The sequence below is a fragment of the Jeotgalicoccus aerolatus genome (assembly GCF_014635205.1).
In the GTDB taxonomy this organism is placed as follows: domain Bacteria; phylum Bacillota; class Bacilli; order Staphylococcales; family Salinicoccaceae; genus Jeotgalicoccus; species Jeotgalicoccus aerolatus.
Window position 1 is genome coordinate 1 of record NZ_BMCN01000003.1, and the last position, 115,343, is coordinate 115,343.

The 115,343-nt window shown below is 42.1% G+C and carries 119 protein-coding genes, 3 tRNA genes, 1 pseudogene and 1 other annotated feature (1 of these 124 running past the window's edge); of the genes and pseudogenes, 105 read left to right on the forward strand and 18 right to left on the reverse strand.

The genetic code is table 11. The features are described 5' to 3' along the window. Window positions 1-173 precede the first annotated feature (173 nt). From IEU81_RS08435 to rsmI, 9 genes are read left to right on the forward strand one after another with little or no spacing between them, the layout of a single operon-like run. On the forward strand, window positions 174-1,418 hold the full coding sequence (locus IEU81_RS08435; RefSeq protein ID WP_186089341.1) for an aminotransferase class I/II-fold pyridoxal phosphate-dependent enzyme: 1,245 nt from the start codon (window positions 174-176) through the stop codon (window positions 1,416-1,418). Then, window positions 1,415-2,044: a dTMP kinase gene (tmk, locus tag IEU81_RS08440; protein WP_092598189.1), complete on the forward strand. Its 630-nt coding sequence runs from the start codon at window positions 1,415-1,417 to the stop codon at window positions 2,042-2,044. Before IEU81_RS08435 ends, tmk begins: the two co-directional genes overlap by 4 nt. After that, window positions 2,044-2,373 carry a cyclic di-AMP receptor DarA gene (gene darA / locus IEU81_RS08445; RefSeq protein ID WP_092598186.1) on the forward strand — a complete coding sequence of 110 codons (330 nt, stop codon included), beginning with the start codon at window positions 2,044-2,046 and terminating at the stop codon, window positions 2,371-2,373. Before tmk ends, darA begins: the two co-directional genes overlap by 1 nt. Window position 2,374: 1 nt before the next feature. After that, window positions 2,375-3,280: a DNA polymerase III delta subunit-related protein gene (locus IEU81_RS08450; RefSeq protein WP_186089339.1), complete on the forward strand. Its 906-nt coding sequence runs from the start codon at window positions 2,375-2,377 to the stop codon at window positions 3,278-3,280. A gap of 9 nt (window positions 3,281-3,289) precedes the next feature. Then, window positions 3,290-4,099 (forward strand): PSP1 domain-containing protein, encoded by an 810-nt coding sequence (locus tag IEU81_RS08455; RefSeq protein ID WP_186089337.1) that lies wholly within the window; start codon window positions 3,290-3,292, stop codon window positions 4,097-4,099. Next, window positions 4,099-4,410 carry an initiation-control protein YabA gene (locus tag IEU81_RS08460; protein WP_186089335.1) on the forward strand — a complete coding sequence of 104 codons (312 nt, stop codon included), beginning with the start codon at window positions 4,099-4,101 and terminating at the stop codon, window positions 4,408-4,410. The genes IEU81_RS08455 and IEU81_RS08460 overlap by 1 nt, the downstream gene beginning before the upstream one ends. A gap of 38 nt (window positions 4,411-4,448) precedes the next feature. After that, a complete protein-coding gene (locus tag IEU81_RS08465) occupies window positions 4,449-5,189 on the forward strand; it encodes a tRNA1(Val) (adenine(37)-N6)-methyltransferase (RefSeq protein ID WP_092598174.1) in 741 nt (246 codons plus the stop codon). Continuing rightward, complete coding sequence (locus IEU81_RS08470; protein ID WP_092598171.1) at window positions 5,176-5,430, forward strand: GIY-YIG nuclease family protein; 255 nt, start codon at window positions 5,176-5,178, stop codon at window positions 5,428-5,430. The genes IEU81_RS08465 and IEU81_RS08470 overlap by 14 nt, the downstream gene beginning before the upstream one ends. Window positions 5,431-5,432: 2 nt before the next feature. Further along, a complete protein-coding gene (gene rsmI, locus IEU81_RS08475) occupies window positions 5,433-6,245 on the forward strand; it encodes a 16S rRNA (cytidine(1402)-2'-O)-methyltransferase (protein ID WP_245203002.1) in 813 nt (270 codons plus the stop codon). A 37-nt stretch (window positions 6,246-6,282) separates the two neighbouring features. Here rsmI and abrB read toward each other — a convergent pair whose 3' ends face one another. Beyond that, window positions 6,283-6,561, reverse strand: coding sequence for a transition state genes transcriptional regulator AbrB (gene abrB / locus IEU81_RS08480; RefSeq protein ID WP_092598165.1), 279 nt, complete (start codon window positions 6,559-6,561; stop codon window positions 6,283-6,285). 224 nt (window positions 6,562-6,785) lie between these two features. Between abrB and metG the strand changes: the two genes are divergently transcribed. The 7 genes from metG to IEU81_RS08515 all read left to right on the forward strand — a co-directional run bounded on the left by metG (window position 6,786) and on the right by IEU81_RS08515 (window position 13,196). After that, the gene (gene metG, locus IEU81_RS08485) at window positions 6,786-8,750 is read left to right on the forward strand and encodes a methionine--tRNA ligase (protein ID WP_186089333.1); all 1,965 of its coding nucleotides are present in this window, start codon (window positions 6,786-6,788) and stop codon (window positions 8,748-8,750) included. A gap of 16 nt (window positions 8,751-8,766) precedes the next feature. Continuing rightward, window positions 8,767-9,531 (forward strand): TatD family hydrolase, encoded by a 765-nt coding sequence (locus IEU81_RS08490; RefSeq protein WP_092598159.1) that lies wholly within the window; start codon window positions 8,767-8,769, stop codon window positions 9,529-9,531. 116 nt (window positions 9,532-9,647) lie between these two features. Then, window positions 9,648-10,205, forward strand: a complete 558-nt coding sequence (gene rnmV / locus IEU81_RS08495) for a ribonuclease M5 (protein ID WP_092598156.1) — start codon at window positions 9,648-9,650, stop codon at window positions 10,203-10,205. After that, window positions 10,202-11,086, forward strand: coding sequence for a 16S rRNA (adenine(1518)-N(6)/adenine(1519)-N(6))-dimethyltransferase RsmA (rsmA, locus tag IEU81_RS08500; protein WP_092598153.1), 885 nt, complete (start codon window positions 10,202-10,204; stop codon window positions 11,084-11,086). The genes rnmV and rsmA overlap by 4 nt, the downstream gene beginning before the upstream one ends. Window positions 11,087-11,161: 75 nt before the next feature. Continuing rightward, a complete protein-coding gene (locus IEU81_RS08505; RefSeq protein WP_092598150.1) occupies window positions 11,162-11,428 on the forward strand; it encodes a Veg family protein in 267 nt (88 codons plus the stop codon). A gap of 113 nt (window positions 11,429-11,541) precedes the next feature. Further along, on the forward strand, window positions 11,542-12,633 hold the full coding sequence (locus tag IEU81_RS08510; RefSeq protein WP_373867778.1) for an LLM class flavin-dependent oxidoreductase: 1,092 nt from the start codon (window positions 11,542-11,544) through the stop codon (window positions 12,631-12,633). After that, complete coding sequence (locus IEU81_RS08515) at window positions 12,633-13,196, forward strand: NADPH-dependent FMN reductase (protein WP_092598147.1); 564 nt, start codon at window positions 12,633-12,635, stop codon at window positions 13,194-13,196. Before IEU81_RS08510 ends, IEU81_RS08515 begins: the two co-directional genes overlap by 1 nt. Window positions 13,197-13,444: 248 nt before the next feature. Here IEU81_RS08515 and IEU81_RS08520 read toward each other — a convergent pair whose 3' ends face one another. Then, complete coding sequence (locus tag IEU81_RS08520; RefSeq protein WP_092598144.1) at window positions 13,445-14,008, reverse strand: NADPH-dependent FMN reductase; 564 nt, start codon at window positions 14,006-14,008, stop codon at window positions 13,445-13,447. Window positions 14,009-14,181: 173 nt separating this feature from the next. Between IEU81_RS08520 and IEU81_RS08525 the strand changes: the two genes are divergently transcribed. From IEU81_RS08525 to IEU81_RS08665, 29 genes and pseudogenes are all read left to right on the forward strand, one after another. Then, window positions 14,182-15,087: a LytTR family DNA-binding domain-containing protein gene (locus IEU81_RS08525; RefSeq protein ID WP_176760629.1), complete on the forward strand. Its 906-nt coding sequence runs from the start codon at window positions 14,182-14,184 to the stop codon at window positions 15,085-15,087. Window positions 15,088-15,099: 12 nt separating this feature from the next. Next, window positions 15,100-15,801 (forward strand): hypothetical protein, encoded by a 702-nt coding sequence (locus IEU81_RS08530; RefSeq protein WP_092598138.1) that lies wholly within the window; start codon window positions 15,100-15,102, stop codon window positions 15,799-15,801. A 174-nt stretch (window positions 15,802-15,975) separates the two neighbouring features. Next, window positions 15,976-16,821 (forward strand): ABC transporter ATP-binding protein, encoded by an 846-nt coding sequence (locus IEU81_RS08535; RefSeq protein WP_186089331.1) that lies wholly within the window; start codon window positions 15,976-15,978, stop codon window positions 16,819-16,821. Next, window positions 16,822-17,523: an ABC transporter permease gene (locus tag IEU81_RS08540; protein ID WP_186089329.1), complete on the forward strand. Its 702-nt coding sequence runs from the start codon at window positions 16,822-16,824 to the stop codon at window positions 17,521-17,523. A gap of 182 nt (window positions 17,524-17,705) precedes the next feature. Beyond that, window positions 17,706-18,551, forward strand: coding sequence for a 4-(cytidine 5'-diphospho)-2-C-methyl-D-erythritol kinase (gene ispE / locus IEU81_RS08545; RefSeq protein WP_092598131.1), 846 nt, complete (start codon window positions 17,706-17,708; stop codon window positions 18,549-18,551). A gap of 62 nt (window positions 18,552-18,613) precedes the next feature. Beyond that, on the forward strand, window positions 18,614-19,444 hold the full coding sequence (gene purR, locus IEU81_RS08550; protein ID WP_092598128.1) for a pur operon repressor: 831 nt from the start codon (window positions 18,614-18,616) through the stop codon (window positions 19,442-19,444). A gap of 30 nt (window positions 19,445-19,474) precedes the next feature. Next, complete coding sequence (locus tag IEU81_RS08555) at window positions 19,475-19,849, forward strand: RidA family protein (protein WP_092598125.1); 375 nt, start codon at window positions 19,475-19,477, stop codon at window positions 19,847-19,849. A gap of 80 nt (window positions 19,850-19,929) precedes the next feature. Then, window positions 19,930-20,244, forward strand: a pseudogene (gene spoVG / locus IEU81_RS10995) (septation regulator SpoVG); the annotation flags it as partial. 233 nt (window positions 20,245-20,477) lie between these two features. Continuing rightward, window positions 20,478-21,833: a bifunctional UDP-N-acetylglucosamine diphosphorylase/glucosamine-1-phosphate N-acetyltransferase GlmU gene (glmU, locus tag IEU81_RS08565; protein ID WP_186089327.1), complete on the forward strand. Its 1,356-nt coding sequence runs from the start codon at window positions 20,478-20,480 to the stop codon at window positions 21,831-21,833. A gap of 16 nt (window positions 21,834-21,849) precedes the next feature. Continuing rightward, window positions 21,850-22,827: a ribose-phosphate diphosphokinase gene (locus tag IEU81_RS08570; RefSeq protein WP_186089325.1), complete on the forward strand. Its 978-nt coding sequence runs from the start codon at window positions 21,850-21,852 to the stop codon at window positions 22,825-22,827. Between the two features lie 115 nt (window positions 22,828-22,942). Then, entirely contained in the window at window positions 22,943-23,596 is a 654-nt protein-coding gene (locus tag IEU81_RS08575; protein ID WP_186089323.1) for a 50S ribosomal protein L25/general stress protein Ctc, read from the forward strand. 66 nt (window positions 23,597-23,662) lie between these two features. Beyond that, window positions 23,663-24,235, forward strand: a complete 573-nt coding sequence (gene pth / locus IEU81_RS08580) for an aminoacyl-tRNA hydrolase (protein ID WP_092598110.1) — start codon at window positions 23,663-23,665, stop codon at window positions 24,233-24,235. Next, a complete protein-coding gene (gene mfd / locus IEU81_RS08585; protein WP_092598107.1) occupies window positions 24,228-27,698 on the forward strand; it encodes a transcription-repair coupling factor in 3,471 nt (1,156 codons plus the stop codon). The genes pth and mfd overlap by 8 nt, the downstream gene beginning before the upstream one ends. Continuing rightward, on the forward strand, window positions 27,695-28,873 hold the full coding sequence (locus tag IEU81_RS08590) for a MazG nucleotide pyrophosphohydrolase domain-containing protein (RefSeq protein WP_186089322.1): 1,179 nt from the start codon (window positions 27,695-27,697) through the stop codon (window positions 28,871-28,873). The genes mfd and IEU81_RS08590 overlap by 4 nt, the downstream gene beginning before the upstream one ends. Beyond that, a complete protein-coding gene (locus IEU81_RS08595; protein ID WP_092598101.1) occupies window positions 28,860-29,132 on the forward strand; it encodes an RNA-binding S4 domain-containing protein in 273 nt (90 codons plus the stop codon). The genes IEU81_RS08590 and IEU81_RS08595 overlap by 14 nt, the downstream gene beginning before the upstream one ends. A gap of 77 nt (window positions 29,133-29,209) precedes the next feature. Beyond that, a complete protein-coding gene (locus tag IEU81_RS08600) occupies window positions 29,210-29,599 on the forward strand; it encodes an FtsB family cell division protein (RefSeq protein ID WP_231957215.1) in 390 nt (129 codons plus the stop codon). 81 nt (window positions 29,600-29,680) lie between these two features. Beyond that, entirely contained in the window at window positions 29,681-30,061 is a 381-nt protein-coding gene (locus IEU81_RS08605; RefSeq protein WP_092598094.1) for a S1 domain-containing RNA-binding protein, read from the forward strand. A 67-nt stretch (window positions 30,062-30,128) separates the two neighbouring features. Then, window positions 30,129-31,385, forward strand: a complete 1,257-nt coding sequence (gene tilS, locus IEU81_RS08610) for a tRNA lysidine(34) synthetase TilS (RefSeq protein WP_092598091.1) — start codon at window positions 30,129-30,131, stop codon at window positions 31,383-31,385. Continuing rightward, window positions 31,369-31,911: a hypoxanthine phosphoribosyltransferase gene (gene hpt / locus IEU81_RS08615; protein WP_245203008.1), complete on the forward strand. Its 543-nt coding sequence runs from the start codon at window positions 31,369-31,371 to the stop codon at window positions 31,909-31,911. The genes tilS and hpt overlap by 17 nt, the downstream gene beginning before the upstream one ends. Window positions 31,912-31,983: 72 nt before the next feature. Continuing rightward, the gene (gene ftsH / locus IEU81_RS08620; RefSeq protein WP_092598088.1) at window positions 31,984-34,062 is read left to right on the forward strand and encodes an ATP-dependent zinc metalloprotease FtsH; all 2,079 of its coding nucleotides are present in this window, start codon (window positions 31,984-31,986) and stop codon (window positions 34,060-34,062) included. Between the two features lie 137 nt (window positions 34,063-34,199). Continuing rightward, window positions 34,200-35,072, forward strand: coding sequence for an Hsp33 family molecular chaperone HslO (gene hslO / locus IEU81_RS08625; RefSeq protein WP_092598085.1), 873 nt, complete (start codon window positions 34,200-34,202; stop codon window positions 35,070-35,072). A gap of 70 nt (window positions 35,073-35,142) precedes the next feature. Continuing rightward, window positions 35,143-36,078, forward strand: a complete 936-nt coding sequence (gene cysK / locus IEU81_RS08630; protein WP_092598082.1) for a cysteine synthase A — start codon at window positions 35,143-35,145, stop codon at window positions 36,076-36,078. 143 nt (window positions 36,079-36,221) lie between these two features. After that, complete coding sequence (gene folP, locus IEU81_RS08635; RefSeq protein WP_092598079.1) at window positions 36,222-37,019, forward strand: dihydropteroate synthase; 798 nt, start codon at window positions 36,222-36,224, stop codon at window positions 37,017-37,019. Next, on the forward strand, window positions 37,012-37,386 hold the full coding sequence (folB, locus tag IEU81_RS08640) for a dihydroneopterin aldolase (protein WP_092598076.1): 375 nt from the start codon (window positions 37,012-37,014) through the stop codon (window positions 37,384-37,386). Before folP ends, folB begins: the two co-directional genes overlap by 8 nt. After that, a complete protein-coding gene (gene folK / locus IEU81_RS08645) occupies window positions 37,377-37,853 on the forward strand; it encodes a 2-amino-4-hydroxy-6-hydroxymethyldihydropteridine diphosphokinase (RefSeq protein ID WP_092598073.1) in 477 nt (158 codons plus the stop codon). Before folB ends, folK begins: the two co-directional genes overlap by 10 nt. A gap of 47 nt (window positions 37,854-37,900) precedes the next feature. Next, window positions 37,901-39,388, forward strand: coding sequence for a lysine--tRNA ligase (lysS, locus tag IEU81_RS08650; RefSeq protein ID WP_186089320.1), 1,488 nt, complete (start codon window positions 37,901-37,903; stop codon window positions 39,386-39,388). Between the two features lie 122 nt (window positions 39,389-39,510). Further along, window positions 39,511-39,586 (forward strand) — tRNA-Val (locus IEU81_RS08655). A 20-nt stretch (window positions 39,587-39,606) separates the two neighbouring features. After that, a tRNA-Gly gene (locus IEU81_RS08660) sits at window positions 39,607-39,681 on the forward strand. A gap of 21 nt (window positions 39,682-39,702) precedes the next feature. Beyond that, a tRNA-Ile gene (locus IEU81_RS08665) sits at window positions 39,703-39,776 on the forward strand. Window positions 39,777-39,874: 98 nt separating this feature from the next. Here the strand turns inward: IEU81_RS08665 and IEU81_RS08670 are convergent. Beyond that, entirely contained in the window at window positions 39,875-41,197 is a 1,323-nt protein-coding gene (locus tag IEU81_RS08670) for a MurT ligase domain-containing protein (protein ID WP_186089318.1), read from the reverse strand. Window positions 41,198-41,320: 123 nt separating this feature from the next. On the opposite strand from IEU81_RS08670, the gene IEU81_RS08675 reads away from it, so the two are divergent. Then, complete coding sequence (locus IEU81_RS08675; RefSeq protein ID WP_092598064.1) at window positions 41,321-42,130, forward strand: ZIP family metal transporter; 810 nt, start codon at window positions 41,321-41,323, stop codon at window positions 42,128-42,130. A gap of 48 nt (window positions 42,131-42,178) precedes the next feature. Here the strand turns inward: IEU81_RS08675 and IEU81_RS08680 are convergent, their stop codons facing one another. Then, on the reverse strand, window positions 42,179-43,390 hold the full coding sequence (locus tag IEU81_RS08680) for a NupC/NupG family nucleoside CNT transporter (protein WP_092598061.1): 1,212 nt from the start codon (window positions 43,388-43,390) through the stop codon (window positions 42,179-42,181). A gap of 218 nt (window positions 43,391-43,608) precedes the next feature. Here IEU81_RS08680 and IEU81_RS08685 point away from each other — a divergent pair, with 218 nt between their 5' ends. From IEU81_RS08685 to IEU81_RS08700, 4 genes are read left to right on the forward strand one after another with little or no spacing between them, the layout of a single operon-like run. Further along, window positions 43,609-44,076 carry a CtsR family transcriptional regulator gene (locus IEU81_RS08685; RefSeq protein ID WP_092598058.1) on the forward strand — a complete coding sequence of 156 codons (468 nt, stop codon included), beginning with the start codon at window positions 43,609-43,611 and terminating at the stop codon, window positions 44,074-44,076. Between the two features lie 4 nt (window positions 44,077-44,080). Continuing rightward, complete coding sequence (locus IEU81_RS08690; protein WP_186089316.1) at window positions 44,081-44,593, forward strand: UvrB/UvrC motif-containing protein; 513 nt, start codon at window positions 44,081-44,083, stop codon at window positions 44,591-44,593. Then, on the forward strand, window positions 44,586-45,599 hold the full coding sequence (locus IEU81_RS08695) for a protein arginine kinase (RefSeq protein ID WP_092598052.1): 1,014 nt from the start codon (window positions 44,586-44,588) through the stop codon (window positions 45,597-45,599). Before IEU81_RS08690 ends, IEU81_RS08695 begins: the two co-directional genes overlap by 8 nt. 2 nt (window positions 45,600-45,601) lie before the next feature. Then, window positions 45,602-48,046, forward strand: coding sequence for an ATP-dependent Clp protease ATP-binding subunit (locus IEU81_RS08700; protein ID WP_092598049.1), 2,445 nt, complete (start codon window positions 45,602-45,604; stop codon window positions 48,044-48,046). A gap of 49 nt (window positions 48,047-48,095) precedes the next feature. Here the strand turns inward: IEU81_RS08700 and IEU81_RS08705 are convergent, their stop codons facing one another. Beyond that, complete coding sequence (locus IEU81_RS08705; RefSeq protein ID WP_186089314.1) at window positions 48,096-49,574, reverse strand: anthranilate synthase component I family protein; 1,479 nt, start codon at window positions 49,572-49,574, stop codon at window positions 48,096-48,098. A 212-nt stretch (window positions 49,575-49,786) separates the two neighbouring features. On the opposite strand from IEU81_RS08705, the gene radA reads away from it, so the two are divergent. From radA to tuf, 25 genes are all read left to right on the forward strand, one after another. Then, window positions 49,787-51,166: a DNA repair protein RadA gene (radA, locus tag IEU81_RS08710; RefSeq protein ID WP_186089312.1), complete on the forward strand. Its 1,380-nt coding sequence runs from the start codon at window positions 49,787-49,789 to the stop codon at window positions 51,164-51,166. A gap of 15 nt (window positions 51,167-51,181) precedes the next feature. Then, on the forward strand, window positions 51,182-52,234 hold the full coding sequence (locus tag IEU81_RS08715) for a PIN/TRAM domain-containing protein (protein ID WP_092598040.1): 1,053 nt from the start codon (window positions 51,182-51,184) through the stop codon (window positions 52,232-52,234). Continuing rightward, a complete protein-coding gene (ispD, locus tag IEU81_RS08720; protein ID WP_092598037.1) occupies window positions 52,231-52,902 on the forward strand; it encodes a 2-C-methyl-D-erythritol 4-phosphate cytidylyltransferase in 672 nt (223 codons plus the stop codon). The genes IEU81_RS08715 and ispD overlap by 4 nt, the downstream gene beginning before the upstream one ends. Window positions 52,903-52,909: 7 nt before the next feature. After that, the gene (gene ispF / locus IEU81_RS08725) at window positions 52,910-53,392 is read left to right on the forward strand and encodes a 2-C-methyl-D-erythritol 2,4-cyclodiphosphate synthase (protein ID WP_092598034.1); all 483 of its coding nucleotides are present in this window, start codon (window positions 52,910-52,912) and stop codon (window positions 53,390-53,392) included. Then, window positions 53,389-54,843, forward strand: a complete 1,455-nt coding sequence (gene gltX / locus IEU81_RS08730) for a glutamate--tRNA ligase (RefSeq protein WP_143016423.1) — start codon at window positions 53,389-53,391, stop codon at window positions 54,841-54,843. Before ispF ends, gltX begins: the two co-directional genes overlap by 4 nt. A 246-nt stretch (window positions 54,844-55,089) precedes the next feature. Beyond that, window positions 55,090-55,746, forward strand: a complete 657-nt coding sequence (gene cysE / locus IEU81_RS08735; protein ID WP_092598028.1) for a serine O-acetyltransferase — start codon at window positions 55,090-55,092, stop codon at window positions 55,744-55,746. Further along, entirely contained in the window at window positions 55,730-57,124 is a 1,395-nt protein-coding gene (gene cysS, locus IEU81_RS08740) for a cysteine--tRNA ligase (protein ID WP_092598025.1), read from the forward strand. Before cysE ends, cysS begins: the two co-directional genes overlap by 17 nt. Continuing rightward, window positions 57,117-57,518 carry a Mini-ribonuclease 3 gene (locus tag IEU81_RS08745; protein WP_092598021.1) on the forward strand — a complete coding sequence of 134 codons (402 nt, stop codon included), beginning with the start codon at window positions 57,117-57,119 and terminating at the stop codon, window positions 57,516-57,518. The genes cysS and IEU81_RS08745 overlap by 8 nt, the downstream gene beginning before the upstream one ends. Continuing rightward, window positions 57,515-58,258, forward strand: coding sequence for a 23S rRNA (guanosine(2251)-2'-O)-methyltransferase RlmB (gene rlmB / locus IEU81_RS08750; RefSeq protein WP_092598018.1), 744 nt, complete (start codon window positions 57,515-57,517; stop codon window positions 58,256-58,258). The genes IEU81_RS08745 and rlmB overlap by 4 nt, the downstream gene beginning before the upstream one ends. A 2-nt stretch (window positions 58,259-58,260) precedes the next feature. Next, window positions 58,261-58,785 (forward strand): NYN domain-containing protein, encoded by a 525-nt coding sequence (locus IEU81_RS08755; protein WP_092598015.1) that lies wholly within the window; start codon window positions 58,261-58,263, stop codon window positions 58,783-58,785. Between the two features lie 60 nt (window positions 58,786-58,845). Beyond that, window positions 58,846-59,499, forward strand: a complete 654-nt coding sequence (locus tag IEU81_RS08760; protein WP_092598012.1) for a sigma-70 family RNA polymerase sigma factor — start codon at window positions 58,846-58,848, stop codon at window positions 59,497-59,499. A 10-nt stretch (window positions 59,500-59,509) separates the two neighbouring features. After that, window positions 59,510-59,647, forward strand: coding sequence for a 50S ribosomal protein L33 (rpmG, locus tag IEU81_RS08765; protein WP_186089310.1), 138 nt, complete (start codon window positions 59,510-59,512; stop codon window positions 59,645-59,647). Window positions 59,648-59,664: 17 nt separating this feature from the next. Continuing rightward, complete coding sequence (gene secE, locus IEU81_RS08770) at window positions 59,665-59,841, forward strand: preprotein translocase subunit SecE (RefSeq protein ID WP_092598006.1); 177 nt, start codon at window positions 59,665-59,667, stop codon at window positions 59,839-59,841. Between the two features lie 18 nt (window positions 59,842-59,859). Beyond that, complete coding sequence (gene nusG, locus IEU81_RS08775) at window positions 59,860-60,399, forward strand: transcription termination/antitermination protein NusG (RefSeq protein ID WP_092598003.1); 540 nt, start codon at window positions 59,860-59,862, stop codon at window positions 60,397-60,399. Between the two features lie 149 nt (window positions 60,400-60,548). Further along, window positions 60,549-60,974: a 50S ribosomal protein L11 gene (gene rplK / locus IEU81_RS08780; protein ID WP_092598000.1), complete on the forward strand. Its 426-nt coding sequence runs from the start codon at window positions 60,549-60,551 to the stop codon at window positions 60,972-60,974. A 62-nt stretch (window positions 60,975-61,036) separates the two neighbouring features. After that, a complete protein-coding gene (gene rplA, locus IEU81_RS08785) occupies window positions 61,037-61,735 on the forward strand; it encodes a 50S ribosomal protein L1 (protein WP_092597997.1) in 699 nt (232 codons plus the stop codon). 44 nt (window positions 61,736-61,779) lie between these two features. Next, window positions 61,780-61,929 (forward strand) — a sequence feature (ribosomal protein L10 leader region). Window positions 61,930-61,953: 24 nt separating this feature from the next. After that, the gene (gene rplJ / locus IEU81_RS08790; RefSeq protein WP_092597994.1) at window positions 61,954-62,460 is read left to right on the forward strand and encodes a 50S ribosomal protein L10; all 507 of its coding nucleotides are present in this window, start codon (window positions 61,954-61,956) and stop codon (window positions 62,458-62,460) included. Window positions 62,461-62,505: 45 nt separating this feature from the next. Then, window positions 62,506-62,871, forward strand: a complete 366-nt coding sequence (rplL, locus tag IEU81_RS08795) for a 50S ribosomal protein L7/L12 (RefSeq protein WP_092597990.1) — start codon at window positions 62,506-62,508, stop codon at window positions 62,869-62,871. Between the two features lie 90 nt (window positions 62,872-62,961). Then, a complete protein-coding gene (locus IEU81_RS08800) occupies window positions 62,962-63,549 on the forward strand; it encodes a class I SAM-dependent methyltransferase (RefSeq protein ID WP_092597987.1) in 588 nt (195 codons plus the stop codon). Window positions 63,550-63,785: 236 nt separating this feature from the next. Beyond that, window positions 63,786-67,328 carry a DNA-directed RNA polymerase subunit beta gene (gene rpoB / locus IEU81_RS08805; RefSeq protein WP_186089308.1) on the forward strand — a complete coding sequence of 1,181 codons (3,543 nt, stop codon included), beginning with the start codon at window positions 63,786-63,788 and terminating at the stop codon, window positions 67,326-67,328. Between the two features lie 39 nt (window positions 67,329-67,367). After that, window positions 67,368-70,988: a DNA-directed RNA polymerase subunit beta' gene (gene rpoC / locus IEU81_RS08810; RefSeq protein WP_186089306.1), complete on the forward strand. Its 3,621-nt coding sequence runs from the start codon at window positions 67,368-67,370 to the stop codon at window positions 70,986-70,988. Between the two features lie 309 nt (window positions 70,989-71,297). Beyond that, a complete protein-coding gene (gene rpsL / locus IEU81_RS08815; protein WP_186089304.1) occupies window positions 71,298-71,717 on the forward strand; it encodes a 30S ribosomal protein S12 in 420 nt (139 codons plus the stop codon). Window positions 71,718-71,786: 69 nt separating this feature from the next. Continuing rightward, the gene (gene rpsG / locus IEU81_RS08820) at window positions 71,787-72,257 is read left to right on the forward strand and encodes a 30S ribosomal protein S7 (protein WP_026860143.1); all 471 of its coding nucleotides are present in this window, start codon (window positions 71,787-71,789) and stop codon (window positions 72,255-72,257) included. A gap of 59 nt (window positions 72,258-72,316) precedes the next feature. Further along, window positions 72,317-74,398, forward strand: a complete 2,082-nt coding sequence (gene fusA, locus IEU81_RS08825; protein ID WP_092597975.1) for an elongation factor G — start codon at window positions 72,317-72,319, stop codon at window positions 74,396-74,398. A 126-nt stretch (window positions 74,399-74,524) separates the two neighbouring features. Then, the gene (gene tuf, locus IEU81_RS08830) at window positions 74,525-75,709 is read left to right on the forward strand and encodes an elongation factor Tu (RefSeq protein ID WP_092597972.1); all 1,185 of its coding nucleotides are present in this window, start codon (window positions 74,525-74,527) and stop codon (window positions 75,707-75,709) included. Window positions 75,710-75,775: 66 nt separating this feature from the next. Here tuf and IEU81_RS08835 read toward each other — a convergent pair whose 3' ends face one another. The 3 genes from IEU81_RS08835 to IEU81_RS08845 are packed head-to-tail and all read right to left on the reverse strand — an operon-like array spanning window position 75,776 to window position 79,316. Continuing rightward, window positions 75,776-76,951 (reverse strand): M20 metallopeptidase family protein, encoded by a 1,176-nt coding sequence (locus tag IEU81_RS08835; protein ID WP_231957216.1) that lies wholly within the window; start codon window positions 76,949-76,951, stop codon window positions 75,776-75,778. Next, complete coding sequence (locus IEU81_RS08840) at window positions 76,951-78,138, reverse strand: amidohydrolase (protein ID WP_092597966.1); 1,188 nt, start codon at window positions 78,136-78,138, stop codon at window positions 76,951-76,953. Before IEU81_RS08840 ends, IEU81_RS08835 begins: the two co-directional genes overlap by 1 nt. Then, on the reverse strand, window positions 78,129-79,316 hold the full coding sequence (locus IEU81_RS08845) for an amidohydrolase (protein WP_186089302.1): 1,188 nt from the start codon (window positions 79,314-79,316) through the stop codon (window positions 78,129-78,131). The genes IEU81_RS08840 and IEU81_RS08845 overlap by 10 nt, the downstream gene beginning before the upstream one ends. A 163-nt stretch (window positions 79,317-79,479) precedes the next feature. On the opposite strand from IEU81_RS08845, the gene IEU81_RS08850 reads away from it, so the two are divergent. Genes IEU81_RS08850 through tadA form a run of 4 tightly spaced genes read left to right on the forward strand, consistent with a single transcriptional unit; the run spans window position 79,480 to window position 82,856 of the window. Further along, window positions 79,480-80,670, forward strand: a complete 1,191-nt coding sequence (locus IEU81_RS08850) for a glycine C-acetyltransferase (RefSeq protein ID WP_092597960.1) — start codon at window positions 79,480-79,482, stop codon at window positions 80,668-80,670. A 31-nt stretch (window positions 80,671-80,701) separates the two neighbouring features. After that, a complete protein-coding gene (locus tag IEU81_RS08855) occupies window positions 80,702-81,655 on the forward strand; it encodes an NAD-dependent epimerase/dehydratase family protein (protein WP_092597957.1) in 954 nt (317 codons plus the stop codon). Between the two features lie 33 nt (window positions 81,656-81,688). Beyond that, the gene (locus IEU81_RS08860) at window positions 81,689-82,390 is read left to right on the forward strand and encodes an HAD family hydrolase (protein WP_092597954.1); all 702 of its coding nucleotides are present in this window, start codon (window positions 81,689-81,691) and stop codon (window positions 82,388-82,390) included. Then, complete coding sequence (gene tadA, locus IEU81_RS08865) at window positions 82,383-82,856, forward strand: tRNA adenosine(34) deaminase TadA (protein ID WP_092597951.1); 474 nt, start codon at window positions 82,383-82,385, stop codon at window positions 82,854-82,856. Before IEU81_RS08860 ends, tadA begins: the two co-directional genes overlap by 8 nt. Window positions 82,857-82,893: 37 nt before the next feature. Here the strand turns inward: tadA and folE2 are convergent, their stop codons facing one another. From folE2 to thiD, 4 genes are all read right to left on the reverse strand, one after another. Then, on the reverse strand, window positions 82,894-83,772 hold the full coding sequence (gene folE2, locus IEU81_RS08870; RefSeq protein WP_092597948.1) for a GTP cyclohydrolase FolE2: 879 nt from the start codon (window positions 83,770-83,772) through the stop codon (window positions 82,894-82,896). 11 nt (window positions 83,773-83,783) lie between these two features. After that, window positions 83,784-84,458, reverse strand: a complete 675-nt coding sequence (gene bshB2 / locus IEU81_RS08875) for a bacillithiol biosynthesis deacetylase BshB2 (protein WP_092597945.1) — start codon at window positions 84,456-84,458, stop codon at window positions 83,784-83,786. 11 nt (window positions 84,459-84,469) lie between these two features. Further along, the gene (locus IEU81_RS08880) at window positions 84,470-84,832 is read right to left on the reverse strand and encodes a DUF1806 family protein (protein ID WP_092598198.1); all 363 of its coding nucleotides are present in this window, start codon (window positions 84,830-84,832) and stop codon (window positions 84,470-84,472) included. A gap of 69 nt (window positions 84,833-84,901) precedes the next feature. Continuing rightward, window positions 84,902-85,735, reverse strand: coding sequence for a bifunctional hydroxymethylpyrimidine kinase/phosphomethylpyrimidine kinase (gene thiD / locus IEU81_RS08885; RefSeq protein WP_092597942.1), 834 nt, complete (start codon window positions 85,733-85,735; stop codon window positions 84,902-84,904). Window positions 85,736-85,837: 102 nt separating this feature from the next. Here thiD and IEU81_RS08890 point away from each other — a divergent pair, with 102 nt between their 5' ends. From IEU81_RS08890 to IEU81_RS08920, 7 genes are all read left to right on the forward strand, one after another. Further along, a complete protein-coding gene (locus IEU81_RS08890; protein WP_231957217.1) occupies window positions 85,838-86,521 on the forward strand; it encodes a uracil-DNA glycosylase in 684 nt (227 codons plus the stop codon). Then, complete coding sequence (locus IEU81_RS08895) at window positions 86,514-86,756, forward strand: hypothetical protein (RefSeq protein WP_092597936.1); 243 nt, start codon at window positions 86,514-86,516, stop codon at window positions 86,754-86,756. The genes IEU81_RS08890 and IEU81_RS08895 overlap by 8 nt, the downstream gene beginning before the upstream one ends. 14 nt (window positions 86,757-86,770) lie before the next feature. Continuing rightward, window positions 86,771-87,043, forward strand: a complete 273-nt coding sequence (locus tag IEU81_RS08900) for a DUF423 domain-containing protein (protein WP_092597933.1) — start codon at window positions 86,771-86,773, stop codon at window positions 87,041-87,043. 20 nt (window positions 87,044-87,063) lie between these two features. Continuing rightward, window positions 87,064-87,429 carry a DUF423 domain-containing protein gene (locus IEU81_RS08905; protein ID WP_092597930.1) on the forward strand — a complete coding sequence of 122 codons (366 nt, stop codon included), beginning with the start codon at window positions 87,064-87,066 and terminating at the stop codon, window positions 87,427-87,429. Between the two features lie 165 nt (window positions 87,430-87,594). After that, window positions 87,595-87,969, forward strand: a complete 375-nt coding sequence (locus IEU81_RS08910) for a GntR family transcriptional regulator (RefSeq protein ID WP_092597927.1) — start codon at window positions 87,595-87,597, stop codon at window positions 87,967-87,969. Beyond that, window positions 87,966-88,844, forward strand: a complete 879-nt coding sequence (locus IEU81_RS08915; RefSeq protein WP_186089300.1) for an ATP-binding cassette domain-containing protein — start codon at window positions 87,966-87,968, stop codon at window positions 88,842-88,844. Before IEU81_RS08910 ends, IEU81_RS08915 begins: the two co-directional genes overlap by 4 nt. A gap of 3 nt (window positions 88,845-88,847) precedes the next feature. Further along, a complete protein-coding gene (locus tag IEU81_RS08920) occupies window positions 88,848-89,516 on the forward strand; it encodes a hypothetical protein (RefSeq protein ID WP_092597920.1) in 669 nt (222 codons plus the stop codon). Window positions 89,517-89,585: 69 nt separating this feature from the next. Here IEU81_RS08920 and IEU81_RS08925 read toward each other — a convergent pair whose 3' ends face one another. Next, window positions 89,586-90,071 (reverse strand): LysR family transcriptional regulator substrate-binding protein, encoded by a 486-nt coding sequence (locus IEU81_RS08925; RefSeq protein WP_092597917.1) that lies wholly within the window; start codon window positions 90,069-90,071, stop codon window positions 89,586-89,588. A 270-nt stretch (window positions 90,072-90,341) separates the two neighbouring features. On the opposite strand from IEU81_RS08925, the gene IEU81_RS08930 reads away from it, so the two are divergent. Further along, complete coding sequence (locus tag IEU81_RS08930; RefSeq protein WP_186089298.1) at window positions 90,342-91,322, forward strand: acyltransferase family protein; 981 nt, start codon at window positions 90,342-90,344, stop codon at window positions 91,320-91,322. 129 nt (window positions 91,323-91,451) lie between these two features. Further along, window positions 91,452-91,649 (forward strand): PLDc N-terminal domain-containing protein, encoded by a 198-nt coding sequence (locus IEU81_RS08935; protein ID WP_092597911.1) that lies wholly within the window; start codon window positions 91,452-91,454, stop codon window positions 91,647-91,649. Window position 91,650: 1 nt separating this feature from the next. On the opposite strand, the gene IEU81_RS08940 is transcribed toward IEU81_RS08935, so the two are convergent. Further along, a complete protein-coding gene (locus tag IEU81_RS08940) occupies window positions 91,651-92,373 on the reverse strand; it encodes an MBL fold metallo-hydrolase (protein WP_092597908.1) in 723 nt (240 codons plus the stop codon). 421 nt (window positions 92,374-92,794) lie between these two features. On the opposite strand from IEU81_RS08940, the gene IEU81_RS08945 reads away from it, so the two are divergent. Then, entirely contained in the window at window positions 92,795-93,781 is a 987-nt protein-coding gene (locus tag IEU81_RS08945) for a nuclease-related domain-containing protein (RefSeq protein WP_186089296.1), read from the forward strand. A 432-nt stretch (window positions 93,782-94,213) separates the two neighbouring features. Here the strand turns inward: IEU81_RS08945 and hemQ are convergent, their stop codons facing one another. Further along, window positions 94,214-94,963, reverse strand: a complete 750-nt coding sequence (gene hemQ / locus IEU81_RS08950; protein WP_092597902.1) for a hydrogen peroxide-dependent heme synthase — start codon at window positions 94,961-94,963, stop codon at window positions 94,214-94,216. A gap of 131 nt (window positions 94,964-95,094) precedes the next feature. On the opposite strand from hemQ, the gene pta reads away from it, so the two are divergent. From pta to aspA, 12 genes are all read left to right on the forward strand, one after another. Next, window positions 95,095-96,084, forward strand: a complete 990-nt coding sequence (gene pta, locus IEU81_RS08955; protein ID WP_092597899.1) for a phosphate acetyltransferase — start codon at window positions 95,095-95,097, stop codon at window positions 96,082-96,084. Next, entirely contained in the window at window positions 96,074-96,889 is an 816-nt protein-coding gene (locus tag IEU81_RS08960; protein ID WP_092597896.1) for a lipoate--protein ligase family protein, read from the forward strand. The genes pta and IEU81_RS08960 overlap by 11 nt, the downstream gene beginning before the upstream one ends. Continuing rightward, a complete protein-coding gene (locus IEU81_RS08965; protein ID WP_231957218.1) occupies window positions 96,852-98,117 on the forward strand; it encodes an MFS transporter in 1,266 nt (421 codons plus the stop codon). Before IEU81_RS08960 ends, IEU81_RS08965 begins: the two co-directional genes overlap by 38 nt. A gap of 71 nt (window positions 98,118-98,188) precedes the next feature. After that, the gene (locus IEU81_RS08970) at window positions 98,189-99,490 is read left to right on the forward strand and encodes an HD domain-containing protein (protein ID WP_092597893.1); all 1,302 of its coding nucleotides are present in this window, start codon (window positions 98,189-98,191) and stop codon (window positions 99,488-99,490) included. 11 nt (window positions 99,491-99,501) lie between these two features. Beyond that, window positions 99,502-100,011 (forward strand): YwhD family protein, encoded by a 510-nt coding sequence (locus IEU81_RS08975; protein WP_092597890.1) that lies wholly within the window; start codon window positions 99,502-99,504, stop codon window positions 100,009-100,011. A 195-nt stretch (window positions 100,012-100,206) separates the two neighbouring features. Then, entirely contained in the window at window positions 100,207-100,605 is a 399-nt protein-coding gene (locus tag IEU81_RS08980) for a DUF1934 family protein (protein ID WP_092597887.1), read from the forward strand. A gap of 2 nt (window positions 100,606-100,607) precedes the next feature. Next, window positions 100,608-102,260, forward strand: coding sequence for an arginine--tRNA ligase (argS, locus tag IEU81_RS08985; protein ID WP_092597884.1), 1,653 nt, complete (start codon window positions 100,608-100,610; stop codon window positions 102,258-102,260). 171 nt (window positions 102,261-102,431) lie between these two features. Further along, on the forward strand, window positions 102,432-103,304 hold the full coding sequence (locus tag IEU81_RS08990) for an ABC transporter substrate-binding protein (protein WP_186089294.1): 873 nt from the start codon (window positions 102,432-102,434) through the stop codon (window positions 103,302-103,304). Then, on the forward strand, window positions 103,297-104,250 hold the full coding sequence (locus tag IEU81_RS08995) for a FecCD family ABC transporter permease (RefSeq protein WP_092597878.1): 954 nt from the start codon (window positions 103,297-103,299) through the stop codon (window positions 104,248-104,250). The genes IEU81_RS08990 and IEU81_RS08995 overlap by 8 nt, the downstream gene beginning before the upstream one ends. 34 nt (window positions 104,251-104,284) lie before the next feature. Continuing rightward, window positions 104,285-106,243, forward strand: a complete 1,959-nt coding sequence (locus IEU81_RS09000; RefSeq protein WP_186089292.1) for a S9 family peptidase — start codon at window positions 104,285-104,287, stop codon at window positions 106,241-106,243. An 18-nt stretch (window positions 106,244-106,261) separates the two neighbouring features. Then, window positions 106,262-107,350 (forward strand): aminopeptidase P family protein, encoded by a 1,089-nt coding sequence (locus tag IEU81_RS09005; RefSeq protein ID WP_186089291.1) that lies wholly within the window; start codon window positions 106,262-106,264, stop codon window positions 107,348-107,350. A 21-nt stretch (window positions 107,351-107,371) separates the two neighbouring features. Next, window positions 107,372-108,781, forward strand: a complete 1,410-nt coding sequence (aspA, locus tag IEU81_RS09010; RefSeq protein ID WP_186089289.1) for an aspartate ammonia-lyase — start codon at window positions 107,372-107,374, stop codon at window positions 108,779-108,781. A gap of 107 nt (window positions 108,782-108,888) precedes the next feature. Here the strand turns inward: aspA and IEU81_RS09015 are convergent, their stop codons facing one another. Then, complete coding sequence (locus tag IEU81_RS09015) at window positions 108,889-109,347, reverse strand: hypothetical protein (protein WP_092597865.1); 459 nt, start codon at window positions 109,345-109,347, stop codon at window positions 108,889-108,891. A 154-nt stretch (window positions 109,348-109,501) separates the two neighbouring features. On the opposite strand from IEU81_RS09015, the gene IEU81_RS09020 reads away from it, so the two are divergent. The 3 genes from IEU81_RS09020 to IEU81_RS09030 are packed head-to-tail and all read left to right on the forward strand — an operon-like array spanning window position 109,502 to window position 112,857. Further along, complete coding sequence (locus IEU81_RS09020; RefSeq protein ID WP_092597862.1) at window positions 109,502-110,851, forward strand: IS1096 element passenger TnpR family protein; 1,350 nt, start codon at window positions 109,502-109,504, stop codon at window positions 110,849-110,851. A gap of 11 nt (window positions 110,852-110,862) precedes the next feature. Continuing rightward, complete coding sequence (locus IEU81_RS09025) at window positions 110,863-111,645, forward strand: hypothetical protein (protein WP_186089287.1); 783 nt, start codon at window positions 110,863-110,865, stop codon at window positions 111,643-111,645. 21 nt (window positions 111,646-111,666) lie between these two features. Further along, window positions 111,667-112,857 carry an amidohydrolase gene (locus IEU81_RS09030; RefSeq protein WP_186089285.1) on the forward strand — a complete coding sequence of 397 codons (1,191 nt, stop codon included), beginning with the start codon at window positions 111,667-111,669 and terminating at the stop codon, window positions 112,855-112,857. A gap of 121 nt (window positions 112,858-112,978) precedes the next feature. Here the strand turns inward: IEU81_RS09030 and IEU81_RS09035 are convergent, their stop codons facing one another. Both IEU81_RS09035 and IEU81_RS09040 read right to left on the reverse strand, forming a co-directional pair. Next, complete coding sequence (locus tag IEU81_RS09035) at window positions 112,979-113,815, reverse strand: PPK2 family polyphosphate kinase (RefSeq protein WP_186089283.1); 837 nt, start codon at window positions 113,813-113,815, stop codon at window positions 112,979-112,981. 166 nt (window positions 113,816-113,981) lie between these two features. Continuing rightward, window positions 113,982-115,004 carry a tellurite resistance/C4-dicarboxylate transporter family protein gene (locus tag IEU81_RS09040; protein WP_186089281.1) on the reverse strand — a complete coding sequence of 341 codons (1,023 nt, stop codon included), beginning with the start codon at window positions 115,002-115,004 and terminating at the stop codon, window positions 113,982-113,984. 211 nt (window positions 115,005-115,215) lie between these two features. Here IEU81_RS09040 and IEU81_RS11000 point away from each other — a divergent pair, with 211 nt between their 5' ends. Beyond that, window positions 115,216-115,343, forward strand: partial view of a nucleoside hydrolase gene (locus IEU81_RS11000; protein ID WP_245203013.1) — the 5' portion only. Its footprint extends 130 nt past the window's final position; the window shows 128 of its 258 coding nt (coding positions 1-128); the start codon lies at window positions 115,216-115,218; the stop codon falls past the right edge of the window.

Sequence of the window (115,343 nt, forward strand, 5' to 3'; positions counted from 1 at the left end):
AGCTCTCCAGCGCCGATGGTAGTTGGACTGACGTCCCGCAAGAGTAGGACGCTGCCAGGCTAACATATTCAATATATGGATGCGATGAGCCGCATTGAGACCTTTTTCAGGTCTCTTTTTTTTGTTCTTTTTTATATAGTATAATAACGGTAAAGACTCATACGGAGGTACATATGTCTCTCATTATAAAGCTTAAAGATCTTGAACATAAGAAAGCAATCTCTATGCATGTTCCCGGTCATAAAAATAATACAATCGGTAATCTCTCCGATGTGATTTCTCCTGATTACGATTTAACTGAAATACCTGGTCTGGATGATCTCCATGACCCTTTTGAAGTATTAAATGATTTAAATATTTATCTGGGAAAAAAGAAGGGCAGTTATTATGCCCAGGCAATGGTGAATGGGACAACTAACGGTATTATATGCAGTATTTACGCTTTCAGTGAGACGGTGTCACACTTTTATATTGTCGGTGAAGCACACAAATCTGTTTATCACGCTGTCTCTTTAGTGAATGGTACAAGTACTTTAATATCTGCAGATGAATTGTCTGAAGTGAGTCTCGAAAACAGCTGTGTCATTTTTACATCACCATCATACAGCGGTACTTTGATTAAAAATATAGAAGAAAAAATTGAGTTTATAAGGCAGCATAATGGTTTTACTATCGTTGATGCGGCACATGGTGCGCATTTATCGATTACTAAGAATTTTCCTGATTCACTTTTACTGTCAAATGCAGATGTTGTCATTGAGTCGTATCATAAAATGCTGCCGGCCTTAACCATGGCATCAGTTTTATTTACTAGAAATGAAGATTTCCATCATCGTATTATGCATTACATTAACCAATTTGAGACTTCCAGTCCTTCCTATTTGGTTCTTGCTTCAATCGAATACGCTCAGGAGTTCTATAATACATACGATGACCGGTTATTTTTTGGAAATAGAAGGATTCTTATGAATCATCTTAAAGTATGCGGTATCAGTGTACAGAAACAGGATGATCCGGCCAAGTTCATATTAAATGGAAGTAATGGTCCCTATGCACTTGAGAGAAGTTTTCGTGAGGCAGAGATATATTCGGAAATGGTAACAGACGAGGGTGTACTTTGGTGCCTGCCGTTATGGCATGTTGGTGACCGTTATTTATTCGATGAATTACTAGAACGGCTGTCGAATTTAAAAGAAAGTTCGATTGAAGATAAAGGAAATATAGATGTTGGAATTCTAGAGGGCAAAGTGTGTATTGAAAATATTGTACCCTATCCGCCCGGAGTGCCGCTGGTACTGAAAGGCGATGTGATTAGCACGTCACATCTTAAAAGGATACAGCACTATCAAGTTAATCATGTTAAAATAGAGGGTATAGATTATAACATCAACTACTATATGAAGAGGGCAGAATTATGAGTTGCTTCATTACATTTGAGGGTCCGGAAGGATCTGGTAAAACAACGGTGATTGAACATATTAAAAACGTGTTATCCGAGACGCATGACATTGTAAAAACACGGGAACCCGGCGGCATACCTATCAGTGAAAAAATTCGCGAGGTACTGCTGGATAAAGAACACAGTATGGATGGCAGAACAGAGGCCCTGCTTTTTGCAGCATCTCGACGTCAGCATCTGGTTGAACGTGTTATACCGGCACTGGATGCAGGTAAAATAGTGCTGTGCGACCGTTTTATTGACAGTTCTCTTGCTTATCAGGGCATTGCCCGAGGCATTGGATTTGATGATATAATGGCGATAAATAAATTTGCGATTGATACTTATATGCCTGACCTGACAATTTACTTAAAACTTGATCCGGCGGAAGGGCTTCAGCGAATTAAAGATAACCAGCGTGAAAATAACCGGCTCGATGAAGAAACTATAGACTTTCATAAAAAAGTAGTCTTGGGTTATAATAAGTTATCGGAGTTATATCCGAATAGAATTAAAGTGGTTGATGCAGCCCAGCCAATCGATAAGGTAGTAAGCGACGCAGCAAATATTATAAATAACTATATACAATCTAGAGGTGAAGAATAATGAAAATGGTAATAGCTATTGTACAGGACCATGACAGCCAAAGATTAAATGATAAATTAACAAAAAATGATTTTAGAAATACGAAACTCGCTTCAACAGGCGGTTTCCTTCGCGCAGGTAACACGACGTTCTTATGCGGTGTTGAAGATGAGCGTGTTGATGAACTGCTTAAACTGATCGATGATACTTGCGGTAACCGCGAGCAGACTGTAGCACCGGTAACGCCGATGGGCGGGAATGCAGATTCTTACATTCCTTACCCTGTAGAAGTTGAAGTAGGCGGCGCAACTGTATTCGTTTTACCGATCGAACAATTCGAAAGATTTTAAGATGAATAACAGCATTGTCCAAACACAATTACTAAAAATCATCGAGAACAATAAGCTGAGTCATACTTATATGTTCGAAGGTGATGCAATAGAAACATTGCGGAAATACAGCATGTTTTTTGCACTGAACATTTTAGGGCACAGTACACGAAATGAGATGCTGCTGGAGTCCGGAAACCATCCGGACCTGTATCATTTGTCGACGGACGAGAATACGATTAAGAAAGAAGATATCGAACAGCTTGTCCGCCGGATGAACCAGAAACCGGTTGAATCTGACTACAAAGTGTATATAATCGAACAGTTTGAAAAACTGACTCCTCAAGCGGAGAACAGTATATTGAAATTTTTAGAAGAACCGCCTGAAAAAACGATAGCGATTCTATTGACGATTAATAAAAGCGGCATTTTGCCGACGATTCACTCCAGAAGCCAGCATATTCAAATCGCAGGTGAAGATGGAGACCGTGCGGCTTCGCTGTCTAATTTAAGCGAAGCTGAAACAGCAACTGTCAATGCACTGGCACTGAATGCACATTACGTGAATGAAATGGCAGATAAATTCAGCGAAATGCGCAGAGAGGTAATGACTTTCTCTGCACGCTGGATACATAATCATCCGCTCGTCCTGATCGATGCTAAAAAGCTAGTAGACGTTTGTGATGACCGTAAAGATTATGAATTGGTATTGCAGCTGCTGTCCGGATTCATCCGTCAGGTGCTGCACAAAACTATCGGTCTGGATGATTTTAAACCGTATGAAACAGTGATGCCGGAAGGTAATGATGTCAATGCAGTTAAGCTGACTCGCATGCTTGAAGAAATTCAAAAGGCGAACCGGTTTTTATCGTTTAATGTGAATCCGATGCTTGTTTTTGAAGGTATGGTCATAGGTGCGAAAGGTTGATGAATAAATATGCTTAAAATCATCAAGGTCACGCAACTTGATTATTATGATAACTTGTACATCACTTGCAGTGATGATTCTATAGAACGCAGCGATTACGTTGTTGGAGAAACAAAAAGAGGTCTTGAACTGCTGAATGTAGTGAAAGGGACTTATGAAATTCCAAAAGATAATATCGTTGAACCTGATGGTAAATTCCTTCGTCTGGCAACAGAAGAGGATTTAATGAAGTTTAAAGCGAATGAAGAAAAAGCTGAAACAGCAATGGATTTTTGTAAAAAATCCATTAAAGAAGAAAAGCTTGAAATGAATTTAGTCAATGCTAAATATACGCTGGATATGAAAAAGCTTATATTTAACTTTACTGCTGATGACAGAGTCGATTTTAGATCTTTAGTCAGAGTGCTGGCGACACGATTTAAAACACGTATTGAACTGCGTCAAATCGGCGTGAGAGACGAAGCGAAGTACTTAGGCGGAATTGGTCCTTGCGGCCGTGCGCACTGCTGTTCGACATTTTTAGGCGATTTCGTACCTGTCAGTATTCAAATGGCGAAAAATCAGGATTTATCGTTATCTCCGAGTAAAATTTCCGGAGCATGCGGCCGTCTGATGTGCTGTTTAAATTACGAAGATGAGTACTACGAAGAAGCACGCACAAAACTGCCGGATGTCGGTATGAAAGTCAAAACGCCTGCTGGTATCGGTAAAGTAATCGGTGTAAATATTTTAGACCTGGCGATCAGAGTAAAAGGTGCCGATGATTACATTGAAGAATACGGCGAAGAAGACATCGACAAATTAGAGGTTGTGAATTAATGGACCGGGAAAAACTTTTTCTCCATATTCAGCAGCTCGAACGCAATATTAAGATGATGGATAGCGAAGTGCAGACGCTGAAAGAACTTACCGTTAAGCTGGTCGAGGAAAACGTCAGCCTGGAACTTGAGAAAGAAAACTATGAGCAGCTTTTAAATGATAAAGAGACGACAGATTCTCCATTTAAAGAGAACTCGTTGAAAAGTTTATACGATGAGGGCTTTCATGTATGCAGTATTCATTTTGGCACACACAGGCACGGTGACGACTGTCTGTTCTGCCAGGCATTTTTTAATGAAAGGCAAAGTTAAAGCAGCGCTCAGCTGCTTTTCTTTTTGGAGTGAAATCAATGTTAGAACCCCATGAAAGAATAGATGAATTATTCAGGGAAAATATGAGGATTATACAAAGCAGCGAAACTTTTTCATTTTCAGTCGATGCACTTCTGCTGGCTGATTTCGTTAAAGTTAATAAAAGGGATAAAAGAATTATGGATCTATGCAGCGGCAACGGTATTATTCCATTGCTGCTTTCACATCGTGTGACTCAGCCGATCGATGCGGTTGAACTTCAAGAAAGACTCGTCGATATGGCAGAGCGGAGTATTCAAATGAACAATAAGTCAGAGCAGATTACGATGTTCAATATGGATATCAAATCTTTAAAAGAATCTATGCAGCATTCTTCTTATGATGTGATTACTGTTAATCCGCCGTATTTTACAAATAACCAGCCTATAAAAGATAAAGGACCGATGAGTATCGCACGGCATGAACTGCATATCGATTTAAAAGGTATTATTGAAGCGTGCCGTTATCTGATTACTAATAAGGGCAGACTGTATATGGTTCACCGTGCCGAGCGGAGCAGTGAAGTATTTACTGAACTGCACAATCACGGTTTTAGAGTCAGAAGAGCCCAGTATGTGTATAATGACAGCAGCAGTAAGACGGCGATGTTTATCGTTTTAGAAGCGATTTTTAATTCGAATGCCTATGTCGATATTTTGCCGCCATTTTATATATATAATACCGATCAGACGTATTCAGAAGGCATGCTTGAGGTGTATTTTGGCAATGACAGAAAATAAAAAGCATTACGTTTACATACTTGAGTGCAATGATGATACTTTGTATACAGGCTATACGAACGATATCGACAGCCGTGTGACGACGCATAACAAAGGTGCAGGTGCGAAATATACCCGCGGCAGATTGCCTGTCACTTTGCGCTATGTTGAAGTGTTTGAATCAAAAGGTGATGCTTTAAAACGCGAATATGCAATAAAGCAGCTGACTAAACAACAGAAATTATCGTTAATAGGAGGATAATCATGTTATATATTACCGGCACACCAATCGGAAATCTGGAAGATATGTCATATCGTGCAGTCAGAATTTTGCAGGAGGCTGATTCGATTCTTTGTGAAGATACACGGGTAACCCGTAAATTAATGACGCATTTTGAAATTGATACGCCGCTTAAAAGCTATCATGATTTTAACAAAGAAGAAGTCACCGAATCGCTTATAGAAGATATGAAACATGGTAAAACATATGCCCTGGTAACGGACGCAGGCATGCCGGTAATTTCCGATCCGGGCTTTGAACTTGTCAGCCGCATGCAGGATGAAGGGCTGCCATACAGCGTTATCCCGGCAGCATCTGCCTTTACTATGGCGCTTGTAGCGAGCGGTATTGCCAGTTATGAGTTTACCTATTTTGGATTTTTACCGAAAAGTTCATCTAAGCGCAGTGAAAAACTGTCTGAAATTATGCACCATCAATTCACATCAGTATTATATGAATCTCCGCACAGAATTAAAAACCTGCTGACGGAAATAAATAAAATCGACAGCGGCAGAATTGTCAGTATTTCAAGAGAAATTACAAAGAAATTTGAACAGCATGTCAGAGGTGCCGCTGCAGAATTATTATCTAAACTGGATGATGAAATTCCGCTTAAAGGGGAATTTGTCGTAGTGATAGATAAGTATGAAGAGAGTGAAACAGAATTTACAGGCCAGCCGAAAGATCATGTCACCAGTCTGGTTGAAGAGGGAATGCGTCCAAAAGACGCGATAAAACTCGTTGCAGAACTGAGAGGTTTGAAGAAGCAGGAAGTGTACGACGAATTTCATAAATAAAAAGCCGTGAATAATATTCACGGCTTGCTCTATCATCTTATTTATTTAATTTTTTCTGGATTTCCTCAATAAGCTGATCTGCGCCTTCTTTACTCAGCACAATTTTGCCGTCAGCAAGAGTCATGTTGTCATCAGACACATCGCCTGTTACAGCACAAGTCATACGCGGCTGGTATTTTTTCAAAATAATTTTATCATCATCTGTAAAAATTTCTAGTGCATCTTTGACTTCAATATCGAGTACGCGACGCAGTTCAATTGGAATAACAACGCGTCCAAGCTCATCGACTTTACGCACAATTCCAGTAGATTTCATTAGTAATTCCTCCTACATAGTTAAGCAAAATATAATAGTTTGTATCCAAAACATATGATATATTTCAGCCGAATATAAGACAATGTTCCTCCAGAAAGACTGTGGAAATTGGATATTCATGACTATAGCACAAAAATAATGGGAAAACTATTAAAAACTGTTCGGAATTGAAAATGACACATAAATTAGATATATTAGATAAGTATATTATAGGAGGATGTTCCATGACTAAACCAACATTTTATATCACTACGCCAATATATTATCCGAGTGGCAAACTCCATATCGGTAATGCTTACACGACGATTGCATGTGATGTAATGGCACGTTATAAACGCTTGAGAGGGTATGACGTATACTACTTAACAGGCACAGATGAGCACGGTCAGAAAATTGAACAAAAAGCAGATGGGATGGGAATTACGCCCCAGGTATATGTAGACGATATGGCTCAAAACATAAAAGAATTATGGAAATCCCTGGATATTACCTATGATCAGTTTATCCGTACAACAAGTGATAAACATAAAAAAGCAGTTCAGTATATTTTTGATCGTCTGCTTGAACAGGGTGATATATATTTAGGTGAATACGAAGGCTGGTACTCTGTACAGGATGAAGAGTTCTTTACGGAAACACAGCTTGAAGAAGTGTACCGTGATGAAGAAGGCAATATGATTGGCGGAAGAGCGCCGAGCGGTCATGATGTAGAACTGGTTCAAGAAGAAAGCTACTTCTTCAGAATGAGCAAATACGCAGACAGACTCGTTCAGTATTATGAAGATAATCCGGACTTCATTCAGCCGGAAGCACGTAAAAATGAAATGCTGAATAATTTCATTAAACCTGGGCTTGAAGACCTTGCAGTTTCAAGAACGACATTTAAATGGGGGATCCCGGTTAAATCTGACCCTAAACACGTAGTGTACGTATGGATCGATGCTCTGGCAAACTATATTACAGCACTTGGTTATGCATCGGACGAAGATGAGCTGTTTAAAAAATACTGGCCGGCTGATGTTCATATGATCGGTAAAGAGATTGTGAGATTCCATGCAATTTACTGGCCGATTATGCTGATGGCGCTGGATCTTCCCCTGCCAAAAAAACTGCTCGGCCACGGCTGGCTGCTAATGAAAGACGGTAAGATGTCTAAATCTAAAGGGAATGTCATATACCCGGATCAAATCGTTGAGCGCTACGGTCTCGATTCACTCCGCTATTACTTAATGCGTGAAGTACCGTTTGGTTCAGATGGTGTGTTTACACCTGAGTCGTTTATCGAGCGGACAAACTTTGACCTGGCCAATGATCTAGGCAACCTGGTTAACCGTACGATTTCCATGATTAACAAATATTTCGATGGTGAAGTGCCGGCCTATACAGGTGCGCATACTGATGTCGATAAAAGTCTTGAAGCTGCAGTTAAAGACAGCATTGCAGAATATGAAGATGCGATGGAAGATATGAAGTTCAGCTATGCATTAAGAGCGGTCTGGACAATTATTGGCCGTTCAAATAAATATATAGATGAAACAGCGCCTTGGGTACTGGCAAAAGATGAAGCCAATAAAGATGCGCTTGGCAATGTCATGGTTCATTTAGCAGAGAATATTCGTATCGCAGCGGTATTGTTAACGCCTTATCTGCCTCACGGTCCGAAAGAAATCTTCAAACAGCTGAATATTACTGACGAAGAACAGCAAACTTATGAGTCAGTATTAAATTACGGTGCTGTAAAACCTGCAGGTGCATTGACTAAACCAACGCCAATTTATCCAAGACTGGATGTTGAAGAGGAAGTGACGCATATTAAAAATCAAATGCGTCCGCCGGCAGCAGAAGAGACAGAGGAAGCAGCAGCGGAAACAATTACAATTGATGACTTTAATAAAGTAGAAATTAAAGCAGCGACAGTTATTGCAGCAGAAGCAGTTAAAAAAGCGAATAAGCTGTTAAAAATACAAGTGGATCTCGGTAACGAGGAACGCCAGATTGTATCGGGGATTCATGAACATTATGAACCAGGCGATATCATCGGTAAAAAAGTACTTGTTGTGACGAATCTTCAGCCTGTAAATCTGCGCGGTGAAAAATCAGAAGGTATGATTTTAACGGCAGAAAAAGGCAGCCGTATTACATTAATCGACGTTCCAGACGGTATTGAAAACGGCAGTGTCGTAAAATAAAACGAGGAGTGATTATATGCTGATCGATACGCATGTTCATTTGAACGCACACCAATATGATGAAGATCTTGAAGAAGTTATCAGCCGTGCGCGTGACAACGGAATTGAGAAAATGGTGGTCATCGGCTGTGATCGTCCTTCGATTGAACGCACGATGGAACTCATCGAAGAATACGATGATATATACGGTGTTATCGGCTGGCATCCTGTCGATGCAATCGACTGCACCGATGCAGATCTTGACTGGATCGAAGATTTATCCAAGCATGAAAAAATTGTAGGCATTGGTGAAACAGGTCTGGATTATCATTGGGACAAGTCGCCTAAGGATATTCAAAAAGAGCTCTTTCGTAAACAATTAGCTTTGGCTAAGCGGGTAAACCTGCCTATTATTATTCATAACCGTGAATCAACGGCGGATTGTGTAGAAATCTTAAAAGAAGAAAATGCGCAGGATATCGGCGGAATTATGCATGCCTTCAGTGCAGATGAGCAAACAGCGGATGATATTATTGCGATGAACTTTTATGTGTCGCTTGGAGGGCCTGTGACTTTTAAAAATGCACAGCTGCCAAAAGACATCGCCGTTCATGTACCGCTCGACCGTCTGCTTGTAGAAACGGATGCGCCTTATTTAACACCGCATCCATATCGCGGTAAACGCAATGAACCTGCACATGTGAAGCTCGTTGCAGAGAAAATTGCTGAACTGCGCGGTATGACATACGAAGACCTTGCCCAGGCAACGACAGAGAACGCTAAAAGATTATATAGCATCTAAAATGAAAGTGTTTCACTTTGACTTTGGTTGAAGTGGAACACTTTTTTGTTTTGCAGGAAGCGGTACAAGATAAAAATATGGTATGATACTAAGCGAAGTATAAGAGGTGAGCACGAATGGAAAAACCCGTTATAAAAGAAGTGGTAATCGTTGAAGGCAGAGATGATACACGCCGTTTAAAAGAAGCGGTCATCTGCGAAACGATTGAAACAAACGGTTCAGCAATTAATGAGCGGACACTGTCAGAAATTGAAGTGGCGCTAAAGACGCGCGGCGCAATAATTTTTACAGATCCAGATTTTCCGGGTCATAAAATAAGAAATACAATTATCGAACGGTTTCCAAATATAAAAGAAGCATTTTTGCCAAAGTCAAAAGCACTTGGCCATAATAGTGTCGGTATAGAACATGCACGGCTAGATGATATCAGAGAAGCACTAAAAAATTGTCAGATCAGCAGGGTGCATGAAGAGGAATTGATCACAATTCAGGATATGCAGTATTTAGGTTTATCTGGCAATACTGAGGCAAAAGAACGACGTGAGTATTTAACTGAACGTCTGAATATCGGATATGCCAATGCAACGCAGCTGCGTAAAAAATTAAACCGTTACAGTATCTCACCGATAGAAATTAAAGAAATATTAAATGAGCTGGATGTGAAAAAGCAATGAAACATATCTCTACAGTAGGCCGTACTAAAGAAATATTGGAATCTCATAAGTTTACCTTTAAAAAGAGCCTGGGGCAGAACTTTTTAATCGACTCGAACGTCATTAAAGAAGTCATTAATAAAGCGAATATTGATCAGACAACAGGTGTCATTGAGGTGGGTCCCGGTATTGGATCTTTGACCGAACATCTTGCAATTCATGCTAAAAAAGTGGTTGCATTTGAAATTGATCAGCGGCTGATTCCTGTACTTGACGATACGCTCAGTCCTTATGACAACGTTACTGTGATTAACGAAGACATTCTCGAAGCGGATGTACCAGCTTATATAGAAGAATTGTTAGGTGATTGCGATGACATCGTTGTCGTCGCTAATTTACCTTATTATATTACGACGCCGATACTGATGAATTTCCTCACTGCGCGCTTGCCAATATCAAGATATTACGTCATGATGCAAAAAGAAGTGGGAGAGCGTATCAGTGCATCGCCGAATTCAAAAGCATACGGGTCTTTATCGATTGCAATTGATTATTACACAGAAGCGAAAACGGTTCAGCAGGTGCCTAAAACGGTATTCATGCCGCCGCCGAATGTCGATTCAATCATTGTAGAGTTGAAAACCCGCGCGGAGAAGAAAGTTGATATCGATGATGAAGATACCTTCTTCAAATTAACGAGAGGTGCCTTTTTACATCGCAGGAAAACTATTTTAAATAATTACCAGACGCTGTTTGAGAATGGTAAAAAACGAAAAGATGAAATTAGAGCTCTATTTGATGATGCCGGCATTGATCCTGTACGCCGCGGTGAAAGTTTAGCGCTTGAAGACTATAAGAAAATTTACGATGCTTTCAAGAAAAGTGACTTAGATTTCGCTTAAATTTTTTCTGAAATTGGCGGATTTTTGACAGAATTATGTAAACTTGCTATAATAGACTTAGTGAGGTGGGGTATAATGCCAAAAACATTAATCGACATCAAAAAGATTCTTGATTGTCAGTTAGGAAATCCATGTGTACTTCGTGCAAACGGAGGCCGCAAGAAGTTGATTGAAAGAAAAGGTATTTTAAGAGAAACTTATCCATCGATTTTCGTAGTTGAACTAGATCAAGACGAACATAGTTTTGAGCGTGTATCTTATACATACACAGACGTGCTGACATCAAATGTAGAAGTTACTTTCTATAACGACGATTTTACAGAAGAATTTTTAATTCAATAACATATTCATAAAACCATCCGAAAGGATGGTTTTTTTATTTTGTGAGCGGATGTTGGGCAAGCACATTTAAAACCATATATTATTAGAAATATATATAATATGGAGTGTGAATAATGGATAATAATAACCCTCACATTATGCCGAAAATTGATAAGAGCAAAGGTCTCGAGTTCGGGCTCTATACGCTGGGAGATCATTTGCCAAACCCGCACACAGGAGAAAGAATTCCTGCCAGTCAGCGGGTTAAAGAAATTATTGAAACGGCAAAATATGCTGAACAGGCAGGCATTGATACTTTTCAAGTCGGAGAATCGCATCAGGACCATTTTGTTTCTCAAGCACACCTCGTCATACTGTCAGCAATCGCAGAGGCAACGGAACGTATCAAGATTGCTTCCGGTTCGACAATTATCAGCACGTCGGATCCCGTTCGAGTATTTGAAGATGCCTCGACGATTGATTTAATATCAGACGGACGTATGGAAGTTATCGCCGGACGGGCATCCCGTGTCGGCTTATACGAACTGCTCGGTTACAGTTTAAATGACTACGAAGCGCTGTTCGAAGAGAAGTTTCAGCTGCTGCTAGATATTAATGAAAATGAATATGTAAACTGGAATGGTGAATTCAGGGCGCCGCTAAGAAATGCGCACGTAATTCCGCGTCCTGAAAACAATGAAAATGGTCTGCCGATATGGCGGGCTGTCGGCGGAACGATGGCATCTGCACATAAGGCAGGACTGGCAGGGGTGCCGATGTATCAAGCGCATCTCGGCGGACCGGCAGATGCTTTCAAGAGCCGCATTGATTTATATAGACAAACAGCAGCAGAAGCAGGCTATGACGTATCCAAGCTGCCAGTTGCAACTGCAGGCTTTTTCTTCACGGATGAAGATAAAATGGAAGCCTACAGAAAGTACTACCCTCATATAAATGAAGGTATGAAAAAAACAAATGGCCAGGGCTTCCCTAAACAGGGCTTTGCCCAAGGACAGGATTACCGCAGTGTAATCAATGTCGGAGACCCGGAATTGATTATAGAAAAGATTCTTTATCAGCATGAATTGTTTAATCACGACCGCTATATTGCACAACTTGATTTTGGCGGCGTGACATTGGAGGATATTAAACGTAACATAGATATTATTGGGGAGAAAATACTGCCCGCAGTTAAAAAATATACAAAATCACAGGGGGAACAGTAATGAAAGCAGTAATCATCAGCGGGTCAGTCGTTGGAAGTAAAACACGCAAGGCGACGACGGCACTCAGAGAAATTATTGAATCATTAAATACACACGAAGTTGAATATATCGATTTAAAAGATTATGATATGCCATTTAGTGATGGGCGGAATTATTTAGATTACGGCGGTGCGACAACAGAAGCGCTGACTAAAATTATGGAAGCGGATGTTGTCGTAATCGGCACGCCAATCTTCCAGGCATCAATACCGGGACCTTTAAAAAACTTATTTGATTTGCTCCCGCCAGATGCATTTCGTAATAAGACAGTGAGTATGATTGTGACAGCTGGATCTTTAAGACACTATCTTGTGCCTGAACAGCAGCTGAAACCGATTCTGTCATATATGAAGGCCAATATTGTGCCGGGATACGTTTATATTCTGGACCAGGACTTTGGACCCGAAGGTATTGAAAATGATGATATTATACTGCGTCTGAATGCACTTGTTGATAATACATTTAATAATGCACAAGCACAGCAGGCGGTACTGGAAAAATTTAATGAATCACTTGGATTTTAAAAAATTTCTTTAAAAATGAACTTGCCAACTTAGTGCCAATTTGCAGCCTAAAGCTGAATGCTAATATTCAGTTTTAGGCTGTTTTTCTATTGAGCATCTGTATTTTGTTAGTGTCAGAAAGGTTTTTGTACATGGAGTGCATTATACTGAAATGTAAAAAAGAAACAAAAAACCCGGATCACAGCGGCTTTTTTACAAGCTTTTGTAATCCGGGTATATTTCATAATTCCTAATTTACTTAGAAACTATTATCTGATTGATTTAAGGCCGTTAGCCCAGTTAACTGTAGTAGTGACTACAGCTTCGATCGTGCCATTGTGAATTTCAGCTGGTGTAAATTTAGACATTTCTTCAAAGTCAGTGAACAGGCTGAATGCACCGAATGGTCCAACTGTTGCCACATTGAAGTTAGAAAGGATTTGGCGAAGTGAAAGTGTTGCTGCAACGCCTAAAGTTGAACCGTAACCAACGATACCTGCTGCTTTGTTAGCAAATTCAGGTCCGATGTAGTCCAGCTGGTTTTTAAGTGATGGAGAGATTGCTTTGTTGTATTCTGGAGTAACAAAGATATATCCATCAAGTGAATCTATTTTAGCAGACCAGTTGTTTATTACGTCTGTAGAGTATTGTTTGTTAGCCATTGCAGGCGGTACATCTTCGTTAAATAATGGTACTTCGTAGTCTTTAAGATCTACGATTTCAAATTCTGCACCTGTATTTAAGTTTTCAGCAAAGTCTTTAAGCCACTCTGCAACTTGCATGTTAACACGTGAGTTACGTGTACTTCCTGTTACGATACCAATTTTAGTCATTCAAAAATTCCTCCGAAGTGTGTATTTATTATCTAATTACATTTTGTAACTATTTATAATATACATCATTTAGAAATAGAAATAAAGACTTTTGTTTAATATTTTGAGGAAATTGTCATGATTACGTTTACATGGTAAATTTAAATAGATTTTACACATTGGGAGTAATAATTATGGATATAGAAATTCAGAATATAACAGGACAGCCGTCTGACAATAAAATAAATATAACCTCTGCTGAGTGTCTCTCAGTTCAAATGCCGTATGAACGTCTCGAAGCTTTTTCTGCAGCTTTTGAAAGTGCGGGCGGGCATGTGTTTACAGGTGCGCCGATATATTATAAGCGTTTGAATTTAAAAGTCCATATTGAGTATTTAAGGAAATGGTATAATAGCCCTTTAAAAACTGGTGATTTAATCCAGCAGTTTAAACTTGAAGATGTGATTTCAAGGATGTCTAAACTGAATGAAAAAGAAACCCAAAAACTGAATTACATCCATGCACTGCTCAGCGATAGTCAGCATATTGCATTTATCGATCCATTTTTAAATACAGTTAATGATAACATTCATCTCTTTCATAAAATGAAAGCGCAGCTGCTTAATCAGGGGAAGTCTTTGTTTGTTGCTGCATCCAGACTGGAAGATGCGCTAATTGTTCAGCCGGGTGTAATGAGGCTGAACGGTCAGTCTCTGGAGCTCGTTGAAACCGCAGATAATGCTGATGACGATTCATCCTTGAATATTAGCAAGATTAAAGTGAAAGCACACGATAAAACAATCTTCGTTACGATAGAGGATATCGAATACTTAGAAAGCATGGACGGCAAGGTATACATTAACCTCGGATCACAAAAACTGGTGATGGAAACAACGCTGCAGGGGGCTGTTGATCAGCTCGCACCGCATGGTTTCTACCGCTGCCACCGCTCTTATATAGTCAATCTTCACAAAGTAAAAGAAATCATTACATGGTCAAAAAATACTTATTCTGTCATTGTCGACAATCCGGAAAAATCCAGAATTCCATTGTCCCGTGCCAAATTCAACGAAATACAGGATAAATTACTAAAACTATAAAAAGGTGACTTTATGAATTTATTTAAAATACGAGCGACGATATATAGAGACATCAGAGAGTATTTTACAAACTATGCAGTCATAACTATACTGCTCATGCCGCCGATTATGGCTTTGATGTACAGTACGCCTGCACGTAATATAGAGGTAAACCTGCCTGAGGAAATGTTATTCATACTGCTCGGTACAGTGCTTGCTTCCGTCGCCACTAATATTCCTTTAATGTTATACGCAGAAGAGAATGAGCATGGTTTGTTAAGGATGGTCACACATACAGTGCCTGATTTAATAAGCAGTATATCAGGCAGAAGTATTCTCGTCCTATTGATGACTGCCGTAAATACTATTGTCTCGCTGCTGATTGCAGGACAATTGGCCGTGCTCAACTGGCCGCTTATAGTCGGATTAAGTATCGCGGCTTTGATATTTTTAAATTTAGGATTGATTGCCGGTCTGCTTGCTAAACTGCAGTCAACTTCTACTGTATACGGTGTTGTTATTTTGTTTTTACTTGGAATGACACCTATTATTGAAACGTTTTTTCTGGATCAGGGCCACCCGCTAATGCAATTAGCAAAGTGGACACCCGTGTATCAATTAATGGCGATACATAATAACGCTGGTATAATGCCATACGTTATTATGCTGATATGGTTGGCTTTGTCTGTCTTTGCAGTCTATTTGTCAGTGCTGAAACGTGGTAAAACACTGTAGTACAGTTCGGCGTCTCTTTGTACATTTCGGGAAGTTACCAGAACGTATGATAGAAATTGTATACATTTCAATGTTTATTTACTACAACTCACCGTGATGACATCGCGGTGTTTTTATTTTGCCTCTAAACTTTAGTTAAGGCATCAGCAGATACAAAATTTGGAGGGAATAAAAATGAGTATGATTCAAGTTAATGAACTTAAAAAGTCTTTTGGCAGCGAAGCAGCGCTCCGCGGTATTTCATTTGAAGTAGGAAAAGGAGAAATATTCGGCTTGCTGGGACCAAGCGGGTCGGGGAAAACGACGACTATTAAAATTATGACAGGAGAATTTAAACCGACAAACGGTGATGTGAATGTTAATCAATTCAATTTCCGGCAGTTTGGCAAAAATGAGTATGTAGGCTCTCTCGGTATTTTATCGGATAAAAGTTCCTTATATGACAGATTGACAGTGAAAGATAATTTAGAATTATTCCGTAAACTGTACAACGCTCCGAAAGGGTCAGTGGAGAAAGTATTGAAAGCGGTCGGTCTCGAAGATGAAATGAATAAAACGGTGTCGAAGTTATCAAAAGGGATGAAACAAAGAATTCTACTATGTAAGGCGGTTATTCACAGACCGGCAATCCTTTTTCTCGATGAACCTACATCGGCCCTCGATCCGACAACAACTGAAAGAATCCACGACATGCTAGAGGAATTACGGGATGACGGAACAACGATACTGCTCACAACACATAATATGGATGAAGCAACCCGTCTGTGTGATAACGTTGCATTTTTATATCAGGGAGTTATCCAGGATTCAGGTTCGCCAAGTGCACTGAGACATAAATATAAACGCAATGAAGTACATCTTACGTATAGAGACGGTACGGTGAAAACAACAGACAGAACAGAGGATAACAAGGCAGCACTCGAGAACGTGCTGTTTAACGAAGATATCGTCGACGTTAGAACGGATTTCCCGACACTCGGCGAAGTGTTTAAAAAAGTAACTGGTAAGGAGCTGGTTTAAATGAATATCACTAGAGTAATGGCGATTTTTGAAAAAGATTTAAAAGAATTTATGAAGAATATGATGCTTTTTACATCTGTGATGATTCCGATAATCATGGCATTATTTTTTACGAGAATAGGCGGAGGGCAGGCAGAACTGCCGCCGGAGATGCTGGTCATTGTTGTTGGTGTTGTCTTTACCGCAGTCAGTTTTAGTGCAGTAATGACGATGATTGCTGAAGAAAATGAAAAAGATACTTTAAGAGGTCTACTTCAGTCTCCCGCGACAATTATCGATATTATTTTAGGTAAAAGCATGGTGGTCGGTCTGATGACAATCATATCACTTGTTGCATCTATTTTAATTATCTCACCGGATAATTATTGGACGCTGGAAAATATCATCAGTCTAATCTTGATGGGATTCTTCTTCTTATGCATGGGAATCGGTATTGGACTCATTGTTAATTCAGTCGCAACGACGTCAGTTTACTTGATACCGATTATGTTTATCTTCGGTTTTACACCGTATATCGAAATGATTATTACAGATCCGGATCATATCGCTATTAAGATTGCTGAGTACTTCCCTTTATATCAGAACCTCAATATCCTTAACGGTGAAAGTGGAGCCATGGAGTTTGTCATACTGGCTGCTTGGGCAGCTGCCAGCTTCCTGCTGGTATTATGGGCATTTAACAAACGAAAAAATGATGAATAGAAGCAAGCTGAAGGACGGTTTGGGAATCTTGAATGTGAGATTTCCGGCCGTTTTTTCTCTTTTCATATCTATTTGCCTGCCAAGGCCTCAGATATTAAAAATTCACGTAAATATTCATCATCTTTCTGTGATAAAATAGCACATATATATTTCGATAAAAAATCTGCAAAGGACTATGAACTATGCATTATGAAACAGCACCAGCAAAAATCAACTTAACATTAGATACGCTGTATAAACGCAATGACGGATATCACGAAGTCAGCATGGTGATGACGACTGTGGATTTAAATGATAATTTATCATTTGAAAAGCGGACGGATAAAAAGATCGTCATTGAGTCCGATCATCAGTTTGTTCCGACGGACCGGCGCAATTTAGCCTATCAGGCGGCTCAGTTAATGATGCGCCGTTACAATATTAAATCAGGTGTGACGATTAATATTGATAAGCATATCCCTATTGCTGCAGGCCTCGCCGGAGGTTCAGCGGATGCTGCTGCGACATTCAGGGGGATGAATGCGCTGTACGGGCTTGGTGTGGAACTGGACGAACTTGCTGAATTATCAGCTGAACTCGGTTCTGATATTCCATTTTGTGTTTACGGCGGTACTGCACTAGCGACCGGGCGCGGAGAAATTATAGAGCGGCTGCCGAGACCACCGCACGCATGGATTGTACTGGCTAAGCCTTCTTTAAGTGTGTCGACAAAAACGATTTACGGCGCACTGAAACCCGGGAAAAATAAGCCGGGATCGGATGCGATGAAAGCAGCAATTATTAATAACGACTACAGTGAGATTTTGAATGCTTTAAAAAATGATCTTGAGGAAGTAACGGTGAGAAAATATCCGCAAGTAAAAAAACTGCTCGGAAATATGAAAGAATCAGGCGCTGAAGGCGCTCTGATGAGCGGCAGCGGGCCCACAGTATTCGGTATCGTCAGAAAAGAACGGCAGTCCGTTCATCTTTATAACGCCATGAAGGGGTGCTGTGCTGAAGTTTATCGAATAAGATTGCTTGGATAAGTATTAAAATCCGAACTTATATGGTAAAATCATTACCAATAATACGGTTTAGGAGCTTAATTATGAAATATAAACGCAGTGAACGTCTCGTCTATATGACGCAGCATTTAACTACAAATCCAAACAAGTTAATACCTTTAACGACTTATGTCGATAAGTTCAGCCAGGCCAAATCTTCTATCAGCGAAGACATCCGCATTATAAAGGATGTGCTGAGTGCAGAAGGGCTCGGTGTATTACAAACAACAGCAGGTGCCAATGGCGGTGCGATATTTATACCGAAAATCAGTGTCGAACGCGCTAAAAAGATTATCGCAGACTTTAAAATTGAACTGGAAGCAAACGAACGTCTTCTTCCGGGGGGCTACCTGTATATGTCTGACATTATGGGTGATCCGAATATGATGAATGACATCGGTGATTTAATTGCCACGATGTACGGTCATGTTGAAGTAGACGCAGTAGTTACTGTTGCGACTAAAGGGATATCTTTAGCGAATGCAGTGGCGAGAAAACTGAATGTGCCGGTAGCTGTGATACGTAAAGATAACAAAGTGACGGAAGGATCTACCGTATCGATTAACTATGTTTCCGGTTCGACTCGTAAAATAGAAACGATGGTGTTATCGAAACGGACTTTGAAAGAAGGCTCGCGAGTACTGGTTGTTGATGACTTCCTGAGAGCAGGAGGTTCGATTACCGGCGTGACGAATCTGATGGAAGAATTTAACGCGACGGTTGTCGGAGTCAGTGTACTGGTTGAAGCAAAAGAAGTAGCGAATCGCAGATTTAACGATTATAAGTCTCTGCTTAAAGTATCTGAGATCGATGAATTTAACGAATCATTTGTAGTTGAAGAAGGAAACTGTTTAGATTACATTACAGGTAAATAAATTTAATTCACATTACGGAGGATGATAAGCATGCAACCAATTAATTCTGACAAAGCACCAGCAGCAGTAGGACCATACAGCCACGGCGTAAGAACAGGGAATTTATTCTATTCTTCAGGTCAGGTGCCTTTGACGCTGGAAGGAAATATTGTTTCAGATGATATTAAAGAACAGACAAAACAAGTGCTGGATAATGTCGGCGGCGTCCTCGAAGCAGCTGATCTGGATTACAGCAATATCGTAAAAACAACTATTTTTATCGCTGATATGAATGATTTTGCAGCCGTGAACGAAGTTTACGCAACGTACTTTACGGGTAAATTACCTGCAAGATCATGTGTAGAAGTTAGTCGTCTCCCATTAGATGCGAAAGTGGAGATTGAGGTTGTTGCATCTTTCGAATAACTGTTGATTTTAGTGGGGTTCTAAGCTAGATGGGTTTTACACAGAAGATCTAAAACATAAATCTATGGAGGAACAGACACATGAAAATAACAGATGTAAGATTAAGAAAAGTAAATAATCAAGATACAAGAATGAAAGCTTTAGTTTCCGTAACATTTGACGAATCATTTGTTATACACGATTTACGCGTAATTGACGGCAACAACGGCCTGTTCGTCGCAATGCCGAGCAAACGCACACCGGATGGAGAATTTAGAGATATTGCCCATCCAATTAACTCTGAAATGCGCCAGCACGTTCAGGAAGAAGTGATGCGCGTATATGAAGAAACAGCGGATGCAGTACAAGAGGAACAGGAAAATAAAAGTGAACCGACAGTGGAGTCTGATCCTGCAGAAGATGAAGCTGTACCGGAACAGGCGGATGAAGCAGATGCCGCAGATTCTAATGCTGCACAAGAAAACAATGTAAAAAATGAAGACACTCCTGAAGTATCGGAAGATACTGCGGAAGAAAATAAATAAATAATTTTTCAGGCCGGGCCGGCGCGGCCCGGCCTGACTTTCGTCTTGAAAGATTGCCGGTACTGAAATATAATTAGAATATCGTATTAATATGGGGGTTAATTATGCAAACAAGAGCGATTATAGTTGCTGCAGGTGTCGGTAAACGAATGAATTCAAAGAAACCGAAAGTATTGCACGAGGTTTGTGGAATCCCGATGATTACCAGAGTAATTAATAATGTAAAACAAGCAGGCATCAGCGATATTTACGTCGTTTTGGGAACATCTCACGAGGCAGTAACTGAAATTTTGCCGGATGATGTCAAAGTGGTTGTCCAGGACGAGCAGCTGGGGACAGCGCATGCGGTCAATCAGACTGCTGCTGAACTTAGTGAAGCGGACGGCAACACGCTTATTATAAATGGAGATACACCGTTGATTTCTGCGTCTACAATTGAGAAGCTCGCTGCTGACCATGAAGCTTCAGGTCTAAAAGCGACTGTTTTGTCGGCTTATGCGGGCAATCCTGAAAATTACGGACGTGTGATCCGTAAAGAAAACGGTACTGTTAAAGAAATTTTAGAAGAAACAGAGCTTACACAAGAGCAAAAAGAAATTAAAGAAGTCAGTGCAGGGGCAGCAATTTATAATAATCAGGAATTATTTAAAGTGTTGAGTAAAATTACGAATGATAACCCTGAAGAAGAATATTATTTAACAGATTCTGTTGGTCTTCTAAGCAGTAAAGGTGCCCGTGTCGGTGCTTATGTGACAGATAATAATGATGAAATTATTAATGTCGATGACAGATTGCTGTTGGCCCGTGCTTCTGAGATTTTAAGAAGCCGCACGAATGAACGCCTGCTTAAACAAGGCGTGACAATTATTGATCCAAAGAACACATACATCGATGAAAGTGTTAAGATTGGTATGGATACTATTATTTATCCTAACACTGTGATTAAAGGTAATACTGTGATCGGTGAAAATGCAATTATTTCTGCAAATTGCGAAATTAGCAACAGCCTGATTGGTGATAATACAGAGATTAAACATTCTGTACTCACTGATGCAACAGTTGGCAGCAGCACGACTGTCGGACCATTCGCTCAGCTTCGCCCGGGCGCGAAACTTGGTGAAGCCGTGAAAGTCGGAAACTTTGTTGAAGTGAAAAAATCGGAATTAAAAGATGGCGCAAAAGTCTCGCACCTGAGCTACATCGGCGATGCTGAAATCGGCGAACGTGCAAATATTGGATGCGGCGCGATTACTGTGAATTACGATGGTATCAATAAGTTTAAAACGACTGTCGGGCAAGATGCGTTTATCGGCTGTAATACGAATCTCGTTGCCCCTGTAAGCGTTGGGGACCGTTCTGTTACAGCGGCGGGCTCAACAGTGACTGATGACGTACCAAATGACAGTTTGGCAATTGCACGAAATAGGCAGACGACAAAAGAAGAATATTACAAAAAATAATATCTGGAGGATTAAAATGCTAGCTTCTAGTAATCAAAACAAGAATTCTAAGATGAAATTATTTACGTTGACAGGGAATGAACCTTTAGCACGCGAAATCGCAGATCATATCGGTATTCCGCTTGGCAAATGTACTGTAAACCGTTTTTCTGACGAAGAAGTTCAAGTCAACGTTGAGGAAAGCGTTCGCGGCTGCGATGTATTCGTTATTCAGCCGACAAGCCAGCCGGTCAATGAAAATCTGATGGAACTGTTAATTATGCTCGATGCACTAAAACGCGCATCAGCAAACACAATTAACATCGTTATGCCGTATTACGGTTACGCACGTCAGGACCGTAAGAGCCGTGCACGTGAACCTATTACTGCGAAGCTCGTTGCAAACCTGATGGAAACAGCTGGTGCAAACCGTGTGATTTCTCTCGATCTTCACGCACCGCAAATTCAAGGATTCTTCGATATTCCTATCGACCACCTGATGGGTGTACCGATTTTAAGCGATTATTTCCTGGAACACTCTGGTATCGACTTAGAAGAAGTTGTTATCGTATCGCCTGACCACGGTGGTGTAACACGTGCCCGCCGCATGGCAGACCGTCTTAAAGCACCGATTGCAATCATCGATAAACGCCGTCCGCGTCCGAATGTTTCTGAAGTCATGAACATCGTTGGAGAAATTGATGGCAAAACAGCGATTATTATCGATGACATTATCGATACAGGCGGCACGATTAAAACAGCAGATCAGGCACTCGTTGATAAGGGAGCTAAAGAAGTCTATGCATGCTGTACGCACCCGGTACTTTCAGGTCCGGCAATCGAACGCATTTCAGACTCTGTGATTAAAGAGCTTGTTGTGACGAACTCTATTCAGCTGCCTGAAGAGAAGAAAATCGATAAAATTACAGAATTATCCGTTGGAGAACTGCTTGCTCAAGCCATTGTAAGAGTTCATCAGCAGGAATCTGTAAGCATTTTATTCGATCAAACGTGATAATTTAACAGTTTTTTTACAAACTGCTGTATTTTGTGGTATTATAATGCGTGGCTATGTGTTAGGATAGGCGTTATTATAATAGACTTGTAATAGATGAAAGGTGGAAATAATTATGGCTAAATTAGCCTCAAGCAAAAGAGCTGAAAAATCAAAACAATCAGAGCTGAAAGAATTACGCTCAACAGGTAAAGTGCCTGCAGTCGTATACGGATATGAAACAGAAAATACATCATTATCAGTAGACGAAAACGAATTTATCAAAGTCATTCGTGAAGTTGGACGTAACGGGGTTATCGACCTTGAAGTTGCTGACAGCGGTACGACTCAAGTAATGGTTAGCGAATACCAATTCGATGCACTTAAAAACCAAATTACTCACATCGACTTCATTGCAATTAACATGCAGACTGAAGTTACTGTTGACGTTCAAATTGAATTAACAGGCGAAGCACCAGGACAAAAAGAAGGCGGTGTCATCGAACAGCCGTTATTCGAAGTGTCTGTAACTGCTAAACCAGCTGATATTCCTGAAACTATCGAAGTTGATATTTCAGAACTTAATATCGGTGATTCAATTCACGTTGAAGACATCCGTTCTAAAGGTAACTTTGTTATCGAAAACGAAGATGCAGACTCACTTGTTATCATAAGTGCTCCAACTGAAGAGCCTGAAGAAGACGAAAACGCTGAAGAAGAAAGCGTTGAAGTTGAAGCGACAGCTCAGAAAAATGACGAAGCTGACTCTGAAGAAGACGAAGAAAAGTAATTTTAAATTAATACACAACGGCGGTGGATTTTCCATCGCCTTTTTTAACGTTTATGAGGTGATGAAATGAAGTGTTTTATCGGACTTGGAAACCCGGGCCCTAAATATGATCAGACGCGTCATAACATTGGTTTTATGGCGATAGACAGATTGAGCAGCGACACGCATATTGAACTTGATAAAAGTAAATTTAAATGTATGTATGGCACAGGTCTTTTAAATGGCGAAAAAATCATGCTGGTTAAACCGCAGACATTTATGAATTTATCTGGTGAAGGGGTGCGTCCGCTAGTCGATTATTACAATATTGATCTTGCTGATATCGTTGTAATCTACGATGACCTTGATTTGCCGCTTGGCCGTATCAGGCTGCGCCAAAAAGGCAGCGGCGGCGGGCATAATGGTATTAAATCGCTAACACAGCACTTGGGCAGTGAAAAATATAACCGTATCCGTCTCGGTATCGAACGGCCGCCAGCAGGGATGCCGGTCACTAATTACGTGTTAGGCAAGTTCCAAAAAGAAAATCAAGAGACGCTCGACAAAGTGCTCGATGTATCAAGTAAAGCGTGTCAAAGCTTTGTTTCAGAGCCATTTTTAGATGTAATGAACGAATATAATGGTGATGTCAATGCATAGTAAAATAAGCGATAGAATATTAAATGATGAACGCGTCAAAAGTATTTTAAATTATAAGAGTGATAAAAATCTGCTCGTTACCGGTGTTAATGATGATTTTAAACCTGTACTCATGAAGGAACTGGCTTCAAATTCGAACCGCCCGCATGTAGTGTTTGTGGAAAATAATCATCATATGGAAAAACTTGCAAACAGCATGATGGACGTCATGGATAATGTGTATACATTCCCTGTCGGCGACATTATGATCGAAAGTCTCTCAAAACAAAGCCCTGATTTTATGAAAGCAAGAATGACTGCATTATATGCACTTGCTCATGAGAAACCAGGGCTCTTTATCGTACCTGTACATGGACTTTTAAAACCTTTGATGCCGAAAGAAAAACTCTTATCTTATGAAAGAACGCTGAAGCTCGGCGGTACTGTGGACTACGATGAACTCATCGAGTTCCTCGTCAGTCTGGGCTATAAGCGCATGAGCCAGGCGGCGAACTTTGGCGAGTTTGCGGTGCGCGGCGATATTTTTGATATTTATATGCACGATGCATTTCTCCGCCTGGAGCTGTTTGATGATGAAATCGATTCACTCCGTCTGATCGATCCGGAGAGCCAGCGGTCACTTGAAAATATCGACAGCATTACATTAGAACCATACGCAGAGTATATTGTTGAGGCATCTGAACGTGAAGAGCTGCTCAGTAAAATTGATGAGCTGTATGAAAATACTAAAGCAAATCTAGAAGGTGTCACGAAAGAAGCACTTGAAGAGTACTATGATGTGGTCACGCACCCGGACCAGCTGGTTAATCATCTCGCACAGTTTGCGCATTTGCTGGATGAACACGATAAATCTCTGATTGACTATTTAACGCCTGCACACCGTGTCTTTATCGATGATGTGAATGCACTGAAAACATCATATGATGCAGAGTTTGAAGCAGTGAATAATTATTTCAGCTCAGTGCTAGAAGCAGGACAAATGTTCAGCGGCGGGCAGAATTATTTAGAAGGCCAGTATGAACGCCTGCTCGGAATTAAAGGCGTCACATATTTTAATTTATTTATGAAGAGTATGCCGGTTCCAATCGGGGAAATGATTAAAATATCAGTCAAACCGACGGAAATTTACTACGGCCAGTATGATATTCTGGCTTCGAATTTAAACGGCATGCTGGAAAATGACTATTTAATTAATATTATTCTCCGCGATGAAGATGAGCTGAATAAAACGAAACAGCTACTGGAAGATTTAAAAATTCCAAGTTTTATTGAGGATATTCCGGAAAACTCTGGTATTGTTCTGACGGTAGGCAGTATGGCCACCGGCTTTATCTTGCCGTATATGAGTGCGGCGATTTTAACGTCTAAAGAACTGTATAATAAAGTCCAGAAACGTAAGAAGCGAAAACAGAAACTGTCAAATGCCGAAAAAATTAAATCTTATCAGGAATTAAATGTCGGTGATTATATCGTCCATGTCCACCATGGTGTCGGCAGATATTTAGGTATTGAAACACTGGAGGTCGGCGGGACTCACAGCGATTATATGAAACTGCAGTATAAGGGTACCGATCAGTTGTATATTCCTGTCGATCAGATGGATTTGGTTCAGAAATATGTTGCCAGTGACGACGGGTCGCCGAAGATGCACAAACTCGGCGGCGTAGAGTGGAAGAAAACAAAAGCGAAAGTAGAAGCCAACGTTAACGATATTGCCGAAGAGCTGATCCGTTTGTATCAGGAGCGCGCGCAGTCTAAAGGATTCCAATTTAGTCCGGATACGGAAATGCAGGATGCTTTTGAAGCGAGATTCCCATATGAACCGACGCCGGACCAGCTGGCGAGTGTGCATGAAATTAAAAAAGATATGGAAGCAGAACGTCCGATGGATCGTTTATTATGCGGTGACGTCGGATACGGCAAGACAGAAGTTGCCATCAGAGCTGCCTTCAAGGCTGTTCAGGACGGCAAGCAGGTCGCATTTTTAGTGCCGACGACAATTTTAGCAGCTCAGCATTTTGAAAGTTTAATTGAAAGAATTGAAGATTATCCAGTCAATGTTGCGATGATGTCACGCTTTAGAACGGCCAAAGAAAACCGTGAAACGGCAGCAGGCTTAAAAGAAGGGCGTATTGATATCGTAGTCGGAACACATAAAATACTCGGCCAATCGATTGAATATAAAGATCTCGGTCTGTTAATTGTCGATGAAGAACAGCGGTTTGGTGTGAAACACAAAGAAGCGATTAAACAGATGAAAAACAATGTCGATGTGCTCACCTTAACAGCCACGCCGATACCAAGGACGCTCCATATGAGCCTGACGGGAGTCAGAGACTTATCAGTAATCGAAACACCGCCTGAAAACAGATTCCCTGTACAGACATACGTGCTTGAATATAATGGGAATTTCGTCAAAGAGGCAATTGAAAGAGAATTGTCGAGAGGCGGGCAGGTATTTTATCTGCACAACAGAGTCGATACGATATACAGCAAACAGGCACATGTTGAAATGCTGGTTCCTGATGCTTCAGTCGGAGTGATGCACGCCAAGATGACAGAAAAGCAAATTGAAGAAACCATGCTCGATTTCGTCAATGGTGAATTTGATGTGCTGGTGACAACAACGATTATCGAAACGGGTGTCGACGTGCCGAATGCCAATACGCTGATTATTGAAGATGCAGACCGCTTTGGCTTAAGCCAGCTCTATCAGCTGAGAGGACGCGTCGGCCGGAGCAACAGAATCAGCTATGCTTATCTGTTCCATCAGCCGAACAAAGTGCTGACAGAAGTGGCGGAAAAGAGACTGGAAGCAATTAAGGAATACACAGAACTCGGCAGCGGTTTTAAAATTGCTATGCGCGACCTCAATATTCGGGGCGCGGGTAATCTGCTCGGTAAAAATCAGTCCGGCTTTATCGATTCAGTCGGCTATGAACTGTACAGCGATATGCTGGAAAGCGCCGTTCAGGAAAAACAGGGTATAGAAAAAGAAGATGAACCTGTAAATATTCCGATCAATATCGAAGCGGATGCTTACATTCCGGCAACATATATTACGCATGAGCAGTCAAAAATTGATATTTATAAACGTTTAAGAAAAGCCAATTCAATGGAAGAGGTCCAGGATATTGAAGACGAACTGATCGACCGTTTCGGCGAATATCCAAAAGAAGTCGTCAATTTAATCGAGCTTGTTAAAGTGAAAGTATATGCATTGATGTACGGTATTTATAAAGTATCTGAAGATGCAAGACATTATTACTTAAACGTATCGAAATCTGCAACAGAAGAAATCAGCGGTGAGAAACTGTTCCAGGATACTCAGGATTACAGCAGAATATTGAAAATTTCAGTGAAAGATGGAGAAATCCGTTTAACAATCCGCTCAAAAAATATTAAAGAACTCGTCAATATTATGAGTGCAATACAAGACAGCAGAATGGAGGCCGTTCAATGAACACGATAACAGTTATCGGACTCGGCACATCTGATACCGATAAAATGCCGCTCGGCGTTTATAAACAGCTCGCTGCAGCGAAGAAAATATTTGTTAGAACGATGGATCACCCGGCAGCAGTGATGCTTGAAGATGAAGGCATGGATATTACAAGTTTTGATTCTTACTATGAAGAAAGCGATGACTTTTCAAATACGTATGAAAGAATTACTCGTATCTTGCTGAAAGAAGCGGAGCACGGTGACGTGCTGTACGCAGTGCCTGGGCATCCGATGGTTTATGAAACAACGACTGAACGTCTTTTGGATGCTGAAAAAGAAGGGAAAGTGAAGGTGGTCATCGCAGGCGGACAGAGTTTTATGGATGATGTGATCACTGCCCTTAAAATTCCGGTGAATGAAAATTTTCAGCTGCTGGACGGTACAGCACTTAATATTAGAGATCTGGACTATCGTAAACACACGCTGATTACGCAAGTATATAATCAGCTGTCAGTCAGTGAAGTTAAAGTGACACTGCTCGACTATTATCATTACGATACGCCAGTATTTTTAGTTGATAAGGCAGGCAGTGCTGACGAAGAGATTATTGAAAGTACTATTGCGGAAATTGATTTCCGTGTGCCGGATTCAAATCTGCTCTGTATGTTCGTGCCGAAAACTTCAGGTGAACAGTATGACAACCAGTCGCTTGGTCATATGATTAACCTCTTTGATACGCTGGTGGGAGAAGAGGGATGCCCGTGGGATAAAGTCCAGACCCATGAATCGCTGGAGCGTTATCTGCTAGAGGAATCATATGAAGTTATCGAGGCCATTGAAAGAGAAGATGATGAAGGTCTGGTTGAAGAACTTGGGGATATACTGCTGCAGGTGGCACTGCATGCGGCAATCGGTAAAAAAGAAGGTTACTTTGACTTTTACGATATTCTCAGTTCCTTAAATAAAAAAGTGAAACACCGACACCCGCACGTTTTCGGAGATGCATCTGTTGAAAATATGGAAGATTTAAATAAAGTGTGGGAAAAAGCAAAAGTCGAAGAAGGCAAGAAAGCTAAAGTTAAGTATGAAAAAGAATATGCAGAAACTGTTTTGAAGTGGATGAAAACAACCATTCATGAAAAACGGCCGCTGCATGAATTAATAACAGGGGATGATCAGCATGAGACTCGATAAATTTTTAAAAGTGTCGAGAATTATTAAACGCCGCACTCTGGCTAAAGAAATCAGTGACGAAGGACGCATCGAAGTGAACGGCCGTCCTGCAAAAGCAAGTACGGCACTAGCTGCAGGCGACACGCTTAAAATTCGTTTTGGGCGCAGTATTATGACTTATGAAATATTGGAATTGAACGATAAAGCCAAAAAAGAAGATTCGGATAGAATGTATAAAGTGCTGAATGAAGAGAAAATTGAAAAAGAATCAGATTTTTAATAGATTGTCACCTATTTTTCCTGTATCTTGTATATAATAGAGAGTGAATACAAGATTAAATGATTGGATGTGACAATGTGAGCAACAAGGTAGTCAGACTCCTTAATAACTATACGAAAAAACGTGATAGCGAAAAGAAGCAATTAGCGAGTGAATCGCGTGTGTCGCGCCGCCGCACTATGGTTTTTGGCAGCATTCTGCTAGGTATAGCCATCGTACTGATGCTCGTAGCATTCAATCAAAAACAGGCAAATGACGCGTTGCACGAAGACGTGCTGGCAACGACGGAAGTGCTTGAAGAAAAAAATAAACAGCATTCTGACTTAGAACAGCAAATCAGACAGCTTAATGATGATAATTATATTTTGCGTATCGCACGCAGTGAATTCTTTTTATCTGAAGAAGGAGAATTAATATTTAATCTTCCTGAGAACGGAGAAAAAGAAGATGCCGAGAATAAAGAATAATCATTCCTTATGTAATGATTATTCTTTTATTTAGTGGTAATATAGAAATGTATAATGATTTTGGGAGGATATTAAATAAACATGTCAGTTGAAGCGGGCAGTAAAGTTATCGGCAAAGTAACAGGAATCAAACCATTTGGTGCGTTTGTTGAGTTGCCAGGGGGCAAAACAGGATTAGTTCACATTAGTGAAGTCGCAGATAAGTACGTAGAGGACATCAACGAACATTTAAAAGTCGGTGACCAGATAGAAGTTAAAGTGCTGACGATAGGTGAGGACAATAAGATAAGCTTATCTATTAAAAAGGCACAGGATAAACCAAAACCGAAGCCGCGTGCAAAAACGCCTTCACCAGAAGACTTTGAGAAGAAACTATCAGGTTTCCTTAAAGACAGTGAAGAGAGAATGTCTACAATTAAAAGACAAGCAGAATCGCGCCGCGGTGGAAGAGGACGTAAATAATCATATTAAGAGGCCGGAGCAATTCGCTCTAGCCTTTTTATTTTATTGGCAAAAGGAGCAGTGAAAGATGGCATTTAGAATCGAAACTGTGTGGACAGAAGACGACGATATCGCACTCGCCCTGTCGGGCGGCATAGACTCGATGGTACTCTATCACCTCCTGACGAATGAATATAAACATACATATAAGAGTCTAACCGTGCTGCATGTGAATCATAATGTCAGATCAGCATCACAAGATGAAGCGGCTTATATCGAGAAGATGACTGAAAAAGACGGCGTCCGCTGTGAAACTGCAGTGCTTAACTTTTCGACAGGATTCTCTCAGGAAAAAGGGAGAGTCAAACGCTACGAATTTTTTGAACAAGTGCTTAAGCAGCTCGGCATCTCTTATCTTTTAATGGGCCATCATGCAGATGATCAGCATGAAACGGTCTTGCAGCAGCTTTTAACCGGGCGTCATCTGTACGGTAATTTAGGTATTCCTGAAATGAATGACAGAGGTGCATATACAATTGTCCGTCCTTTGTCACATGTTACGAAAGAAATGATCCAGATATATTCTAATCAGCATCAGGTCGTCTATTTTGAAGACGCGAGCAATGCCGGAGATGATTACACGAGAAATTATGTGAGGCACCATGTCATACCGCCGGTAAAAGAAGCGCCTGAACTCGATGTCAGCCAGCTGGAAAAGGTCCGGCAGGATATCAATGAGCTGAGTGATTTTGCTTATGCTTATGCAGAAAAATTCACCGGCAGCTATGAGAGAGAATTATCCCGCAAAGATTACCAGACACACAGTCCGGTGATCAGACGGTATATTCTGTCGGCCTTTTTGAAGCAGAGTGATATCCATCTTGGCCGCAGAGGTCTGGAAGCACTCGATTCCCTTCTGCTCAGTAAGACGTCTCAGGGAGTATATCGGACAAGAGATGCAGTTATTCATGTCGAATACGATAGAATCTACATAGGCAAGCAGCAGGAAGAAACAGTGCAGCAGTACTTATCTATTGAGGATAACGGAGAGTTTATTTATAATGACTATCATGTGACTGTACAGCTTCCGTCATCTGAATTGCCGCTGACTCTGAGGCAAAAAGCAGACGGCGACAAGGTGTCTTTGAAAAACACTGGCACTAAAAAAGTCAGCCGGCTGTTTATCGATAAAAAAATACCGGCCGCTGAACGGCAAAAAATGCCGGTTGCAGTAAATTCACACGGTATTATTATTGCAGTTGGGACGATTTATAATATAATTGAACCATCTGAAAACAGATTATTAAAGATTACGAAGGAGTTTAATGATGACAATTCAAAATGACATAAGCGAAATTGTATTATCAGTGGAAGATATAGAGGCGATTAACACACGTCTTGGCGAGCGCATTACAGCAGATTATGAAGGCAAGACACCGGTACTTGTCGGTTTGTTAAAAGGTTCTATTATGTTCATGGCAGATCTAATCAAACATATCGATACGCACATGGAAATTGATTTCATGGATGTATCCAGCTATGTAGGTACAAAATCAACAGGGGAAGTTAAAATCCTGAAAGATTTATCTACATCAGTAGAAGGCAGACATATACTTATCGTCGAAGATATCGTAGAAACAGGGACGACTCTGAACTCGATTATCGAATTTTTAACTTACCGCAAAGCAGCATCGATTGAAATTGTGACTCTGCTTGACAAGCCGGTACCGGACAGAAAATTAAATGTCGATGTAAAATATATCGGCACGAAAATTCCTGATGGCTTTGTTGTCGGTTACGGTCTCGATTTTGATCAGCAATACCGCAACCTGCCGTATATTGGACTCTTAAAACCTGAATTTTACAGTTAAATCATATGATTGGAAGTTAAAGACTATTTTTGTTACTATTTTTGGTAATGCATTAGAAATGGAGGATTACGGATGCCGAAAAATACTGGCCGTAACATATTACTTATCGCCATTCTAACAGTTGTTATGTTTGGTATTTTCCAACGCTTTAATGGCACGGGCGGAACAGAAGAAGAACTGCAGTACAATGAGTTCTTAAATGCGCTTGAAGCCGGAGAAGTTGCTGAATTAACGATTCAGCCGGAAAACAATGTTTATTTAATCACAGGTCGCTTAGCTGACCAGGAAGAACAGGAGTCATTTACTTCTGTCGTTCCATATAATAGCGTGGATGATTTAGATCAAATAACAGACACTGCCCGCAATCAGGAGGGCATGTCGTTAACAGTCGCACCTGAAGAAGAACCGAGCCCATGGACGAGTATGCTCGTTACTTTCATTCCATTACTGTTAATTTTCTTCCTGTTTATCTTCCTCATGAGCCGTGCACAAGGCGGCGGTGGCGGCGGTAAAATGATGAACTTCGGCAAGAGTAAAGCGAAGCTTCATGAAAAAGACAAGTCAAATGTTAAATTTGATGATGTTGCCGGTGCCGATGAAGAAAAAGCAGAACTTGTAGAAGTCGTCGACTTCTTAAAAGACCCGAGACGATTTGACAGAATTGGTGCCCGCATTCCTAAAGGGGTGCTGTTAGTCGGACCTCCAGGTACAGGTAAAACATTAATCGCACGTGCTGTAGCAGGTGAGGCCGGAGTGCCTTTCTTCTCCATCAGTGGTTCTGACTTCGTCGAAATGTTCGTCGGTGTCGGTGCATCACGTGTACGTGACTTATTTGAAAATGCGAAGAAAAATGCACCATGTATCATTTTCATCGATGAAATTGATGCTGTAGGACGTCAGCGTGGTGCTGGTGTCGGCGGCGGTCACGATGAGCGCGAACAGACATTAAACCAGCTGCTCGTTGAGATGGATGGTTTCGCAGAAAACGAAGGTGTCATTATGATTGCAGCGACTAACCGTCCTGACATTCTTGACCCTGCCCTGCTTCGTCCAGGACGTTTTGACAGACAGATTCAAGTTGGCCGTCCAGATGTTACAGGACGTGAAGCGGTACTTAAAGTACACGCAAGAAACAAACCTTTAGATGATACGGTTGACCTTGCAGCAATTGCACAGCGTACACCGGGCTTCTCGGGTGCTGATCTTGAGAATCTCTTAAACGAAGCAGCACTGGTTGCTGCCCGTTCAGGCAAGAAAAAAATCGATATGCGCGATGTTGACGAAGCGTCAGACCGCGTAATCGCAGGACCGGCTAAGAAGAGCCGCGTCATGAGTAAAAAAGAACGTAATATCGTTGCTTATCATGAAGCTGGACATACGATTATCGGTATGGTGCTTGATGATGCGGAAACAGTACACAAAGTCACTATCGTTCCGCGCGGCCAGGCAGGCGGTTATGCAGTAATGCTTCCTAAAGAAGACCGTTACTTCATGACGAAACCTGAGCTGGAAGATAAAATTGTTGGACTCCTTGGCGGACGTGTATCTGAAGAAATTACTTTTGGAGAAGCTTCCACAGGTGCATCCAATGACTTCCAGAGAACGACTGGAATCGCACGCAGCATGGTAACTGAATACGGTATGAGTGACAGACTCGGTCCAATTCAGTTCGGTGAATCAAATGGTCAGGTATTCCTAGGTAAAGAGATGTCAAATGATGCTAACTACTCAGACAGCATTGCTTACGAGATTGACCAGGAAATGCAGAATATTGTTAAGACACAATACGAGCGCTGCCGTCAGATTCTTACTGATCACCAGGAACAGCTGAATTTAATCGCAGAAACACTTCTTGAAATTGAAACGCTCGACAGAGAACAGATCGAAGGACTGTTCTATCACGGTAAATTACCAGAAAGAAATTTCGATAATGAACCAGATGAAAAGAATGAGGTTTCACAAGATGACGATTCAGTCGGTGCATCTTATGAAGAAGTTAAAGAGAAGATGGAAAGCGATGATACTGTCGACTCAAACGATACTCAGGAAGAACCTGAAGAACGCCCGGACATGGTTGAACCGCCAAAACCGGACGGCAACACTGAAGATAACCCTTCAGCAGATAGAAAAAATGATGACTTGAACAGATAAAATGAGCTGCCTCCGGGCAGCTTTTTTTATGGTGAGGCATTGAAATTGACTATCTTTGACGTTTAATTTATTATGCATGATAGTGCAGTTAGTTTATTATATAAAATGAAGAGAATTTCCATTTGGAGGAATACAAGATGAGTGATTATTTAGTGAGAGGTCTCGGCCTCAATGATGAAGTTCGTATATTTGCTGTTGATACGACAGATACTATAAATGAAGCAGTGCGCCGTCACGGTGCATATCCTACAGCGGCTGCAGCACTTGGCCGTTCAATGTCTGCAGGCGTGATTATGGGCGCTATGCTTAAAGGCGAAGACAAAGCGACAATCACAATAGAGGGCGGCGGGCCGATCGGTGCAATCGTTGTTGACAGCGATGCACATGGTCATGTCAGAGGTTATCTCGGCAATCCCCAGGTACACTTCGATTTAAACGAGCAAGGTAAACTGGATGTGAGACGTGCCGTGGGTACTGAAGGTTACCTCCGTGTCGCAAAAGATATCGGTTTAAAAGATAACTTTGTCGGTTCTGTAGAACTGGTATCCGGAGAGCTTGGAGAAGACTTCTCATATTATTTCTATGCGAGTGAGCAGGTGCCTTCTATCGTAGCACTTGGGGTACTGGTTAATCCTGATAATACAGTTCAGGCAGCAGGCGGCTATGTTATTCAAGTTCTGCCGTCAGCAAGCGAGGAAACAATCGACTGGCTGAATGAACGTGCAAAAACAATGACACCTGTATCTAAACTTCTTGCAAAAGGCTTAACACCTGAAGAGGTAATCGATGAATCAATCGGTAAAGAAAATTGGAGACAGCTTGATAATATGCCTGTAAGCTTTGAGTGTAACTGTTCTAAAGAACGTTTTATTAATGCAATCAGTGCACTTGATCCAAAAGATATTATGACGATGATTAAAGAAGACGGCGGAGCTGAAGCGGACTGTCATTTCTGCCGCAACAAAGAATGGATTACGAAAGAAGAGCTGCAGGAACTGATTACACACTAATTATTTGAATAAATAGGAAATAAGTGCTATATTATTCATAGTTAATAACTAGGAATAGGAGTGTTTAATTGTGAGCAACGTATTCAACAACATTTCAGAAGCAATCGGCAACACACCATTAGTAAAATTAAACCAGTTAACGGATGAAAACAGTGCGAATGTCTATGTAAAATTAGAGTTTATGAACCCCGGGAGCTCGGTCAAAGACCGTATCGCTCTGGCGATGATTGAAGCTGCAGAAGAAGCTGGAGACCTTAAAGCAGGTACGACAATTGTAGAACCGACCAGCGGTAATACAGGTATCGGCCTGGCAATGGTCGCAGCATCTAAAGGTTATAAAGCTGTACTGGTTATGCCGGATACAATGAGTAAGGAACGCCGTAATCTGCTGCGCGCATACGGTGCAGAATTAGTCCTGACACCTGGTGCAGATGGTATGAAAGGTGCAATTAAAAAAGCAACAGAATTAGCTGAAAAAGATAACTTCTTCATGCCTCAGCAGTTTGAAAATCCGGCAAATCCGGAAATTCATGCTAAAACTACAGGTAAGGAACTGGTAGAGCAAGCCAATGCTTCAGGATTTGAAATCGATGCATTTATTTCAGGTATTGGTACCGGCGGAACAATCAGCGGTGCCGGCAAAGTGTTAAAAGAGAATTTTGATAATGTTAAAGTTGTTGCGGTTGAACCGACTGATTCAGCTGTCTTAAGCGGTAAAGAACCTGGACCGCATAAAATTCAAGGAATCGGTGCAGGGTTTATTCCTAAAACGTTAAACACTGATATCTACGACGAGATCATTACGATTGAAAATGAAGAATCAATGAATACTGCAAGAGAACTTGCAAAACAAGAAGGTATTCTCGGCGGTATTTCTTCAGGTGCAGCGGTGAAAGCCGGCATCCAGGTCGCTAAAGAACTCGGCAAAGGAAAAAATGTCGTTGTTATTCTGCCTTCAAATGGGGAAAGATATTTATCAACACCATTATTTAACTTTGAAGACTAAAAGTATATTGAAAGTTCCGTCTGCACAGCAGGCGGAACTTTTTTGTGTTCTAAAGAAGAGTACAATTTTTTAAGGGCAGTAAAGCGGAACAAACATGTTATAATATGACTATTCAATTTATGTAAAAGCAGAGGTAGATTTTAATGGAGAGACTGAAAGTAATGGGTATTTTAAACACGACACCGGATTCATTCAGCGACGGAGGCAAATACAACTCGGTTGATAATGCGGTACAGCGCGCTTTGGAAATGGTTGAAGAAGGTGTAGACATTATTGATGTTGGCGGTTACTCAACACGCCCCGGCGGTTACACTGAAATTACTGCTGACACTGAAATCGAACGGACAGTGCCCGTTATTAAAGCAATCAGAGCAGCAGGTGTCACTGTGGACATATCAGTGGATACTTTCAGGAGCGAAGTGGCGCGAGCAGTATTAGAAGCTGGTGCAACGATGATTAATGACCAGTGGCGCGGTATCTATGATGAAAAAATACTGGATATTGCAGCAGAATATGATGCGCCAATATTTTTAATGCATAATAACGATCACAGCACGTATCAGGATGTTGTAAAAGATATGATTGCCGAATTGAAAGCATCGGCAGATCTGGCATTAAAACACGGTGTAAAAAAAGAAAATATATGGCTCGATCCGGGTATCGGTTTTGTTAAATCCCGAGACGAAGACATAGAAGTGATGCGGCATCTTGACCAGCTCGTTAAAGAGGGCTATCCTGTGCTTTTAGCAACGAGCAGAAAACGTATGGTCAAAAAATTGATCGGCGGGACAACAGATGCAGATGAGCGCGATGCCGGCACACTGGCGACTACGATTATCGGCATCGATGCCGGTGTTAAAGCAGTCAGAGTTCACAACGTAAAAATGAACCGTCAGGCGGCAGATGTCTATATGAAATTAAAAGGTGATTACAGTGGATAAAATTTATATCAATGGAATAAAGACATATGGCTATCATGGAGCAATTCAGGAAGAACGGGTGCTCGGCCAGTATTTTATTACTGATATTGTACTGTACATTGATTTAACAGCCGCATCAGAAACGGATGATCTGAATGAAACGGTCCATTATGGCGAAGTCTATAATCTTGCAGAAGAAATTATAAAAGGGGAGCCGGTCAGTTTAATCGAACGTCTGGCAGGGAAAATCAATGCTGAATTATTTGACCGGTATGATAAAATAGTAGAGATAGAGACAACAATTACTAAGCCAAATCCACCAATAGATGGAAATTATGAAAGCGTGGCAATAACGCTGCACGGAAAGCGGGAAACATCATGGCAATAGCTTATCTTGGACTCGGGAGCAATATCGGTGACAGAGTGGAAAACTTAAACAGTGCAATCACAAAACTTTCTGAAGTTCCGGGCATCCAGGTGACGAAAATTTCATCGCGTTATGAAACAAAACCTTACGGTAAAACAGATCAGCCTGATTTTATGAACATGGCAATCGAGGTGGATACAAACTTAACGCCGCTGGACTTGCTGGAAACTGTGCTGGGCGTCGAACATGAACTCGGCCGTGTCAGAACAGAAGTATGGGGACCGCGCAACATCGATATCGATGTGCTGTTGTATGAAGAACTGGAACTGCAGCTTTCCGATTTGAAAGTGCCGCATCCAGAAATGCACCTGCGTTCGTTCGTTATTGATCCGCTGAATGAAATTGCACCGAAAAAAGAACATCCAACCTTGAAAATGACGGTTGAAAAAATTAAAGAGCAATTAGATAAAAATCAGTCTGACAACTGAATTTAAAATAAAGATTATTATGAAAACATATATAGGAGTGGAATAGATTGAGTGAAGAATTAAATGACCAACTAGCAGTCCGCCGGGAAAAAATGCAGCAATTAAGAGATCAGGGCATGGACCCGTTTGGTAAACGTTTTGACCGTTTAGCATACACTGAAGAGCTGCTGGAGCGCTGGGACCAATTTTCAAAAGAAGAATTAGCTGATAAAGAAGATGAATCAGTGACAGCAATTGCCGGCCGTATTATGACTAAACGCGGTAAAGGTAAAGCCGGTTTTGCGCATATTCAGGATATTACTGGCCAGATTCAAATCTATGTCCGTAAAGACCAAATTGGCGATGAAGCATTTGAAGTGTGGAACCAGGCAGATCTTGGGGATTTTGTCGGTGTTAAAGGCCCGATGTTCAAAACAAATACAGGTGAATTATCTGTTAAACCTAAAGAATTCACGCTGCTGACTAAAGCGCTCCGTCCGCTGCCGGATAAATATCACGGCTTAAAAGACGTTGAAGAGCGTTACCGTAAACGTTATCTCGATTTGATTACCAGCCAGGAATCTAGAGAAACGTTTATAAACCGCAGTAAAATTATTAAAGAGATGCGCAACTATCTGGATGGTGTCGGTTTCCTCGAAGTAGAAACACCGATGATGCATTCAATTGCAGGCGGTGCGCAAGCCCGTCCGTTTATTACGCATCATAACGCGCTCGACAGAGATTTGTATATGCGTATTGCCCTTGAATTGCACTTAAAACGTCTCGTTATCGGCGGTATTGAAAAAGTGTACGAAATCGGACGTGTGTTCAGAAATGAAGGTGTCTCAACACGTCATAACCCTGAATTTACGATGATGGAATTATACGAAGCATATGCTGACTATAAAGATATTATGACGCTGACTGAAGAAATGATTGCTTTCATTGCCGAAAAAGTTAACGGTACGATGAAAGTAACATACGACGGTGAGGAAATCGATCTGACACCGAAATGGAAACGCGTGCATATGGTAGATATTGTAAATGAATATACAGGTGTTAATTTCTACGATATTGAAACTGTGGAAGAGGCGAGAGCAGCCGCGAAAGAACATAACGTAGAAATTGGTGACAACATGCTTTACGGTCACATTCTTAATGAATTCTTCGAGCAGAAAGTAGAAGAAGAGCTGGTTCAGCCGACCTTTGTTTACGGCCATCCGGTTGAAATTTCTCCGCTCGCTAAGAAAAATGATGAAGATCCGCGTTTTACAGATCGTTTTGAGCTGTTTATCGTGCGCCGTGAGCATGCGAATGCATTTACAGAGCTGAACGATCCAATCGATCAGAGAGAGCGTTTTGAAGCACAGGTTGCCGAACGTGATGCTGGTAATGATGAAGCACATGAAATGGATGAAGATTATTTAGAAGCGATGGAATACGGATTGCCGCCGACAGGCGGACTGGGTATCGGTATCGACCGTCTGGTCATGCTGCTGACAGATTCTGCATCGATCAGAGATGTCTTATTATTCCCGTCTATGCGCGATAGATAATAAAAATATTTTTAAACCGTGTGTCATTTTTTGACACGCGGTTTATTTATTAAGATTATGTAAAAACTATTGACGGAATTAATAAAAATCCTTATAATATATATTAGTTTGATTTTGCTCCTGGAGAATTAGCTCAGCTGGGAGAGCATCTGCCTTACAAGCAGAGGGTCGGCGGTTCGAGCCCGTCATTCTCCACCATTAAATAAATAGTAATATTTGCGGAAGTAGTTCAGTGATAGAACATCACCTTGCCAAGGTGGGGGTCGCGGGTTTGAATCCCGTCTTCCGCTCCATTTTTTTTGAATACATATTCAGGGCCTATAGCTCAGTTGGTTAGAGCGCACGCCTGATAAGCGTGAGGTCGGTGGTTCGAGTCCACCTAGGCCCACTCAAAATAGATCATCACTTTCAATTAAATATCGAAAGTGATTTTTTGTTTATATAAAAAGGTCTGGTGCGACTCGGCACCAGACCTTTTTCTGTATATTATTTTATATGTCCTTTTTCTATAAACGCCTTACGGATTTCAAGCATAGCTGTATATGTTGCAAGCATGTGGATTTGTGTTGTCGGTGCATGTTCGATAGCTTCAATCACACTTGCCAGGTCACCGGCTGTATCTATGTCATCCGGATTGAATCCGGCCGTGATTAGTCTTTCAGTCATTGTATCTGCAGCAATACCGCCGGTCACTGATTTTTTAATATCGAGATCGGTCAGTGATTCGAAGTGGGTATCTTCCAGCCATTTTAAGTCGACGCCGTCAGCGGGACGGTTATTTAAGAGTGCGACTAAAGTAAATGGGTTTTTCTCAAGTTTAACGAGATTTAATACCTGGTTAAGACCTACCGGGTTCTTAACGACATTCAGAATGATTTTTTTATCGTATGCAATAATAACTTCCTGACGGCCGAACACACGCTCATTGTTTAAGAAGGCGTCTTTAATCTGAGCGGGCTCAACATCGAAAAATCTGCCGGCACTGTATGCGGCGAGTGCATTATAGATATTATAGATCCCAGCATTGTGGAGGGTATATGTATCGCCGTCCAGTTTAAATGTTGAGTGCGTCACATCGAGTTCGGATACATCTGTGACTTTATAATCGAGCTGAGGGCGTTTAAAATCGCACGATATGCAGTAATAATCGCCGAGATTAGCATAAGTATAATGGTGATATTGTAAAGAATGGCCGCATTTTGGACATTGATCTTCTTCTTTTGTCTGGTCGTTTGAGTCTATATCTGTATCAAAACCGAAAAACTTTTGTGTATTTGATACTGTGCGAGAATTGAACAGCGGGAGATCACCGTTGGCAAGAATTGTTGCATCAGGTACTTCTTGTGCTGCATCAATTAAAAGATCGTATATATTATCTACCGAGCCGTAGCGGTCGAGCTGGTCGGGGAATATGTTAGTATGAATAAACAGTTTAGGCTGCAGTTCTTTGACGACGTTTTTTAAAGATCCTTCGTCAACTTCCAGTACAGCCAGTGCATTTTTTGTAATGCGGGGTGCGTTTAAAAATGCACCGACAATGCCCTGCTTCATATTTGAGCCTGTACGGTTTGTAATAATATTATCGTATTTTTGCGAAAGGATATTGGTTGTAAGAGTAGTGGTTAAAGTTTTACCGTTCGTCCCTGTAATTACGATGACATCGTAATTTTTTGCGAGATTGGCAAGCAGATTTTTATCGATTGAAAGAGCGATCTTGCCTGGAAGGCTGCTGCCGCCATTCGTAAATTTAGTCAATAAATAACGGGTCACTTTACCTGCACTTTTAGCTATAGTGGATTTAAGTGTCATTCGTGTACGCTCCTTTTAACTTAAGACTGTTGGTTATCAATTATAACACCCAGACTTATTAGGTACTATATTTTTTTGAAAAGCGTTATAATAATTAATATTAATCATTTAAGGAGAGAAAATATGGTCGATTTCTTTATGAATTTGGAAGCATGGCAGCAGGCGCTGATTGCGACACTTTTTACATGGTGTATGACAGGCCTTGGTGCTGCAATTGTTTTCCTGACTAAAGGTGTAAGTGAAAACTTCTTAAATATAACGCTCGGCTTTGCCGGTGGAATTATGATAGCGGCAAGCTTTTGGTCTTTATTAGCTCCAGCGATTGAAGCGAGTGCGGATAACCCGGTAGGCGAGTGGTTCCCGGCACTTGTCGGTGTATTGGGCGGGGCGCTCTTTATTTATATATTCGATAAATTAATCCCCCATCGCCACCGCGGTGATATCGAGGCAGAAGGTATAGCGGTGCACAGTTCGAGACGGAGCACGCTGCTGATTACCTCACTGACACTGCACAATATTCCGGAAGGGTTGTCTATCGGTATACTCTTCGGTGCTGCAGGACTGAGCGGTGACGCTGTTATGACGCTGAGTGCAATGACACTGGCCATTGGTATCGGTCTGCAAAACATTCCGGAAGGTACAGCCGTATCAATGCCTTTAAGAGCAGACGGGGCATCGAGAACACGTGCATTCTTCTGGGGGTGGATGTCAGCCATAGTAGAACCGATGGCAGCGCTGATTGGTGTACTTTTAATCGGTTTCATGGAACCTGTACTCCCTTATGCATTAGCAGCCGGTGCAGGTGCGATGATCTTTGTCGTCGTTGAAGAAGTGATACCAAGCACACAGAAAAACGGACATTCCGACGTTGCAGTATTTGCCTTTATGATTGGATTTTCAATTATGATGGTGTTAGACGTCGCGTTAGGGTAAAAGAAAAACTCCTGAGGAGATATATCCTCAGGAGTTTTTCTGTAATTCTTAGTAGAAGAAACCGATAATAACTGAACTTAGAATAGATACGAGTGTTGCACCGTATACTAATTTAAGACCGAATTTGGCAACTTTGTCGCCGCTTTCGTTATGCAGACCTTTAACAGAACCTGCGATAATACCGATACTTCCGAAGTTAGCGAATGAAATCAGGAATACTGACAGCATTGCTTGTGTTTTTTCTGATAGTGTTTCTGCTAATGGAATGAACTCGAGAATTGCGACGAATTCGTTAGTGATGAGTTTAGTTGCCATTAATGAACCTGCAGTTTGTGCTTCATCCCAAGGAATACCCATCATGAATGCTACTGGCATGAAGATATAACCGAGAATATCCTGGAATGTCAGGCTTGAACCTGGAATCAGCAGGAACAGATCGTTTAACAGAGCGATTAAAGCGATGAAACCGATCAACATTGCACCAACGACTAAGACGATTTTACCGCCGTCGAGAATGTAATCTCCAAGCACCTGGAAGAATGATTTGCCTTTCTCAGGGTTAGTAGAGATTTCAACTTCACCATCAACCACTTCTTCTTCGTAAGGGTTGATAATATGAACGATGATATACACACCGAACAGGTTAAGTATAATTGCGATAATAACGAATTGCGGATCCAGCATTGTAAAGAATGCACCGACAATTGACAGTGAGATTGAACTCATAGCCTGCGCTGATAATGTGTACAGGCGCTGTGTTGTCATTTTAGGCAGCTGGTTTTTAAGAGATACGAATACTTCCGATTGACCAAGCATCATTGATGCAGCACCGTTGTAAGACTCGATGTAAGGCATACCTGTAATTTTCGTCAGCAGGAAACCGATACCTTTAATAATGAAAGGTAAGATTCTTGTAAACGATAAAATACCGATAATTGCTGAGATGAAGATGATCGGCACCAGTACGTTGAATAAGAATACGTCTACTGCTTCTCCTTCAGCATTACTCATTAAATCACCGAAGACGAACATTCCGCCTTCTCTGGCAAAGCCGAGCAGTTTATCGAAAGCTTCAGCGAGCCACAGAATCGCTGTTTGTCCTCCTGTTGTACTTAAGAACAGGAATGCGGCAAGCAGTTGCAGCACAAGTAAAATTAAGATGTTCTTCCAGTGTTTAAACGCAAGTTTGCGGTTGCTACTTGCAATCCAAGCAAGGAAGATGGTGAATAGTATACCCACTATTCCCATGACGATACTCATAATGAAATCCTCCAAAATTTTGATGTATGAAATTTTGCTCTATGTATATGTTTCCTTTTAATTATAAAGTAAATGATACATAAATGCGATACTGAATTATTATAATGCAAACGGTTACAAAAAGAAAGGTCAAATTTAAAAAATATAAACAAGAGATTTGCCAAACTTTCACACAGACGGTATACTTTAGTCAAAGTTGGTCAAGGAGGAGTGGTGATATGCGTAATATGTCGGATATCATTGAACAGTATTTAAAAGAAATGATTGAGCAGTCTGGCAATGAAGTCGTTGAAATTAAACGCGCGCACATCGCTGAAAAATTTGATTGTGTGCCGTCACAGCTTAATTATGTTATCAAAACCCGTTTTACAAATGAACATGGCTATGTCGTTGAAAGTAAACGCGGCGGAGGCGGCTACATAAGAATTACTAAAGTAGAGACGCATTCCGAAACCGAATACCTTGCACATCTGCAAAGCTTAATTGGAGACAGTATATCTCAATTAAATGCAGAACATTTAGTTCAGTCTATGTATGAAAATGAAGTGATTACTTACAGAGAAGCACAGATTATAGATGCGGTGATAAAAAGAGAAATTTTAGCACTTGAACTGCCGTACAGAGATGTTTTAAGAGCAAGAATACTGCGGCGTATTATTACGGCGATACTCTACGCTAAGGAGTGATGTTATGAAATGTGAAATATGCGGCGAGCGCGAAGCGACGATTCAAATTTCCAAAGGATCTGGGCTGTCTCAAAAAGAACAGTATTTGTGTGAACATTGCGCCGGTCAGACGATGGACATTAATTACAATCAGGCGGAAAACCCGTTTGATATACAGACGCTTTTACAGATGCTGGCGAACAATGCAAAAACTGAGCAGGAAACAGCAGAGGAACACGCTTGTCCCACTTGTGGATCTACGCTGCAGAGTGTCGTCCAGAACGGCTTATTCGGCTGCAGTCACTGCTATGAATATTTCGAACGTTACGTTCCCGAAATTGTGACGCGCGTGCAGTTGAATCAGCAGCGTCATATTGGGAAGATCCCTTCCCAGGCTCACGATACTTTAAAATTAAAACGGGATATTGAATCCCTTGAACGAACGCTGCAGGAAAAAGTGAAGGTACAGGCTTTCGAAGAAGCGGCAGTCGTCAGAGATCAGATTCAGGCATTGAAGGACGGTGGTGCGGATGAATAGACAAACGAGCATGTGGATTAAAAATGCTGAGAACACAGAAATAGAAATGTCGTCCAGAATACGTCTCGCCCGCAATATTAAAGGTGTACCGTTTACGCATATGCTGGAAGATGATGAAGATTTGGAAGCGCTCGGCGGACTGGTTTCAAAAATGATTCCGGACTACGATCTTGCGCTGCTGGAAAATATGACCGGCCTTGAACGGGCGCTGCTTGCTGAGAAGCATTTAATCAGTCCGAATTTCGCTAGAAACGGCACGAGAGTATTCATTAATGAAGATGAAGATATGTCGATAATGCTCGGAGAGGAAGATCATCTTCGCATCCAGGCGCTCGGGACGAATGTCAGTCTGGAGGCACTTTACGAGAAGGCAACTGCAGTAGACGATACGCTTGAACAAAAGATAGAATATGCCTTTGATGAACAATACGGCTATTTAACAGCGTGTCCGACGAACGTCGGCACAGGGATGAGAGCCTCTGTGATGCTGCATTTGCCGGCGCTGACAGCGACAAATAAAATTCAGCGTTTTCATAATAACCTGGCGCGTTTCGGTTTTACTCTGCGGGGCATATACGGTGAAGGATCCGAATCGCTTGGTTCTGTTTATCAGCTTTCTAATCAGGTGACGCTCGGCTTTGAAGAAGCAGTCATTATAAATAATTTAAGCGAATTAAAAAACCGTTTAATAGAAGAAGAGCGTCTCGCGAGACAGCACATGATGACGCTTGATACACTGGATGCAGTGAACCGTTCACTCGGTATACTGCGGCATGCCTACAAGCTGTCGCTGAAAGAAGCTGCTATGCATTTGAGTAATGTTAAACTCGGTATCGATTTATCATATATAGATTTGGATGGTTTTAATTTCCAGGAATGGTTCCAGCTGATTCAGCCGGGCTTTGTCAAAGAACGGCTGACCGAAGAAGGGAACCATGATGACACAAGAACAGCAGCCGAAAGTACAAGAGCTGCTTTAACACGTGAATTATTAGGAGGCGAATAAGGATGCTATTTGGAAAATTAACAGAGCGTGCCCAGAAAGTGCTGGCATATGCTCAGGAAGAAGCAATCACACTTAAGAACTCTAATATCGGCACGGAGCATCTGCTGCTCGGATTAGTAAAAGAACACGAAGGTATCGCAGCAAAAGTATTGGCGTCATTCAATATCGATGAAGAACGCGTCAATGAAGAAGTCCATAATTTAATCAGTATCGGCACAGAGAAAGCATCGTCGATTCACTATACGCCGCGTGCGAAAAAAGTCATCGAATTATCGATGGATGAAGCGCGTAAACTGCACCATAATTTTGTCGGCACAGAGCATTTGCTGCTCGGGCTGATTCGTGAAAGTGAAGGAGTCGCAGCACGCGTGCTGGCAAACCTCGACCTGAATATTACTAAGGCGCGTGCAGCGGTGATTAAAATGCTCGGCAATCCCGAGTCATTCCAGTCACACAGCAGTGTTCACAAAGATACGAATACACCGACACTCGACTCATTAGCTCGTGATTTAACACAAATTGCGAGAGAAGAACGACTGGACCCGGTCATCGGACGTTCCAGTGAGATTACACGTGTAATCGAAGTCTTAAGCCGCAGAACTAAAAATAACCCGGTCTTAATCGGGGAACCCGGTGTCGGTAAAACAGCGATTGCTGAAGGTCTGGCACAGGCTATTATTCACAGCGAAGTACCGGAAAACTTAAAAGATAAGCGCGTTATGTCATTGGACATGGGTACGGTTGTTGCCGGGACTAAATACCGCGGTGAATTTGAAGAACGCATGAAAAAAGTAATGGATGAAATTCATAAAGCAGGCAATGTCGTGCTGTTTATCGATGAGCTTCATACGCTGATTGGTGCCGGCGGCGCTGAAGGTGCCATCGATGCATCGAACATTTTAAAACCTGCACTCGCACGCGGAGAAATTCAGTGCATCGGTGCAACGACATTGGATGAATTCAGAAAACACATTGAAAAAGATGCAGCGCTCGAACGCCGTTTCCAGCCGGTCATGGTCGAAGAGCCGAATGCAGACGATGCGATATTAATTTTAAAAGGGCTGCGTGACAGATATGAGGCGCACCACCGCATTACGATTACCGATGAAGCGCTTGAAGCTGCGGTACGTATGAGTGATCGTTATATTCAAGACCGTTTCTTGCCGGATAAAGCAATCGACTTGATCGATGAAGCATCATCTAAAGTCAGACTCCGCAGCTATGCAGCGCCGCCTGATTTAAAAGATTTAGAAGCGGAACTTGAAACTGTGAAGAAAGAAAAAGATGCAGCAGTGCAAAGTCAGGAATTTGAAGCGGCAGCAAATTTCCGCGATCAGCAGACGAAAATCGAACGCCAGGTGAAAGAGTGTGAGGAAAACTGGAAGAAAGAGCAGGGTCAGTCTTCGCAGTCGGTGACACCATCGGATATCGAACTCGTCGTTGCTGGAATGACCGGTATTCCTTTAGCTAAAATTGCAGAAGATGAATCGGAGAGACTATTAAATCTTGAATCGATTCTGCACGAACGCGTCATCGGGCAAAATGATGCAGTCATGTCTATTTCAAAAGCAGTCAGACGCGCCCGTGCCGGACTAAAAAATCCAAAACGTCCAATCGGCAGCTTTATCTTCTTAGGGCCGACGGGTGTCGGTAAAACAGAGCTTGCAAGAGCACTGAGTGAAACGATGTTTGGTGAAGAAGATGCAATGATTCGCGTCGATATGAGTGAATATATGGAGAAACATTCCGTTTCCCGCCTTGTCGGTTCTCCTCCTGGCTATGTCGGCTATGAAGATGGTGGACAGCTGACAGAAAGAGTCAGAAGAAAACCATATTCTCTTATTTTATTCGATGAAATAGAAAAAGCGCATCCGGATGTATTTAACATGCTGCTGCAAGTGCTGGATGACGGGCGTTTAACAGATTCAAACGGCCGTACAGTCGACTTCCGCAATACTGTTATCGTTATGACATCTAACGTTGGGGCACGTGAACTTCAGGACCAGCGCTTTGTAGGGTTCGGCGGTCCTGCTGCTGAAAGCTACGAAAACGTGCGCAGTACAATGATGAAAGAACTTAAAAATACTTTCAGACCTGAATTTATAAACCGTGTGGATGATATCATTGTCTTCCACAAATTGGAGAAAGAGCACCTGAAAGAAATCGTCAGCCTGATGATCAATCAGCTGCGCGACCGTTTAACCGAACAGGATATTCACATCGAAGTGACTGACACAGCAACAGAACGTATCGCAGAAGAAGGATATGATCCGGAATACGGGGCACGTCCGCTTGCCAGAAGTATTCAAAAAAATGTTGAAGATACACTGAGTGAATCTCTCTTAGCTGGTGAAAGTTTTGAAAATAAACTCGTCACAGTGGATTATAAAGACGATGAGTTTAAAGTAGAGACGAAAGATAAAACGGCAGATACAGTAGAACAGTAGCAAGAAACCCCCAATCTTTAATTAGAGATTGGGGGTTTGCTTACATAAATTAAGAATGGAAGACTTCTTCGGCGAGATTAACTGCGTTGAACAGCGCACTCGCTTTGTTAACTGTTTCCTGATACTCGCCCTCGGGAGTAGAATCAGCGACGACGCCGGCACCTGCTTGGATACTGACGGTGCTGTCTTCTAGAATCATCGTGCGGATTGTAATGCAGGAATCCATATTGCCGTCAAAACCGCAATATAAAATGCAGCCGCCGTACAGTCCGCGGGAATCTGGCTCCAGCTCTCGCAGAATTTCCATGGCGCGGGTTTTTGGTGCACCGGTCAGCGTTCCTGCAGGAAAAGAGTTGAAGAAAGCTTCAATCGGCGTGATGTCATCTCGAAGTCTGCCTTTGACGACACTGATAATATGCATGACTTCTGAAAATTTACCGATCGTCATATAACGGCTGACGTCAACACTGCCGGGAACGGATACTTTACTGAATTCGTCCCCAGCAAGTTCGACCAGCATTTTATGTTCGGCGACTTCTTTTTTATCGCTGAGCAGTTCCACGGCAATGGCGTCGTCTTCTTGAGGTGTTGCCCCGCGGCGTCTTGTTCCGGCAATCGGATGGATTTCGAGCAATTGATCTTTAACCTGCAGCTGACGTTCCGGAGAGCTGCCAATCAGTTTTGCACCTGAAAAATTTAAATAAAACATATAAGGTGACGGATTTACGTTCCGTAAAATCCGATACAGTTCAAAACCGGAGCAGGATGTTTGTGCATCGAAACGCTGAGATAAGACAGCCTGGCGAATATCGCCGCGGCTGATATAGTCTTTAATGACGTCGACATCCCGCTTGAAATCATCTTTTTCATAGTTGCTCTTAAATGTCAGGCGCGGATTTTTAGCCTGAAGATTCTCGAGCATTAAGTCCTGTAAATTCATACTGTTATGCAGCCGCTTTTTAAGTGTGTGAATTCTCGTTTTCAAAGTATTGTATGTGTCCTTAAGACTCTCGAAACGGTTCGGGTTCTCGAATGAGACAATTGTTGTTTTTTCTTTTCGATGGTCGTAGGCAATCAAGGTCCGGGTAAAGACGAAATGATAGTTTTCGGCAGTGCTGTCTTGTCTGGGCTTAATGCCCGCAAGGTCTTGAACTGCCTCATAATTAATATAGCCGACAGCGCCGCCTTTAAATGGCAAATCGATACGATCAGTGCAGGCATCGACGAAATGATTTGCGTAACTGAGTGCTTCCTGCAAAGAATTAAAAGTATGAGCAGTGTTTGTGTCGAGCTCTGTCATCACAAATCCATCACCGGATTCGCTGATGTCGATAAAAGGATCGAGGCCGATAAATGAAAAATTCGACCATTCTGATGCAGGGTCCTGACTTTCTAATATGTAAAGCGCGTCTTCTTTCAAAGCGTTAAAAATGTGTATCGGTGTCATCACATCGGTGTAAAAACTGTCTATGAGCGGCAGAGTGGTGTATGAATTGGCGCTTAATGAAAAATCGTTAAATGACTGCATAGAATCTCCTTCTTTTTTTAAGAATATGAACACATCTTAAAGAAGCAGCGGCAGTTTTGCAACTGTACTGATAGAATAATCAGAAAATATATTGTGAACTAATGAGCAACCTTCTATAAAATCATTAATATCACAGCTTTCTCGCTTTAAATCATTTGAAATAAATAATACAATAGTGATACGTAAATATAATTGGGGGAGAGTATACACGGATGGCAAAAGCAAAAGTATCATTCGAATGCATGGCATGCGGTTATGAAACGCCGAAGTGGATGGGGAAATGCCCGAACTGCGGCGCATGGAACCAGCTCGAAGAAAAAATTGTACATAAGGAATCAGTACCAGGCAGGGGAACATTAGGGAAGACACCGGCTGATGACCGTTCCCGTGCTGCGAAACTAACGACTGTTAAGAAAAGTGAAACACCGCGTACAACAACACGATCCGGTGAATTTGACCGGGTGCTTGGCGGCGGCATTGTCAATGGCTCTCTTATTTTAATTGGAGGAGATCCCGGAATAGGAAAGTCGACAATTCTGCTGCAGACCGCCTTAATTTTAGCAGAAAATCATAACGTGCTTTACGTTTCAGGAGAGGAGTCTCTTGAACAAATTAAAATGCGTGCGGACCGGATTACAGATACACCGTCAGATTTAACTGTCTTCTGCGAAACAAACCTGCTGTATATTCATGAAGAAATTAAGCGTATCAAACCGGATTTTCTTATTATTGACTCCATCCAGACAGTATTCCACCCTGATGTTACAAGTGCACCGGGCAGCGTTGCTCAGGTCAGAGAAAGCACTCAGTCAATTATGAATATCGCCAAAGGTAATAATATCGCGACCTTTATCGTTGGACACGTTACTAAAGACGGTCAGATTGCGGGGCCGAGACTGCTTGAGCATATGGTTGATACAGTGCTGTACTTCGAAGGTGACCAGCACCATACATACCGTATACTGCGTGCTGTTAAAAACCGTTTCGGTTCAACGAATGAAATGGGCATTTTTGAAATGAAAGCTAAAGGTTTGGAAGAGGTGCTGAACCCGTCTGAAATATTTCTGGAAGAACGTTCAAAAAATGCACCGGGTTCAGCCATCGTTGCAACGATGGAAGGCACGCGCGCCATGCTTGTTGAGGTGCAGTCTCTCGTTACACCGACGCACTTTCACAACCCGAGACGCATGGCAACCGGTGTTGACACCAACCGGCTGTCCCTTTTAATGGCTGTTCTTGAAAAAAGTGAAGGGCTGCTGATGCAGCAGCACGATGCTTATATTAAAGTTGCCGGCGGAGTTAAACTCGATGAACCGGCAGTGGATTTAAGCGTGATTATCAGTATTGCTTCAAGTTTCCAAAATATCGCTGTACGCGGTGACGATTGTTTTATCGGAGAAGTCGGTTTAACCGGTGAAATTAGACGTGTGACTAAAATTGAACAGCGGCTGCAGGAAGCGGCGAAACTCGGTTTTAAGCGTGCAATTGTACCGGCTTCAAACTTAAGCGGTGTGGATGTGCCTGACGGCATTGAAGCAATCGGAGTGAAAACGCTGAAGCAGGCCATTAAACACGCACAGTATAAAAATTAAAGAAGGAGGATTTGTATGCTCAAATATTTATTGTATGTTGTGTACATACTGATAGGTATTTCTCTAGGCGTATGGCTGTTTCCGGAACTGCAGCTGATCTTGCCTTTTGAAGTCCCGATAATATTTAACAACATACTAGTCAGCGGCACGCTCGGTGTACTGTTAGTCTTTTTATTATTTGGCTGGACGCTGCCACACGCACACAGTTTTTTGAAAAAGAGTGAAGGATATCTTCTGTCCAGAAGCCTGATCGAAATTTTGTTTGCTACTTTAGGAATGATGCTGGGACTCGTAATCGCTGTCTTAATATCTCTTTTAATAAATACGCTGGACATTCCTTTAATTGGTGAACTGGTACCGATCATTTTTGCTGTCGTTCTGGGTTATTTAGGTTTTATCATCGGACTCAGGAAATTCAGCGAAGTGCTGGACTTCTTTCCGAAATCATCAGGGAAAACCAAGAGCAGCAGCAATGCCTTGACGAAATTTATCGATACGAGCGTGATTATTGACGGCCGTATTATCGATGTTGTTGAAACGGGCTTTTTAGAAGGTGAAATCATTATTCCGCAGTTTGTGCTGGATGAACTGCAGCTGATTGCTGACGCTACAGACCCAGTGAAGCGGGAAAAGGGCCAGCGCGGTCTGGATATGCTGAACCGTTTGCAGGAGAACAGTGACAATGTCAGAATTGAAGCGGTGACTTACGATAAACTAGATGTCGATCAGCAGCTGATCGATATTGCTAAAAAAGAAAACGGCGCAATTTTAACGACAGATTATAATTTAAATAAAATATGCCAGCTGCATGACATTCCTGTATTGAACGTCAATGAATTAAGCAGTGCGATTAAAACTGTTGTTGTACAGGGTGATGTGTTCGAGCTGTTTGTTTCAAAAACGGGTAAAGAAGAAAACCAGGGTGTCGGTTATCTGGAAGACGGCACAATGGTTGTCGTTGAAAATGGAGAGCATTTAATTAACCAGCTGGTGCCTGTAGTGGTTACAAGTGTGCTTCAGACTAACTCAGGCCGAATTGTCTTTGCGAAACGGGAGAAAAATAAATGAAATATACAGTAATCATTCCGGCAGCCGGTCTCGGTTCGAGAATGGGACTCGGATTTAATAAGGTCCTGCTTGAAATCGACGGTGAAGCGGTCATTAAAAGAACAGTCCGGCATTTTGAAAACGATCCTGACTGTGAAGCGATTCATTTGGCTGTCAGATCAGAAGAGATGAATGTGATCAGGGATTTTTTTAAAGATTCCAGTAAAGTTGCCGGTATTCATATTGGCGGAACAGAACGTCAGGACAGTATTTATAATGCACTGATTCATGTTAAAGATACAGAGTATGTGTTTGTACATGACGGTGCACGACCGTTTTTAACTGCGGATGTGCTGGAGCGGCTGAAAGAAAAAGTTGTCACTGCCGACGCGGTCATCTGCGGTGTAAAGACTAAAGATACACTGAAACGTGTCGTCGGAGGTAAAGTGAAAGAGACGCTGGTCAGAGATGAAATTATTTCTGTCCATACGCCTCAGGCTTTTAAACTTGATATACTGAAACAGGCATATCATCATGCTAAAGAAAATAATTTAAAAGTAACAGATGACTCGATGATGGTAGAGGCGGCAGGTAAAGAAGTCTATTTAGTCGAATCGACTTATGATAATATAAAAATAACGACAAGCGAAGATTTGCAGCTTGCACATATGATTCTTAAAGGAAAGTAGTGAGGATATGAGGATCGGTCACGGTTATGATGTGCACGCATTTGAAGCATCGCGTCCGCTGATTTTAGGCGGATTGGAAATCCCGCATGACTTCGGTTTAAAAGGGCATTCTGATGCGGATGTACTGCTGCATACGATTGCAGATGCCATACTGGGTGCACTTGCACTGGGTGATATTGGGAAATTTTTCCCGGATACAGATGATAAATTTAAGGATGCAGATTCAAGTTTGCTGCTTGCTGAAGTAGTAGAAATGATGCAGCAAAAGGGCTATGAAATCGGAAATATCGATGCAGTAGTCATTGCGGAACGTCCGAAATTAAGAGGGTATATCGATCAAATGCGCGGAAATGTTGCAGCGCTTTTGAAGACGGATATATCAAATGTTAATATTAAAGCGACAACATCTGAAAAATTAGGATTTACAGGCAGAGAAGAAGGCATCGCGAGTGAAGCGGTAGTCTTACTTAAGAAACAGGAGGCAAAATAATGAGTAAAGTAAGAGTGAGATATGCACCGAGTCCAACCGGGTTCCTGCACATAGGGAATGCAAGGGCAGCATTGTTCAATTATTTATTCGCACGTCACCACGGCGGCGATTTTATTATCCGCATCGAGGATACAGATAAAGCGAGACACGTGGATGAAGGTGAAGAATCTCAGCTGAATTACTTGAAGTGGCTTGGTATCGAGTGGGATGAAAGTGTTGACGTCGGCGGCAGCTACGGTCCTTACCGTCAGTCTGAACGCGGCGACATATACGCCCCTTATATTCAAAAGCTGCTGGATAACGATTTAGCATACCGCTGCTACATGACTTCTGAAGAATTGGAAGCGGAAAGAGAAGAACAGCTTAAAAATGGTCAGACCCCAATGTACGGCGGCAAACATGCACATTTAACTGCTGAAGAGGAAGAAGCGTTTAAAGCCGAAGGCAGAGAACCGTCAATCCGCCTCCGTGTGCCTAAAGATAAAACATACACTTTCAACGATATGGTTAAAGGTGATGTATCATTTGATTCAAATGGATTCGGCGACTGGGTTATCGTTAAGAAAGACGGCGTGCCGACATATAACTTTGCGGTAGTTATCGACGATCATGAAATGGAAATAACACATGTACTCCGCGGTGATGACCATATTTCAAACACACCGAAACAAATGATGGTTTACGAATTACTTGGTTTACCGCTGCCGGAATTCGGCCACACAGCATTAATTGTCAATGAAGAAAAGAAAAAATTATCAAAACGCGATGCATCGATTATTCAATTTATCGAGCAGTATGAAGAACTGGGTTATTTACCGGATGCCATGTTTAACTTTATCGCACTGCTTGGATGGTCTCCTGAAGGTGAAGAAGAAATCTTCACTAAGGAAGAATTAATTGCTAACTTCGATGAAAACAGACTGTCAAAAGCATCGGCATTTTTCGATAATCAGAAACTGATGTGGATTAACAACCAGTATATGAAACAGAAAAATTCTGAAGAGATTTTTGATATGGCTCTGCCATTCCTGCAGGAAGCGGGCAGAATTAGTGAGGATCCAGACCAGGAAGAACTGGACTGGGCCAGAAAACTCGTCGCACTCTACCAGCCTCAAATGAGTTATGCAGCTGAAATTACTGAGCTCTCAGAACAATTCTTTAAAGATCACGTTGAATTTGACGAAGCGGCACAGGAAGTGCTGGAGCAGGACCACATTTCAGAATTGATGACAGCACTGCATGAGCATTTTACGGCGCTGGAAGACTTTTCTCCAGAATCGATTAAAGCTGAAATTAAAGCAGTACAAAAAGCGACTGGAATTAAAGGCAAGAAATTATTTATGCCGATCCGCGTCGCAGTCACTGGTGAAACAAAAGGGCCTGAATTGCCGGATGCTATTTCATTAATCGGCAAAGATACAGCACTCGAGCGTATTAAACGATTGATTTAAGCGGAACTGTTGAATAAGGCCGCAGTCTGCCGTATGATATAGTTGTTAAAAGCTAAGTATATAATCGCTGGACACAAAGAGATTATCCGACTGCTGAAACGGATGACAAGGCGTTTTGTAGAATTGCACTTTTAATATTTAAGGAATTTTATATTTTAAAGTGATAAAGCAGAGTGGAACCGTGCGTAAGCGCCTCTGTCCGGTGACCGGGCAGAGGCGTATTTTTATGATTTCAGGAGGGCGAAGATGTTTCAAAGAGTGAAAGAAGATCTTTCAATGGTGCTGGAGCTGGACCCGGCAGCAAAAAATAAATTCGAAGCGTTTTTTACGTATTCAGGCGTTCATGCTGTATGGGCGCACTTAATCGCACACTGGTTTTACAAGAAGAATTTCAAAGTTATCGCGCGCGTGATCTCGCAGGTCAGCCGATTTTTTACAGGGGTGGAAATTCACCCCGGCGCTAATATCGGCAGACGGCTTTTTATCGACCACGGAATGGGGGTCGTTATCGGCGAGACGTGTAATATTGGCAATGATGTCACGATATATCAAGGGGTAACACTCGGTGGAACGGGTAAAGAAGACCATAAACGCCACCCCGACATCGATGACAATGTGCTGATTGCAGCTGGTGCCAAAGTGCTCGGCAACATTCGTATCGGTGAGTCTTCAAATGTCGGCGCCAACTCCGTAGTACTTAAAAATGTACCGCCTCACTCGACCGTCGTGGGTATACCTGGACATGTCGTCAAGCAGCACGGCCAGCGCGTCAGAAAACATAATAATTTTGATCACAGGGATCTTCCGGATCCATTATTTGAAAAACTGCTGGAACTTGAAAAAGATATTAGTAACTTCAGAAAAGAAGTTGGAAATGAGGTCAAAGATGGTTCGCATATATAATACAATTACTAGAAAAAAAGAAGAATTTAAACCGCTTGAAGCGGGCAAGGTCAGCATGTACGTCTGCGGTCCGACTGTATATAACTATATTCATATCGGCAACGCGAGACCTGCCATTGCTTTCGATACAGTGCGCCGCTATTTGGAATATAAGGGCTACGAAGTGAAATATGTATCGAATTTTACGGACGTCGACGATAAGCTGATCAAAGCTTCAAAAGAACTCGGTGAGACGGTGCCGGAAATTGCGGAGCGTTTTATCGAAGCATTCTTTGAAGACACTGGAGCTTTGAATGTTAAAAAAGCAGACGTTCATCCGAGAGTAATGAATCATATGCCTGATATTGTCGATTTTATAAAAGTATTAATCGATAAAGGGCATGCGTATGAATCCGGCGGCGATGTTTACTTTAAAACACGTTCTTTTGACGGTTATGGAAAACTGTCTCATCAGTCAGTTGATGATTTAAAAGTCGGCGCGCGCATCGATGCAGGAGAGAAGAAAGAAGATCCGCTTGATTTTGCATTGTGGAAACAGGCAAAAGATGGTGAAATCAGCTGGGAATCACCGTGGGGTGAAGGCCGTCCGGGCTGGCATATCGAGTGCAGTGTCATGGCGAGACAGCATCTTGGCAATACGATTGATATTCATGCCGGTGGACAGGATTTAACTTTCCCGCACCACGAAAATGAAATTGCGCAAAGCGAGTGCATGACGGACGAGACTTTTGCTAATTACTGGATGCACAACGGCTATATTAATATCGATAATACGAAAATGTCTAAATCTCTCGGCAACTTTATTTTAGTGCACGATATTATTAAGGAAGTGGAACCGAATGTACTGCGCTACTTTATGATTAGCGTACATTACCGGAATCCAATTAACTATAACCGTGAATTGGTTGATGCAGCGAGAAATAGTCTAATGCGTATTCAGGACAGCTATCACCAGGCCGCTGAACGGCTTGAGAAAGCAGTCGGCACTGAAGCAGATAAGAAAGTTCTGGAAGCAATCGATGCCAATATCGAAGTGATGAAATCGCACATGGATGACGATTTTAATACTGCAAATGCAATTTCAGCATGGCATGAATTGACCGGCGAACTGAATAAATATTTACGCCAGCCGGCTGCGTCCAAAGAAGTGCTTGAGAAATTCATGTCTGCATTTGAAACATATTCTAAAATTCTCGGTGTCGGTCTGGAAAGAAAAGAGCTGCTGCTCGATGAGGATATTGAGAAACTGATCAGCGAAAGAGAAGAAGCACGTCAAAATAAAGACTTTGCCCGCGCAGATGAGATTCGTGACGGGCTGCAGGAACAGGGAATTATTCTGGAAGATACTAAAGACGGCGTGAGATTTAAACGTGGATAAAACTCAACTGAATACTGTACCGTCGCTGTCGCTGGCATTTTTAGGCGACGCTGTTTATGCCGTTTATGTGCGCGAGTATTTAATTAAAAATAAACCTTACTTAAAACCGGATATGCTTCATAGGGAAGCGAACAAACTGGTCAGTGCAAAAGCTCAGGCTGAAGCCTTGTTCTTATTAAGGCGCAGCGAAATTTTATCAGAGGAAGAATGGGACATAGCGAGAAAAGCGCGTAATAAGTCGAGTGCGACCCGGGCCAAAAACGCATCGATTAAAGAATACAGAAATGCCTCTGGACTAGAGGCGCTGATCGGGCATCTGGCTTTAGATGACAAGGAAGATCGTGTCGCTGAGCTGATGCACCTTATTATTCAGAATGGGAGTGAGACAGAATGAGCGATTCAATTATAGCAGGACGCCACGCGGTCAAAGAGCTGCTGCGTTCAGACAGCGATATTAACAAAATTTATATTCAGGATACTGTGAATAAGAGCCAGCTGAAAGAAATACTGGATCTGGCGAAAGAACAAAGAGTCGTCGTATCGACAGTGCCTAAAAATAAAATAGACGGACTGACAGATGAGCGCCATCAGGGTATTGCAGCGATGGTCAGCGCACATGAATATATGCCGCTTGAAACACTGCTTGAAACCATCGAAGGAAAAGATGCCAATGTTATTATTCTCGACGGTCTGGAAGACCCTCATAACCTCGGTTCTATTTTAAGATCGTGCGACGCTGCCGGCTTTGATGCGGTGATTATACCGAAACGCCGGTCAGTACAGCTGACGGATACAGTTGCAAAAACATCAACAGGTGCTATCGAGTATGTTCCTGTCGTCAGAGTAACGAATATTAATCAGACAATAGACAAATTGAAAGAAAATAATTTCTGGGTCATCGGCAGCGATGGAACGGGGACGCTCGACTATCGCGAAATGAATGCGAAGTCAGGCAGTACAGCGCTCGTTGTTGGCAGTGAAGGTGAAGGTATCAGTAAAAAGACACTGGAGAAATGCGATTTTACAGTTAAAATTCCGATGACCGGCGAAATTACCAGCCTGAATGCTTCGGTGTCCGCTGCACTGCTGATGTATGAAGTTTACCGCCAGCAGAACCCGCTTGGACGTGATTGATTATGAGGAAAAAACGCCGTGTACTGGTCGTCGACGGCTATAACCTGCTCGGTGCCAATGCCAAGCTGTTCGCAGAATCTAAAATATCTCTGCAGCTGGCGAGAGAAGAAGTACTGAAAGTCCTGGCTGAATACCAGGCAGTTCAGAGCCATGAAATTATTTGTGTTTTCGATGCTTATGAAGTGAAAAGTAAAGAAGCAGTAATAGATTACCACGGTTTGACTGTCGTTTATACAAAAGAAAAAGAAACAGCAGACGAATATATCGAACGTTTCGTCTACGATAACTATCATCCGCATTTGTGCGATATTAGTGTTGTGACCAGCGACCTTACTGAGCAGAATGCCATATTTGCTTACGGTGCTTACCGTATTCCTTCGAGAGAGATGTGGCTCAACCTGGCAGAAGCTGATAAAAATATCAGTGCACATATCGAGACGATAAATGAAAAACTGCCTAGGACAAAACTAGATATCAGTGACGAAGTGCTGGCAAAAATGGAAAAACTGCGAAGAGGCAAGGAATGACGCCTTGAACCTGCACTGCAAACCTCATATATTATAAGTAAATATGCAGGGGGCGGTGCAATGGAAATCAAAGTATCTTATTTTACTGTTGTCAGAGAAGAGCGTACACGTTATGTAACTAGTGCCGGGACAAATTTAGATGCTTATGCGATTAAAGTGAGAGCTGGAGATCTTTCAGCTTTTGATTCCATTGACCAGCTGATTCGCCCGGCAATTAGAAGAATGACATTTAAATATGATTTGAATGAACACGACAGAGAAGATTTGATTCAGGAAATGATGTGTCATGCGCTGTATCTGTGTCAGAAGTACGACGGCAACAAGGGACATTACAGAAATTATGTATTGCGATCCTGCCGTTTAAAAATGTACGATTATATTAATTATTTCAATTCCTGGCATCAGATCGATCTCGATCCGAATGAAGCTTGGCTGTATCAGAATAAACATGCGCTTTCTCATCTTATCGTTAAAGAAATGCAGGCGGAATACGTTGAAGCGGTGAATAATTTATCGCATTTTGAAAAACAGGTAATGAAACTGCTTTTTGAAGGCTGTACTTTCAACGATATCGCAGTCATTTTAAATAAGGATTCAGAGACGATCCTCAGCACGACTTACAGGATAAAATTTAAGCTCGGCGAGATTGAAGATTTACACACGATTGTTGACAACAGCGCCTCAAGCCGATATAGTATATTAGAATTGAAATGAGGAATTTACGATGAAAATTGCTCTTATTTGCAGCGACTGCGGCTCGCGTAACTATACGTTAAACAAGCCGGTTCACAACGAAAGACTCGTCATGAAAAAACATTGTCCAAAATGCAATAAGCATACAACGCACAAAAGTTCTATATAGTTCAGGAGGAACGGTTGATGAATAATAATAAGAACTTCTTCCAAAATGTTGTTAGCGAGATGAAAAAAGTCAGCTGGCCAACAGGGCAGGAAGTAGTCCGTTATACAACGACAGTAGTATTCACTGTCGTATTTTTCCTAATATTTTTCTACTTGCTGGATATCGGTATTACAGCATTAATTGATCTTATGTAATTTTAAAGGAGCGGTAAAATGTCTCTAGACAAGCAATGGTATGCAGTACATACTTATTCAGGATATGAAAACAAAGTAAAGGCAAACTTAGAGGCGCGCCTTGAATCAATGAACATGCAGGATTTAATTTTCAGAGTGGTTATTCCCGAAGAGGAAGAAACGACGATTAAAGACGGCAAAAAGAAAACAGCAATGAAGAAAACATTCCCGGGTTATGTGCTCGTGGAATTAGTCATGACAGATGAATCATGGTATGTCGTAAGAAATACTCCCGGCGTGACAGGTTTTGTCGGTTCTCAAGGAGCGGGCAGCAAGCCGAACCCGCTGCTGCCGGAAGAAGTTAAATTTATTCTGCGTCAAATGGGAATGTCAGAAAAAATTGTCGATGTGGAAGTTTCTGTTGGAGAATCCATCAATATTGTTGCGGGTCCTTTCAATAATCAGAGCGGCGTCATTGAATCTATCGATGAGGAACATTACAAGCTGACAGTGCTGGTAGAAATGTTCGGACGTGAAACACCGGTTGAGGTTGAATTCGACCAAATAGAAAAACTTTAATTTTTATATTGAAATATGTAACTATTATGTGCTATACTTTCATGGTCGCAAATTTGCGGCCATCTTTATTTTATATAACAGATGGAGAGTGGGAGGATGAAATCTAAACATCCTGTGACCACATCACGATTATGAGGAGGTGCAACATCGTGGCTAAAAAAGTTATTAATGTTGTGAAATTGCAAATTCCTGCAGGCAAGGCGAACCCGGCACCACCGGTAGGTCCAGCACTAGGTCAAGCAGGTGTAAACATCATGGGATTCTGTAAAGAATTCAATGCGCGTACACAAGAGCAGGCAGGTCTGATTATTCCTGTTGAAATCTCAGTATTTGAAGATCGCTCATTCACATTTATTACAAAAACTCCGCCGGCAGCTGTTCTTCTTAAAAAAGCAGCTAACGTTGAGAAAGGTTCTGGCGAACCTAACAAAAACAAGGTGGCAACTGTAACAGCGGCACAAGTTCGTGAAATCGCTGAAACGAAAATGGAAGACTTAAACGCATCATCAGTAGACGCAGCAGTTTTAATGGTCGAAGGTACAGCTAGAAGCATGGGCTTCACTGTCGAAAAATAAATTAAAGTATTAATACGGTCGTGGGAGGATTAACCCCGCTATAACCACAAGGAGGAATAGATATGGCTAAGAGAGGTAAAAAGTATCAAGCTGCTCTAGAGAAGTTTGATCAAAACTCTGTTTTCTCAATTGAAGAAGCAATTAAACTTGCTAAAGAAACGCATGTTGCTAACTTTGATGCTTCAGTTGAAGTAGCATTCCGTCTAGGTATTGATACGCGTAAAAATGATCAGCAGATCCGTGGAGCACTAGTGTTGCCGCATGGTACTGGTAAGTCACAGCGTGTATTAGTATTTGCTAAAGGCGATAAAGCTAAAGAAGCAGAAGCAGCTGGCGCAGATTACGTAGGCGAAGCAGAATTAGCACAAAAAATTAATGGTGGATGGTTTGATTTCGATGTTATCGTTGCAACACCGGACATGATGGGCGAAGTTGGTAAATTAGGACGAGTACTCGGACCTAAAGGACTAATGCCTAACCCTAAAACTGGTACAGTAACAATGGATGTAACGAAAGCAGTTGAAGAAATCAAAGCTGGTAAAGTTGAATACCGTGCTGAAAAAGCTGGTATAGTACATGTTGGAATCGGTAAAGTTTCATTTAGCGATGATCAGCTTGTAGAAAACTTTAAAGCAATTCACGATGCACTTGATAAAGCTAAACCTGCATCATCTAAAGGTGTTTACTTCAAATCTGTAACTGTTTCAAGCACTATGGGCCCTGGTATTACAGTTGACCCTAATGCTGTAAGAACTGTCTAAAAATAAATATTGACAAGTGTAGATATATCAGGTATATTTACACTTGTAAATTTTAAAGATTACCTAAGACAGCAGGAGCTGAACAAAACAGCTTAATAGTATTCCTGCCGAGGCAAATAAAAATGACTTGAATGATATCTATATAAATTCAAGCACTTTTTGCCGCGGGTAAAAGGTGCTTTTTTATTTGCACCAAAAAATAATGGAGGTGTAACTACATGTCAAACGTGATTGAACAAAAACAACAGCACGTTGAAGTGATTTCAGAACAGCTTAAAAACTCAGTATCTACAGTATTAGTAGACTACCGCGGTTTAACAGTTTCTGAAGTAACTGAATTACGTAAGCAATTACGTGATGCTGGAATTGAATTCAAAGTTTACAAAAACACGATGGTTCGCCGTGCTGCGGAAGCTCAAGGCTTAACAGAGCTTAATGAATTCCTAGTCGGCCCGAGTGCAATCGCATTTTCTAACGAAGATGTTATCGCGCCTGCTAAACTCATCCACGAATTCTCTAAACAACACGAAGCTTTAGAAATTAAAGCGGGTGTTATCGAAGGCAGTTTCGTACCGGCAGAAGATGTAAAATCTATTGCATCTCTACCATCAAGAGACGGACTTCTTTCAATGCTGTTATCAGTATTGCAAGCACCAGTCCGCAACTTCGCATATGCAGTTAAAGCAATTGGTGAAGAGAAAGAACAAGAAAACGGCGAAGCTTAATTTTTAAGCCGCAAAAAAACAACAAAAAAATGGAGGAATATTATCATGGCTAACAATGAACAAATCATTGAAAGTATTAAAGAAATGTCAGTTTTAGAATTAAACGACTTAGTAAAAGCAATTGAAGAAGAATTCGGCGTAACAGCTGCTGCTCCTGTAGCTGCTGCAGGTGGCGGAGAAGCTGCTGCTGCTGAAGAGAAAACAGAATTTGATGTAGAACTTACATCTGCAGGTTCATCTAAGATTAAAGTAATCAAAGTAGTTCGCGAAGCTACTGGTCTTGGTCTTAAAGATGCTAAAGAGCTAGTTGACGGCGCTCCTAAAGTTGTTAAAGAAGGTCTTTCTAAAGAAGACGCTGAAGCTCTTAAAGCTCAACTTGAAGAAGTTGGCGCTGGCGTAGAAGTTAAGTAATATCAATAATTTTTGACACAAAAAGGTTCCCGTAAACATCAGTTTATCGGGGACTTTTTTAGTTACTATCACCTATTGGGGGGATTCTTAATGTCTCACTATTTTACTACGGATAATACTCCGCATGAATTCAGCGAAATAAAATTCAGCTTCAACGATCATGTCTACCGCTTTAAAACAGATCGCGGCGTATTTTCTAAAAATCAGATTGATTATGGTACGGAAGTATTAATCAGAACTGTATTTTCGGATTTTAACGGAACCGGGACTATGATTGATATGGGTGCGGGCTATGGCCCAATTGGTACTGTTCTTGGCAGAGAGCTGGAATTGAAACCTGTAATGGTTGAAGTGAATGAAGATGCGAAACAGTTATCGATTGAAAATACACGCCGGGAAAAGATCGATGCCGACGTGCTGAGCAGGGATAGTTATGACGCGCTGGAATTATCGGCAGAATTGTACGTTACTAACCCGCCTTTTAGGGCAGGGAAAGACACAGTGCTCGAAATGTTAAATGATGGATTCAAACGGTTAAGTGATGGCGGTGCTTTGTATATGGTTGTTCAGAAAAAACAAGGTATGCCTTCGTATAAAAAACATTTGAAATCATTGTTTGGCAATGTGGAGACAGTGTCGAAGGATAAGGGATATTACATCCTGAAGAGCACTAAATAAAAGATTTTATATAATTGACTTGACAAATTGTCTATGTTATTCTTATAGAATGTAAAATTAATATCAATAAGTATGTACTTTTCTGTGCAACTGTTGAATGGAGCATTTTAAACAAGTGTCCAGTTTAATAGGAAATGGGGTTGAATACGATTCCGTTTTCTTTTTGTCTTTTGAGCTGAATACCTTTTAAATATCCATTATAGTTTACGCAAATATTATTAGGGGTGAATCTGTCGATGAGTCAATTGATTCAGTATGGAAGACATGCACAACGTAGAAGTTATGCGCGTATCGAAGAGAAGTTAGAATTACCTAACTTAATTGAGATTCAGACGAAATCGTACGAGTGGTTTTTAGAAACCGGTCTGATCGAAATGTTTAAAGATATTTCTCCGGTAGAGGATTTTACTGGGAATATGTCTTTAGAATTTGTCGATTATAAACTCGGCGAGCCGAAGTATAACGAGGAAGAAGCGAAAGATCACGACTCAACTTACTCAGCACCGCTGAGAGTGAAAGTTCGTTTAGTCATCAAAGAAACCGGCGAAGTAAAAGAGCAGGATGTATTTATGGGAGACTTCCCATTGATGACGGACACAGGGACTTTTATTATTAATGGCGCAGAACGTGTTATCGTTTCGCAATTAGTAAGAAGCCCATCTGTATATTTCTCTGAGAAGTTCGACAAAAATGGTAAATTGAACTTCGGAGCAACAGTCATCCCTAACCGTGGCGCATGGTTAGAATATGAAATCGACGCAAAAGATGTCGTTTATGTAAGAATCGACCGCACGCGTAAATTACCGATTACGGTATTGCTCCGTGCTTTAGGTTTTGCTACAGACGAAGAAATCATCAACATTCTCGGCGATAACGAATATCTTCGTAATACGCTTGAGAAAGATGCGACAGAAACAGTCGACCAGGCCCTGTTAGAAATATATGAAAGATTGCGTCCAGGCGAGCCTCCAACAGTAGAAAACGCACGTAATTTATTATATTCGAGATTCTTTGATCCGAAACGTTACGACCTTGCAAATGTCGGACGTTACAAGATGAATAAGAAACTTCATCTTCAAAACCGTCTCTTCAACCAAGTGCTTACAGAACCGGTTGTAGACTCAGAGACAGGTGAAATCATCGCAGAAGCAGGTTCAACAATTGATCGCCGTACTTTAGATTCAATTATGGAACAGCTTGAAACAACTGCAAACCTTAAAACTTTCCACCTTGAACAAGGTCTCTTAGACGAGCCTGTAGAAATTCAATCTGTGAAAGTTCAGTCGCGAAATAACGAAGAACATTCTACGACTGTTATCGGTAACGCCTTCCCTGATGTGGAAGTTAAATCAATCACACCTTCAGATATTATTTCTTCAATGAGTTACTTCTTTAATTTATTAGAAGGTGTCGGTTATACAGATGATATCGACCACTTAGGAAACCGCCGTCTGCGTTCAGTCGGTGAGCTGTTACAAAATCAATTCCGTATCGGTGTTTCCCGTATGGAACGTGTTGTGCGCGAAAGAATGTCAATTCAGGATACAGAAACTGTGACACCACAGCAGCTAATCAACATCCGTCCTGTGATTGCATCGATTAAAGAGTTCTTCGGAAGCTCTCAATTATCACAGTTCATGGACCAGACGAATCCTCTTGCAGAATTGACGCACAAACGCCGTTTATCTGCCTTAGGACCCGGCGGTTTAACTCGTGAACGTGCCGGTATGGAAGTACGTGACGTTCACTACTCTCACTACGGCCGTATGTGTCCGATTGAAACGCCTGAGGGCCCGAATATCGGTCTGATTAACACGTTGTCAAGTTATGCGCGTGTGAACGACTTTGGTTTTATCGAAACACCTTATAGAAGAGTTGACCCTGAAACAAACAAAGTAACGAATGAGATCGATTACTTAACAGCTGATGAAGAAGACAGCTATGTTGTTGCACAGGCGAATGCTGTTCTGGCTGAAGATGGTTCGTTCGTTGATGATGAAGTGATTTGCCGTTTCCGCGGTAATAACACTCAAATGCAGCGCGACCGTATGGATTACATGGACGTATCGCCGAAGCAGGTAGTATCTGCTGCGACAGCATGTATTCCATTCCTTGAAAACGATGACTCCAACCGTGCACTGATGGGTGCGAACATGCAGCGTCAGGCAGTTCCATTATTGAACCCTGAATCTCCGTTTATCGGAACAGGTATGGAACACGTGTCTGCAAGAGACTCAGGTGCTGCTGTTGTTGCCCGCTACAGAGGGCGTGTTGAGCACGTTGAAGCGAAAGAAATTCACGTTCGCCGTATTGAAGATAAAAACGGCAAAGACGTTGAAACTGAAAAAGATGTTTACAGAATGTCTAAATTTATACGTTCCAATGCCGGAACTTGCTATAACCAAAAACCAATCATTGCTGAAGGCGACATCGTTACAAAAGGCGAAATTTTAGCTGACGGTCCTTCTATGGACAACGGTGAAATGGCGCTTGGAAGAAACGTTGTAGTCGGCTTTATGACTTGGGACGGTTATAACTACGAGGATGCTGTAATTATGAGTGAACGTCTTGTAAAACAAGATGTATACACTTCAATTCATATCGAAGAGTACGAATCTGAGTCAAGAGATACAAAACTCGGACCTGAAGAAATCACGCGTGATATTCCTAACGTTTCTGACAGCGCACTTAAAAAGCTGGATGACCGCGGAATTGTTCACATCGGTGCTGAAGTCATCGACGGAGATATTCTCGTTGGTAAAGTAACACCTAAGGGTGTGACTGAATTAACTGCAGAAGAACGTCTTCTGCACGCTATTTTCGGTGAGAAAGCCCGCGAAGTCAGAGATACTTCACTGCGTGTACCTCATGGTGCAGGCGGAATCGTACTCGATGTTAAAGTATTCAACCGCGAAGACGGAGACGAATTATCTCCTGGTGTAAACCAGCTTGTTCGCGTTTATATCGTTCAGAAGAGAAAAATCTCTGAAGGTGATAAGATGTGCGGACGTCACGGTAACAAAGGTGTAATTTCTAAGATTTTACCTGAAGAAGATATGCCTTATATGCCAGACGGTACGCCTATTGACATCATGCTTAACCCGCTTGGGGTTCCATCACGTATGAACATCGGGCAGGTGCTTGAATTGCACCTTGGTATGGCGGCAAGAGCGATGGGCTTAAGAATGGCCTCTCCTGTATTTGACGGAGCGAATGAAGAAGATGTGTGGACAACAATGGAAGAAGCAGGTCTTGCACGTGATGGTAAGACGGTATTATACGATGGCCGTACAGGCGATCCATTTGAAAACCGTATTTCTGTCGGTGTTATGTACATGCTGAAACTTGCGCACATGGTAGACGATAAACTTCACGCAAGAAGTACTGGTCCTTACTCATTAGTTACGCAGCAGCCACTTGGCGGTAAAGCTCAGTTCGGCGGACAGCGTTTCGGTGAGATGGAAGTATGGGCACTTGAAGCATACGGTGCTGCTTATACGCTGCAGGAAATCTTAACAGTTAAATCCGATGATACAGTCGGCCGTGTGAAAACATATGAAGCGATTGTTAAAGGTGAAAACTTACCTAAACCAGGTGTTCCGGAATCATTCAGAGTATTGATGAAAGAACTTCAAAGTTTAGGCCTTGACGTAAGTATTATGGATGAAAACGACGAAGAAATTGAATTGCGCGATACAGAAGATGATGAGATAGAAAGCCAACCGACTCAATCGGATAACGTAACAGGCCCAGTGAAAAACGAGAATGTTACTGAGTAATGTGCTGAGCTTCGAGAAAACATTAGGGAGGAAAGCTCATTGATAGATGTTAATAGATTCAAATATATGAAAATTGGTTTAGCGTCACCGGAAAAAATTCGTTCATGGTCTTTCGGAGAAGTTAAGAAACCGGAAACGATTAACTACAGAACTTTAAAACCGGAACGTGACGGTTTATTCTGCGAGAAAATTTTCGGACCGACAAAAGACTGGGAATGCAGCTGCGGTAAATACAAACGTGTCAGATATAAAGGAATGGTTTGTGACCGCTGCGGTGTTGAAGTTACACGCGCTAAAGTTAGACGCGAAAGAATGGGGCACATTGAACTTGCTGCCCCTGTAACTCACATCTGGTACTTTAAAGGCATCCCTTCACGCATGGGTCTGCTTTTAGATATGTCACCGCGTTCACTGGAAGAAATTATTTACTTCGCTTCTTATGCTGTAATCAAGCCGGGACCTACAGGTCTTGAACCTAAACAGCTGCTGAGCGAACGTGAATACCGCGAGTATTACGATAAATTCGGCAATACTTTCACAGCTAAAATGGGTGCTGAAGCAATTAAAGAATTACTTCAGCAAGTCGATTTGAATTCTGAGTTGGAAATGCTGAGAAAAGAACTGGAAACAGCTACAGGACAACGTTTAACACGTGCAATCAAACGTCTTGAAGTCGTTGAAGCGTTCCGTCACTCAGGCAACGATCCATCTTGGATGATCCTCGATGTACTGCCGATTATACCGCCGGAAATCCGTCCGATGGTTCAATTAGACGGCGGCCGTTTTGCAACAAGTGATATGAACGACTTATACCGTCGTGTAATTAATCGTAATAACCGTCTGAAACGTCTTCTGGATTTAGGCGCACCTGGAATCATTGTTCAAAATGAGAAGCGCATGCTGCAGGAAGCTGTAGATGCACTGATCGATAACGGCCGTCGCGGCCGTCCTGTTACAGGACCAGGTAACCGTCCGCTTAAATCACTGTCTCATATGCTGAAAGGTAAACAAGGACGTTTCCGTCAGAACTTACTCGGTAAACGTGTTGACTATTCTGGCCGTTCAGTAATCGTCGTTGGACCTGGACTGAAGATGTATCAGTGCGGACTGCCTAAAGAAATGGCGCTGGAACTGTTCAAGCCTTTCGTTATGAAAGAACTTGTATCACGTGATTTAGCAACAAACATTAAAAATGCCAAAGGTAAAATCGAGCGCTTGGAGAACGAAGTGTGGGACGTGCTGGAAGATGTTATTTCAGAACACCCTGTACTGTTAAACCGTGCACCAACGCTTCACCGACTCGGTATCCAGGCATTCGAAGCTACATTAGTTGAAGGCCGTGCAATCCGTCTTCACCCGTTAGTTACAACAGCATATAACGCTGACTTTGACGGTGACCAGATGGCTGTTCACGTACCTCTATCTAAAGAAGCACAGGCTGAAGCCCGCATGCTGATGCTCGCTGCTCAAAACATTCTTAACCCTAAAGATGGTAAGCCGGTAGTTACACCGTCTCAGGATATGGTCCTCGGGAACTACTACTTAACACTTGAGCGCGAAGACATGAAGAATGAAGGTCATATCTTCAAGAGTATCGATGAAGTAGTTATGGCATACCAGAATGGTTATGTGTCACTTCATACAAGAATTGGTATGCACACACAAGTGCTTTCGACAGAAAAAGTATCGGAAGAAAATACAGGTAAAATTCTGATGACGACTGTCGGCAAGGTTATCTTTAACGAGATTATGCCGCCATCATTCCCTTATCTGAATGAGCCGACAAAAGAAAACTTAGAACGTAAAACACCAAATAAATACTTCATTGATGCTGAAGATTTAGGTGAAGATGGTTTACGCGGAAAAATACAGGAAATGCCGCTTGTTGATCCGTTTAACAAGAAATTCCTTGGACAGGTTATCGCAGAAGTCTTCAATAAGTTCCACATTACAGAAACATCTGTCATGCTTGACCTTATGAAAGATCTCGGCTTTAAATACTCAGCGAAAGCGGGTATTACTGTAGGAGTTTCAGATATCGTTGTACTTCCTGAAAAACAAGTAATCATCGATGAAACTGAAGAAAAAGTTGAAAAAGTTCAGAAACAATTCTCACGCGGTTTAATTACCGAAGAAGAACGTTACAATGCAGTTATTGAACTTTGGACAAAATCTAAAGATATTATTCAGGACAAACTGATGGCCTCATTAGATCGTCTAAACCCAATCTTCATGATGAGTGATTCAGGTGCCCGCGGTAACGCATCAAACTTTACACAGCTTGCAGGTATGCGCGGACTGATGGCGAACCCGTCAGGTGAAATTATCGAGCTGCCGATTAAATCAAGCTTCCGTGAAGGTCTGACAGTACTCGAGTACTTTATCTCTACTCACGGTGCGCGTAAAGGTCTTGCCGATACTGCACTGAAAACTGCTGACTCCGGTTACCTGACACGCCGTCTTGTTGACGTTGCTCAGGACGTTATCGTTCGCGAAGAAGATTGCGGTACTGATAAAGGTCTGCTTGTATCAGCGCTGACAGAAGGTTCAGAACTGATAGAGCCGCTGATCGACCGTCTAGAAGGCCGTTATGTTAAGGAAACTGTAAGACATCCTGAAAGCGATGAAGTAATTATCGGCAGCAATGAATTAATTACTCCGGATATTGCTAAAGAGATTGTAAACAGCGGAATTGAAGAAGTATATATCCGTTCAGCATTTACATGTAATACACGTCACGGTGTATGTGAACGCTGCTATGGTAAAAACCTTGCGACTGGTGAAAAAGTTGAAGTCGGCGAAGCAGTGGGTACCATTGCCGCTCAATCAATTGGTGAACCAGGTACACAGCTTACAATGCGTACATTCCACACAGGTGGTGTAGCAGGTAGCGATATTACACAAGGTCTGCCGCGTATCCAGGAATTATTTGAAGCGCGTAATCCAAAAGGGCAGGCGCAAATTTCAGAAATTCACGGTACGGTAACGGATATTGAAGTCGTTAAAGACCGCCAGCAGGAAGTTAAAGTTAAAGGTGAACAGGAAACGCGCACTTACATGGTGCCGGGAGCTGCACGCCTGCTCGTTGAAATTGGTGATAAAGTCGGTCCTGGTGAAGTATTGAATGAAGGTTCAATCGAACCGAAACAGCTGCTTCAAGTTGCTGGTTTAAATACGACACAGGAATACCTGCTGAAAGAAGTACAGAAAGTATACCGCATGCAAGGGGTAGAAATCGGTGATAAACACGTTGAGGTTATGGTTCGTCAAATGCTGCGTAAAGTACGCATTATCGATGCCGGCGATACGTCATTATTACCGGGTGCTTTAGTAGAAATTCATACTTTCACAGATGCAAACAAAGAGATATTCAAACAGAGAAAACGTCCGGCAACTGCAAAACCGGTTCTGCTTGGTATTACGAAAGCATCTCTGGAAACTGAAAGTTTCTTATCAGCAGCCAGCTTCCAGGAAACAACACGTGTCCTGACTGATGCAGCGATTAAAGGTAAGCGCGATGATCTTCTCGGACTTAAAGAGAACGTTATTATCGGTAAACTGATTCCTGCAGGTACGGGAATGACAAATTATAAAGATGTAGAAATAGATGTAGCTGAAAATGCAGTGCCGGAAGATGAAGTCGTTCTTTTAGAAGACTAATTTCAAAGGACTGAATCAGCAAAACAGCATCGTATTGATGGGTCAAATACGGATGCAAAAGCCGTCCCGAAAGGGGCGGCTTATATTTTTAATTACGTCAGTACAGCAATAGTTTTTTTGCCGGGAACGCTTGACACTCGACTTGGCATAATGGTATTATTATTAAGGTTACTTTATGAGGCGCTTTGTGCGTATTAGTAAAGGAGACAAAGTGTATTTTGTAAGATTTATATCTTACAGATTTTTTATACTCTAAAAATGAACCACCTGGATGTGTGGATTAAGAATAAGAGAGGAGGACATTCGATTATGCCAACAATTAATCAGTTAATCAGAAAATCACGCAGTACTAAATCACAAAAATCTGACTCTCCTGCATTAAACAGAGGTTTTAACAGTCTTAAGAAACGCGTTACGACTGACGCTGCGCCACAAAAACGCGGTGTTTGTACACGTGTAGGTACTATGACTCCTAAAAAACCAAACTCTGCTTTACGTAAATATGCACGTGTGAGATTATCAAATAACATTGAAGTTAACGCGTATATTCCTGGAATTGGGCACAACCTGCAAGAACACAGTGTTGTACTTATCCGCGGAGGACGTGTTAAAGACTTACCGGGGGTACGCTATCACGTAGTACGTGGTGCGCTTGATACTTCAGGTGTTGAAGGCCGTAAACAAAGCCGTTCACATTACGGTGCTAAAAAGCCTAAAGGCGACAAGTAATAATTCGTCACTTTAGATGCGAAAAGACATTTAAAAAATGATAAAATAAAAATTGGAAGGAGGATAATTATGCCACGTAAAGGTCCAGTACCTAAAAGAGATGTTTTACCGGATCCGATTCACAACTCTAAACTTGTGACTAAACTCATCAACAAAATGATGATCGACGGTAAACGAGGAACTTCGCAAAAAATTCTTTATAACGCATTTGATCTAGTACAAGAACGTTCTGGTAAAGATGCTATGGAGGTTTTTGACGAAGCGATTGAAAACATTATGCCACTTCTTGAGGTTAAAGCACGCCGTGTTGGTGGGTCAAACTACCAAGTACCGGTTGAAGTTCGTCCAGAACGCCGTACTACTCTAAGCCTACGTTGGCTTGTGAACTACGCACGTCTGCGTGGGGAAAAGACAATGGAAGAAAGATTAGCTAACGAAATTCTTGATGCTGCAAACAACACAGGTGGAGCAGTTAAGAAACGCGAAGAAAGTCATAAAATGGCTGAAGCTAACAGAGCATTTGCACACTACCGCTGGTAGGATGCAATCTCTTTTAGTATATATATCTAATCCATACCTGGAAGGAGCAAAGAATACTCATGGCAAGACCATTCTCATTAGAAAACACTCGTAATATCGGTATCATGGCACACATCGATGCAGGTAAAACTACGACGACTGAACGTATTCTTTATTACACAGGACGTATCCACAAACTTGGTGAAACACACGAAGGTGCTTCACAAATGGACTGGATGGAGCAGGAGCAGGAACGTGGAATCACGATCACATCTGCTGCGACAACAGCTCAGTGGGACGGCCACCGTGTAAACATTATCGATACACCAGGACACGTAGACTTCACAGTTGAAGTTGAACGTTCACTTCGTGTACTTGATAGTGCGGTAACAGTACTTGATGCACAATCAGGTGTTGAGCCGCAAACGGAAACAGTATGGCGTCAAGCGACAACATACGGTGTTCCAAGACTCGTATTTGTAAACAAAATGGACAAGATTGGTGCAGACTTCCAGTATTCTGTAGGCACAATCAGAGACCGTTTACAAGCAAATACACACCCGATTCAATTACCAATTGGTGCTGAAGACAGCTTCTCAGGTATCATTGACCTTGTAGAAATGAAAGCTCACCTTTACAGTAATGACCTCGGAACGGATATTGAAACAGTTGATATCCCTGAAGAACACATGGACAGAGCTTTAGAAGGAAGAGAAGCTCTTATCGAAGGTTTAGCTGATGTCAATGAAGACATTATGGAAAAATACCTCGGTGGAGAAGACATTCCTGTCGAAGAATTAAAAGCTGCAATTCGTAAAGCGACTTGTGACGTTGAATTCTATCCGGCACTCTGCGGTACAGCATTTAAAAACAAAGGTGTTCAATTACTGTTAAATGCAGTAGTAGAATATCTGCCTTCACCATTAGACGTTAAACCGATCGTCGGTCATAAAGTCGACAATGAAGAAGAAGAATATATTGCAAAACCAGATGATTCTGAACCGTTTGCAGCATTAGCGTTTAAAGTAATGACAGATCCATTCGTTGGTAAACTTACTTTCTTCCGCGTGTACTCTGGTACACTTGATGCTGGTTCTTACGTTAAGAATACTACTAAAAACAAGCGTGAACGTGTCGGCCGTATCTTACAGATGCACGCCAACTCACGTGAAGAAATCTCAACTGTTTATTCAGGAGATATCGCTGCTGCAGTAGGTCTTAAAGACACTGGTACCGGCGATACGCTTACTCAGGAAAAACTTGATATTATTCTTGAATCTATGGAATTCCCTGAACCGGTTATTCACTTATCGGTTGAGCCGAAATCTAAAGGTGACCAGGATAAACTGACGACTGCACTTGTTAAACTGCAAGAAGAAGACCCGACATTTACTGCACGTACTGACCAGGAAACTGGACAGGTTATTATCGGCGGTATGGGTGAACTTCACTTAGACGTACTAGTTGACCGTATGAAACGTGAATTCAAAGTTGAATGTAACGTTGGTGCGCCAATGGTATCTTACCGTGAAACATTTACTGTACCAGCTAAGGTACAAGGTAAATTTGCTCGTCAATCGGGTGGTCGCGGTCAGTTCGGTGATGTTCACATTGAATTTACTCCAAACGAACAAGGTGGCGGTTTCGAATTCGAAAACGCAATTGTCGGCGGGGTAGTTCCACGTGAATATATTCCTTCAGTAGAAGCAGGACTTAAAGATTCTATGGAAAACGGTGTATTAGCCGGCTATCCATTAGTTGACGTTAAGGCTAAACTTTACGACGGATCATATCACGATGTCGATTCATCTGAGATGGCGTTTAAAGTTGCAGCATCACTTGCACTGAAAGAAGCAGCAAAAGTATGTAAAGCTGTTCTTTTAGAGCCGATGATGAAAGTTGAAATCGTAATGCCTGAAGAATATTTAGGTGATATCATGGGTGACGTAACAAGTCGCCGCGGACGTGTAGAAGGTATGAATGCTCGCGGTAACGCTCAAGTCGTTAACGCTTTCGTTCCACTTTCTGAAATGTTCGGATATGCAACATCATTACGTTCAAACACTCAAGGCCGCGGTACTTATACAATGGTATTCGACCACTATGAAGAAGTTCCTAAATCAGTTTCTGAAGAAATCATCAAGAAAAATACAGGTGCTTAATTCATATACTTGATTTTTTGAAGTAAATGCTTTATAAGTGTTGTAAGAAAGACTTCGAGGCGGGTTTACCCCGCTCTCGAGTTTTAAATAAAAAATAATGTTCTATATAAGGAGAGGTATTTTACAATGGGTAAAGAAAAATTTGACCGTTCAAAAACACATGCCAACATTGGTACTATTGGTCACGTTGACCACGGTAAAACAACTTTAACAGCTGCTATCGCAACTGTATTATCTAAACATGGCGGCGGCGAAGCACAAAGCTATGACATGGTTGATAACGCACCAGAAGAAAAAGAGCGTGGTATTACAATTAACACGTCTCACATCGAGTACGAAACTGAATCACGTCACTATGCACACGTTGACTGCCCAGGACACGCTGACTATGTTAAAAACATGATCACTGGTGCTGCACAAATGGACGGCGCTATCTTAGTAGTATCTGCTGCTGATGGCCCAATGCCACAAACTCGTGAGCACATCCTGCTTTCACGTAACGTAGGTGTACCTGCACTTGTTGTATTCTTAAACAAAGTTGACATGGTAGACGACGAAGAATTACTTGAATTAGTTGAAATGGAAGTTCGTGAATTACTTTCTGAATATGACTTCCCTGGCGACGATCTTCCTGTAATTGCTGGTTCAGCTCTTAAAGCTCTTGAAGGCGACGCAGAGTACGAACAAAAAATTCTTGACCTTATGAACGCTGTTGATGAGTACATTCCTACTCCAGAACGCGATTCTGACAAACCATTCATGATGCCTGTTGAGGACGTATTCTCAATCACTGGCCGTGGTACAGTTGCTACAGGACGTGTTGAGCGTGGACAAGTTAAAGTCGGTGAAGAAATCGAAATCATCGGTATCACTGAGTCTAAGAAAACAACTGTTACAGGTGTAGAAATGTTCCGTAAGCTTCTTGACTATGCTGAAGCTGGTGACAACATCGGTGCTCTTTTACGTGGGGTTTCACGTGAAGACATTCAGCGCGGACAGGTTTTAGCTGCTCCAGGTTCAATTACACCACACACAAACTTCAAAGCTGAAGTTTATGTTCTTTCAAAAGAAGAGGGTGGACGTCACACTCCATTCTTCACTAACTACCGTCCACAGTTCTACTTCCGTACAACTGACGTGACTGGTGTAGTTAACTTACCAGAAGGAACTGAAATGGTAATGCCTGGTGACAACGTTGAAATGACAGTAGAACTTATTTCACCAATCGCTATTGAAGACGGTACTCGTTTCTCAATCCGCGAAGGTGGACGTACTGTAGGATCAGGCGTTGTAACTGAAATTACAAAATAATATTTTGTACTGATACAACTTTCAATAAAAAGAAGGCTGAGATTTTAAAATCTCAGCCTTCTTTTTTTATTTATTTTTATCGAAGTATAAAACAGTTTTTAGAAGTGTTTCAACACCGCTCTTCATGCCATCTTCATCGATATCAAACATCGGGTGATGATGAGGGCTGTCAGCCTTCTTATCGCTGTTTCTCACGCCTGTATAGAAATAACAGCCGGGTTTTTCCTCGGCGAAATATGAGAAATCTTCTCCGCCCATCGCTGGACCCACTTCCTCTACATCTGATACAAATGCGGCGTCCCCCCGAACGTTATCCATAACGTAGTCGAGCAAATCGTGATTATTTTTCAACGAAGGATAGCCGTACATGACTTCGAGATCTGCATTAACATTGAAACTGGCACTGATACCGAGACAGATTTGTTCAAGGCGTTTCGCTACAATTTCTCTGACCTCTTTAGTATATGTTCTAAAAGTACCTTTAATTTCAGCTTTGCCCGGGATGACGTTAAATACAGTTCCGGCATTATAAGCACCGATGGTCACAACTGCCGAGTCCAAAGGGCTGACTGAACGCGACACGATTGACTGAATTTGCTGGATTAATGATGCCGAAGCGACGATTGGATCATGGGTCACTTGGGGCGTCGCACCGTGGCCGCCGAGACCGTGAACTGTAATTTTAAATGAGTCTGCATTGGCATACATAGTATCGTAGTTGTATTTAATCGTTCCGACTGGGAACTTAGTAGAAACATGAGTACCGACTACATAATCTACATCATCGAGCGCACCGTCAGCAATCATTGCCTGAGCACCGCCCGGCAGCAATTCCTCTGCATGCTGATGTAAAAACACAACATTGACGGGTAATTCATCTTTATGTGCTGATAAAATTTTAGCAATCGTAATCAGCATTGCGGTATGTGCATCATGTCCACAGGCATGCATCACACCGGGAGTTTTCGATTTATACGGTACATCTTTTTCATCATTAATCGGCAGGGCATCGAAGTCTGCTCTCAATGCAACAGTTTTAAAATTATCATTGACCTGGAGACGGGCGACAATACCGTTACCGCCAACATCCTGTCTAATATCAAGACCGAGATCTTTAATCTGGCTGTAGATCCACCGTTTTGTATTTTCTTCCTGGAAAGAAACTTCAGGATGCTGATGCATATATCTTCTCATCTCTACCATAGAATCAAAATTCTCATTTATAAGTTGTTTTATATCCATCATCGGGACTCCTTTTCTAAATAGGTAAATACAGACTCCAGCATTACGCTGACTGCGTTAATCATCCCTTTTTCGTCTATATCAAAGTGGGCATGATGATGCGGGAAATCTGCTTTAAAACTCGAATTTCTAACACCTGTATAAAAGAATGTTCCCGGGACGCGCTGAAGATAATATGAAAAATCTTCTCCGCCGAGGTCCGGATCGAGTCTTTCTGTCTGAGTGACTGAAGGCATTTTCTCTGCACTGCCAACCACAATATCAGTCATGGCATCATCGTTAACGACAGGCGGATAGCCTCTCATATAATCGAGATCGTAGGAAATTCCTGTAGTCGTGACCAGTCCTTCGAGTGTGCGATTCAGTTCATTGATCATCGTTTCCTGCATGTCGTGATTGAACGTCCGGATGGTGCCGCCGATTGTGACTTCATCAGGGATGACATTATGCTGGTTGCCGGCGTTGAACATCGTAATTGATAAAACGACGGAGTCCATGGCATTGGTCCTCCTGGTTACAGCGTACTGCAGCTGATTGCATAGAGCGATTCCTGCTGCCACAGGATCAATTGTATTGTGGGGACGTGAGGCGTGTCCGCCGCGTCCTTTGATGACTACTGTAAAGTCATCGGGAATACCGGTCGCTGTACCGTATTTATAACCGATTGTACCAACATCGAGAGACGTTGAAACGTGCTGGCCGAATATCGCATCGACATCGTCGAGACAGCCGTCAGCAATCATTTGTATAGCGCCGCCGGGATCGACTTCTTCAGCATGCTGATGTATAAAGACGATATTGCCTTTTAATTTATCTTTCATGCCGCTTAATATTTTTGCAGCGGTAAGTACGACTGCCGTATGTGCATCGTGACCGCAGGCATGCATCACACCTGGGACGGTTGATTTATACGGCGTGTCTTTCAAGTCCTGAATCGGCAGGGCATCGAAGTCTGCTCTTAGAGCAACGGTTGGCAGTGATTCATCGACAATCAGCCTGCCGACGACACCGCGTCCGCCGACGCCCTCTTTGACGTCGATAGAGAGCTCGCGTAAATAGTCCGCAATATAAGCAGGTGTATGCACCTCTTTAAATGAAAGTTCAGGATACATATGGAGGTGGCGGCGAATTTGCACCATCTCGCTGTAATGCTGATTTACAGAAGCTTCAATCTCTTTTAGGTCCATGTTATCACCGATTCTTTTTCAAGAATTTTCATGAACATCATTAAGGCAGTTTCAAGTGCATCTTCATCGAGATCGAACATATCTGTATGGTGAGCAGGTGTTGTCTTCTTATTTTCATTGCCGGAACCAGTATAGAAGAAAGCACCGGGTTTATTTAAAATATAATACGAAAAATCTTCACCGATCATTAAAGGATCAGCTTCTTTGTACGGCAGGCCAAGCTCTTTTGCAGCTTCTGCAATTACTTCAGCTTCCGCATCGTGATTAATGACAGCGGGGTAGCCGAATGTGTATTTCATATCAGCTGAAGCACCGCGTTTTTTAGTTGTATACTCGACTTCATTTTTAAATATTTCATATATTTTCTCTTTAACTTCTTGCTTAAAGGTACGGACTGTGCCGACGATTCTTACAGTGTCAGGGATAACATTAAAAGCGTCGCCGCCTTGAACGCTGCCGACGGTCACTACTGCATTTTCTATTGGGGAAATTTGTCTCGATACGGCAGTCTGAAGATTGGTAATCAGCTCGGCTGCGACGACGATTGGATCCACTGTTGCATCAGGATACGCCGCATGGCCGCCTGAGCCCTGAATAGTGATGTAGAATCCGTCCGGGCTTGCAATCATCGCCCCTGGTTTAGTCTGGACTTCATGAGTCGGGAACTGGCTCCAGTAATGCTGGCCGTAAACTTTATCGACACCTTCAAGGGCGCCGTCATCTGTCATCGCTTTAGCACCTCCAGGCTGTTCTTCTTCCCCGTATTGGAAGATAAAGGATACAGTCCCTTTTAAATTAGCCTTATTAGCCACTACAGCGTCCACTAAACCTAAAAGGGTACTCGTATGACCATCGTGACCGCAAGCGTGCATAGCCCCCGGATTTTGGGATTTATAAGGGACTTCTTTTTGATCTTCAATCGGCAGTGCATCAAAATCAGCACGCACGGCAATGTGAGGTCTGCCGTCGCCAATTGATGCAACGATACCTGCACCTTCGTTGTCATCATTTTTTCCGACGTGCTCACGAATATTTAATTCCGGATGCTGTGTCAGTTTATCCAAAATAAATTTATAAGTTTCTTTTTCTTTAAATGATACTTCCGGATGCATGTGCATATGGCGTCTGTGTAAAACCATCTCCGGGAGTTTAGCTGATGCGATATTTCTAATACTCATGTTCGCGCCTCCATCACTGTTTTCTATTCATAATATCAGAGCACGGAGAAGTTTAAAATATAAATTGCTTAGAAGTTAGAAAATTACAACAATATAAACAATTTGATATTGTTCAAAGAAAGCGCTTAGATATGCTAAAATGTAAGGCAAGGAGGGGACGTATATGTCACAAAAATTAGAGCAGTATTTACAATCGAATTTAGAGTATTTGAAAGACAACGGCTTATACAATGAAATAGATGTAGTAGAAGGTGCAAACGGTCCTGAAATCACAGTAGCGGGCAAGCGCCTAATTAACTTGTCTTCTAACAACTACTTAGGTCTTGCAACAAACGACAAGCTGAAAGAAGCAGCGATTGAAGCAATTAAAACTCATGGTGTCGGTGCCGGAGCAGTGCGTACGATTAACGGTACGCTTGACCTGCATGTTGAACTTGAGAATACACTTGCTGAATTTAAAGGGACTGAAGCAGCAGTGGCTTTCCAGTCAGGCTTTAACTGTAATATGGCAGCAATACAGGCAGTGATGAATAAAGAAGACGCTATTTTGTCGGATGAACTTAATCACGCTTCAATTATCGACGGCTGCCGTTTATCACGTGCGAAAATTATCCGAGTCAATCATTCGGATATGGACGATCTCCGCGCTAAAGCGAAAGAAGCGGTAGAGTCAGGCTTATACAAAAAAGTAATGTACATTACAGACGGCGTATTTTCTATGGACGGAGATGTAGCTAAACTTCCTGAAATCGTTGAAATCGCTAAGGAATTTGACCTGATTACATATGTGGATGATGCACATGGTTCAGGCGTTATGGGTAAAGGTGCCGGAACAGTTAAACATTTCGGTCTGGAAAAAGAAATCGACCTGCAAATGGGAACTTTATCTAAAGCAATCGGTGTTGTCGGCGGTTACGTTGCCGGATCACAGGATTTAATCGATTACCTTAAAGTGGCGGCACGTCCGTTCTTATTCTCAACTTCATTAACACCAGGCGACACGAAGGCAATTACAGAAGCGGTTAAAACATTAATGGCTTCAACTGAACTGCACGATAAACTTTGGGAAAACGGCGATTACTTAAAAGCCGGACTGAAAGATTTAGGCTTTGAAATCGGCAACTCTGAAACGCCAATTACACCATGTATTATCGGTGAAGAGAAAAAAGCGCAGGAATTCTCAAAACGCCTGAAAGAAGAAGGGGTATATGCAAAATCGATCGTCTTCCCGACAGTGCCAAAAGGGACTGGACGCGTGAGAAACATGCCGACAGCAGCACATACTAAAGAAATGCTCGATCAGGCGCTTGAAATCTATGCGAAAGTCGGCCGTGAACTGGGCATTATTAACTAAAACACAAACTTTTCGATAAGGGGAAACAATTATGGAACGAATTATAGTAACAGGGGCGCTCGGACAAATCGGTACGGAGCTGACCGTTAAATTAAGAGAAATTTACGGAGAGGAGAATGTTCTGCCGACCGATATTAAAGCACCTGCAGATTCACCGCTTGAAGGTAATCCGTTTGAAATTATGGACGTAACGGATTATGACACGATGGAACGCATTGCAAGGGAATTTAAAGCAGATACGATTATGCATCTTGCGGCCTTATTAAGTGCGACATGTGAAAAAGATCCGATGCTGGCCTGGAATATTAATATGGGCGGTTTAGTGAATGCACTGGAGACAGCACGTGCACTCAACCTGCAATTCTTTACACCGAGCTCAATCGGAGCGTTCGGACCGTCAACACCGAAAGAAAATACACCGCAGACAACGATTCAGCGTCCGACGACTATGTACGGGGTGAACAAAGTATCGGGAGAACTGCTGTGCAACTACTACTTCGATAAATTCGGCGTGGATACTCGCGGTGTCAGATTCCCGGGTCTAATCTCTCACGTGAGAGAGCCGGGCGGCGGTACGACGGACTACGCTGTAGAAATTTACTTTGAAGCAGTTAAAAACGGCAAGTATACTTCGTTTATCGGCAAAGACACATACATGGATATGATGTATATGGACGATGCGATTCAGGCGATTATCGACCTGATGGAAGCGGACGGCAGTAAACTTGAAGACCGCAATGCCTTTAATGTCACGAATATGAGTCTCGAGCCGGAAATGGTCGCAGCATCAATACGCCGCCACTATCCTGATTTTGAGCTGTCTTATGATGTCGATCCTGTGAGACAGGGCATTGCTGAAACATGGCCGAACAGCATCGATGCATCAGAAGCAAAACGCCAATGGGGCTTTACTGCTTCTTTTGATTTGGACAAGATGACTGATACAATGATAGAAGCGATACAGAAAAAAGTCAGTCAGGATTAAGAGATGTCCTGTCTGATTCGCGGAGGGTGACGAATGGACCGTATACTTTTATACGATAAGGATGGGACACTATTAAACTTTCATAAACTCTGGACACCATACGCCAAAAAATGTATCGATGATTTTGCCGAACGCTTTAATGCCGAGGAAATTATTCCCGATGTAGCCAAAGAACTCGGTTATATCGACGGTGAAATTAAAGCGAACTCTACGATCGCTTCCGGGACCGGCAGCGACATTCATCAAGTGTTTGAATCATTTAGAACAGGCGGCGGAAAGTGGGCTAAAGATTTTTACGAAGAAAACCTGCAGATGCTGTCTGATGACATGGAACTGATCGTCGGCGTGAACACAGTCTTGGCGCATGGTTTGAATAACGGTTATAAAAATGTCATTGTGACGAGTGACAGCAGAGCATCAACGCTCAAATTTATCGAAAAATTTAAGCTGGAGCCGTATATATTTGATGTGATTTGCGGCGATGACAATGATTATCACAAACCGGAATTCGGTTTTATTAAAGGCTTTATCGATAAACATAATTTTGATATTAAAGATCTGGTTATGATCGGCGATAATGCTGCGGACACTATGCTTGGCTATGATGAAGGACTGTATACTGTCGGTGTGCTGTCTGGAACTGGCGAGCGGGAACATTTAGCCGGTGCCGACTTAATCGTCGACAGTGTGATGGATTTATATGATAAAGAGGGGAAGTTCCTGCTCGATGCATAATGAATTTATGAAGGCGGCCATCGATGAAGCGAAGAAAGCAGAAGCGCTCGGAGAAGTGCCAATTGGCGCTGTCGTTGTAAAAGACGGTGAAATAATCAGCCGGGCGCATAATTTACGTGAAACGACGCAGAATCCGGTTACGCACGCTGAACTCCTTGCCATTCAGAAAGCATCTGAAGCCGTCGGCTCATTCCGTTTGGAAGACTGCACCCTGTATGTCACCCTGGAACCGTGTGTCATGTGTTCAGGTGCAATTATTATGTCGAGAGTACCGCTTGTTGTTTACGGCGCTGCTGACAAAAAAGGCGGTACGGTCGACAGTTTGATGCATCTGCTGGACGAACCGCGGTTTAATCACCGTGCTGACGTCGTGAGCGGGGTACTTGAAGAAGAGTGCAGCACCATGCTGAAATCATTTTTTAAAAATTTAAGATTAAGTGCTAAACAAAAAAAGAACGCCCGGTAAGTTCGCTGAATGCGGACTCACTGGCGTTCTTTTTATATTATTTTTGATAAGTTAAACGGCTGAATGCATCGTGTTGATGAATACTTTCTTCATTGCGGCATTCGAGTTCAAAACCTTTAACCCAGTCCAGTTCTACTAAATCATATGCAACCAGACGAATCAGATCTTCGACGAAGCGCGGATTTTCATAGGCGCGTTCAGTCACCATTTTTTCATCTGTACGTTTTAAAATTGGATACAGCTGGCTCGATGCGTTGATCTCCAGTATTTCATATAAGTCTTCTTTATATGTGTCCGGCAGTTCAACACTGTCATCGATATCGATCAGTACTTTAACGTTGCCGCGCTGATTGTGTGCACTGTATTCACTGATTTCTTTTGAACATGGGCAAAGTGTCGTGACTTGTGCTGTCATACCGAATTGCTTACGTGTAAATGAATCGCCGTCGAAGGCAGCTGAGTAGAACACATCAGCATGTGCCACTGCACTTAAGCTAGTTCCAGGTGACATTTTGTTAAAGAACCATTTACCGCTGGCCGTTAACTCTGCTGAGTTTTGTTTCATACGTTCGCGGAGTGTGGTTAATAAATTTTTAATGGTTTCAAAATTAAGCGGAACACCGCTGCTGTTAACTGTTTCGAGAGATTCGATTAAACGGCTCATATTGATGCCTTTTTCATCTTTTTGCAGGCTTGTTGCCAATTCAAAAGTACCGACAGACTGAAAATCACCGATAATTACGGGATAAGTTAAATTATTAATTCCGACAGAGTCGACTTCAAAAAGGAAGTCTTTACGTGAGTTTTGTAAATCTGCCATCTCTTCTTTATTTTTCGGTTTCGTTCCTTCTACGGGATCGACGGAACCGAAATGTTTAAAACGACCTTCTCTTGTCGTCAAGTCAAATTCTTCCATTTATATGCTCCTTAGTCAATTTCGTAACTGTAAAAGTTTTCGTATCTCATCCAGCGGTCTCTGGCATCATCACCCTGTTGTGTATCTGCAGCGAGATCTTCCAGTAATTTTCCTGTCTGAGAGCGGTGTGCCGCCATGACATCGAGTTTACGTTCTGTAAATCCTTCGATATCGATAACGATATCCGGTTCTCCGAGATCATCGAATGTACGATTATCAAAAGCAACGAGCTGAAGAGCAGGACGCTTCTCATGAGGGATGTCCCCGAGCGCTTCAATGACAGCATCAGCTGTTGCTTCGTGGTCCGGGTGAACTGAATAACCGGGATAGAAAGTAATAATACGCGTCGGTGACAGTTCTTCAATCATTTTTGTAATATCGCCTTTAAGCTTGCCGTGTTCTTCGAACTCAAGTGTTTTATCTCTGTAGCCTAAAAGACGGAGATCATTAACGCCCATAATGCTTGCAGATTTTTCGACTTCAGCTTTACGAATCGAGTGCAGTGATTCGCGGGTAGCGAAAGGCGGGTAGCCGAGGTTACGTCCCATATCGCCGAAAGTCAGGCAGGCATATGTGACAGGCACGCCGGCATCTATATATTTCATTATCGTTCCGCTGACTCCGAATGCTTCATCGTCGGGATGCGGGAAAACGACTAAAACGTGATTTTCCTTTGAAAAATCCATGTAATTTCCTCCTACTTAAAGAATGGTTGTGATGAAATTTCAAGTGCTGAGGCAAGCTTGCCCTCATTATTAAAGCCGTGCATGATAAACTCCCCATTCTCACCTTCAATATAGTGAGTCAGGCCGAGAACGTAAACCCAGCCGCCGTTGTCGAGTTTTAAGCCGACGCGGTGCTCTTTAGAACGGTTGCCGCCGCGGATAGTCGCTTGAATAAATTTCACTTGAATATTTCGAAGGAAAGTTCCCGCATTAAATACATTATCATCTAAATGACTGGCATACATTCCGCTAGTAATCTCAACGTGAAGGTAGACCGGTGTATTTTCAAAACCTGTCAGGATGTCCTGGACATCTGTTTTATTTATCTTCTTCATTTCCATGAGCAGAAAACTCCTATAATCATAATATCGGTTATCACATTAAAAGAGATAGCAAGCTATCTCTTAGTTCAATACTTTATCTACGACGTCGATTTTTTCTACTGAGTTATAAGCACCGTGCCGAACGACACCGACGTGCTCATTCATCTGCCAGCCGTTTTTAATTGCGCTGGTAACGAATGCTTTAGCAAGCTGTACGGCTTTAAGCGGTGATTTACCGTTGGCAAGATTTGCTGCGATGGATGCTGCAAATGTGCAGCCTGCACCGTGGTTAAATGCTGTGTCGAATTTTTGTGATTCGAGCAGGTGCATTTCACTGCCGTCGTAAAAGACATCGATTGCAGAATCCCCTTCAATCCCTGTACCGCCTTTAACGACAACATAATTGGCACCTTTAGCATGAATTAATTTAGCTGCTTCCTTAATTTCGTCGAGCGTACGCGGTGTTTTCACACCTGCCAAGTGACCAGCTTCGACCAAGTTCGGTGTAACAACCGTGGCATTTGGAATCAGATTTTCAATCATTGATTCTACAAGGCCAGGATTTAAAACTTCATCGTCCCCTTTACATACCATTACCGGATCGACGACAAAGTGTTTAGCATTTGAGTTTAAAAATGCGTCCTTCGAAAGTTCTACAACTTCTTCTGAAGGCAGCATGCCCGTTTTAATTACATCGGGATTTAAAGATAAAGCTGTTTCCAGCTGATTTTTAACATCTTCTATTGGAATCGGGCTCACTCGGTGAGACCAGGTAGATGGTTCCATTGAGACGACAGTGGTTAAAACACTGAAGCCGTAAGTTTCGTGTTCCTGAAAAGCTTTTAAATCTGCTGCAATTCCAGCACCGCCACTGACATCAGTACCGGCGATTGTTAACGTTTTTGCAAGTGCCATAGTATTGCCCCCTAATTCTACTGATAGATATTGTCATTTTACTATAACTAGCCGTGTAATTCTAGAGCATTGCTTACATCGATGATATAATGAAATTTCATTATGGAGGTGCGTGAACAAATGACGGATTTAAACTGGCAGGAGATTTTTCATGACATTACCAATCAACATGATTTTACGTCGATGAAACAGACGATCAATGAATGCTATAAAACGGGTGAAGTCTATCCGCCTGAGGAAGAAATATATACTGCATTTGAACTGACGCCGTTTGACAGTATTAAAGCAGTGATACTCGGACAGGATCCATATCACGGCAAAGGTCAGTCGCACGGTTTGGCTTTTTCAGTCAATGAAGGGGTTAAAATTCCGCCGTCGCTGAGAAATATGTATAAGGAACTTGAAAGCGACCTCGGTCTGGTCAGAACACAGGGGAATTTATCGGACTGGGCAAAAGAAGGCGTGCTCCTCTTAAACACAGTGCTGACTGTTGATGCGGGTGATGCCAATTCTCACAGAGGGCTCGGCTGGGAGAAATTTACGGATGATATTATCCGTGCAATTTCAGACAATCTGGAGCATGTGGTTTTTATCTTGTGGGGTAAACCTGCTCAAACTAAAATTAAATTAATCGATACAGATAAGCATCATATTATTACATCGGTTCACCCGAGTCCTTTATCGGCTTACAGAGGCTTTTTCGGTTCAAAACCGTTTAGTCAGACGAATGAATATTTAGAGGATAAAGGCCGCGGGGCGATTGACTGGAGTGAACATAATGAATAAGCGGATCGCTGCGGAGTTAAGAAAAGAACTTCAGTTTATAGAAGCGGGCATCGATGTGAAAAAACATGCCTATGCGATGGAAACGCTGCTCGGACTCATTTCGGAATCGGATGAAACTGGCGGGGAAACGGCAGCTGAATTAGAAGAAAATGTGACAATCCGCCGGACACCTGTTGCAAAATCGTCAGCAGACGAGGATGATGACGGTAACGGCAAAGATATTTTTGATTTTTAATGGAGGTCTGCAGCATGATGTTTTTTATCATCGTCAGTATCGTGTGCTTTTTATTAACGTTCTGGCTGAGTAAATATCAAAATCAATTGCATGAACACTATAAAAAACAGTGGAAAAAAACAGTAAATTACATCAGATACACCAGTTTTGCAATACTGCTGGCTGGACTGCTCTATGTACCGGAAGCGCAAATATTAAAAATTAGCAGCTGGCTGCTGATTTTCAGTATGCTGCTTTATTTTGGTTCGCTGTTTATCATTTATAATAAAAATAAAAGTAAAAAATAAAGACGAGGAGTTTAAAACGGATGAAATTATTTGTAATTTTAGGTGCGGTCAACGCATTTATCGCGGTGGCTTGCGGCGCATTTGGTGCCCACGCACTGGAAGGAAAGTTGAGCGAACATTATTTAGCGATTTGGGAAACTGCGGTTAAATATCAGTTTTACCATGCACTTGGTTTAATCGCTATCGGAATTTTAATACAAGTGACGGGTGCACAGTTCCTGACTGCTGCAGGCTGGTTCATGACAGCGGGGATCGTATTCTTCACCGGTTCACTGATGGTGCTGGCATTTACAGGAATTTCAATCCTCGGTGCGGTCACGCCGATCGGCGGCGTGATGTTCCTAATCAGCTGGGCACTTGTGATTATCGGAATCGCTAAAATATAATACAGAATATTCACCGTACGTCTGCTCATTTAGAGTAAACGTACGGTTTTTTTATGCAGAATGGTTTACAGAACATTAAAAAGGTTATATAGTTATATACATAGATATATAACCAGTTTACTTATGAAATTAAAAAAATTCCTGAATGGGAAGGGAGGCTGTCATGTGTCGAATTTGCTGAATGAGAAAATGCCGATTTATGAGCAAATCAGAAATTGGCTGGCAGACCAGATTATAGATGAAACATTAACTGAAGACGATAAAATCCCGTCGACGAATGAAATCGTTACTTACTTCAAAGTGAATCATATTACTGTGTCAAAAGGTGTGACAGAGCTCGTAGATGAAGGCGTATTATACAAAAAAAGAGGTGTGGGAATGTTTGTAGCAGAAGGTGCAAGAGAAAAGCTGCTGGCTTCAAGAAGGCAAGGATTCGTAGAAAATTATTTAAAACCAATGCTTGAAGAAGCAAAAAAACTGGATTTATCAGAAAGTGATATACAGAAAATGATCGATAAGAATGGGAGTGAAAGTGAATGACATTATCAATTGAACATGTTGATTTAAATATTAAAAAAGACAAAATACTGACGGATATCAGTCTGGAACTGGAACAAGGTAAAATTTACGGACTGCTGGGCAGAAACGGTGCCGGGAAATCGTCATTGCTGTCTTTAATAGCGTCTTACAGAAAAACAACGAATGGAAAGATAACGCTGGACGGCAAAACTGTGTATGAAAATGATGCGGTTATGAAGCATATTAATTTCCTCTATAACGTGAAAGATGCATCAGGAGAAACTGACACGGTTAAAGAGTACATTGAGAGCGGCCCGATTTACCGTGATGATTTCGACACTGACTATGGATTTACACTGCTTAAGACATTCGATATAGACAAAGATAAAAAAATTAGCAGTCTGTCTCAGGGACAGCAGGCTGCTGTCAATGCGGCGCTTGGCCTCGCATCTTTATCAAAAGTGACGATTTTCGATGAAGTCACTAACGGTATGGATGCACCGACGAGAGAGTTATTTTACAGTGAAGTGCTGGCAGCTAAAGACCGTGAAGAGCGTATTATTATTCTTTCAACACATATTATCTCGGAGATGGAGCATTTATTCGACGATATTATTATGATGCATAATGGGAAAATCCTCCTTCATGAATCAACGGATGAACTGCTTGAAAAAGGTTATACAGTTGCAGGGAAAGCAGAAAGAGTCAGAGCGTTTACAGACAGTAAACATGTTATTAATGTGAAGTTTTTAGGTGCACTGCAGATCGATACTGTGCTGGGCAAACTTTCATATGAAGAAATGGACATTGCAGCAGACGATAATCTTGATATATCGCCTTTAAAACTGCAGGAGATGTTTATCAGTCTGACGAATAGTAAGAAAGAGGAAGTGTAAACCATGTCGACTAAATTAAAAGAAACAACAAAAGTATTTTCATATATATTACCAGTATGGTCTCTCTGGTATCTCGGAGTACTGCTGATTATATATATCATTTCACATATTTTCTCTAATGAAGCGATGTCGTCATTCTTTGGCTTTACGTTTACAGCGAATCGGACCTATATGTTAGTCGTTGGAATTATCGTTATGATAGGGTTTTTAGAATGGGCAATCGGAATGGGTGTTTCAAGAAAAACATTCTTTAAATCAGTTGTTCTTACAGGGATTATAACGATGGTAATGATTACAGCAATTGCAGGAATAGTGTCATCCATTCTGTCATTCACACCATTTTCAGGCGATTATTTATTCGAAGAAGATCTCAGGTACTTAAGTGAAACAGTATACGTGATATTCCATTTTCTAAGCGGACTATTACTCTGGGCTGCCGGGCTGCTGATTTCGGCTTCATTTATGAGAGGGTTCTGGGCAGGCATGCTGTCAGTGCTGTCGGGTATATTAGCGATTACACTGCTATTGTTTAGTGAGCAGCTGCTGAATTATTTAAGTACACTGGATGGCATGATGGTCTACTTGGGATTACTGCTGATGATTATCCTGATTGTAATTTATAATTGGATCCTATATGCGGTTATTAAAAACATACCGATAAAAATCAGGTAAAATATATGTTCTCATCCTTGTGTCAGCTGCTGAGATAGCAGTTAACACAAGGATTTTATTTTAGATAATTTAATGAATAAGATTCCAGAACTTTTCAGCAGCCTTAGTAATCGGAACATCTTTTAATTTCATGACGACCGGTTCAACGCTCGACTCAAATTGAGGGAAATCATAAATTTTTAAATGCTCCGCAAATAATGATTTGTAGTTCATTCTTGGAATAATAGAAATGCCTTGTCCGCGGTTGACGAGGGCAACGAGGATGGGAATATCTTTACATTCGATGACAATATTCGGCTCGATATGATACTTTTTAAAAGCTTCGAGCAAGTTTGTATGAAAAGAATAATTTTCCATAGCGCCGAGCATAATAAAAGGTAAATGTTCAATCTCTTTCATCGTTGGCTGTTCTGGCAGCGACGGCGCCCAGCTGTCCGGAACGATTAAAATGCTCTGTTCTGCAGGGAGTGCTTTCATATCGAAGTGCTCTGTAATGCCAGGTCGGATTAAAAGGACTATATCGATATCCTGATTTTTTAATTTATTGAGCAGCATACCAGAGTCACCTTATTCACTGGTCAGGTCAGCGTGAAACAATTGCTGAAGAAGTGATAGAGAGCGCAGAACCTGGTGATGATGCGGATACGGACACAGATTCAATCAGACTGCAGGAAGAGTCAGTACAATAAGAGAATAATAACAAAGCTGGAATCTCTGCTGCAGAGATTCTTTTTTTTGTATCATGAGATATTACTTCCAATCTCAGAACTTTTTTAATAGAATGAAACGCAATGCAGAAACTATCCAAGTGAAAGGAAGCTAATCATGAACCGCATGCCGTTTTTTGACAACGCGAGACTGATTTTAATATTTCTTGTCGTATTTGGTCATATGATTCAGCCGTTCGCAGTCGATTCGCAGCTGATTAACTCAGTCTATGCCTTTATTTATATATTCCATATGCCGATGTTTATTATGCTGGCGGGCTTTTTCGCTAAAGGTATCGGTCAACCGAAGTATATTTTAAATCTGGCTAAAAAACTGCTGATCCCGTATTTAATTTTCCAGGGCCTGTACACAGTCTTATATTATTTGATGGGACAAGAAGACTGGTATTCCGGTGTGACGCACCCGCAATGGGCAATGTGGTTTTTAATCAGCCTGTTTTCATGGCACATTCTTTTAGTATTGTTTAAAAAAATCCCAACAATTTTAAGCGTGGGCATCGCGGTGTTTATCGGCATCGCGGTCGGCTATACAGACCTGTTTGGCTACGGTCTCAGCATGTCGAGAACACTGGTCTTTTTCCCGTTCTTTTTAGCAGGATATTTTATGACGAAAGAACATGTTAAAGCGATAAAAACCAGCGGCCTGAAAATCGCAGGACTGGTCTTCATGGCAGCGCTCTTTACTTTTATTTATCTATATATCAACGTAGATGTGACACTCGATACAGACTGGCTGTCGGGTGCAGTGGCTTACCGAAAATTAGAAGCAGAAATCAGCGGCGGCCTGATGCGGCTCGTTATTTATATTTTGGCAGCCTTGTTAATCGTCAGCATGATCGCTTTGATTCCATCCGGGGATTTCGGCTGGCTAACAAAAATCGGCGAGAAAACTTTATACGTTTACCTGCTGCACGGCTTTATAATTCAGCCGCTCAGAGTGTATGAAGTACTGTCGTATAACGGCTGGCTTGATATATTCATCTTCCTGCTGCTGACGTCGGTCATCGTTATCGTCTTCTCGAGCAGGACCGCAGTGAATCTGACGCGGCCGCTCATCGAGCTGAAATGGAAAGAATAAAGTGTAAAAAGAGGGCTGGAAATACTTATACTCCAGCCCCTTAATTTATATGAATAAATTGATTGATAACGGGTAATGAGTAATAATACATTATTTTATATAAATAAATAGCGGTTATGGGGGATATAGATGAGTATCAATGTCAGAGAACTGCTGCCATTCCTAATTCCATTAGCGATATTCCATCTGCTTCTAATGATTTCCGCACTGATTATGATTGCCAGGCAGCGCCGTTTTAAATACTTAAACCGGGCGGCCTGGGCTGCGGTCGTCATCATTATAAATATTGTCGGACCCGTTTTATATTTTGTGTTAGAGAGAAAATAACTTATAAGTCTGAGCTTTCGATTCCTTTTCTGAATACCGATACTTCTGCCGGCGTCATCGGCGCTAAATGACCGTGGATATAAGTCTCGTAAGGGATGCTTTCCGCGGTTTTTATATAGCTGTAAAATTTATTTTGATCATAGCCGCCGTCCAGTTTGTAAAAATCACCCGTGTCGGCGTCGCCGGCGAAGAGTACTTTATCTTCAGGGATGAAAATCACCGCGCCGTCTTCTGAATGCGGATTTTCGACCGGCGTCACTTCGATTGTAATATTCCCCAGGTTCAAGGTCAGGTCGCCGCTGAATTCGACGTCAGCTTGAACGACTTTAATTTCCGAAATATCCTCGTACTCTATTTTCATATGGGTATGACAGAATTCGCATTCTGCACCGGATTTAAGGCGTTCAGCCATGGCCGCTTCAGTCCATTCCCATGCAGTGAGTTCTTTTAGAATACCGTTAGTTGTCGTATGAGTTATCGTCGTGCCGGAAAATGCATGCATGCCGAAAGTGTGATCCCAGTGCCAGTGGGTAATGAGCGCTAGTTTCGGTTCCGGAAGACCCGCTGTTTTAATCGCATCGAGCATCGTTTCAAGATGCGATTTTGAGTTGCCGGCATCGATAAGGACGCTAAAATTGTCGCCGTGAACATAGCCGAGATTCGGCCGGTCCCGGTCACTGTCAAACGGCAGTATGTAAACGTTCGGTGATACTTGTGTCAGCATAGCTATTCTCCTTTAAACAGTTAAAAACCACTTAACATTAATCATGTCAGGTGGTTTTTTAATTTTTATTTTCTTTTCTTCCCTTTTGAAGTGCTGCTGTTATCTTTATTAAGGAATTTTTGAACCACTTTATTGATTACAATTGGCGCTATGAAAATAGCTGCGCGTTTCAGTAAACGTCCCATGAATTTTCCTCCTAATCGGTAGATAGTTATATATAACCATTATCTCATAAAATAAAACCAGGACGGTAGAAAAGAGTGCTGGGAACGGTGTTTACAAATTAATACAGAAATGAATCTACTTGTGTAATATTACCAGCAATTTTACGAAAATTGTATTTACATGACTTTTTTAAAAGGAAATCGCCGATTTGCCCTATATATAGGGTAGAGGGATTTTTATTTCAGGAGGAAAAGTTATGTTTTTAAATAATCGTCAACCGCCGAAAGCCTTGCTGTACTATAACGCACTGTCTCTTAGGAGCCCTTTATCGTCTGAAGAAAATTACGCATTTATAACACTTCAAAAAGGATACGAGGGTGAATGTCTATACGATAAAATACTCGATGACAGCGGGCACGAGAATATTTATGTGCTGCGTGATCTTTATCTGCCTATGGGAAAAACCGTTGCTCAATACGACAGTATTATTGTGACGGGAGATCATGTGGCGGTGAATGAGATTAAAAATATTTCTGGAGATTATCGCTTTGAAAATGGCAACTGGTATAAAGCGAATCGTGAATTGCCTGATAATGCCTTTGCTCAGCTGAGCAGAGCGAAAAGCCGGCTGAAGAAGATGAGAAATGACTGCCAGCTGGATTTTGAAGTGGCAGGGAATTTGATATTTCCAAATGACGATTTCCGGCTCGCGACTGAAAATAACTATGTTTTAAAAGAAGCTGTCTTACGAAATCAAATGAGAAAATACTTTAGGGAGATGAACGAGACCGTGCGAAGCGATAAAGCACTGCATATCGCCCAGGAAATACTGCAGCGGGCTGTCGAAAACCCATATTTTACTGAAACAGCAGATCTGTTTAACATTCGTAGGGGACTGTATTGCGGACACTGTAAAGGCTTTGATTTGAAGAAAGGACGTTTTCAAATGATCTGCACGCGTTGCGGATCTGTAGAAAGTAATGAAACCAGTTTGTTAAGAGCGATGGGAGATTTCGAGATACTGTTTGGAGACATCCCGATGACAAGATCTGCTTTATTGTATTTTATCGACTATCAGGTGAGCAAGACAACGGTTTATCGAATAATGAAAAAGCATTGTGAGTTCATTGCTCAAGGGAAAAAATCGGAATATAAACTTAAAAGTAAAAACGTTGAAGAATTAATCAATCAAATTAGAGAAAATCAGCGTTATAAAGACAAAGGTATAGGAATTCGAATATAATGTTGAAGGATCGCAGCTCGTTTGCGGTGGAAATGTGTTTGGAGTTCAATGAGCGTGTCTCATTGGAATGTAAATGTGTTTGGAGTTCAATGAGCGTGTCTCATTGGAACGTAAATGGGCTTGGAGTTCAACGAGCTGTTCTCATTGGAATGTAAATGTGTTTGGAGTTCAATGAGCGTGTTTCATTGGAACGTAAATGGGCTTGGAGTTCAATGAGCGAGTTTCATTGGAATGTAAATGAGCTTGTGTTTCAATGAGCTGTTCTCATTGGAACGTAAATGGGCTTGGAGTTCAATGAGCCCCCCTCATTGGAACGCATACGGGTTTGGAGTTCAATGAGCCACCCTCATTGGAACGGAGCATGGAAATAGAGTCCGATGAACACCCGCCACCCACAAAAAAACAGCCCCCTGATCCAGGGGGCCGTGAAAGTTATCCGAAATAGTCCGCAACTGCGTCGTTTGGTATGTGTCCGCCGACGTAGAAGTCGCCGAAGACGCCGTAGCGTGCGCTTGTTTCATCGAAACGCATTTCGTAAATGATTTTTTTGAATTCGAGCATGTCGTCTGACAGTAAAGTGACTGCCCATTCGTATTTGTCGAGGCCTTGTGAGCCTGTGATGTACTGTTTGATTTTGCCGGCGTATTTGCGGCCAATCATACCGTGGTCACGCATTAACTGTTTGCGTTCTTCCATCGGCAGCATGTACCAGTTGTCATCAAGGTCGCGTTTTTTATCCATCGGATAGAAACAGATGTATTTAGATTTTTCCAGTGAAGGATATAATCTCTGCTGAATGTGTGGAATTTCCATCATTTCTTCAGGTGTCTTGTTGCCGCCGAGGTAGCTGCTCATTTCAATGATTGAAACGTATGAGTATGTTGAAATTAAGTAATCGCTGATTGCCAGCTTATTAATTTCAAGTTCAAGGTTGATTAACTCATCTGCAGTTGGACGGAGCAGCCAGAAAATGATGTCCGCCTTATGGCCCATAATGTTGTAAAACGCATAGTCACCCTCGTGTTTCTCATGCACTGCCTGCTGGCGGTCTAAAAATGCCTGCAGTTCTGTTGTTAAAGCGTCTCTTTCATCTTTGTCCAGCACACGCAAACCTGCCCAGTCTACGCTGTAAAGCAGGTGTAAGCTGTACCAGCCGTCTATTGTACTTACCGGTTCACTCATCTTACTCTCTCCCTTTTCATTCATTACTACTATTTTAGACCTATGGAAAACGTTTTAACAAGAGATTCTATTTAAAAGATGTGACAAAACACGTATAATATACTTAAAGTATAGTAGCCAAGGAGGATATAATGAGTAAATTCATTACAGATCTTAAAAATAATTTAAATGGTGAAAATATAAAAATTGTATTTCCTGAAGGAACCGATAAAAGAATCCTGACTGCTGCAGCTGAACATTTAAAACACGATTACGTACATCCGATTGTAATTGGCGATGCGGATGCCGTTCAAAAAGTTGCAGATGAAGAGAATATTAATATAGACGGGCTTGAAATTTTAAACCCAAAAACGTCCAGCCTAAGCCAGCAGCTGGCGGTTGATTTCTGTGAAGTCAGACAAGGCAAAGTCACACAGGAGCAGGCTGAAGATATTATTGAAAATGTGAATTATTTTGGAACAATGCTCGTACATACCGGCTATGCCGACGGTCTGGTTTCAGGCGCGATGCACTCTACACCGGATACGGTGCGCCCGGCGCTTCAAATTATTAAAACTAAAGAAGGCGTGTCGAAAACGAGCGGTATTTTCTTTATGCGCCGCGGCGATGAGCTTTACGTCATGGGAGATTGCGCAATTAATCCGACATTGACCGCTGAAGAACTTGCGGAAGTGGCTGTCGAAACAGCGAAAACGACGATGAGTTTTGGCATTACCCCCCGCGTTGCCCTGCTCAGCTTTTCTTCAAAAGGATCAGCGAAAACAGAAGAAGCAGAAAAAGTGCGCCTGGCAACAGAATACGCACAAGATAAACTCCCGGACGCTTTAATCGATGGAGAATTACAGTTTGACGCAGCTTTTGTACCAAGTGTTGCAGAGAAAAAATCTCCAAATTCACCGCTTGAAGGCCAGGCGAATGTCTTTATCTTCCCATCGCTTGAAGCGGGTAATATCGGCTATAAAATTGCCCAGCGTCTCGGCGGCTTCGAAGCGTACGGCCCGATTTTACAAGGCTTGAATAAGCCGGTAAACGACTTGTCACGCGGTACGACGACTGAAGAAGTGTACAACCTTGCTTTATTCACAGCAACGCAGGTGATGGCGAATCGTCATGACAGCTGAAATATTTAAAGGACCGGTGCAGGTGATCGATAAAAGACAGACGGAAAACCCGCTCGAATCTTTTGCTTTCGATGACTTTTTACAGCATCAGATCAGTGAGGATCACATACCGAAAGTGCGGTTTTGGGTGCATTCACCGTACATTATATTGGGGCTCCAGGATGCACGTCTGCCGTCTTTAACGTACGGTCTCGATTACATCAACGATGCAGGTTTTAATTATATCGTCAGAAACAGCGGCGGCTTAGGCGTCGTACTGGATGAAGGTGTCTTGAATATCTCTTTAATACTGCCTAAAGCAGATTTCCAGTATATTGAAAATGGTTATGATATCATGACTATGTTAGTGAAAAAAATGTTTCCTGAAGGACATATTGAAGCGTATGAAATTACTGAGAGCTATTGTCCAGGCACTTACGACCTGAGTATTAGCGGCAAAAAATTTGCGGGTATATCTCAGCGGCGTATAAAGGACGGCGTCGCGGTACAAATTTATTTGAGCGTCACTGGAAGCGGCGCGAAGCGTGCGCAAATGATGAAGGAATTTTATCGGGATGCCAATGCGCTGCTCAGCGAGAAATTTTCTTATCCTAATATTAATCCGGATAAAATGGCGTCGCTGAATGAGCTGCTCGGTATGGACTTATCCATAGAGCAGGTTGAGGAACGGACGCTGAACGCACTTCGGTCAATGGGCGCAGAACTTGAGACCTTCCCGGTGCTGGATAATGAACAGGCGCTGCAGTACGCACAATTTTTACGAAACATTGAAGCGCGTAACCGGAAATACGTATCGTTTGATTGACCAGTATACTGCATACTGGTTTTTTAATTTTGAAGAAAGAAGTAATAACATGGCAACAAGTGCTTATGCACCGAAAATTTGGACAAAAGAATTTATCGCAATTTTTGCTTTCCATTTCGTCTTAATGGGGGCAATGTATTCTACTTTAGTTACAGTGGGGAACTACACCATTGAAAAATATGATGTCAACCCGAGTATCGCAGGCTTTGCTGCGAGCATATTTATCGTTGGTGTTTTGATCGGCCGGGGTGTTACCGGATATCAGATTAACCATCTCGGCGCCCGGAAGATTATGATGAGCGGCACAGTACTTTATTTCTTAACTTATATTTTATATTTCTTTGATTTCGGCCTGACATTTTTAATTGTGACGCGTTTGTTAAACGGCTTTGCAACAGGAATGATCAGCACAGCTTTAAACACGCTGGCGACCATTTCAGTACCAGAAGAGCGCCGGGGCGAAGGAATTAGCTACTTCAGTTTAAGTATGGTTGTGGCCAGTGCGGTCGGACCGTTCATTGCATTTTTACTCCTCGAACATATCTCTTTTGAAACGATGCTGATTTACGTTGGTATATTAATGCTGATCGTTATTTTAATGATTCCGCTAATTAAAATTAATAATGTGACAAAAGAAACAGCAGTCAAACCCGAAAAATTTGTACTGATCGAAAAAAATTCACTCAGGATGCTCATGCCTATTTTCTTAATGGGGTTAGCATATTCCAGTGTCCTGTCCTTTTTAAATACTTATGCGATTGAAATTGACGTGGTAACAGCTGCCAGCTTCTTCTTTATTGTGTATGCAGCAGCGGTGCTGTCCACTCGTCCGTTTACAGGACGTCTTATCGACCAAAAAGGTCCGAACGTGGTGATTTACCCGACCTTTATCATTATGGCGATTGGATTTTATTTACTCGGCAGCACAACGAGCGGTATTGTTATATTAATCGCAGGCTTTATAATTGGTCTCGGTTTTGGGAACTTCCAGTCGGCAGCTCAGATTATTTGTGTGAATGTGGCGCCGAAAGAAAATGTCGGTCTCGCAACATCGACATTTTTCATTATTTTAGAAATCGGTCTTGGTTTCGGTCCGGTAATACTCGGTCTGGCAATCCCGTTTACAGGATACGGCGGCATGTACTTATGGCTGATTGTACCGATTATTCTGGCAGGTATTTTCTACCTCTTGATGGTTGGAAAACGCGGTTCAAAATCTATGCAGTAAACTTAAACTAAACAGTCGGCCGAGCCGGCTGTTTTATGATATTATTGGGGTGTTAAGGGAGGCGTAAAAGCGTGACGATGAGTGACTACGGCAAGAAACAATTACAGGAAGAAAAAGTCTTTAAAGATCCAGTTCACCGCTATGTCCATGTCCGCGACCAGGTCATTTGGGATTTGGTGAAAACGAAAGAATTTCAGCGGCTTCGGAGAATTAAACAGCTCGGCACTTTATATTTAGCATTTCACAGTGCAGAGCATTCGCGTTTCAATCATTCGCTCGGCGTCTATGAAATTGTGAGGCGCATGATTGAAAACTTTGAAGCGTATCCTGAATGGAATAAAGATGACCGTCTGCTTGCCCTGTCTGCAGCTTTGCTGCATGACCTCGGCCATGGACCGTTTTCACATACCTTTGAAGACATATTCCATACAGATCATGAAGAATATACTAAAAAAATAATTATAGAAGATACAGAAGTTAACGCAGTACTGTCAAAAGTATCGCCGGATTTCCCGCGTCAAGTGGCGGAAGTGATTAACAAAACCCATCCGAACAAATTGGTGATCAGTATGATCTCCAGTCAAATCGATGCAGACCGCATGGATTATCTGCAGCGGGATTCTTACTATACCGGCGTCAGTTACGGTACTTTTGATATGGAGCGCATTCTTCGTGTGATGCGCCCGTCTAAAGATGAAGTGCTGATTAAAGAAAGCGGCATGCACGCGGTGGAAGATTACTTAATGAGCCGCTATCAGATGTACTGGCAAGTCTACTTCCATCCAGTCTCCCGGGGCGGGGAAGTGATGCTGAACTTAGTCATGCAGCGGGCAAAGGCGTTGTATGAATCAAATTATGAGTTTAAGCAGCACCCGGCCTATCTCATCCCGTTTTTTAAAGAACATGTCACAGTCCATGATTACTTGCGCTTAGACGAGATGGTCGTGAATTTTTATCTGCAGGAATGGATTAACGAAGACGATGAAATTCTGAGCGATTTAGCAGAACGCTTCGTCAACCGGGATCTGTTTAAATATTTACCATTCGACGGTTCGATTATTACTATTTCCGAGCTGAATGAGCTGTATAGTCAAGCGGGAATTGATCCCGATTATTATGTTTTCAGCGACAGTTATTCAGATCTGCCTTACGATTACGACCGACCCGGCCAGAACAGAAACCGGCGGCCGATACATCTGCTGCGGCCGAATGGCGACATTAGGGAAATTAGTTCCCAGTCGGCGATTATTCATTCGATTACAGGCATTCATCGTCTGGGTTCGAGATTGTATTATCCAAAAGAAAAAATACTCGCCATTAAAGATTTAAGTGTAAAAGCAGAAATTATTAACTTACTGAACGAACTCGATTAGGAGGCAGCAATTTGGCTGATAAAAAACCTGGATTCCAATTCAATATTATAAAAAACGATCCGCTTGACGGACACAGAGGGCAGAACTTCGGCTCAATCAGTCTGGAGAATATCGCGCCCGTTTATATTAATATCGAGACTCAGGAAGCAGTGCTCGATATCGGCGGCCTGCACGGCAAAGCCGAAGTGGAAAAACGCGTGAAATGGATCAAAGATAAGACAGAAGCAGAAGGCCCGGATGCGAAAGAATATTTCCTCGTTTGGGTTGCTGTAGAACGTGCGGAAGAAGGTCCGATATATAACGGAGCCGGAGCGTGCTATTTAATGGTCAACAAAGAGAAACGACGGGGCTATAAAATGATGCATGAACACGTCAACAGTTTAGATGACGCGATGAAAGGCAGAATTAAGCTCGATGTTCTGGACGGCCAGTCAAAAGAAACATTGAAGCATTTCTTAATGAATCACAATGAAGAAATGTGGAAAATTTCACATGATATGCAGCAGGCGCTTGAAAACTAAGATGAAAAGATATGTCTTTTTTGTGTCTTTTAGATTAGACATTGCACAATAGTGAATCTACGGATAAAATAAAGAGTAGTTATAGACATATAACTAGGACAAAAAGGCGGGGCATATGCCCTGCCTTTTTTTAATATTTTTATAGGTCCGCCATACTTTCTATATGATATAATTTACGATACGCAGGTGATAAAAATGACTGAAAAAAAGACAGCAAAATATAAACTGACACAGCTGGTATTTATGCACGATGAAGAAACGAAATACGAACAGCAGCTGGACGTAGATATCATGCACAAAGAAGATACCTATTTACGGTATACAGAAGCGCTCGACGAACATGAATTAAACGTTACGGTCAGACTTGGAGACGGCTTCGTTAAACTTCAGCGTCGGGGCATTATAAATATGAATTTTTATTTTGAAGAAGGTGTCAAAACGGATACGTTTTACGACTCTCCGGCGGGCAGACACCACTTTGAAATTGTGACGCATACACTCAAACCAGAGACAGAAAAACTGGTCATTAAATACGATTTATTTGAAGCAGGTTCACTGCTCGGGAAATATAAATACACCTTGGAGAGGATTTAATTATGAACTTAAAACAGCAGTTAAAAGAAGCGATTGAAGCCGCGGTTAAAAACTCAGGCTTAGTTGAAACTGAAAGTATTCCTGAAATTAAAGTTGAAGTGCCAAAGGATAAAAATAACGGAGACTTTTCAACAAATGCAGCGATGACGCTGACAAAACTGGCACGTAAAAATCCGCGTGAAATCGCAGAGACGATTATCAGCAACATCGATAAAGACGCAGCAAGCATTAAAGAGATCAGCATTGCGGGACCGGGTTTTATCAACTTTAAAATGGATACAGCAGAACTCGCAAATGTGATTTACACCGTCCTCGACAAGAAAGAAAATTACGGCCGTTCAACGCTTGAAAACAAAGAAAAAGTGCTGATTGAGTTCGTCAGTGCGAATCCGACGGGCGACCTTCATATCGGGCACGCGAGAAATGCATCAGTGGGTGCGACATTGTCTAATATTTTAGACTTTGCCGGCTACGATGTGACGCGTGAATATTATATTAACGATGCCGGCAACCAGATTAATAATCTTGCTAAATCAATTGAGGCGCGTTATTTTGAAGCGCTCGGTGAGCCGCTAAATATGCCGGAAGACGGCTATAACGGCAAAGACATTAAAGTGATCGGTGAGGAACTGGCTGCTGACCACCCAGAGTACAAAGACTTAGCTGAGGCAGAACGTATTGCTAAATTCCGCGACTTGGGTGTTGAGTATGAGATGCGCAAGCTGAAAGCAGATTTAGAAGAATTCCGTATTAACTTTGATAATTGGTTCAGCGAAACATCACTGTATGAAAGCGGCGAAATCGATGAAGCGATGAAGACGATGACAGACAATGGTTACGTCTATTCAGCAGACGATGCAACGTGGCTTCGCACGACAGATTTTAAAGACGATAAAGACCGTGTCCTCGTCAAAAGTGATGGCACTTATACTTACTTAATGCCGGATATTGCTTACCACTTTGACAAAGTGGAACGCGGTTACGACAAGCTGATTAACTTATTCGGTGCAGACCACCACGGTTATATTAACCGCCTGAAAGCATCTCTCGGTGCTTTAGGCCAAAGCCCGGATAAACTCGAAATTCAAATTATGCAGCTGGTCCGTCTCCTTGAAAACGGCGAAGAAGTGAAGATGAGTAAACGTACAGGTAAAGCAGTGACACTGCGCGACTTAATCGATATGATCGGTGTAGACGCAGCACGTTACTTCATGATTATGCGTTCAACAGACACTCATTTTGACTTTGACCTGGATCTCGCACGCAGCGAATCGAGCGACAACCCTGTCTACTATGCACAATATGCACATGCAAGAATCTGCAGCATATTACGCCAGGCTAAGGAAAATGGATTTGAAATCGATGTTGAAGCACCTGTCGATATAATTGAAAATGAACAAGCACTTGAGCTGCTTAAAAAAGTATTGGAATTCCCGAACATCGTTCGCGGTGCAGCAGAATCACGCGCCACACAGCGTATTCCGAACTACATCCACGACTTGGCAGCGAGCTTCCACAAATTCTATAACGCAGAAAAAGTTCTCGGTGAAGATGCCGATAAAACCCGCGCTTATATTTTAATGATCGAAGCAGTACGCCAAACATTGGAAAACGCGCTGAAGTTGATCGACGTCTCAGCACCTGAAAAAATGTAAATCAAGATAAGATGACAGCCGGGGCACCCAAATTCAGGGTGTCCCGGCTATTTTTGTAATCTGTCGTGTGAAAATCTTAAACATATCTTGGTTTTCCTCTACATAAGCATGACAAACTTTAATATACTTAGGATAATGAAAAAAATCATATAAAAGGGCGTGCACATTTTAATGAAGACAGCTTACATATACATCAGCCTTTTAACTATCGTGCTGCTCGCAGCCTGTGGTGCAGAAACGAATGATCAGGCAGCGGTGACAGAAGATGAAGAAATGCGAATTATATCTCTGATGCCGAGCAATACAGAAATTATTTCTGAACTGGGTGCCAAAGAGAATCTTACAGCCGTGACTGTATCGGACAATTATCCCGAAGATTTAAGTGAAGATTTGACGCGGCTGGATAGTTTTGCCCTGGATGAGGAGGCGATGATGGCGCTTGAACCGTCGCACATTGTTTCTCATGCATCCGGTCATGATGCGAATAAAGATATTATCGACAGAGTCGCATCCAGCACAGGTGCAGAAGTGCTGGTCGTCGATGATGCACAGAAAATTGAAGAGATTTACAGCACGATTACTAATATCGGGGAGTTTATCGGTAAAGCAGATGAAGCGGAACGTTTGAATACAGAACTTCAAGAAACAGTCGGCAGTATTCAAGCAGAGTATGAAACGAAAGCGGCCAAAGGGGATGCGCTGCTTCTTATTTCAACGGCACCGGATATTTATATTGCGGGTAATGACACCTTCATGGATGATTTTCTACACACGCTGAATATCAATAATACTTTTGATGATTTAAACGGTTTTCCGGCAATTACATCTGAAGATCTGATCAGCCGCGCACCAAATACAGTGATTTCATCTCTCGGTATTTCTAATGACGAATTAACAAATGAATTAAATAATATTGCAGGTCTGCAAGGTGCGCCGATTACCAGCGAGGAAAACCAGTGCACGCCGAATCCGGATATCATTTCGCGCCCTGGCCCGAGATTTACTGAAGGATTGGCTGCCATCGCAGCGTGCGTATATGAATAAGACAAATAGTATACTGGTTCTGCTATTAATTGCCGGAGTCGTTGCCAGTGTATTTACGGGTTCTGTCAGTCTTAGCGAGATCGATAATATTCAGGCCTTCAGCATTATGCTGGATGTACGCTTACCGCGTGCTTTAATGGCGATACTGGTCGGCGGCGCGCTTGCCATGAGCGGGGCAGTGTTTCAAATTATTTTAAAAAACCCGATGGCTGACAGTTTCACACTCGGAATGGCAAACGGGGCGGTGCTGGGGGCAGCGCTGACTGTCGTAACGGTAATTCCAGTCGTTTTTGCACCGGTCATCAGCATCATTTTAGGTCTATTAAGCCTTGCGGCAGTGCTGGTTATTGCCAGGCGGCTGGATCTTGCCTACCGGCCGGAGACGCTGATCATTACAGGAATCCTGCTCGGCGCCCTGCTGTCGGGACTGTTGTATATCATCATCTTAATATTTCCAAATGATACTGCGAACATCGCCCGGTATATGTTCGGTTCACTCGGCGGTGCAAACTTTAGCCAGGTGTCAATCGTCTTATTTTTAACAGCCGTTTCATTTATTATTTTGGAGCGTAACGGCAAAGTACTGGACCTGCTAAAACTCGGTGATATTAGAGCACACGCACTCGGCGTAAATGTCAGTGTCATCCGGCCGGCCTTATTAGTCACGGCAGCTGTGCCGCCGCTCGTCGCTATCAGCTATACAGGCATTATTGCTTTAGCCGGCATTATCGTGCCGCAAATTATTTTATATATTAAACCGATGGCTTTTCGTCCGCTCTTAAAACGTTCTATTTTAATTGGCGGTTTATATATTCTCATCATCGATACGCTTGGACGGACGATTATCGCACCGCTTCAAATCCCGACAGGCATCATGGTTATGCTGTCTGCTGTGCCGATTTTTATCTTTTTACTTTATAAGCGAATATTAGTAAACGCACGATAAAGAATGTTATATTTATAAAAAAGGGGGAAGTTAAATGAGCAAAGTTTCAATTGATGATATTTTCAATATTAAGTCCGTGTCGTCGCCATTAACGGTGCCGAACACAGACAGGGTGACTTATCTTGTCACACAGACGGTTGAAGACAAGGATACATATTATTCATATCTTCATAACTACGACGGCAGGGGGAGCCTGCAGCTTACATATAAGAACGAATCGATTTCAGGGGTGAATCATTCGAACGACGGTACGATGACACTGTTCACTGCACCGGACGATACAGGCAAGTCACAGGTGTTTATCCTCCGTCATGCTGGCGGGGAACGCGAACAGCTGACATTCGAAGAAGACGGCGTATTTGGTGCGCAGTTCTCTCACGACGATTTGTCGGTGTATTACCACGTGTCATCTCCTCTGCAGAAAAAAGAGGAAACCAAAGACGATAAAGACCAGAAACCCGAAGCGGCGGTCATTACCCGTATGAAATATAAGAGCGATGGCGGTCCGGGACCATACGGTGTATTTCCCGAGAAATATACGGCAGTTAAATCTGTAAATATAAAATCAAAAGAAACTGAAACTGTCTTATCGGGAGAAGAAAATTATACGCTTCACGATGTTTTTGAAGGCGGTTTTATATACGCGACTGATCAGAGTGATCAGCCGGATTTTAACTTTGCTCAAACCTTATATATGCGTAAAGGAGAAGCAGATACACTAGTTAAAAATGATGCCAGTTTCATAAAGGCTGTAATGTCTCCGGATCAAAATAATATTTTAATGACGATGATGACGCGCAAATATAAAAATGCGACACATCCGCACATTGAAATATATGATGTGAATACAACAGACAGCATCGATGTTACAACGAAACTCGATAAGCCTGTCGGCGGTCTTGTGGTTCAGGATACTCAGCAAAACGCAGCAAGTAACTCTGCAGATTGGATTTCAAATACAGAATACGTCTTTTTAGTATCTGAATTCGGCAGTGTGAACTTATACAGAGGAGACGTGGAGGGCAGTATTCGTCCGCTCCTTCGCGGTGAGCACAATATCTTCGGTATGACTGCAGATCAGACGGCAGCGTATTTAACGATATCTACGCATGTGTCGCCGAGTGAGCTGTACAAATTTGACTTGGAAACAGAAGTGCTGACGCAGCTGACAGAAGAAAATCACGATTATGTCAGTCACAAAAATCTCGTCAAACCTGAAGCCATTGAGTTTTCCAGTTTTGATGACACTGTGATTCACGGCTGGTTTATGAAACCTGCCGGCTATGAAACCGGACAAGACTATCCGCTGATTACGAATATTCATGGCGGTCCGCATGCTTTATATGCCAATACGTATTTCCATGAAATGCAAATACTGGCTGCAGCAGGCTATGCGGTCTTGTTTGTCAATCCGCGCGGATCTCACAGTTATTCCCAGGAATTTGTCGACGCTGTCCGCGGCGACTACGGCAATGGGGATTACAAAGATATTATGGCTGCAGTAGATTTCATTACTGAAAAATACGACTGGCTGGATACCGATAATCTCGGTGTTACTGGCGGCTCTTACGGCGGTTTCATGACCAATTGGATCGTCGGACATACGAACCGCTTTAAAGCAGCTGTGACCCAGCGTTCAATCAGTAACTGGATCAGCTTTAGAGGGGTGTCGGATATCGGTTATTACTTTACAGACTGGCAAATTTTAGCCGGGCTGGATGATATCGATAAATTATGGCATCATTCACCTCTGAAATATGCAAAAAATGTGGAGACACCGCTCTTAATTCTGCATGGTGAAGAAGATATCCGCTGTCCGATTGAACAGGGTGAGCAGCTCTTTATCGAGTTGAAATCAAGAGGGAAAGAAACAGAATTCGTCCGTTTCCCGAAATCATCCCACGAACTGTCGCGCTCCGGCAAACCGAGCTTGAGAATGCAGCGGCTGTCACATATCGTACGCTGGTTCGATCAGTATTTAACTCAAAATTAATTGGAGGAGAATCATAACATGACAGAAAAAATCGAAGCGCTCAGAACAAGTGTGAAGACAGATTACTCTATTATTTCCGATCCGATGAATATATTTTACTTTACGGGTGTCCGTTTGGACCCGCATGAGCGGCTGCTTTTGCTGATTGTAAATAATAAAACGGGTGAAACGGCTTTGATTTTTCCGACGCTGGACGGGGAAACAGTCAGAGCCAATACGGATTTGACGACGTATTTACCGCATGATGACAAGGATGATGCGTTTCAGTATGTCTTTGAGACGATCGGTAAAGATCAGACTATCTCCGTGGAAGGCGAGCATTTAATTTACGCGAGATATTTACGTTTAATTGAAAAATACTCACCGGACAATATCAGCACGCTCGACAAAGAAGTGAATTACTTAAGAGGCAAGAAAAACGAACACGATAAAAAAGAACTGCTCCGAGCCGTAGAAATGACTGAAAAAGCACTGGATGACTTAAAAACAATTACCGTAGAAGGGAAAACTGAAATGGAGATTTCAGATTTTCTGGTGACGCAGTTTAAATCATATGGCGCAACAGGCCCGAGCTTCGGCCCGAGTGTGCTGACAGGTAAAAAGTCAGCGATGCCGCACGGTGATACGGGGACAGACGTGATTCAGCGGGGAGACTTCCTCTTAATTGACTTCGGAGTGGTGTCGGATACAGGCTATGTTTCTGATATGACACGGACGTTTATCGTGGGGGAAGCGACTCAAGAGCAGGAAGAGATTTATAAAACTGTGCTGAAATCAAATCTTGAAGGCATCAAAGCAGCACAAAAAGGGACAATCATGGGTGATATCGACCGTGCCTCGAGAGATATCATTGAAGCTGCTGGCTACGGGGAATACTTCATGCACCGGATTGGCCATGGACTCGGCCTGGATATACACGAAGCGCCTTCGGTCCACGGCAGTAACACGGATCGTCTTGAAGCGGGTCATGTCATTACGATTGAGCCGGGGATTTATAAACCCGATATCGGCGGTGTAAGAATAGAAGATATGCTGTATATTGGGGAAGACACAACGGAAACGTTAAACAGTTTTCCAAAAGATTTTGAATCGATGATTATTAAATAATTTATTAGGAGCTGCAGCAAAATGACAAACAAAACGAGAATTGAATCAGATTTTCTTGGAGAAAAAGAAATAGACGACTCGGCCTATTACGGCGTACAGAGTCTGCGTGCTTTAGAAAACTTCCCGATTACGGGCTACCGTTTAAACTCAGATTTAATCCGTGCCCTCGGCATGGTTAAAAAAGCAGCAGCACTTGGCAACTACGCGAACGGTGTGCTTGAAGAAGATAAAAAGAACGCCATCGTTCAGGCGAGCGAGGAAATTATTGAAGGCAAGCTGCACGAAGACTTTATCGTTGATCCGATTCAAGGCGGTGCAGGGACTTCGACGAATATGAACGCCAATGAAGTGATTGCCAACCGCGCTTTAGAAATTATGGGACGCGATAAAGGCGACTATGATTTTATCAGCCCGAATAATCATGTAAACATGTCTCAGTCGACAAACGACGCTTTCCCGACATCACTTCACGTCGGTCTGCTAATTCACGCTGAAACACTGCTTGAAACAATGAATACGATGCGCCAGGCATTTGAAGCTAAAGCGGTGGAATTTGATCATGTCATTAAAATGGGACGCACGCATCTGCAAGATGCAGTGCCAATTCGTTTAGGTCAGGAGTTCAGTGCTTACGCTAAAGTATTATCGAGAGATATCCGCCGCGTATCGAACTCGCTTGAGAACTTGTACGAAATTAATATCGGTGCGACAGCAGTCGGCACGGGCTTAAACGCGGACCAGAAATACATCGACACAGTGGTGGAAGAGTTGAGTAAGATTTCAGGCTACAAACTGAGATCAGCAGAAAACTTAGTAGACGGTACGCAAAATACGGATGCTTACACGGAAATTTCAAGTGCGCTTAAAATCTGTATGATTAATATGTCGAAAATTGCGAACGACTTCCGTCTGATGGCATCTGGTCCGAAAGCAGGCTTATATGAAATTAACTTGCCGGCACGTCAGCCCGGCTCTTCAATCATGCCTGGGAAAGTTAACCCTGTAATGGCTGAAGTGCTTAACCAGATTGCCTTCCAGGTCATCGGTAACGACCATACGATCAGTCTGGCATCAGAAGCAGGCCAGTTCGAATTGAACGTAATGGAGCCTGTTCTTGCTTTTAACCTGATTCAGTCAATCGATATTATGAATAATGGCTTTAAAGTGTTTACGGAAAGATGTATTGCAGGAATTACGGCGAATGAAGAACAGATGAAATCATATGTTGAAAACAGCATCGGCGTTATAACTGCATTAGTTCCGCATATCGGCTACAAACAAGCCTCTGCGATTGCCGTAGAAGCAATGCAGACAGGAAAACCAGTCCGTGAACTGTGCTCGAAATATGAAGTGCTGACAGAAGATCAGTTAAACCATGTCTTGAATGCATTTGAAATGACAAATATCGGTGTGTCTAAACTGCCGGAATAAGACTTTCTTTTATAAAAATCTCCCGTGCTTTCCCGGGGCATCGCTGAAGCCTGTAGTCTTCAGCTGATGCTTTTCCCCGAGGAGTCACGGGAGATTTTTAATCTAAATTATTCTTCTAAAAAGAGGTAGTGCTCATCGAGACCAAAGTTTCTATAAGCGTTTGTCAGTTGTGTTGTCTCGTCACCTTCGTCTAATTCACCATCAGATACCGTACCGCTATATGAAGCGTACTCTTCCTCACTTGCTTTAAATTCATCAAAATCAATTGACATCGAAGCATCCCCGTCTTCGACAGTAATCGATAAATGTTCATCTTCTAAAGTGTACTCCCCTGTATATGTACTGCCATTAAGCGAAAATGTAACATCTTTCGATGATTCAAAATCGAACACCGGCGTGTTTGAAGAGAACTTAAACTCTGCCGCCTCAGCTTCTTCCTTAGAAACTGTCGGATTGTACATTGATAACCCGAGTGTCTTACCTTCCAGTTCAGACTCTGAACCGCCAGCGCATCCAGTCAATGTCAGGAGTAAAATACTTATCATCATAACTAAAGATTTTTTCATAAAATATTCCCCTTATCTTCGTTGATAATTAAAATATACCATATACCTAATGCCATTCTTATAATATAAATAAGCGTCACCAGATGCATTTACGTCCTGATTACGTGTAAAATAGAAGTAATGATGAAGATAATTACGGCGGGAGGCACACAGGGTGGATATACAGACTTTTTATCAAACGTATTTAGGGGAGCATGAACTGGTCCGGGCCAGCTTATTTAATGCGGCGAATTTTACGACCAATGAGGCGCTGATTAAATATAAACTGGAAGAGCTCGAGTCGCAGACGGCTTTACATGAAATGTTCGAACATTTATCGATGGCAGAAGCTAAGCTGCTGCGGCGTTTATCGACTGAAGCGTCGCATGATAACGTACATAGGGTATCGTATTTACCAGGTAAATATCCGACACTCATCGACTACCAGTTTATATTGGAAGATAACGGCACGGAGGGTGTGATTCACTCAGAAGTGGTGAATATATTGAACAGTGCGCTCGAGCAAACGGGCATATTCCCGTACACACCGATGTCCATTCCGGGCAGTGAGACCATTGAACCGCAGGATGTTTCAAAGCTTGAGAAGATATATAACGGGCCGATTTACTGGCTGTATAATAATTTAACCTTTATCGAACTGAGACGGGTCATGTCTAAGCTGAATATTAAGTCGGCCGGGCAGTATAAGGATGATTATTTAAATGAAGTCATCGTACATTTAACGTCACCTGATTATTTGCCGGTGGCGCTGAATCAGCTGGATGATGTGTCGTTTAGCCAGATTAAAGATAATGTCAAAAAAGATTACTCGGTCTATGAAAATCATCCGCGCTGGCAGACGGCGCTGGAATCGGGCCTGCTGGTTAAAGTGCATCCCGATTATTTAGTGATGCACCGCGACGTACTGAACGCTTTAAAACAAGTAAATTTTAAGCAGATCGGCAAAGAGGTTCAGACAGAGACGCTTGAAAATTACAACGCCTACAATGTCACCTTTACGATTAACGGGCTTGAAAATATTTACCGGACGGTTTCAATCCCAAGCCGGCTGAACTTTTTAGAGCTGGAAATTATTATTTGCGAAGCATTTGGCTGGAATAATATCGGCAGCGGCGAATTCATGACGGATCGTGCGTTGATTGCATCTGAAGATGATGTAAACAAAAATGCTCTGATGCTGGATGTGTATTTAACGAAGGAACATATACAGTATCTTTACGACTCGGATGATGATTACGTTGTCGATGTAAGGCTGGATTCAGTGACGAATATTACGAAGCCGATTCCTGAAGTTGTCAGCTACGGCGGTGAAGTGCCGATTGAAAATATCGGCGGAGTCGATCAATTGCTTGAAACTTTAAACATTTTGCAGGATAAACACCATCCTGACTATGTGCGTGTCTATTCTCATGCCCGTACGAAAAACTACCGGGAACGTTATCCGGTCAGTGCGGTCAATAAAAAGCTCGCACGTCTGTTTAACAGAGGAAACCCTATCACTTAAGGAGGATCACGATGGATTTACGAACATTTTATAATACCTATTTAACTTATGTTCATTTGGACAAAGTGGGTGAATCCTTATCTCAGCTTGAAAAAATAGTAGAGGAAAAAATCGAAGAAGCCAGTTCTGATGATTATTTAACTTTACTTGGAGACAGTTTAAGAATTGAAGAAATTGAGCTGATTAAACGCTATTCCAATGCATTAACCGGAGACAATCTGATTAAAATGCCGTTTAATCCTGAAGAGAATCCCTTTTTAATTTATAACCACCATCTTTTATATATCGGCGACGGCATGGCTGTCATGCACGAGGAAGTCATCGACGGTATATTGAGAAACTTCGGCTCAACGATTTATTTGCCGCCGCTGCCTGAAGGGATTACTATATCAAATGTTAATTTAAATAATGCAGAGTACACGACGACTGTAAATCTGCTGGATTATCCGATTATTGAATTTTACGATTTGCTCTTAACTGAAGATCATATGAATCTAGTTGCAGAAAATCTGGATCTCGATTTAGACGAGTATCAGACCCGCCCGCAAATTATTAATGCCATTTCTAAGCGGCTCGTCAACACATCCTACATGGAAGAAAAACTGAAGCTGTTTGAACCCGAAGAGGTGGCGCGTTTCAGTGACAAGATCAGCCGGGGCGAAGTTTTGTTTACAGAAGAAGAGGGTATGTGGGATACGTTCCTTGCTACAGGTATCGTGATGCCATATTTACCTCACGCTGCCATACTTCCGCTAGTGTTGTTTCACTTCTTTAGAGAAGAAATTTTTAATTAATTCTAAAAAGGGGTAATGGACATGTCATTAAAAGATAAATTATTTGAAAAGCTCGAGCAAAATGAAGAACGTATGGTTGAAATCAGACGGCACTTGCATGAAAATCCTGAGCTGTCATTTAAAGAAGAGAAGACAGCGCAGTTTATCGAAGAATTTTATAAAGATAAAGACGTCAGCCTGACAGCGAATGCGGGCAACGGCTACGGTATTATCGTTGAAATTGAAGGCGGTGCCGGAGACGGGCCTGTCATTGGTATCCGCGCAGATTTTGATGCGCTGCCGATTACTGAAGAAGCGGACGTTGAATTTAAATCGAAAAATGACGGTGTCATGCATGCTTGCGGACACGACGGTCATACTGCTTATATGTTAATTTTAGGCGAAGCATTAATCGATTTGAAAGATGAATTAAAAGGGACAATCAAAATCATCCATCAGCATGCTGAAGAGATCCCGCCGGGCGGTGCGAAGAGCATTGTTGAATCCGGTATTCTTGATGATTTAGATGAAGTCTACGGCATTCATCTGTTCCCGACCTTGGATCTCGGCGATATTACCGTTTGTCCGGGTGAAGCAATGACCGGCCGTTCTAATTTCGATCTTAAAATTCAAGGATCAGGCGGTCACGGCGCTATGCCGCACACGACACATGATGCCTTAGTTGCGGGCGGATATTTCGTAACATCAGCACAGACCATCGTATCCCGACGCATGAATCCGGGAGATTCTGTGGTCGTCTCCATTACAGCATTTGAAGCACCGGGCGGGTATAACGTTATTCAGGACAGCGTGACACTGCGCGGGACTGTCCGCTACTTGTCGATGGACAATAGAGAGCCGGTCTATGAAGAAATGGCTAAGCTCGTTAAAGGACTGGAAACAGCTTACGATGTTGAGTGTACTTTGGATTATGTGTACGATTATCCTGTGCTCTACAATACGGAAGAGAAAATCGATGAAATTGAAGAAGTGCTGACTGCAAGTCAGGGCTCATACTTTGAAAAAGTATACCGCGATAAACCGCAGGCCGCTTCTGAAGATTTTGCGTATTATCTGGAAAAAATCCCGGGTGCCTTCATCTTCGTTGGGGCTAAACCGGACGGCGTAGACACTGCCTATCCGAATCACCACCCTAAATTTGAAGTGAATGAAAAATCTCTGCTGATTTCTGCTAAAGCAATGGCTGAAATTGTGCTGAATAAACTGGGATAATATAGAAAAAAAGACTGTGACGTAAATAATCCGTACGTTAGACTTCGAGGAGTCTAGCGTACGGATTTTTTTATCTTGTATAACATTGATGTCATTTTATGAGCTTTTGCTCCCAGGCTTTTTATTCATCTTCCAGCTTTTTAATATATTCATCCAGTTCTTTTTTATCTTCACCTGAAATCTCAGGGAAGTCAGGATTAATGTCTTTTAGAACGCTGATCATCACTTCAGTAATAATCTGTCTGGTATGCCACTCATCATCCGCCGGCAAAATGTACCATGGACTGTGCTCAGTAGACGTGTGGTTCAGCATGCCTTCAAAAGCCTGCTGGTATTTAACCCACTTATTACGGTCTTCGATATCAGAAAATGAAAACTCCCACTGTTTGTCAGGATTTTTCATGCGTTTTAAGAAGCGGTCTTTCTGTTCATCTTTCGACATATTGAAAAAGAATTTTACGACAGAAAAACCATTTTCGGATAAGTACTGCTCGTAATGATTAATTTGGCGGTAGCGTGTATCGATGTCAGCATCATCATCTTCCAGCAAATCATTCACGCGCGTCGCAATAACATCTTCGTAATGCGAGCGATTTAATATAGCAATCTGACCGCGCTCGGGCTCACCCTCGTACAGCCGCCATAAGTAAGCATGTTTCTTCTCAGTTTCGCTCGGCTTGCCGTATGAAGTCACTTTCAAGCCCTGAGCATTTAAATTTGAAAAAATATAAGAAATGGCTTCATCTTTTCCAGCAGCATCAATTGCCTGAAGCACTACCATAATCCCATTCTTCTCCGCCGCATGTAACTTGAGATGCAGATCTTTCAGCGTCTTGACGAGCGGGGGAATAGTATTCTCTTTAATATTATTGTTATCTTCTTTTTTACCTTCTGAAGTTAAATAATCACTTAGCTTTATATTTTTATCTTCTGGAATTCTGTAGTCACTTAAATTCATCATCTTCACTCCCAAATTGGTCTATGTCATGAATATACCCTTTAAGATGAAGCGAAAACTTGATGAGTTAAGGCTGGAATTGCGACGGCCGGCCAATGAGAGAGACTGATTGTCCGACTAGGGTGTTTACTCGGCCAATGAGTCCGCCTAAACGAGCCAACTTTGCCTAACGCTTCAGACGTTTCCCATGATGAATAATTAAACCAGTCAGAATCAGCAGCCAAACGATGACGGCAGCAAAAATTGTGATTTTAGGAATAATCATTAAGAAATCGAGATCCAGCGCCATCGATAAATTCACAGTTCCCACCGTATACATAGCGATAGGGAAGGCCATACCCCACATGTCCGGTGTATAAGACAGCGGATAATGATTTATAATATGACGCCAGATGCCGAGAGTAATCAGCAGCGGAATCCACCAAGTACCGAGCGGCCAGAAAAATAATGTAAAGCCTTTAATGAAAATTTCAAGCTCAGCTGCTATACCTGTCCCGTTTAATACAAGCACTGACCCGGCAAGTGTTGTAATCGCGAGCGCCCCCATACTGATCCAATAGGGCGGCGTCAATGACATCGCTTCGATTTTTAAAAACATCAGACGGTAAAAGATAAAGGCAATAATATTTAAATATAAAGCACAGCCTAGTAAAAATAAAATCAGAGCGATAAATATCATGACTTCAGAAAAATCTGTGCTGTCGGCAACGAGCGTTCCAAGTACGGCTAAAGATTGTGTCGATACGACAACGAGCAGCCAGCCGCCGTTTATCGACTCATCAATCATGGGTTTTGATTTTTTAATTATGATTAAAGTGAAGAAAGTATACATTAATATCAGCCAGATAATCGATGCAACAAGCCAAAATACAAATGCAGTTCCGGCCATATTTTTAATTACGGCAAATTGGCTGCCTAACACCCCTGAAGCGGCAATTAAAGTGAAAAATCCGGGACCTTTCCCGTTATCATTAAGATCCCTGAAGAAATCCCCGGTATTTAAAATCAATCTTAGGCCGTTTAAGACGATCAGCAGCGCGAATATAAAAATATTAAAATACAGTAGAAGCTCTGCTGCGAGCGGCAGACCTAAATACCATAAGGACAACGATAAAGCACCAGTCGCCATAACCATGGCGAAATAGCCAGGGTATAAATGACGGGACTGGCGCTGTAAAAATTCAAACATAACTTTCACGCTTTCTTTATATAAGTAAATTAAATTGATGTAAAATTATCATATTTATACTATCAGTAATAGGTGTATGTTACAAATGTGATGAAATTTTTTAAAAAAGGGAGATTTAATAATGAAAAATAAAATTATTCTCGATTGTGATCCTGGACATGATGATGCAGTTGCAATGTTGATGGCGAATGCTCATCCATGAATTGAACTGCTGGGTATTACTATTGTCGCCGGAAATCAGACATTAAACAATACAGTGAGAAATGGTTTGAATGTTGCACAATTGCTGGATATGGATACGGAAATCTACGCCGGTATGTCAGAACCACTCGTTCGAGA

Coding starts and splice junctions, on each gene's coding strand:
- rsmA (WP_092598153.1), top strand. CDS start 10,202: ATGAAACATATCTCTACAGTAGGCCGTACTAAAGAAATATTGGAATCT.
- IEU81_RS08540 (WP_186089329.1), top strand. CDS start 16,822: ATGAATATCACTAGAGTAATGGCGATTTTTGAAAAAGATTTAAAAGAA.
- pth (WP_092598110.1), top strand. CDS start 23,663: ATGAAGTGTTTTATCGGACTTGGAAACCCGGGCCCTAAATATGATCAG.
- IEU81_RS08760 (WP_092598012.1), top strand. CDS start 58,846: ATGGAAATCAAAGTATCTTATTTTACTGTTGTCAGAGAAGAGCGTACA.
- IEU81_RS09025 (WP_186089287.1), top strand. CDS start 110,863: ATGGATTTACGAACATTTTATAATACCTATTTAACTTATGTTCATTTG.
- tadA (WP_092597951.1), top strand. CDS start 82,383: ATGCATAATGAATTTATGAAGGCGGCCATCGATGAAGCGAAGAAAGCA.
- rplJ (WP_092597994.1), top strand. CDS start 61,954: ATGTCAAACGTGATTGAACAAAAACAACAGCACGTTGAAGTGATTTCA.
- IEU81_RS08700 (WP_092598049.1), top strand. CDS start 45,602: ATGCTATTTGGAAAATTAACAGAGCGTGCCCAGAAAGTGCTGGCATAT.
- IEU81_RS08890 (WP_231957217.1), top strand. CDS start 85,838: ATGGAGGTGCGTGAACAAATGACGGATTTAAACTGGCAGGAGATTTTT.
- IEU81_RS08845 (WP_186089302.1), bottom strand. CDS start 79,316: ATGAGTATTAGAAATATCGCATCAGCTAAACTCCCGGAGATGGTTTTA.
- IEU81_RS08535 (WP_186089331.1), top strand. CDS start 15,976: ATGAGTATGATTCAAGTTAATGAACTTAAAAAGTCTTTTGGCAGCGAA.
- IEU81_RS08465 (WP_092598174.1), top strand. CDS start 4,449: ATGTTAGAACCCCATGAAAGAATAGATGAATTATTCAGGGAAAATATG.
- IEU81_RS08960 (WP_092597896.1), top strand. CDS start 96,074: ATGACAGCTGAAATATTTAAAGGACCGGTGCAGGTGATCGATAAAAGA.
- IEU81_RS08755 (WP_092598015.1), top strand. CDS start 58,261: ATGAGGAAAAAACGCCGTGTACTGGTCGTCGACGGCTATAACCTGCTC.
- ispD (WP_092598037.1), top strand. CDS start 52,231: ATGAAATATACAGTAATCATTCCGGCAGCCGGTCTCGGTTCGAGAATG.
- IEU81_RS08800 (WP_092597987.1), top strand. CDS start 62,962: ATGTCTCACTATTTTACTACGGATAATACTCCGCATGAATTCAGCGAA.
- IEU81_RS09000 (WP_186089292.1), top strand. CDS start 104,285: ATGAGCAAAGTTTCAATTGATGATATTTTCAATATTAAGTCCGTGTCG.
- IEU81_RS08915 (WP_186089300.1), top strand. CDS start 87,966: ATGACATTATCAATTGAACATGTTGATTTAAATATTAAAAAAGACAAA.
- IEU81_RS09015 (WP_092597865.1), bottom strand. CDS start 109,347: ATGAAAAAATCTTTAGTTATGATGATAAGTATTTTACTCCTGACATTG.
- IEU81_RS09005 (WP_186089291.1), top strand. CDS start 106,262: ATGACAGAAAAAATCGAAGCGCTCAGAACAAGTGTGAAGACAGATTAC.
- IEU81_RS08435 (WP_186089341.1), top strand. CDS start 174: ATGTCTCTCATTATAAAGCTTAAAGATCTTGAACATAAGAAAGCAATC.
- metG (WP_186089333.1), top strand. CDS start 6,786: ATGACTAAACCAACATTTTATATCACTACGCCAATATATTATCCGAGT.
- cysS (WP_092598025.1), top strand. CDS start 55,730: ATGGTTCGCATATATAATACAATTACTAGAAAAAAAGAAGAATTTAAA.
- IEU81_RS08840 (WP_092597966.1), bottom strand. CDS start 78,138: ATGGACCTAAAAGAGATTGAAGCTTCTGTAAATCAGCATTACAGCGAG.
- ftsH (WP_092598088.1), top strand. CDS start 31,984: ATGCCGAAAAATACTGGCCGTAACATATTACTTATCGCCATTCTAACA.
- tilS (WP_092598091.1), top strand. CDS start 30,129: ATGGCATTTAGAATCGAAACTGTGTGGACAGAAGACGACGATATCGCA.
- IEU81_RS08605 (WP_092598094.1), top strand. CDS start 29,681: ATGTCAGTTGAAGCGGGCAGTAAAGTTATCGGCAAAGTAACAGGAATC.
- IEU81_RS08715 (WP_092598040.1), top strand. CDS start 51,182: ATGCTCAAATATTTATTGTATGTTGTGTACATACTGATAGGTATTTCT.
- IEU81_RS08595 (WP_092598101.1), top strand. CDS start 28,860: ATGAGACTCGATAAATTTTTAAAAGTGTCGAGAATTATTAAACGCCGC.
- IEU81_RS08995 (WP_092597878.1), top strand. CDS start 103,297: ATGAATAAGACAAATAGTATACTGGTTCTGCTATTAATTGCCGGAGTC.
- IEU81_RS08920 (WP_092597920.1), top strand. CDS start 88,848: ATGTCGACTAAATTAAAAGAAACAACAAAAGTATTTTCATATATATTA.
- rlmB (WP_092598018.1), top strand. CDS start 57,515: ATGAGCGATTCAATTATAGCAGGACGCCACGCGGTCAAAGAGCTGCTG.
- rnmV (WP_092598156.1), top strand. CDS start 9,648: ATGGAAAAACCCGTTATAAAAGAAGTGGTAATCGTTGAAGGCAGAGAT.
- IEU81_RS08675 (WP_092598064.1), top strand. CDS start 41,321: ATGGTCGATTTCTTTATGAATTTGGAAGCATGGCAGCAGGCGCTGATT.
- IEU81_RS08860 (WP_092597954.1), top strand. CDS start 81,689: ATGGACCGTATACTTTTATACGATAAGGATGGGACACTATTAAACTTT.
- rpmG (WP_186089310.1), top strand. CDS start 59,510: ATGAAAATTGCTCTTATTTGCAGCGACTGCGGCTCGCGTAACTATACG.
- IEU81_RS08570 (WP_186089325.1), top strand. CDS start 21,850: ATGCTAGCTTCTAGTAATCAAAACAAGAATTCTAAGATGAAATTATTT.
- IEU81_RS08590 (WP_186089322.1), top strand. CDS start 27,695: ATGAACACGATAACAGTTATCGGACTCGGCACATCTGATACCGATAAA.
- IEU81_RS08925 (WP_092597917.1), bottom strand. CDS start 90,071: ATGCTGCTCAATAAATTAAAAAATCAGGATATCGATATAGTCCTTTTA.
- IEU81_RS08575 (WP_186089323.1), top strand. CDS start 22,943: ATGGCTAAATTAGCCTCAAGCAAAAGAGCTGAAAAATCAAAACAATCA.
- rplL (WP_092597990.1), top strand. CDS start 62,506: ATGGCTAACAATGAACAAATCATTGAAAGTATTAAAGAAATGTCAGTT.
- bshB2 (WP_092597945.1), bottom strand. CDS start 84,458: ATGGATTTTTCAAAGGAAAATCACGTTTTAGTCGTTTTCCCGCATCCC.
- IEU81_RS08930 (WP_186089298.1), top strand. CDS start 90,342: ATGAACCGCATGCCGTTTTTTGACAACGCGAGACTGATTTTAATATTT.
- secE (WP_092598006.1), top strand. CDS start 59,665: ATGAATAATAATAAGAACTTCTTCCAAAATGTTGTTAGCGAGATGAAA.
- IEU81_RS08685 (WP_092598058.1), top strand. CDS start 43,609: ATGCGTAATATGTCGGATATCATTGAACAGTATTTAAAAGAAATGATT.
- rplA (WP_092597997.1), top strand. CDS start 61,037: ATGGCTAAGAGAGGTAAAAAGTATCAAGCTGCTCTAGAGAAGTTTGAT.
- IEU81_RS08690 (WP_186089316.1), top strand. CDS start 44,081: ATGAAATGTGAAATATGCGGCGAGCGCGAAGCGACGATTCAAATTTCC.
- darA (WP_092598186.1), top strand. CDS start 2,044: ATGAAAATGGTAATAGCTATTGTACAGGACCATGACAGCCAAAGATTA.
- mfd (WP_092598107.1), top strand. CDS start 24,228: ATGCATAGTAAAATAAGCGATAGAATATTAAATGATGAACGCGTCAAA.
- ispE (WP_092598131.1), top strand. CDS start 17,706: ATGCATTATGAAACAGCACCAGCAAAAATCAACTTAACATTAGATACG.
- folE2 (WP_092597948.1), bottom strand. CDS start 83,772: ATGGAAGAATTTGACTTGACGACAAGAGAAGGTCGTTTTAAACATTTC.
- nusG (WP_092598003.1), top strand. CDS start 59,860: ATGTCTCTAGACAAGCAATGGTATGCAGTACATACTTATTCAGGATAT.
- rsmI (WP_245203002.1), top strand. CDS start 5,433: ATGTTATATATTACCGGCACACCAATCGGAAATCTGGAAGATATGTCA.
- rpsG (WP_026860143.1), top strand. CDS start 71,787: ATGCCACGTAAAGGTCCAGTACCTAAAAGAGATGTTTTACCGGATCCG.
- folP (WP_092598079.1), top strand. CDS start 36,222: ATGGAGAGACTGAAAGTAATGGGTATTTTAAACACGACACCGGATTCA.
- folK (WP_092598073.1), top strand. CDS start 37,377: ATGGCAATAGCTTATCTTGGACTCGGGAGCAATATCGGTGACAGAGTG.
- IEU81_RS08895 (WP_092597936.1), top strand. CDS start 86,514: ATGAATAAGCGGATCGCTGCGGAGTTAAGAAAAGAACTTCAGTTTATA.
- tuf (WP_092597972.1), top strand. CDS start 74,525: ATGGGTAAAGAAAAATTTGACCGTTCAAAAACACATGCCAACATTGGT.
- IEU81_RS08935 (WP_092597911.1), top strand. CDS start 91,452: ATGAGTATCAATGTCAGAGAACTGCTGCCATTCCTAATTCCATTAGCG.
- IEU81_RS08490 (WP_092598159.1), top strand. CDS start 8,767: ATGCTGATCGATACGCATGTTCATTTGAACGCACACCAATATGATGAA.
- IEU81_RS08510 (WP_373867778.1), top strand. CDS start 11,542: ATGGATAATAATAACCCTCACATTATGCCGAAAATTGATAAGAGCAAA.
- IEU81_RS08990 (WP_186089294.1), top strand. CDS start 102,432: ATGAAGACAGCTTACATATACATCAGCCTTTTAACTATCGTGCTGCTC.
- IEU81_RS08835 (WP_231957216.1), bottom strand. CDS start 76,951: ATGGATATAAAACAACTTATAAATGAGAATTTTGATTCTATGGTAGAG.
- IEU81_RS08695 (WP_092598052.1), top strand. CDS start 44,586: ATGAATAGACAAACGAGCATGTGGATTAAAAATGCTGAGAACACAGAA.
- IEU81_RS08945 (WP_186089296.1), top strand. CDS start 92,795: ATGTTTTTAAATAATCGTCAACCGCCGAAAGCCTTGCTGTACTATAAC.
- IEU81_RS09040 (WP_186089281.1), bottom strand. CDS start 115,004: ATGTTTGAATTTTTACAGCGCCAGTCCCGTCATTTATACCCTGGCTAT.
- abrB (WP_092598165.1), bottom strand. CDS start 6,561: ATGAAATCTACTGGAATTGTGCGTAAAGTCGATGAGCTTGGACGCGTT.
- fusA (WP_092597975.1), top strand. CDS start 72,317: ATGGCAAGACCATTCTCATTAGAAAACACTCGTAATATCGGTATCATG.
- rpsL (WP_186089304.1), top strand. CDS start 71,298: ATGCCAACAATTAATCAGTTAATCAGAAAATCACGCAGTACTAAATCA.
- IEU81_RS08980 (WP_092597887.1), top strand. CDS start 100,207: ATGACTGAAAAAAAGACAGCAAAATATAAACTGACACAGCTGGTATTT.
- IEU81_RS08460 (WP_186089335.1), top strand. CDS start 4,099: ATGGACCGGGAAAAACTTTTTCTCCATATTCAGCAGCTCGAACGCAAT.
- IEU81_RS08520 (WP_092598144.1), bottom strand. CDS start 14,008: ATGACTAAAATTGGTATCGTAACAGGAAGTACACGTAACTCACGTGTT.
- thiD (WP_092597942.1), bottom strand. CDS start 85,735: ATGGCACTTGCAAAAACGTTAACAATCGCCGGTACTGATGTCAGTGGC.
- IEU81_RS09030 (WP_186089285.1), top strand. CDS start 111,667: ATGTCATTAAAAGATAAATTATTTGAAAAGCTCGAGCAAAATGAAGAA.
- IEU81_RS08880 (WP_092598198.1), bottom strand. CDS start 84,832: ATGAAGAAGATAAATAAAACAGATGTCCAGGACATCCTGACAGGTTTT.
- argS (WP_092597884.1), top strand. CDS start 100,608: ATGAACTTAAAACAGCAGTTAAAAGAAGCGATTGAAGCCGCGGTTAAA.
- IEU81_RS08525 (WP_176760629.1), top strand. CDS start 14,182: ATGGATATAGAAATTCAGAATATAACAGGACAGCCGTCTGACAATAAA.
- IEU81_RS08705 (WP_186089314.1), bottom strand. CDS start 49,574: ATGCAGTCATTTAACGATTTTTCATTAAGCGCCAATTCATACACCACT.
- ispF (WP_092598034.1), top strand. CDS start 52,910: ATGAGGATCGGTCACGGTTATGATGTGCACGCATTTGAAGCATCGCGT.
- IEU81_RS08455 (WP_186089337.1), top strand. CDS start 3,290: ATGCTTAAAATCATCAAGGTCACGCAACTTGATTATTATGATAACTTG.
- IEU81_RS08530 (WP_092598138.1), top strand. CDS start 15,100: ATGAATTTATTTAAAATACGAGCGACGATATATAGAGACATCAGAGAG.
- hemQ (WP_092597902.1), bottom strand. CDS start 94,963: ATGAGTGAACCGGTAAGTACAATAGACGGCTGGTACAGCTTACACCTG.
- IEU81_RS08905 (WP_092597930.1), top strand. CDS start 87,064: ATGAAATTATTTGTAATTTTAGGTGCGGTCAACGCATTTATCGCGGTG.
- purR (WP_092598128.1), top strand. CDS start 18,614: ATGAAATATAAACGCAGTGAACGTCTCGTCTATATGACGCAGCATTTA.
- IEU81_RS08680 (WP_092598061.1), bottom strand. CDS start 43,390: ATGAGTATCGTCATGGGAATAGTGGGTATACTATTCACCATCTTCCTT.
- radA (WP_186089312.1), top strand. CDS start 49,787: ATGGCAAAAGCAAAAGTATCATTCGAATGCATGGCATGCGGTTATGAA.
- IEU81_RS09035 (WP_186089283.1), bottom strand. CDS start 113,815: ATGAATTTAAGTGACTACAGAATTCCAGAAGATAAAAATATAAAGCTA.
- IEU81_RS08515 (WP_092598147.1), top strand. CDS start 12,633: ATGAAAGCAGTAATCATCAGCGGGTCAGTCGTTGGAAGTAAAACACGC.
- IEU81_RS08450 (WP_186089339.1), top strand. CDS start 2,375: ATGAATAACAGCATTGTCCAAACACAATTACTAAAAATCATCGAGAAC.
- IEU81_RS08555 (WP_092598125.1), top strand. CDS start 19,475: ATGCAACCAATTAATTCTGACAAAGCACCAGCAGCAGTAGGACCATAC.
- tmk (WP_092598189.1), top strand. CDS start 1,415: ATGAGTTGCTTCATTACATTTGAGGGTCCGGAAGGATCTGGTAAAACA.
- glmU (WP_186089327.1), top strand. CDS start 20,478: ATGCAAACAAGAGCGATTATAGTTGCTGCAGGTGTCGGTAAACGAATG.
- hpt (WP_245203008.1), top strand. CDS start 31,369: ATGACAATTCAAAATGACATAAGCGAAATTGTATTATCAGTGGAAGAT.
- IEU81_RS08940 (WP_092597908.1), bottom strand. CDS start 92,373: ATGCTGACACAAGTATCACCGAACGTTTACATACTGCCGTTTGACAGT.
- rpoB (WP_186089308.1), top strand. CDS start 63,786: ATGAGTCAATTGATTCAGTATGGAAGACATGCACAACGTAGAAGTTAT.
- IEU81_RS08470 (WP_092598171.1), top strand. CDS start 5,176: ATGACAGAAAATAAAAAGCATTACGTTTACATACTTGAGTGCAATGAT.
- IEU81_RS08505 (WP_092598150.1), top strand. CDS start 11,162: ATGCCAAAAACATTAATCGACATCAAAAAGATTCTTGATTGTCAGTTA.
- pta (WP_092597899.1), top strand. CDS start 95,095: ATGAGTAAATTCATTACAGATCTTAAAAATAATTTAAATGGTGAAAAT.
- IEU81_RS08855 (WP_092597957.1), top strand. CDS start 80,702: ATGGAACGAATTATAGTAACAGGGGCGCTCGGACAAATCGGTACGGAG.
- aspA (WP_186089289.1), top strand. CDS start 107,372: ATGACAAACAAAACGAGAATTGAATCAGATTTTCTTGGAGAAAAAGAA.
- IEU81_RS08850 (WP_092597960.1), top strand. CDS start 79,480: ATGTCACAAAAATTAGAGCAGTATTTACAATCGAATTTAGAGTATTTG.
- IEU81_RS08900 (WP_092597933.1), top strand. CDS start 86,771: ATGATGTTTTTTATCATCGTCAGTATCGTGTGCTTTTTATTAACGTTC.
- IEU81_RS08670 (WP_186089318.1), bottom strand. CDS start 41,197: ATGACACTTAAATCCACTATAGCTAAAAGTGCAGGTAAAGTGACCCGT.
- hslO (WP_092598085.1), top strand. CDS start 34,200: ATGAGTGATTATTTAGTGAGAGGTCTCGGCCTCAATGATGAAGTTCGT.
- cysE (WP_092598028.1), top strand. CDS start 55,090: ATGTTTCAAAGAGTGAAAGAAGATCTTTCAATGGTGCTGGAGCTGGAC.